We start from the raw sequence: 115,343 nt of genomic DNA on the forward strand, positions 1-115,343 counted from the left end.
CTGCCCGCGAGGCCAGGGCGTCGCGTTTGAACAGCTTGAACAGCGGAACAGAGATAGCGCCCAGCTTCCAGATGGCCAAATGCGCAGCGGCACACCATGGCGATTGGCTCAGCAAGACGCCCACCCGGTCGCCAGCTTTGATACGGGTCATCAGATAGCGCGCCAGCCCATCGACCATCACCGCCAGCTCGCCATGGGTGATGTCACGCCGCACCGGACCCATCAGATCAATAATCGCCAACCTGTCTGCAGCATGTGCCATGGCCTGTTGCGCCATGTTGATCCGCGCAGGCAGGCGCCATTCGCCACGGGATGTCAGGCCGGGGACTTGAACTATTTCAGCCATTGAAACTATTCCCAAATTGCATAGCCGCTATGATGCTTTTCTCTGATTTTCCAAGCGGTAAGCTCACGCTCTTTTGATCCAGATCAGTGAGTGTTGGTGTTTTTGGGCGCAGATAGAGCGGGCAAATACAAGAAAAGGGATTCCCCCCATGAAACGCTCCGCTTCTCTCCTGGCCCTGGCAACAGCTTGTTCTGTTCTGGCCGTTCCCGCCTTTGCGCAATCGCAGGGCGACTGGACCTTTGGTGCTGGTATTATCAACGTCAACCCCAAGTCCGATAACGGCACTTTGGCGGGCGGCGCGACCACTCTGACCGACGACACGCAGATTTCTTTGACTGTTGAATACTTCATCCGTGACAACATCGGTATCGAACTGCTGGCTGCCACCCCGTTCGAGCATGATATCAACATTGCCGGTGTTGGTGGTGCAACCGCCAAGCAGCTGCCGCCCACCCTGTCGATCAACTACCACTTCCCCACCAAGGGCAAAATCAAACCCTTCGTTGGTGCCGGTATCAACTACACCACCTTCTTTGAGGAAGCGACTGCGCTGGGTAATCTGGAATTGAAAGACAGCTGGGGTTTTGCGCTGCAGGCCGGTGCTGATTGGCAGGTTTCCGACAATGGCGCCCTGCGTTTCAACGTCCGCTACATGGACATCGATTCCAAAGCCTACCTTGATGGCGGCTACATCGGCACTGCCGAAATCGATCCGGTCACCATTGGTGTCAGCTACGTCCACAGGTTCTGATCCTTTGATCTGACATCTACAGGTGGGCCCAATGGGGCCTACCAACCCGCCTTACAAACCCCCACCTGGCCTCCCTCGGACAGGTGGGGGTTTCTCGTTGGTTTACATGGTGCCCATCAGCTCGCGGCCGATCAGCATGCGGCGGATTTCCGAAGTGCCGGCGCCAATTTCCATCAGCTTGGCATCGCGGAAGATCCGGCCCACCGGGTTGTCGGACAGATAGCCCGCGCCGCCCAGCGCCTGAACCGCCTGATGCGCCTGCACCATGGCCTGCTCGGAAGCATAAAGACAGCAGGCTGCCGCATCCTGACGGGTAACGGTTCCCTTGTCGCAGGCCTTGGCCACCTCGTAGATATAGGCCCGGGCCGAGTTCATCGCGGTATACATATCGGCAATCTTGCCCTGCATCAGTTGGAAATTGCCAATGGGCTGACCAAACTGCTTACGCTCTGCCAGATAGGGCATCATCTCATCCATACAGGCGGCCATGATCCCGGTGCCGATCCCGGCCAGAACAACGCGCTCATAATCAAGACCAGACATCAGAACCTTGACGCCCCGGCCCTCTTCGCCCAGCACGTTTTCAAAAGGGACTTCACAATCTTCAAAGATCAGCTCAGCAGTGTTGGAGCCGCGCATGCCCAGCTTGTCGAAATGCGGCGATGTGGAGAAGCCTTTGAAGTCCTTCTCAATGATAAAGGCGGTAATACCCTTGGAGCCCGCATCCGGATCGGTTTTGGCGTAGACCACCAGAGTGTCGGCATCAGGACCATTGGTGATCCAGTATTTATTGCCGTTCAGACGATAGTGGTCATTGCGCTTTTCCGCCCGCAGCGACATCGACACAACATCGGAACCGGCGCCTGCTTCGGACATTGCCAGCGCGCCAACATTCTGGCCGGACACCAGTCCGGGCAGATATTTCTTTTTCTGCTCGTCGCTGGCGTTCAGCTTGATCTGATTGACGCAGAGATTGGAATGGGCGCCATAAGACAGCGACACGGAGGCAGAGGCCCGCGCCACTTCTTCAACGGCAACCGTATGGGCCAGATAGGACATGCCGGCACCGCCAAACTCTTCCGGAACTGTGATGCCCAGCAGGCCGAGCTCACCCATTTCCGACCACAGTTCTGGTGGGAATTCGTTTTTCTGGTCGATCTCCTGCGCCATCGGTTTGACGCGATCCTGCGCCCAGCGATGCACCATGTCACGCAGTGCATTTACCTCATCCCCAAGATCGAATTGCATGCTTGCATTGAACATTGCCCGCTCCCTTTATCAAGCTATCCGTCACGTTATCTGAACACTTGTTCATTTATTAGCCGAAGATCTCGATTCGGGTCAATCCCCTGCACTGCCCCCGGTGAACCACAATCAAACGGATCAAAATATTATCATTCCAAAACAATGCAGTGCCCTGACATTAGTTTGAGAATTCCATCAAAATAAAAAGGGCCTCCAGTTTGGAAGCCCCGGTCACCCTGTGATTTGGCAAGAAATACTTCAGCCCGCCTGATAGACCGCGCCCACCTCGGAGCGAATGATCCGCGCGATCTGGGCGCAGTCCTCCAGGCTGAAGGTCAGGGGCACCCGCATATCGACAATTGCCGCCAAGATACGATCGCTTTGGGGCAAGTTTTGCGGCTCTGCGTAGCGCCAGCTGTCATAGCGGGAGGTAAAGCCCGCAGGTTCTGCACCGCCAAACCATTTGAGCTCGACTCCGCGTTTCGCGCAGCGCGCGATCACCTCGGCGACAGACTCAGGGCTCCACTCAAGCAGCAAAAACTGGATCGACGATCCGACATAGGTCTCCGCCTCTGGGCGCTGCACAACCGTCAGGCCCGGCGTATCGCGTAGCCCGGCTTCGATTTTCTGGTAGCGCTCATTCCAGCGCCCGACCTGCCGGCCCAGATCGCGCAGCTGCGGACGCAGGATGGCGGCGCGCAGGTTGTCCATACGGCCGGAAATATTGGGCGTCTCAAACTTCACCCTCTCAAAGACCTCAGGGGCCGGCGCGGCCAGATGCCTCTCATAGAGCATATAAGACCCCGAGAGCATGATGGCACGAGCGGCAATCTCTGCGTCATCGGTGATCAGCAGACCACCCTCGCCTGAGTTCACATGTTTATAGGTCTGGCAGGAATAACAGCCCGCAGCCCCCATCCGCCCCGAGGCGATACCGTTCCAGGCCGCCCCCATGGTATGGGCGCAGTCTTCGATCACGGTAATGCCCGCGCCGTCGCAGATCTGCATCAAGCGGTCCATGTCACACAGATGCCCCCGCATATGGCTGAGCATCAGCACCGAGGCCTGATCTGCTTTGGAGGCCAGATCCTCCAGATCGATGGTCAATTCTTCGGTGACATCAACAAAGACCGGTGAGGCCCCAACCGCGGCAATAGATCCTGGCACCGGCGCCAGGGTGAAGGCATTGGTCAGCACCTTGTCGCCGTGCTTGACCCCCACCGCACGCAGCGCCGTGGCCATGGCATAGCCCCCCGAGGCCACCGCAAGGCAGTATTTTGCCCCGATCTGTGCGGCAAACTCCTGCTCCAAAAGCGCCGCCTCGCCCAGCTCGCCATCAATGACGTTGTAGCGGTGTAGGCGCCCGTGGCGCATGACATTCATAGCGGCCTCGATGGCCGCCTCGGAAAGTGCTTCTTGCTGGGTGAAGCTGCCTGTGAATTTCTCGCTCATAGGACGTTTGTGAGCCGCCACCGGGCAGCGGTCAAGGGGGAAGAGCTCAGGCAACCGCCCCCCAAACTACTCCAGCCCATCCACCAGCTGGCGGGTCAACCAATCAGACGGGTGACGAGGGCTGGCAGATCCTCATAACGATCCAACAGCGCCTCGGGTTTGAGCGCCGCCATATTACCCCCGGCAGGACCAAAGGTGACCAGCACCGAGGGCACCCCAGCATTGGCAGAGGTATTGCGATCCGTGTCACTGTCGCCAATCAAAATCGTCTTTTCAGGATCTCCTCCGGCCCGGCGCGCCGCTTCAAACAGCGGTTCGGGGTCGGGTTTTCGCACCGGCAGGGTATCCGCCCCCACCAGAGAGGCAAAGGCATCCCGCACCCCCAAGGATCGCATCAATTGCTCGGCCAAGGCCTCGGGCTTGTTGGTGCAGATGCCAACACTGTAACCCGCCACTTTCAGCGCCTCGACCGCATCCATGGCGCCGGGATAGAGAAAGGTGTGATGATCAATGGCATCGCGGTAGGCCTCCAGCAGCACCGGGTAATAGTCCTCAACCTTCTGCGCCTCAAAGACGCCGGCCCGCTTCAGTCCCGCAGTCAGCATCATCTTGCCACCACGCAGTGCCGTGGCCGCATCGCCAGGCTGGGTTAGGATATCGCCCAGCCCCATTTGGCGAAAACAGGCATTGGCCGCAGCCAAAAGATCGCCTGATGTATCCGCCAGTGTTCCATCCAGATCAAAGATAACTGTTCGCATATTGCCCCCTTCGGCGTCTTTTCGCCGCCCTTTATTGCAAGCCGCAACCAGTTTTGATGGCGGATTGGCTTGCACCACTGCCAATTGCGGATAAAACGAAGGCGAAAAAAGTCAAAGAGAAAAAATTCATTATGAGTATAGCCCTTGTCGTCCTTGCCGCTGGCAAAGGCACCCGTATGAACTCTGACATCCCCAAGGTTCTGCACCCGATTGCTCAGGGCTCTATGCTGGAGCACGCCTTGATTGCGGGCCGTGCTTTGGATCCCGAACGGGTCGTCGTGGTCGCCGGCCATGAGGCTGAAGCCGTGCGCGCCGCAGTCGCCAAGATCGATGAGAGTGCCGAGGTGGTCCTGCAGGAAGAACAGCTGGGCACGGCGCATGCGGTTGATCAAGCCCGCGAGGCGTTGCAGGGTTTTAGCGGCGATGTTGTGGTGCTTTACGGTGATACGCCCTTTGTCAGTGCAGAGACGCTGGAACGCATGGTGGCCGCACGTAGCTCTGCCGATCTGGTGGTGTTGGGCTTTCATACCGCTGACCCCGCACGCTATGGCCGCCTGGTGATGCAGGGCGACAGCCTGGAGCGCATTGTCGAGTTCAAAGACGCTTCCGAGGAAGAACGCGCCTTGGATTTCTGCAATTCCGGCCTGATGGCCTGTGATGCGGGTCTGATGTTTGATCTGCTCTCCAAGATCGGCAATGACAACGCCTCTGGCGAATATTACCTCACCGATCTGGTGGAACTGGCCCGGGCAGCAGGAAACACCGTCACGGCCGTCGCCTGCGATGAAAGCGAAACCCTGGGCGTGAACTCGCGCGCGGATCTCGCTGCCGCAGACGCGGTATTCCAACGCAAAGCCCGCGCTGATCTTCTGGAGCTGGGCGTTACCCTGATGGCACCAGAGACGGTTTACCTGGCCTTTGACACTGTGATTGGTCGCGACACGGTTGTTGAACCCAATGTGGTCTTTGGCCCCGGTGTCACCGTGGAAAGCGGTGCTTTGATCCGGGCCTTTTCGCACCTTGAGGGCTGTCATGTCAGCCGCGGTGCCAAGGTCGGCCCCTATGCCCGCCTGCGTCCCGGTGCAGAGCTGGCAGAAGACACCCATGTCGGCAATTTCGTCGAGATCAAAAACGCCGAGATCGCCGAAGGCGCCAAGGTCAACCATCTGAGCTATATCGGCGATGCCTCGGTGGGCAAAGCCACTAATATTGGCGCTGGCACCATCACCTGCAACTACGATGGGGTGATGAAACACCGCACCAAGATTGGGGCCCGCAGTTTTATTGGGTCCAATACCCTGCTGGTGGCGCCTGTGACTCTGGGCCATGAAACCATGACCGCATCGGGCACTGTGGTGACCAAAGATGTCAATCATGGTGATCTGGCCATTTCCCGCACCCGGCAGGAAAATAAAGATGGATACGCCGAAAAACTCATGGACATGCTGCGCGCCAAAAAGGCCCGGCTGACAAAAGGATCTGAGTAATGTGTGGTATTGTTGGCGTTCTGGGCAAGCATGAAGTAGCGCCCACTCTGGTCGAAGCTCTGAAACGGCTGGAATATCGTGGCTATGACAGTGCCGGTATTGCCACCGTGAACAACGGTACCTTGGCGCGGCGGCGCGCTTTGGGCAAGCTGGTCAATCTCAGCGATCTTTTGGTACATGATCCGCTGCCGGGTAAATCCGGCATCGGCCATACCCGCTGGGCCACGCATGGGGTGCCTTCGGTCAGCAATGCCCACCCCCACCAGGCGGGCGCGGTTGCTGTCGTGCACAACGGCATCATCGAAAACTACCGCGATCTGCGCGCCGAACTGGCCGAATATGGCATCGATTTTCAAACCGAGACCGATACCGAAACCATTGCTCTGCTGACCCAACGCTACCTGAGCGAGGGGCTGTCCCCGGTGGAAGCCGCCGACAAGACACTCGACCGGCTGGAAGGCGCCTTTGCGTTGGCCTTTCTGTTTGACGGCGAAGAAGATCTGCTGATCGCCGCCCGCAAGGGCTCGCCACTGGCAGTGGGCCACGGTGACGGTGAGATGTTTGTCGGCAGCGATGCCATTGCTCTGGCACCGCTAACCGATCGTGTCACCTATCTGGAAGAGGGCGACCGGGTCTATCTGACACGCAGCACCATGGAGATCCGTGACATCCAGGGCGCACTGGCCAATCGGGCGATGAAGACCATCCAGATTGACGTCTCGCAGGTCGATAAGGCGGGCCACAAACACTATATGGCCAAAGAAATCGCCGAGCAGCCCACGGTGATTGCCGAAGCCATCCGTCATTATCTTCCAGTGGGTGAGGATGCGGTGCATCTGCCCGGCGAAAGCATCGATTTCTCCCAGATTGAGCGTCTGACCATGGTGGCCTGCGGCACCGCCTTTTACGCCTGCCTCACCGCCAAATACTGGTTTGAACAGATCGCCCGCATCCCGGTTGAGGTCGATATCGCCTCCGAGTTCCGCTACCGCGAACCGCCCATTCCGGGCAAAACCGCAGCGCTGTTTGTGTCCCAGTCCGGCGAAACCGCCGATACCCTGGCGGCGCTGCGCTACTGTGAGGGCAAGGCCGACAAGATCCTCTCGGTGGTCAATGTGCCCGAAAGCTCTATCGCGCGGGAAAGCGATCTGGCCTTGCCAATTCACGCTGGTGTTGAGATCGGTGTGGCCTCGACCAAGGCCTTTACCTGCCAGCTCAGCGTGCTGTTGATGCTGGCGCTCAAGGCGGCAACGGACCGGGGTGAAATCTCGCAGGAAGACCTGCAAGCGCATATCTCCGCCCTGCGCGGTCTGCCCAATGTGCTGGCCGCAGGGTTGGAGCAGAACGACAAGATCCGCCAGGCGGCACAAAAGCTGAGCGAAGCCCGCGACGTTTTGTTCCTGGGCCGTGGCTTGATGTTCCCACTGGCACTGGAAGGCGCGCTCAAACTGAAGGAAATCAGCTATATTCATGCCGAAGCCTATGCCTCGGGTGAGCTGAAGCACGGCCCCATCGCGCTGATCGACAAGCAGATGCCGGTGGTGGTCATGGCGCCAAAGGACGGGCTTTTTGACAAATCGGTCTCTAATATGCAGGAGGTCATGGCGCGCAAGGGCAAGGTGCTGTTGATCTCGGATGAGGCAGGTCTTATGGAGGGCGGCGACGGCACCTGGGAAACCATCCAGATGCCACAGGTACACGATAGCCTGACGCCCATCCTTTATGCGCTGCCAGCCCAGATGCTGGCCTATCACACGGCGGTGGCCAAAGGCACCGATGTGGATCAGCCGCGCAATCTAGCCAAATCCGTTACGGTGGAGTAACCTGATGACCCTTGAAGATGCCCTGAACGAGTTGAACGCTGCCTTTGAGCCCGGCCGGGCCGAACAGATGGTGAGCTACCACAAGCAAAAACGCATCGTTCTGGGCATCCCAAATACTGCAATCAACGACATCACCAAGGGCTGGCGCCAGGCGCTGACAATTGAGGAGCGCGTCACTCTGGCGGATGAGCTGTGGAAATCGGATGTCTTTGAAGCCCGCATCGCCGCCGCCAAGCTACTGACCCAGGCGCGCATCAAGGACGACGCGGCGGTCTGGAATTTGCTGCAAAGCTGGCTGCCGGATTTTGACAGCTGGGCGATTGCCGATCACGCCTGCATGGCGATGCAGAAACGACTGGTGGCAGATCCCTCGCGCTTAGATGAGGTTGAGGCCTGGACCTCAGTGGAGCACATGTGGACCCGGCGCGCGGCGCTTGTGGCCTGCCTGCCCTGGGCCAAGCTGAACAATCTCAAACCCGAAGATCAGGCGCGGCGCGACCGGATTTTGGCCTGGGCTGCCTCTTATGTGCCGGATCGCAACTGGTTCCTGCAAAAAGCCATCGCCTGGTGGGTCCGTGATCTCAGCAAGCATGACGCCACAGCCAGCCGCGATTTTCTGGTAGAGCATGGCGCTGGGATGAAGCCCTTTGCCCGCAAAGAAGCGGCGAAATATCTGAAAGAGCCAATCGAATACCCAGACCTGGTGACGGCTGCGCAAGACACCGCCGAAGAACCAGAGGTGGAAACATCCGGCGGCGAAGAGGACGCGACACAGAGCAGCTGAACTTAGCCTGCTGGCAGTACCTCGACCTCAACCAGTTCGGTCAGCGGCGCGCCCAGGGCGCGCATGGCGCTGATCGACAACCGCCCACCGGAACCACCCCCGGTTGCGGGCTTCAGCGTCACGGTGACTTCCTTGCCATTTGCACTGCGCAACCGAGCGATCTGCTCTGTGGTGACCAATGAGGTCTCCATCCACAGTCCCGGGATCACTGGGTCGCCCAAAGAGGCCACCGTCTGCGCACGTCCCTGAAACCGCGCCGTGGTGGAGCTTCCGGCTGTGCTGGGCGCCAGTGCACTTGAGCTGACAGCAGCCGGATCCTGCACAATGGCTCCCTCTTGCAGCGACTCATCGCTTGGAATGGCCGAGAGCGGCGCGCCGGGATCACTTTGTGGTGCCTGCACAGCCCCACCAGACGCCCCGCCTAGAATATCGGAATTCCATTGCAACGTATTGCAACCACTCAAAAACACTACGGGTGCCAAGGCAAAAATCATCTGTTTCATAGGGCAAGCCTAGCCATGACGCACAGCTATTGCCAGCCTCAAAACGCAGTCTATCCTTGCCCTGAGCGGAGCTGCGCCTTAGCTATGAACCTATGAATGCTCCATTGATTGATCCCTTCGCTCGCGCCATCACCTATCTGCGCGTTTCGGTCACCGACAGGTGCGATTTCCGCTGCGTTTACTGCATGTCGGAAAACATGACCTTTCTGCCCAAGAAAGAGCTGCTGACCCTGGAGGAACTGGATGTCCTGTGTTCCAGCTTTATCAAGCTGGGGGTACAGAAGCTGCGCATAACCGGTGGTGAACCTCTGGTGCGCCGCGGTATCATGACCTTCTTTGAGAGCATGACCCGGCATCTGGACAGCGGCGCCCTGAAGGAGCTGACCCTGACCACCAATGGCTCGCAGCTGGAGAAATACGCCGAGGCGCTCTTTGCTGCGGGTGTGCGCCGGGTGAATATCTCCCTCGATACGCTGGACGAACAGAAATTTGCCGATGTCACCCGTTGGGGCCGCCTGCCCCAGGTTCTACGCGGCATTGATGCGGCGCAAAAAGCCGGGCTGCGGGTCAAAATCAACGCCGTGGCGCTGAAAGGTTTCAACGAGGCCGAGCTGCCCGCCATCACCCGCTGGTGCGCCGAACGGGATCTGGATCTCACCTGGATCGAAGTGATGCCCATGGGCGAAGACATGGGTGATGAAAACCGCATCGGTCAGTTCTGGTCGCTCAACGATGTGCGTGCTGAGTATGAAAACCACTATACCGTCACCGACTTGGCGGAACGGTCAGGCGGACCAGCCCGCTATGTGCGGCTGGAAGAGACCGGCCAGAAGATCGGCTTCATTACGCCACTCAGCCATAATTTCTGTGAAAGCTGCAACCGGGTGCGTGTCACCTGCACCGGCGAAATCTATACCTGCCTGGGCCAGGAAGGCTCTGCCGATCTGCGCGCGCCCCTGCGCGCCAGCCAAGAGGGTACCGAGGTGCTGGAACAGGCCATTCGCGCCGCCATCGGTGACAAGCCCAAAGGCCATGATTTTGATTACTCCCGACAAGAGGTCGGCGGCACCATGTCACGCCATATGAGCCACACCGGCGGTTAAGCGAAACGTGATGACCAAGCCTGACCAAACAGCATCGCCAACGCTGCTGTTTTACTGCTATCGCGCGGTAACGGCGCTGCTGGCCCCCCTGGCCTATCGCAAAGTTGCGGCAAAACTGGCGGCTCATGGCGTCAGCGAAACGCGCCAGCGTGAAAGGCTGGGCCATGCCAGCCTGCCCCGCCCAGATCTGCCCGCAGAAACGCCGCTGATCTGGTTTCACGGTGCCTCCGTTGGCGAAAGCCTGGCGGCGATCACCCTGATCAATCAGTTACACAGCCTTCTGCCTGATGCGCGGTTTCTGCTGACCTCGGGCACCGCCACCTCGGCTGAAATGGCAGCAAAGCGTCTGCCAGACTGCGCTCAGCATCAGTTTGCGCCACTTGATTCTGGTGGCGCGGTGAACCGGTTCATGGCCCATTGGCGCCCGGATGCCGGGATTTTTGTTGAGAGCGAGCTTTGGCCCGTGACCCTATCCACAGCTAAGGCACGCGGCACCCGGCTGGCGCTGGTCAATGCGCGTCTCTCTGCCAAATCAGTTGCAGGCTGGCGCAATAAGCTGCCAACAGCCCGCTTTATCATGGGGTTGTTTGATTTACTTCTGACCCAAAACAAAGCCGTGGCGGAGGATCTTCTGTCCCTGGGGGCCAATCCCACACGGGTGTTTCCCAGTGGCAATCTCAAGGCCGGGGCAGCTGCCCTGCCGCAGAAACACGATCTCATCGCGGAGATGCGCAGCGCCCTTGCCGGGCGCCCTCTGTGGATTGCCAGCTCCACCCATGAAGGCGAAGAAGAGAGCATACTGGAAGCTCACAAGGCCCTGCTGCGCGATCACCCCGACCTTTGCCTGTTTTTGGTGCCACGCCATCCGGAACGCGCCGAGGAGATCGGCGGTAAGATCACCCAAGCGGGCCTGAAGTACAGCCAACGCAGCATTGGCACGGCGTTGTCGCCAGAGTCTCAGGTCTACCTGGCTGACACTCTCGGCGAGCTGGGCAGCTGGTACGCCCTGTCGCCGATTGTGTTTCTAGGTGGTTCGCTCTTGCCTATTGGTGGCCATAACCCCTTTGAGGTCGCCCAATCCGGGGCCGCAGTGCTGACCGGTCCCGGCTATAGCAATTTCACCGAGACCTTCCCGCCCATGATCGCATCAGGCGCTGCGACCGAGGTGCGCGATGCCCACGATCTAGCCCAGGCGGTAGATCACTGGCTAACCCAGCCTGAGCAATTGCAAATCGCCCGCGACGCCGCACGCGCCTATGTAGAGGAGCAATCCGGCCAGCTGGATCTGGTGGTAGAGCGTTTGATCAACAGCCTTTGCCTGAAAGAGCACCATGACTGAGCTTTTTGTCACCAATTTCAACAAGAACTTCACCGGTGTCTCGGCCACGGCAGGCAATGTGCTGCGCCAACAGGTTGCACTGCACGATGTGGAGCTGGTTGGGCGCGCCTTGCCTGGTTGCCCTGATCCGATCTCGATCAAACGCGCCCGGCAGCTGTCGGCCACGGGTCCCGGTAAGTACCCTTTTGCCATCTGGCATGTGCGCCGCAATACCGAAATGCGCGCTGCCCTCTGGACGCGAGATGTACTGCGTCTGCCCATCCGCATTGTCTTCACCTCCGCCGCGGTGCGCCGTCACTCTGCCCTGCCCCGGTGGTTGATTTCGCGCATGGATGCCATTGTGGCCACCTCTGATGAGGCCGCGAGCTTTGTGCCCCATGTCCGCGCTGTGGTGCCCCATGGCGTCGATACCAATGCCTTCACCCCAGCGCAGGACCGCCGCGCCGCCTGGCAGGCGCTTGGGCATGGCGGCAAGATGGGGATTGCCACTATTGGTCGCATCCGCCCCGAAAAAGGCACCGATCTGTTTGTTGAGGCGATGCTGCGCCTGCTGCCGCAACTGCCCGGTGCCAAGGCCCTGGTGCTGGGCCGCGCTGCACGAGAGCATCAAGGTTTCCTCAAAGGGTTACAGGATCGCATCAAAGAAGCAGGCCTGACAGATCGCATCCTGTTTCTCGGGGAGATCCCGGCAGCAGAACTGCCGCAGACCATGCGGGCGCTCTCATTGGTGATGCAATTGCCCCGCTATGAGGGCTACGGCATGGTGCCACTCGAAGGCATGGCTAGCGCAGTTCCTTTTGTTGGATCTGAGGCTGGCTACTACCAGGCCTTTTCTGCCCAGGGCACAACAGGGCGAGTTGTACCACAAGAGGGCCCAGCGGAGGCGGCAGAGGCCGCACTGACCCTGTTCAACGATCCGGATCGGTATCAGGCCATGTGCAACAGGGCCCGCGAGGTCGCTGTCGATAGCTTTAGTGCTTCCCACGAAGCCCAGGGCATCGAAGCGGTCTATCAGGAACTTTGGGCCAAAGGTTAACCCCCCAGGGCTAACCCCTCAGGCGCGGTGATATTTCAAGCGCGCAGCGAGGCGCTCACCCAATAAAAAAGCCCGGCAATACCGGGCTTTTCCATTATCTGTGCTGCTAGTTGCCATTTCAGGCAGCAGGCATCCGCTGCTCAACAATTCCAGCCCACCAGCTGCAGCCCGCAGGGATGGCCTCATCGTTGAAGTTATATTCTGGGTGATGCACCGAGGCGCTATCGCCATTGCCCACCAGAATATAAGCACCGGGGCGCTCTTCCAGCATGAAGGCAAAATCTTCACCGCCCATGACCAGCGGCGCCTCTTCGCAGGAGCCGGAAATATCTGTCGCTACCTTGGCGGCAAATTCGGTCTGTTCCTCGTGATTGGCCATCACGGGATAGCCACGATGATAGGTCACATCCCCCGTGCCCCCAAAGGTCGCAGCCACGCCGGCACAGATTTCCTTGATCCGCTTTTCAGCCAGATCACGGGTCTCACTCGACATGGTACGCACGGTGCCTTTGATTTGCACCCGCTGCGGGATCACGTTAAAGGCCTTGGAAGAGGTCTCAAACGAGGTCACCGAGACCACGATCTGCTGGACCGGGTCAGAATTGCGCGAGGCAATGGTCTGCAGCGCCAGCACAGCCTGCGCGGACATGACTGTGGTATCAATGGTTTCCTGCGGTTTGGCCGCATGGCCACCACGCCCTTCAAAGGTGATGTCAAACTGATCGGTGGCAGCAAAAAACGCCCCCGAACGGATCGAGAAGGCCCCAATGGGTTTGCCTGGCCAGTTGTGCATGCCGTAGACTTCCTGGATGCCCCAGCGGTCCATCATGCCGTCGTCGCACATCTCTTTGCCACCGCCGCCGCCTTCTTCGGCAGGTTGGAAGATCAGCACCACGGTACCATCAAAATTGCGCGTCTCAGAAAGGTACTTGGCAGCGCCCAGCAGCATGGCCGTGTGGCCATCATGGCCGCAGGCATGCATGGCGTTGGGGGTTTTTGAGGCATAGTCCAACCCGGTGGCCTCGTGGATGGGCAGCGCATCCATATCGGCACGCAAACCAATGACCTTACCCGCGCTGTCGCTCTTGCCCTTGATCACACCAACAACACCGGTGCGGCCAATGCCGGTGACGATCTCATCGCAGCCGAACTCTTTCAGTTTCTCCGCCACCAGCGCCGAAGTGCGGTGGGTTTCAAACAGGATCTCTGGATTTTCGTGAATATCACGACGCCATTCGGTAATTTCATTTTGCAATTCGGCAAAGCGGTTCTTGACCGGCATGGAAACTCTCCTTGGTTTTTGTCCCGGTGATGTCCCCGGGTTATCTTGAATATTGGATTTCAGGGTGCAGGCCGGCTCAGGCCACCGGCATCCGTTGTTCGATCATTTCGACAAACCAGCTGATCCCTGTCGGGATGGCCTCGTCGTTGAAGTCATACGCCGGGTGGTGCAGACCAGCGGAGGGGCCGTTGCCCAGCTGAATCATCGCCCCTGGACGCTCTTGCAGCATGAAGGAGAAGTCCTCTCCGCCCATCGACACAGAGGCCTCTTCGCAAGACCCTGCCCCAGAGACCGTTTCTGCCGCCAAACGGGCAAAATCTGCTGCAGCATCGTCGTTGATTGTCACCGGAACTCCCAGATGGAAGGACAGATCTGCGGTGCCACCAAAAGTCTGCGCAATCCCGTCGGCAATGGCCTGGATCCGCTCGGGGATCAGCTGGCGCGCCTCCGGGGAATGGGTGCGCACGGTGCCGCGAACTTCGGCGCGATCGGGTATCACGTTAAAGGCCTTGGAAGAGGTCTCCGCCGAAGTGACCGAGAGAACCGCCTTTTGCACAGGGTCAACATTGCGGGACAGCACCGTTTGCAGTGCGCAGATGATTTGCGACATCATCACCGTGGTATCAACGGTTTCCTGCGGCTTGGCCGCATGCCCACCGCGCCCCTGCAGCTTCAGGGTGAATTCATCCACCGAGGCCAGGATGGGACCCGCGCGGACGGAGAATTTCCCCAGTTCAAGCCCCGGATAATTGTGTATCGCATAGACCTCATCAATGCCAAAACGCTCCATCAGACCGTCTTTGCACATGGCCTCGGCGCCATTGCCGCCTTCTTCGGCGGGCTGGAAAATCACCACGGCCGTGCCGTCGAAATTCCGCGTCTCGGACAGGTATTTTGCGGTGCCCAGCAGCATCGCCGTATGGCCGTCGTGACCGCAGGCATGCATGGCCCCGTCGGTTTTGGAGGCATGTGGCAGCCCGGTCTGTTCCTGCATTGGCAGCGCATCCATATCAGCGCGCAACCCAATAGCGCGCCCAACCGTGTCGCTGCGTCCCCGGATCACCGCAACAACTCCGGTGCGGCCAATGCCGGTCACCACATCATCGCAGCCAAAGCTCTTTAGCTTGTCGGCCACCAGAGCAGAGGTGCGGTGGGTCTCATACAGGATTTCCGGGTTTTCGTGGATGTCGCGGCGCCAACCGGCCACTTCTTCGTGCAGATCAGCAATTCGGTTTTTGACTGGCATCGCGCGTGTCCTTTTGTCAGATTTATTTTGCGGGCATTCGTCGTTCAACGAGTTCGGCAAACCAGCTGCAACCCAGTGGAATCGCTTCGTCGTCAAAGACATAGGCCGGGTGATGGCACATAGGCGTGTCGCCATTGCCAAGGAAAATATAGGCGCCGGGACGCTCTTCCAGCATGTAAGAGAAATCCTCCGATGGCATGATCGGCGGGATATCCTCATCCACATGGGCCCCTACCGCGCGGGCCGCTTCAACGGCATGGGCGGTCTCGGCATCGGTGTTGATCGTCACCGGGTAGCCTGGTGTCCAGATCACCTCGGCCGTGGCACCAAAAGCCTCGGCGGTGCTGATGACGACGCGGCGTACCCAGTCTTCGGCCTGGGCGCGGTATTCCGTGTCCAGTGTCCGCACGGTGCCTTCCAGTTTTGCCGTATGGGCAATCACATTGGAGGCGGTGCTGTCGGTCTCGAATGTGCCCACAGTCAGCACCACCCGTTTGATCGGGTCAATGTTACGCGACACGATAGAATTGAGCGAGACCACGATCTGCGAAGCCACCAGGGTGGTGTCGATCGACTCATGCGGGGCCGCAGCATGGCCGCCCTTGCCTGTCACCCGGATCTCGAACTCATCAGAAGAGGCCATCAAGGCGCCGGGACGAATGCCAAACTCACCAACCGGCATGCCTGGCGTATTGTGCAGCCCATAGACTTCCTGAATCCCCCAGCGCTCCATCATGCCATCATCACACATGGCCTTGCCGCCGCCGCCCCCCTCTTCGGCGGGTTGGAAGATCAGCACGGCCTTGCCATCAAAATTGCGGGTCTCGGCCAGGTATTTTGCCGCTCCCAGTAGGATCGCCGTGTGGCCGTCGTGCCCGCAAGCATGCATCACACCGGGTGTTTTTGAGGCATAGTCAACGCCGGAGGCCTCGTGAATGGGCAGGGCGTCCATATCGGCGCGCAGGCCAATGACCCGCCCAGAGGTATTGGTCTTGCCCTCAATCACCGCAACAACGCCGGTTTTGCCGACACCGGGCGTCACATCCGTGACGCCAAAGCCCTTCAGCTGCTCTTCAACAAAAGCCGCAGTTTGATGCACCTCATACATGAGTTCCGGGTTTTCATGCAGATGGCGGCGCCATGCGGTGATCTCTTGCTGCAGTTCGGCAAAGCGATTTTTGATGGGCAAAAGCACAACTCCTCTCAATTGAGATTATTGTTACGAGAATAAAAAAGCCTTGTCTACGTCTCTTGCAGATCAGGGCCATGCGCGGTCAAAAAGGTGACGAGATTTTCTTGCAATTCTGAAATATCAGCGAAACCCAGACCGCCAGTGATCTCTGAGCGCCGCTCATCCAGGCGTGCTTTGATCTCGAGAATAAAGGTCAATCCGGGCTCGGTCAGCGTCAGGCGTACGGTGCGCCGGTCGTCGTCGCAACGTTCCCGCAGGACCAAGCCGCGATCTTCCAGTTTGTCCACATACCGCCCCAGAGTGGCGTCATTAATAGCCAGAATGGCGCCATAGACACTTTGCACCAATCCCGGTCTGCGGTGGATCATGCCCAACACGCTGAGATGTCCCGCCGAAAGACCTGAATCCTTGCCTATAGCTTCTAAATGATGGGCGATCATCCGGCCTGCAATCTGCACCAGAACAGCAAAATCAATGTCTTCGTAGATCCCTTTTGGAAGGTCGGTCTCTAGTTTTGGCATAATTACCTTTCACGGGAACAACTGGGCGAAATAGATACTGTTACGGAGAACTCTGCAAACGTGTGACGAGCTGTTTCATAAAGTCATGGCCTGAATTGAACTGTGCCACGGAGATAAATTCATTGGGCTGATGCGCCTGGGCAATATCACCCGGGCCGCAGATCACTGCTGAATAGCCCGCTGCCTGAAACTGCCCGGCCTCGGTGCCATAACTGACCACATGGGTGCCGTTATCCCCCGTAAGACTGCGCACCAAGGCCTCGGCCGCGCCGTCCTCTTCCGGCACCAGGGCAGGCACATCAAATCCCTTGCTGATGTCGATACGGGCCTCAGGGTGGATGGCCTGCATTTCGGCCTCAACCTTTTCGACTTCGGCCCGATAGGCGGCCTCCCAATCCGAGGCCAGCTCGCCGGGCACGACCCGAAAATCCATCATAAATTCGCAGTCTTTGGCGGTGATGTTATGGGCCGTCCCACCAGAGATCATACCCACATGGCAGGTGGTAAAGGGCGGGTTGAACAGGGATTGCATCTCGCCCGGCGTGCGGTCCATGTTTTCGGCATTGCGCTGATTGGCCCAGTCGATCAGCCGGGCGCCCTGCATAATGGCGCTAACCCCGGTATGCATCAGCGAGCTATGCACCTCAAAGCCAACCATATGGGTCCGGAATCCGGTGCCGCCCTTATGGCCCGTCACCGCCTGCATCATCGAAGGCTCGCCGACGATAACGGCAGATCCCTTGGGCAGCAGCGGCTGCATCGCATCGATCATCGGCGGCGCCCCGGTACAACCGATCTCTTCGTCAAAGCTGAGCGCCAATTGCAAGGGACGTTCAACGCCGCGATGATGCGCCTCGACCAAGGCCCAGATCGCCAAGGCATCAAAGCCCTTCATGTCGCAGGTGCCACGGCCAAAATATTTGCCGTCGCGTTCAACCACCGTAAACGGGTCGCTGTCCCAGGGCTGGCCATCAACCGGCACAACATCCGTGTGGCCCGACAGAACAACCGCGCCCTCAATTTCTGGGCCGACATGGGCAAATACAGCGGCCTTATGGGGTTGGTTCGGATCCACCCAACGGTGCGAGGCAATGCCTTGCTCGGTCAGGTAGTCCTGCACCCAGTCGACCAGTGGCAGATTGCTGTCACGGCTCACAGTGGGGAAAGCCACCAACTGCGTCATGATTTCCAGCGGCGTCAGCACCTTCACCATGCGATCAGTACCCGCTGTCGGTTGTCAGCACAAAATGACCTGGCTCCACCTCCAGGTACTTTGAGGGTTCAGGCTGGTAATCCAAGCCATGAATGGGCGATGGAATCGGTTTGAAGTTCAGGTCTTTTTCGCTCTTGCGGCGACGTGGATCGGCGATTGGAACCGCCTTCATCAAAGCCTGCGTATAGGCATGCTGCGGGTTCTCAAAGACGCGGGCACGCGGGCCCAGCTCGACGATTCTCCCCAGGTACATCACCCCGACCTGGTGGCTCACCCGTTCAACCACGGCCATGTCATGGCTGATGAAGAGGAAAGAAAGTCCAAGATCTGCCTGTAATTCCATCATCAGGTTCAAAACTTGGGCCTGCACCGAAACATCCAGTGCTGAAACGGCCTCGTCTGCGACGATCAATTTCGGGTTCAGCGCCAGGGCGCGGGCAATTGCGATCCGCTGGCGTTGGCCGCCGGACATTTCATGGGGGTAACGGCGCATAAAGCTGCGCGGCAGTTGTACCCGGTCAAAGAGATTCGCCACCCGGTCCTGCAGCTCAGAGCCCGAAGCCAACCCATAGTTGCGCAGAGGCTCGGCCACCTGATCCAGAAGTTGCATTTGCGGATTCAAAGAGGCAAAGGGGTCCTGGAAAATCATCTGCATATCCAGGCGCGCCTTGTGCAAATCGCTCTGGTTCAGGCCAATGACGTCACGTCCCTCAAACTCAACCTTACCCGAGAGCGGCTCGACCAAACGCAGGATTGAACGGCCTGCAGTTGATTTTCCGCAACCCGATTCGCCCACCAGCGACAATGTCTGCCCCTTATAGACCTTAAAGGACACATCTTCGACCGCGTGCACATTGGCCACGGTGCGGCGCAGCAAGCCGCCTTTGACCGGGAAACGTGTGGTCAAATTCTCAACGTTGAGCAGCACGTCCTCGGTGCCGACAATAGGTTCGATTCTCTGGTCCTCGACCCCCATCAGCTTCATCGGTTCGGGGTAGGCCTTGCCCTGCATTTCACCCAGTTTTGGCACCGCTGCCAGCAGGGCCTTGGTGTAGTCATGCTGCGGGTTTTCAAAGATTTCCTCAACAGTGCCCTCTTCGACCTTATTGCCGCGGAACATCACCACAACCCGGTCCGCCATCTGGGCCACAACCGCCATGTCATGGGTGATGAACATCACCGCGGTGCCGGTCTCCCGCTTTAGCCGGTCCATCAGGGCCAGGATCTCGGCCTGAATGGTCACATCCAGCGCTGTTGTGGGCTCATCCGCGATCAACAGGCGTGGCTCGCAGGCCATGGCCATGGCGATCACCACCCGCTGCCGCATACCACCGGAAAGCTCATGCGGGTACTGCGCCATACGGCGTTCTGGTTCGGGAATACGCACCTCGCGCAGCAGTTCCACCGCCCTTTCCTCGGCCTGGGCCTTGTTCATGTCCTTATGGACCCGCAGACCTTCGGTCAGCTGGCGACCAACGGTGAAGACCGGGTTCAGAGCCGTCATTGGCTCCTGAAAGATCATGCCGATTTCATTGCCGCGAATGTCTTTCATCACCTCGCCGGGGGCCTTGGCGAGATCCATCTCACCGCCCTCGCGCCGATCGAACATCAGCCCGCCTGCAGCGATTTCACCGCCGCCAAATTCCACCAATCGCATGAGAGACAGGGAAGAAACCGATTTGCCGGAGCCGGATTCACCAACGACACAGACGGTTTCGCCCGGATGGACATCAAAAGAAACATTTTCGACGCCGACGACCGGCCCATCCTTGGTTTGAAACTCTACACGCAAGTTACTGATGGATGCGATTGCATTGTCCAGCATGGCGGCTCCCCTTAGTTCTTTTTTTGGCTTCGCACAGCATGCAAGCCCCGCGTTTGCAGCGGATAGCACAATTCGCCTCAACAATACTCATGCAAATATTGCATAGGCAAATCCAAAATTCGGATTTGCATTTTTTTGAAATCTGGTTTTCGATACCGCCAGTATCTGCACATGGGGGCTGGTCGTATAGCGACCAAAGATCTTGAAAAATTTCGATCTTTCAATTTGTTCCACGTCAACTTAGGCAGAACGACATCGTATCCGCAGTTTTGCGGCAAAAAGCCGGAGCCGTGATCTTCGGCGTAAAAAGACACGTAATGTGTTCGACAAGGAGAGTGTAATGAAACTCAAAACCCTCTTGATGGGTGCCATCGCCACGGCCGCCATCGCTCCGGCAGCTTTTGCCGAGCGTGGCTCTGATGGCCAGGTCAATATCATCTATTGGCAAGCCCCTTCGATCCTGAACCCCTTTCTGTCCGGCGGCACCAAAGACGTCGAATCCGCATCGCTGGTGATCGAGCCCCTGGCCCGTTACAATGAAGTGGGCGAAATGGTGCCTTTCCTGGCATCCGAAATCCCCACGGTTGAAAACGGTGGCGTCAGCGAAGACCTGACCTCCATCACCTGGAAGATCGCGCCCGGCATCAAATGGTCCGACGGCACCGATTTCACGTCGGCTGACGTGAAGTTCACCGCGGACTACTGCATGGACCCCGAAGGCGGTTGCGCGCAGGTGACCAAATTTGAAGGCGTCTCCTCGATTGAAGCGCTGGACGATCTGACCGTCAAAGTCACCTTCGACAAACCAACCCCCTTCCCCTATGGCCCCTTTGTTGGCGGTGAAAGCCCCATCATCCAGGCCGCTCAGTTTGCCAACTGCATGGGTGCCAAGGCACCTGAGTGCACCGAGGCCAACTTTGGTCCCATCGGCACCGGTCCTTTTGTTGTGGACGAGTTCAAGCCCAACGACGTGATCACCATGTCGGCGAACCAGCACTACCGTGACCCGGCCAAGCCTGCCTTTGCCAAGGTCCTGTTCAAAGGGGGCGGTGACGCAACCGCAGCTGGCCGTGCCGTTATGGAAACCGGCGAGTTCGACTACGCCTGGAACCTGCAGCTGGCGCCCGAAGTTATCGCGCAGATGGAAGCTGCTGGCAAAGGCACGCCCGTCGCTGGCTTTGGCCCGCTGGTTGAGCGCATCATGCTGAACAACACCAACCCTGATCCGGCGCTTGGCCCTGATGAGCGTTCGGTGATCCGTCCACACCCATTCCTGGGCGATCCCGCTGTTTACAAAGCGATGTCGCTGGCCATCGACCGTCCTCTGCTGGTCGAAATCGGCTATGGCAAAGCGGGTAAAGTCACCTGTAACTGGATCCCGGCGCCTGCCGCTGTGAACTCAGACACCTTCACCTGCGACAAGCAAGACATCGCAGCCGCAAACGCGATGCTGGACGAAGCGGGCTACAAAGACACCAATGGTGACGGCGTACGCGAAACCCCTGCTGGCGTTCCGATGAAGATCCTGTACCAGACCTCGACCAACGCCGTGCGTCAGGATTTCCAGGCTCTGATCAAACAGTGGTGGAGCGAAATCGGTATCGAATCCGAGCTGCGTAACCTCAGCGGTTCCGTGTTCTTTGGTGGCGATCCCGGCTCGCCCGACACCTTCCAGAAGTTCTACGCTGACGTTGAAATGTATGCCAATACCTTCAACGGCACCGACCCTCAGTCCTACCTGGCCAACGGTCTGTGCGACAAGGCACCTTCGCCTGCGTCCCAGTGGCAGGGTGAGAACATCTCGCGCTTCTGCAACGAAGAGTTCGACAAGCTGCATGCTGAGCTGACAACCACAGCTGGTGCTGCGGCCCGTGCGGAAATCTCCAAGCGTCTGAACGACATCATTGTTGAAAACGGTGGCATGATCCCACTGGTTCACCGTGGTCGTCTGTCGGCCCATGCCAACTCTCTGGGTGGCGTCGTGCTGAACGTTTGGGACAGCGAGCTGTGGAATGCAGCTGACTGGCACCGTATCAAGTAAGCGGCACTAGCCAAAATGAGGCCCCGGTGTCCTTCACCGGGGCCTCTTGCCATTCGCGCCGCGTTCCGGTCTATCGCCGGACACATTGGCCAAAGGCCACTGCCTCTCTAGGCTCTGACCTCTTGTCCAGATCAACAATAACACATTGCAAAAGGCGCACGCTCCATGCTGACCTTTACAATCAGGCGACTGGTCCTGTCGGTTCCGACACTGCTGTTTATCAGTCTCGTGATTTTCCTGCTGCTCGAACTCGCCCCTGGCGACCCGATGGCACAGGTTCCCCTCACAGTTCCCCCTGAAGTCAAAGAAAAAATGCGCGAGGCCCTGGGCCTTGGCCAACCCGCCCCCATTCGGTTTTGGAAATGGCTGGTGCAGTTCTTCTGGATTGAACCCCAGGTTCTGATCGACCACTATTTTGGTACCACCTTCTCGCAGGGTGACCTGCGGGTGATCTCCTGGCAGACCCGTTCGCCAGTGATGGATATCGTCATCCAGCGGATGCCGCAGACCCTGTGGGTTGTTGGCACCGCCTATGTGGTTGCGATCCTGATCGCCCTGCCTATCGGCATCTACTCCGCCTATCGTCAGTACAGCTGGTTCGACCAGCTAGGCACCTTTGTGTCGATGGTTGGCTTTTCCGTACCCCCCTTCTTCTCGGGCGTGCTGGTCATCGTGATCTTCTCGGTACAGCTGGGCTGGTTCCCCTCGATCTATGACACCACCCATGTGGTCGATAGCTGGGATAGTTTTGTTTACCAGATGAAGCAGATGATCATGCCGGTCATGGTTCTGGCCTTGCAGATCACCGCACAGCTCAGCCGCTTCATGCGGGCCTCGATGCTGGATAACCTCAATCAGGACTATGTGCGAACCGCACGGGCCAAGGGCCTCAGCGAGTATGTTGTGGTCATGGTGCATGTGCTGCGCAACTCGATGATCCCTGTGGTCACCGTGATTGCCCTGGGCATCCCGTCGATCTTTGGCGGCGCAATCATCACAGAACAGGTGTTCAAGGTGAATGGCATCGGCCAGTTGCTGATTGGCGCCATCCAGGCCAATGACCTGCCTATGGTGCAGACGCTGACCTTTATCTTTGCCATCCTCATCGTGCTGTTCAATCTGATCGCCGATGTTCTCTACGGCATCCTAGACCCGAGGATCCGCTATGACTGAGCTTAGCAATCCCATCCCCAGCAAGCCGCCGCGCAGCCAGTGGCTGGATGTCTGGGACCAGTTCAAATCGCACCGTGGTGCTCTTATGGGCGGGATTCTCTTCCTGCTGATTGTGGCCTCCGTTTACCTCGGTCCTTTCGTCTGGGATATAGAAGCGACCCATATCGACATCCGTTCGCGCAATCAGGGGCCCAGCTGGGCGCATCCCTTTGGCACCGATCAGCTGGGGCGCGATATGATGGCCCGGATGATGGCCGGCGGCTCGACCTCGGTTTCCGTTGGTCTTACTGCGATGGCGCTGGCGCTGTTCCTGGGCTCCTTCATCGGCGTGGTCGCCGGGTTCTTCAAACGGCTGGACGGGCCCTTGATGCGCCTGACCGACCTGTTCCTGGCGCTGCCCCTGCTGCCGCTGCTTCTGGTGATGATGCTATTGTTCCGCGAGCCGCTGAACGCGGCCTTTGGACCGGAACAGGGCATCTTTATCCTGATCGTTTGCGCCATTGGGGTGACCTCCTGGATGCCCACCGCACGGATCGTGCGCGGCGATGTTCTGGCGATCAAGGAACGTGAGTTTGTTCTGGCGGCCCGCTCCATTGGCACCTCGAACAAGGGGCTGATCACCCGGCATATCCTGCCCAACGTGCTGTCACCCATCATGGTCTCGGCCACACTGGGTATTGCCACAGCGATTATCACCGAAAGCTCGCTGTCCTTCCTTGGCCTCGGATTCCCGCCGGATTTCCCAACCTGGGGCCGCTTGCTGTTTGATGCCACCGACTATCTGCAGCAGCACCCGGAGCGGGTCTTCTGGCCCGGCATGGCGATCTCCTTGACCGTGCTGAGCGTAAATTACCTTGGTGATGGTCTGCGGGATGCCCTGGATCCACGGATTCGCGGCCGCTAAGGTAACGCGCCGTCTCAGCCCCGTTCGATGAGACATATTCAAATAAGAACATAACATTCGGCCGTCCCCTGGGGCGGCCGTTTTTGTTTCACAGCTCCTGTGAAAATTGCGAACAGGATCCCACCAGGACCGTATCAAGCGGGAAGCCGTTCCGCCCCAAACCAATCCAACCGCATCACCGCCCCTTGCCTGACAATGGATTTGCTCTCATTTCGGGAAATAATTCCACTTCACAGTGAAACGGGTACAGGCAATGTTTGAGACACTCGGCTTTGAAGAGACCAGCCCACGACTGGCCTCGCTCTATTTTTCCCTCGCACTGGGCCTGGGCTTTGGCGTGCTGGCTCAGCTCACCCGGTTTTGTTTCCGCCGCGCTGTGATCGGTGAAGACCGGCGCCAAGCCGCGGGCATTTGGGCGCTGGCGCTTGTGGTGTCGGTTCTGGGCACTCAGGCTGCCGTGATCCAGGGCTGGATCAGCTTTGATGCCCACCGCCTGCTGGTCTCGGATCTGCCGCTGCTGGCCATTGCGCTAGGTGGCGTGATGTTCGGCATTGGTATGGTGCTGACCCGGGGCTGCATTTCGCGCCTCACCGTGCTCAGCGGCACCGGCAATCTGCGCGCCCTGCTCTGCCTGGTGGTTTTTGCCATCACCGCCCATGCCACGCTCAAAGGCGTGTTGGCACCGCTGCGCAGCGCATTGGGCAGCTACACTGTCCAACTGGGGGACTATGCAACACTGGCCGCCCTGCCCGGCGGTGCGCCCCTGTGGAGCGCCCTCATCGCCCTGCCCGCGCTTTGGTTGGCGCTGCGCTCACAGAACTCTGCATTGGCCCTGCTTGGCGGCGCCATGATCGGAGCGCTGGTGCCGCTGGCCTGGGTGACCACCGGATTTGTGCTCTTTGATGAATTCGACCCCATCGCCATGGAGAGTCTGTCCTTTACTGCGCCAATGTCCGAAGGGCTGTTCTATGCGATCGCCTCCAGCGCGGTGCCTGCGGGCTTTGGTCCTGGGCTGATCGGTGGCGTCTTGGTCGGCGCGCTGCTCATCGCCTTACTGCGGGGACAATTCCACTGGCAGAGTTTTGAAAACCCGCGCCAGACCGGACGCTACATTCTGGGCGCCAGCCTGATGGGTTTTGGTGGGGTTCTCGCGGGCGGCTGCACGCTCGGCGCCGGTCTAGCCGGGGTCTCCACTCTGGGACTGGCGGCACCTCTGGCGCTGGGTGCGATTGCTCTGGGTGGAATCCTGGCGCACCGGGTGCTGAGAGAGGCGCCTAATGCAGCTTCTTTTTCACCCGCTGGATCGCCAGCCACACCAGCCCAACAACCGGCAGAGTGATCAGGGCCGTCATCATCCCCTTGCTTTGGCCCAGAGCCTGCGCGAGGGGATAGAGCAGGTAAGAGGCCAGCGAGACGGCGTAGTAGCTGATCGCCACCACCGAGAGCCCCTCAACGGTGTGCTGCAGCCGCAGCGCCTGATCCGCCCGCCGGTCCATACTGGCCAAAAGCGCCTGATTCTGCGCGCTGCGCTCCACATCAACCCGGGTTCTGAGCAGCTCGCCGCCGCGCCGCGCCCGATCCGCCAGGGTGCCAATACGGGCCTCGGTGGATTTCACCGTACGCATCGCCGGTTCATAGCGGCGCAGCATGAATTCTGAAAAGGTCTGATAGCCACCATGACGCGCTTCGCGCAGCAATGCGATGCGTTGGTTGACGAGGGCTTCATATGCTCCTGTCGCGCCAAAACGAAAGGCAGACTGCGCGGCCATGGCCTCAAGCTGGGCAGAGACCTGCAACAGCTGGGTCAATGTTTGTTCGGCCGGCACCGTATCCGAGGTCATCTCGGCCATCATCTCGCTGAGATAGGTGTCGAGTACGCCGATGTTCGGGGTGAGCCCCCTGGCCCGGGAAAACCCCAGCATCGACATGGCCCGATAGGTCTCGATCTCGCAGAGCCGCTGCACGATGCGTCCAATCCGCTGGCTGCCAGTGGCAGCATTGGCAAAAAGCGCAAAACGCATATGCCCGGCAGGATCGATGCGGAAATCCCCCGCCACCACAGCACTGTCGTCCAGGACTTCGGCCACTGCCAGGCTTTCGGGGACAAACCAGTCCTTTAGTGATGCCTTGATCCGCTTTCCTTCGGGGCGTGGCAGGATCCGGATCATCAAGGACGTCACCCGCTGACCCGGTGCGGCCTCCAGCCAGTCTGCAGGGAAGACATCAAAATCCGCCGGGTCAAAGGCACGTTTGGCGATGCCATCGCCGTAGAGCGTGTAGCTGACAAATTCTGTATGTTGCTCCCACTTCAGCGTATAACGCCCCAGTTGCGCCGAATGATGGGTGGCACCGGGTTGCGGATGCGCTGCACCGTGGCGGTCCAACAGCGCCGTAAGATGCTGCAGATCCAGTGCCCGATCCCGGTGCACCGCCTCCTTGGGTTGTTTCACCGCCAGATAGATCACCGTGCTGGGACTTTGCATCGCAGGGAAAGGTCGGGCGTGCAGCTCATTGGCCAGGGAATACCGTAGGGGGTGGTCCGGGATTGGGGGCATGGCGCGAGATCTCCAAATGGGTTGCGGAACCATAGTGGGCAGGCCTCAATCTGTACAGAACTCTTTTATTTCAATGTGTTACCAGGATACAATGGTATACCATGGCTCAAAAACCTCTGAGAATCCGGGGCTTGGAGGGGGCGCTGCCCCCGGCCTATGGCCTCCCCCGGGATATTTGGGACCAAATGAAATCCGCAAAAGAAAAGGCGCGCCGGATGTCTCTGGCGCGCCTGTCGTCTTAGGGTTTTGCGATCGGTTACTGGATCATGGTCAGCAATTGATCGAGGCTGGCCTTGGCATCACCGTAGAACATCCGGGTGTTCTCTTTGAAGAACAGCGGGTTCTCGATGCCGGAATAGCCGGTGCCCTGACCACGTTTGGAGACAAAGACCTGTTTGGCCTTCCAACATTCCAGAACCGGCATGCCGGCGATCGGACTGTTTGGATCTTCCTGAGCCGCCGGGTTGACGATGTCATTGGAGCCAATAACGATGGCCACATCGGTTTCCGGGAAGTCCTCATTGATCTCATCCATCTCCATGACGATGTCATAGGGAACCTTGGCTTCGGCCAGGAGAACATTCATGTGACCTGGCAGACGCCCGGCGACCGGGTGGATCGCAAAGCGAACTGTCTTGCCCTTGGCGCGCAGACGACGGGTGAGCTCAGCAACGTTCTGCTGCGCCTGGGCCACCGCCATGCCGTAGCCGGGGATGATGATGACGCTGTCGGCCTCATCCAGCGCGGTTGCCACGCCATCAGCGTCGATCGCCACCTGTTCGCCCTCGACCTCCATCGCAGGACCGGTGGTGCCGCCAAAGCCACCCAAGATAACGCTGACAAAGCTGCGGTTCATCGCCTTACACATAATGTAGCTGAGGATGGCCCCGGAGGAGCCCACCAGCGCGCCCACAACGATCAACAGATCATTGCCAAGGCTGAAGCCAATCGCCGCAGCAGCCCAGCCGGAATAGCTGTTCAGCATCGAGACAACCACCGGCATGTCGGCGCCGCCGATTCCCATGATCAGATGATAGCCGATGAACAAAGCTGCCAGGGTCATGATAAACAGCGGGAAGAACCCGCCAGTGTTGAAGTACCAGATCAGGGCAATCAGCGACAGGCCAGCGGCCCCCGCATTGAGCATATGACCGCCCGGCAGTTTGACCGCAGAGGAGGTCAACTTACCCGCCAGTTTACCATAGGCAACGACAGAGCCGGTGAAGGTCACCGCACCAATGAAGATGCCGAGGAAGAGTTCAACCCGCAGGATTGAAACTTCGACGCCGTCTTTCTTGGCCAGGAGTTTGGCAAACCCGTCCAGCGCCTGTTTCTGTTCGGCGTCCATGGCCATGACACGGCCCAGTTCGATATGGGCGATGAGGCCCACAAAGACCGCCGCCAGACCAACCAGCGAGTGCATTGCAGCCACCAGTTCGGGCATCTGGGTCATCTGCACCCGTGTTGCCAGCTGATAGCCGATGGCACCACCACCGGCGATCAGCACGATCGACAGCAACCACAGGCCCGAACCGGGGCCAACGAGGGTGGCAAAAACCGCCAGTGCCATGCCGGTGATACCATACCAGACCGCACGTTTGGCGCTTTCCTGGCCGGACAGCCCACCCAGCGACAGGATGAAGAGAACAGCGGCAACAACATAGGCCGCAGTGGTGAATCCATATTCCATCTCAGTGTCCCCCTTAAGATTTCTGGAACATGGCAAGCATGCGCCGGGTGACGAGGAAGCCACCAAAGATGTTGATACCGGCCATAAAGACCGACAGGGCTGCCAGCAGGATCACCAGGAAACTGCCTGATCCGATCTGCATCAAGGCCCCAAGGATAATGATCGAAGAGATCGCATTGGTCACCGCCATCAATGGCGTGTGCAGGCTGTGAGCCACGCCCCAGATCACCTGGAAGCCAATGAAGACCGAAAGCACAAAGACGATAAAGTGCTGCATGAAGCTGGCAGGCGCCACCAGACCAACCGCCAGCAGCAATGCGCCGCCCACAGCCAGCAGAGTGACCTGATTTTTGGTCTGTGCCTTAAACGCCGCCACTTCTTCGGCGCGTTTCTCTTCCGGCGTCAGCTCTGGCACCACCTCTTTGGGTTTGGCGGCAATCGCGGCCACTTTGGGTGGCGGTGGCGGGAAGGTGATTTCGCCGCCATGGGTGACGGTGGCGCCACGAATGACGTCGTCTTCCATGTCATGGTTGACCTGACCATCTTTTTCAGGTGTCAGATCCGCCATCATATGGCGAATATTGGTCGCATAGAGCATCGAAGACTGCGCTGCCATCCGGCTGGGGAAATCGGTATAGCCGATGATGGTCACGCCATTCTCGGTCACGATCTTCTCATCCATCACGGTGAGTTTGCAGTTGCCGCCCTTCTCCGCCGCCAGATCAACAATGACCGAGCCCGGCTTCATCGCCGCGACCATTTCTTCGGTCCAGAGCTCAGGCGCTTCGCGGTTGGGGATCAGCGCGGTGGTGATGACGATGTCCACCTCTGGTGCCAGTTCCAGGAACTTAGCCAGCTGGGCGTCGCGGAACTCCGGGCTGGAGACCGAGGCATAGCCACCGGAAGCAGCGCCATCGGCCTGCTCTTCTTCAAAATCGAGATAGACAAATTCGGCGCCCATGCTCTCGACCTGTTCGGCCACTTCGGGCCGCACATCAAAGGCCAGGGTGATCGCACCGAGGCTGGCTGAGGTCCCAATTGCGGCAAGACCGGCAACGCCTGCGCCAACCACCAGAACCTTGGCCGGGGGCACCTTGCCCGCCGCCGTGATCTGTCCGGTAAAGAAGCGACCAAAGTTGTTGCCTGCTTCGATCACCGCGCGGTAGCCCGCGATATTGGCCATGGACGACAGTGCATCCATTTTTTGGGCGCGCGAAATACGAGGCACCATCTCCATGGCGACAACGCTGGCGCCTTTGGATTTGGCCAGCTCAAGCCCCTCTTCATTCCCACCGGGATTGAAGAAAGAGATCAGTGTTTTTTTCGAATTCAACCGCTTCAGTTCAGCCTCATTTGGCTGACGCACCTTGGCGATGATATCCGAGGCCTTCCACAGGGCGGCAGCGGTCTTGATGATTTCAACACCGGCCTCCTCATAGGTGGCATCGCTAAAGCCGGCCGCCAGGCCTGCACCGCTCTCAATCGCGCATTCATAGCCCAGTTTCTGCAGCTGACGCGCAGAATCCGGCGTCATAGCGACACGCGCCTCGCCGTTGATCACCTCTTTGGGTGTTCCAATTTTCACCTTGTCGGTCCCCCTCGTACTGCCCGCCCCGGCATCGCCCGGGTACGGATCGCAAACATTATGACTATCCTGCGCAATATATTTGCGCAATGGTTTCGCTGCGTCGCCGCATTTCACTGCCGCGTTGCCGCAATTCTGCACCACTCAACAAAACTGGTGCGGATTCTGCAACCGGCCCCTGAAATGGCACTACAATTGAAATGTTAGAGCCCTGCTCGTTTTTACCGCTCCGGACGCTTGGCCCTGTCCTCTCTTTTTCCTCTAGGCCCAGCGCCGGACCTTCTGTTCATAGCGCACCCAATCAGCTCGAAAGACCCGCCGCATTCGGTTTTCCTCGCCAATAATGAAGCGCTTTTCCAGGATCCAGGTCAGCACCGGGATCAAGGGCAGCGCCAGAACCGCGTCAAAGTAGAGGATCAGCCCCGCCAGCACCATGACATCGCCCAGATAGATCGGGTTGCGACTGCGGGTGAAAATGCCGGACTGCACCAGCTTGCTGGGCGTTTCATGCGGCATCACCGTGGTTTTCTGGCGCCGCATTTCGGTCACTGCAAGAGCCATCAGAACCAGCCCGCCGCCCACCAGCAGCCCCCCCAGAAGATCTGCCCAGACCGGGCCAAAGCCCAATCCCATCGGCAGATACTGCGCCTGACACCAGGCTAAGACGACAAAGCCAGCCAGCCAAACCGGAGGAAGGTCGATCCATTTCATTCCATGTCTCTTTCCTCAAAGCCGCAAAGCAGAGCTGCAGGGCTAATTTGCGGCACCTTTCCCAGATCCCCAGGAAAGGTCCAGAGTTTTAGCAATTTCCGCCCCGATAAAAGAACAGTATGCCTGTTTTTAAAGCCCTGTCACAACTTCGTTCCCTGACCGGCGCTGAACCTGACCCCCAGCGGTACAAATCCCTAGGCTCAGCGGGTCATATTGACCTATTCCCATTCCATCTCTTCAAAAACGCGACCGGCGTTCTTGGTTGCCAGCTCATCAAAAGTGTCCAGCCCGCGCCAGTCTTGCTGATCGACGTAATAGGCGCTCGCCAGATCGCCGCCCTCTTCGATATGCGCGCCAATCTTGCCACGCAGATCGTTGAGATAGTCCAGCGTATAGCGACGTACCTGATCAAAATTGGTGGGATGACCATGGCCCGGAATCACATAGGTCGGCGCAATCGGCTCCAGTTTTTCCACCCAGGTCTCTACCCAGCAGCTGGTGCAGGTATGGGGAAAGATTGGCAGCATGCGCTCATGAAAGGCGATATCGCCGGCAATCATGATCTTCCACGCCGGGATCCAGACCTGCACATCACCCGGATCATGGGCCGGCCCCAGATGCAGCACCTGGATCTCCACCCCGCCGAGGCTCAGATCATAGCGATCATCAAAGCTGATATTGGCATGTTCCATCCGGCTGTCACCGGCGCGATCCTTATTGTAGGCCTGCATGCGCTGCAAAATGAAGTCGCCGTTTTTCTGTGTTTCGGCAATGGCATCGACATGGCCCAGAATATCGACACCCTGATCGCGCCAATAGCCATTCCCCAGTACCGCATGGCCCTGGCCATTCTCGTTGATGACCAAAACAACCGGCTGATCCGTCACCGCCTTGATCTCACCGTGCAGGGCCGCGGCCAGCGCATCCGAGGCGCCCGAGTTGATCACCACAACGCCTTCATCCGTCACAATGAAAGAGAGGTTGTTGTTGTGGCCGGCGTTTTCATAGGTCGGTGGCGCGGTGGCCCCGATGGCGGAAAACACATGCGGGATCACCTCTACCGGCTTGGAATAGAGCTCGGACTGGGGGTACTGATCGGCAATATCCTCGCTGGCAAGGCCTGCCACTGGCAGCCCCATAACAAGTGCTGTGAGCCCAGCGGCACAGAGTGGCGCCACGCGCCCGGTCAACGCGGTTTCCGTCATGTCATCCTCCCATTTGGTTCGCCCAAATCATTCACACTTGCGAATATGATTGTAAATAGATTTTCCGCCCCGCCCCTGCCTCTGTGACGGAACGGCGCGCTTGCGCGGGGCGGCAGCGCCGATACCCTGCAACAAACAGGAGGAGACAAAGATGGATTTGAACGGGAAACACGCATTGGTCACCGGTGGCGGCACCGGCATCGGGCTTGCCATTGCCAAGGCCCTGGCGGAACAGGGGGCACAAGTCACGATCACGGGGCGTCGCCAGGAGGTGCTAGAAGAAGTCGCAACTCAGGGCCTGCACCCCATGGCGATGGATGTGCGCAATGAAGACGACATCGTTGCCAAGGTCGCCGCCGCTGTTGAGGCCCGCGGCCCGATCCAGATCTGTGTTGCCAATGCCGGCGTCGCCGAGGGCAAGGCCCTGCACAAGACCTCGATGGAGTTTTGGCGTAACATGATGTCGACCAATCTGGACGGCGCCTTTCTGACCATTCGCGAATGCCTGAAATCCATGCATCAGGCGGACTGGGGCCGGATCATCACGGTGGCCTCAATTGCAGGCTTGCGCGGATTGAAGGGCGGCGCCTGCTATAGCGCCAGCAAACATGGCATGATTGGCCTCACCCGGGCGCTGAGCGAAGACTACATGGGCAGCCAGATCACCGCCAATGCCATTTGTCCCGGCTATGTCGACACCCCAATTGTCGACCGCAACATCAGCTCCATCGCCACCCGGGCGGGCATCAGCGAAGAGGAAGCGCTCAAGGTCATGGTCAATGCCAACCGCCACCAGCGCCTGATCGAACCCGAAGAGGTATCGGCAGCGGCTATGTGGCTTTGTGGTCCCGGCTCACAGTCGATCAACGGTCAAACGATCGAGATTGCAGGCGGTCAGACCTGATGAAGCTGACACGATGAACCGCACGGAATTCAACCAATTCTGCGCCACCTTTCCGGCTGCGGAACATGTGGTGCAATGGGGCAATTCCGACGTCTGGAAAGCAGGCGGCAAGCTCTTTGCCGTCTGCGGCTGGGCCGATGGGGACGACGCCTTTACCTTCAAGGCGGGCGAGATCGCCTTTGAGGTGCTGCAAACACGCCCCGGTGTGCGCCCAGCGCCCTATCTGGCCTCGCGCGGGATGAAATGGCTGCAGCAATTTGCCGAGGATGGCCTGACGGATGAGGAGCTGCGCAACAGTATCACGCTCTCCTATCAGATGGTCACGGCAGGCCTCTCCAAAAAGAAACGCGCCGCACTGGGTATCCCTGAGCCCGGATCCATTGGCTAGGGAGCATCAACTGACACTGGACAGGTCAGATTGGATCGGATACGAAATACGAAAAAGCTTTAAGCTTGAAGCAACCCAGGATCCTGCGAGGCTCTCATGACTGATTTTGCCGCCACCAAAGCGATGTTCGACCTGCCCGAGGGGATGATCTACCTCGATGGAAACTCTTTGGGTCCGCTGCCCAAAGCCACCAAGGATCGCGTCTCCTCGATGATTGAGGACGAGTGGGGCAAGATGCTGATCACCGGCTGGAACAAGGCCGGCTGGATGCAGCAACCCACCGAAATGGGGGATCGTATCGGTCGGCTGATCGGCGCGGAAAAAGGCCATGTGATGATGGGGGATACCCTGTCGATCAAGGTCTATCAGGCCGTTGCCTCAGCGCTGGAGATGAACCCGGAGCGCCGCGTGGTGCTGTCTGACAATGGCAACTTCCCGTCTGATCTTTATATCGTGCAGGGGTTGCTGAAATCGCTGGGCAGTGTTTATGAGCTGCGGGTGGTGAACCCCGAGGATGTCGCTGACAACATCACGGATGAGATTGCCGTCTTGATGCTCACGGAAGTAGACTATCGAAGTGGGCGCATGCACGACATGAAGGCCCTGACAGAGCTGGCCCATGCAAAAGGCGTGGTGACAGTTTGGGATCTGGCGCATTCCGCTGGCGCCCTGCCGGTGGATCTGGCCGAATGCAGGGCTGATTTTGCCGTGGGTTGCTCGTATAAATACCTCAACTCCGGCCCCGGCGGCCCAGCCTTCATCTATGTCGCGCCACGCCACATCGATACCGCGCGCCCTGCCCTGTCCGGCTGGCTGGGACATGAAGCCCCCTTTGCCTTTGATCTGGACTATCGCCCGGGCACCGGCATTGAACGGATGCGCGTTGGCACCCCGCCGATGATCCAGCTGGCGGCGCTTAGTGCCTCTATGGATATCTGGGATCAGGTCGATATGCAGGCCCTGCGCGCTCAGTCCATTGCGCTGTGTGATCGCTTCATTGCCGGCATTGAAGCCAGCTGCCCTGAGTTGACCCTGGCCTCCCCCCGCGATGGCGCGGCCCGCGGCAGTCAGGTCTCCTTTGCCTTTGAAGAGGGCTATGCAGCGATGCAAGCGGTGATTGATCGTGGCGTCATCGGGGATTTCCGCGCTCCGGATATCATGCGCTTTGGCTTTACCCCGCTCTATATTGACGAAGGTGATGTCGACGGCGCCGTGGCAATCATTGCCGATGTGATGAACAACCGCCTCTGGGACAAGCCTGAGTACAAAATCCGCGCGGCTGTGACCTGATGGCCCCCCTTGGCACAAAGGCATTGCCCCTGTGCCGGCCCTTTGGCTGGGTGGCGCTCTGGCGTCGCCTCGCCCAATGTGGCGCGCTGAACAAAAGGATCCCTACCTTTCCCTAAAAACGATAACTTTAAGGAAAAGGAGGGATCCGATGAGTGATTCCAAGACCCAGGGCCAGAGCTGCCCCTTTAACCCGGCGGATGACGGCGCCCAGATGGATTTTGATGGGCGCATGTCTTATGGCGACTACCTGTCGCTGGACCTGCTGCTGAATGCACAAAAAACCTGGAGCGATACCCATGATGAGATGCTCTTCATCATCCAGCACCAGACATCAGAACTGTGGATGCGCCTGGCCATTCACGAGCTGCAGGCAGCACGTGCTCGGCTGATCAAGGGCGAGGCCCGCCAGGCCTTCAAGATGCTGGCGCGGGTGGCGCGGATCTTTGAGCAGCTGAACTCTGCCTGGGATGTGTTGCGCACCATGACCCCATCCGATTACACTGCCTTTCGCGATGCTCTGGGGCAAAGCTCGGGCTTTCAGTCGCACCAGTACCGGCTGATTGAATTCATGCTGGGCAACCGCAACAAGGCAATGCTGAAACCCCATGCCCACCGCCCCGACCTGGTGGCGCTGTTGGAGGCCGAACTGGCCCAGCCCTCCCTGTATGATGTGGCGCTGCGGGCGCTGCACCAGCGTTTCGCCCTGCCTGAGGAGGTGATCAATCGCGACCTTTCTGCGGGTTATCAGGCCAGCGAAGCGGTTGAAGCCGCCTGGTCAGAAGTCTATCGCGCCCCCGATGCCCATTGGGAGCTCTATGAGCTGGCAGAGAAACTGGTGGATTTTGAGGACTACTTCCGTCGCTGGCGCTTCAACCATGTCACCACTGTGGAACGGGTCATTGGCTTTAAACGCGGCACCGGTGGCACCGGCGGGGTGAACTATCTCAAACGCATGTTGGAGGTGGAGCTTTTCCCCGAGCTGTGGCACCTGCGCACCACGCTCTGAAGCCGGAAAATGGAGACGGGGGGCTCCCGCCCGTCTCGCAGCATCAAAGATGCCTCATCCCGTTGGGCCCGGCGCCGCGCTGACGCGCGGCGCGGCAGCCTACGGCGGCCAGTGCTCCGCTTTGACACAAGCCTAAGAATGGTTGACAGGTCTTGTGCCTGCAGGTGTCAGAGCTTCGGCGCAAAGTGCCGCGTAGCTCGCCACTCCGGCCTGATAGGCTGCATAGGACTGGGAGGTGTGTTTCACCCCCTTCAGGCAGGCACAAAACAGACGCCCTATCGTTTCAGCATCACTGGTCAACACCACCTGGCCCCGCGCGAATTCCGAGGTCAACCAGGCCGCATAGAGGGCCTGCAGGCGCGCCTCCCCCTCTTCAATCATATCCCCAGCCACATTCATGGTCGCTTCCAACAGCTCCATCCCATGCGCCGAAGACATCATCGCCTCCATGCTTTCGCCGCCATGGGCCGCAAAGGCCCGCGCCAGGCGTTGGTGAAGCGTGACCTCCTCGGCCAGGGCCAGTGTGATCTTCATCGAGGCCTCTGTGTAATAGCTTTCGACCAGCGCTCGGAAAATCGCTTCTTTGTTTTTGAAATGCAGATAGAGCGCCGGGCGTGACATGCCCGCGCCCCGCGCGATGTCATCCATTGAGGTTTTACGAAACCCATAGGCCGAGAACCCCGCCCAGGCGGCGGCAAGAATGCTTTGAGTCTTGGTGTCAGGTGCAGAAAAAGTCATGCCCACGCTTCTGACAGTTTAGCAAGTTTTTGTCAATTGACACAGTGACACTTTGCGTGCATTTTGTCAGAAACCCCGGACCCAGCAAAGAGGCCAGTCCCATGTCAAAAACGCTCCGTATCAATGGCAAGACCCATGAGGTGGATCTGCCCGATGATGTGCCCCTGCTCTGGGTGTTGCGCGATGAGATCGGCCTGACCGGTACCAAATTTGGCTGTGGTGTGGCCGCCTGCGGGGCCTGCACCGTCCAGGTGGATGGTGAGGCCATACGGTCCTGCCAGCTGAGCCTCGGCGATGTCGAGGGAGAGGTGACCACAATCGAGGGTCTGGGCACACCAGACAATATGGCCAAGATCCAGGAGGCCTGGGTCGCACATCAGGTGGCGCAATGTGGCTACTGTCAGTCCGGCCAGATCATGCAGGCGGCCAGCCTGCTGGCGGAAAACCCCGCCCCCAGTGACGCAGAGATTGACGAGGCTATGCAGGGCAACCTGTGCCGCTGTGGCACCTACCCGCGTATCCGCGCGGCCATCCACTCCGCCGCCAAAATGATGCAGGAGGCCTGACCCCATGGCCAGCTTGAAAAAAATCGCCCGTCGCAGCTTCCTTGTCGGCTCTGCTGCCATTCTGGGCGGCGTTGCCTTTGGCACCTATAAATATCACCAGCCCGCCCCCAACCCGCTGGAACCGGGCAAAGACAAGGCGGTACTGAATCCCTTTGTCTTTGTGGATCAGTCTGGCGTTACTCTGATTGCACCTCGGGCCGAGATGGGCCAGGGCGTGCGCAGTTCCTGGGCGGCACTGATCGCCGAAGAACTGGACGTGGATCCGGGCCAGGTCACTGTCATCCACGGCCCTGCAGCCAAGGCCTATTACAACAGCGCCATGATGGCCGAAGCCCTGCCCGGGCGTGGCTATAACGCCAGCGACTTCCAGCACTCCCTGGGTCAGGTCGTGGGGAATTTCTCTAAATTCCTTGATCTGCAGGTGACGGGCGGGTCCTCATCGATGAAAGACGGGTTCACCCGGATGCGGCTGGCCGGTGCCAGTGCCCGTGAAACCCTGAAGGAGGCTGCGGCACAACGACTTGGCGTCGCGCGTGCGCTCTTGGAGACCAAGGACGGTCAAATCCTGGCCCCCGGCGGTGTAACGCTCTCCTATAGTGAATTGGCCGCTGAGGCCGCTGACATTGAGCCACAAGAGGCTGAGCTGCGCCCTGCGGCCCAGTGGAAATACATCGGCAAGCCAGTACCGCGTATTGATATGCCGGCCAAGGTCACCGGCACCGCTGGTTTTGGTGTTGATACCCGCATTGACGGCATGAAATTCGCCGCCATCAAGCAAAACCCGCATTTTGGCGCGGGCATGCGCAGCTTTGACGCCGCTGCGGCCAAGGAGATGGCCGGAGTTGACGAGATCCTGGACCTGGGCGATGCGGTTGCCGTTGTGGGCTCCAACACCTGGCTGGCGCAACAGGCGGTGGAGGCCATCGAGGTCGACTGGGAGCCTGCGAGCTATCCTGAAACCACCGACGCCATCTTTGCCGAGATCGAAGCCGCTTTTGATGGTTCCGCCAATTCTACCCTGCGCGATGATGGCGACGTGGATGAGCTGCCCGAGGGGGCCGAGCTGATCGAGGCCGAGTACCGTGTTCCCTATCTGGCCCATGCCACCATGGAACCGATGAACGCAACTGCGCTTTATACGGGGGATACGCTGGAGATCTGGGCGCCCAACCAGGGGCCAACGATTGTGCAGAAATCTGCTGCGGCACTCACGGGATTGGAAACTGAGGCGGTGACCGTCAACACCACCTATCTGGGCGGAGGCTTTGGCCGCCGTATCGAGGTGGACTATTGCAACCGCGCCGTTCAGATCGCCCAAAAGCTCAAAGGCACCCCGGTGCAGCTCACCTGGTCGCGCGAAGAAGACATGCGCCAGGACTACTACCGCCCCGGCGCCATTGGCCGCTACCGCGCCGCCGTCATGGATGGCAAGGCGCTCATGGTGCATGGCAAGATCGCTGCCCAGTCCACCACCCAGGAAGGTGCTGGCCGGATGCTGGGCCTGCCAATGTCCGGCCCGGACAAGGGCCATGTGGATGCTGCCTTTAATCAGCCGCTGGCAATCCCCAATTTCCGCGTCGAGGGCTATATCGCCAAGCCGATGATCCCGGTGGGGTTCTGGCGCTCGGTGGCGGCCTCCTTCAACGGATTCTTCTCGGACAGCATCATTGACGAAATGGCCCATAAGGCCGGGCGCGACCCGCTGGAGTTCCGCCTGGAACTGGCCCGTGCTGAGTGGGCCCCCGCGGCCAAGGTATTGGAATCCGTCCGCGATATGTCTGGCTGGAGCGGTAAAACGCCGGAAGGCATCGGCCGTGGCGTCGCCCTGGTCTACAGCTTTGGCACCCCCGTAGCGCAGGTCATCGAGGTTGCAGATCGCGACGGGGATATCGCCATCACCAAGGCCTGGATTGCCGCCGATCTTGGCCTGGCCGTGGATCCGCAAAACACCGAAGCGCAGCTGTTTAGTGGCCTCGCCTACGGGCTGTCGGCGGCCTGCTTTGGCGAGATTACCTTTGAGGGTGGCGCGGTAGAGCAGGAGAACTTCCCCGATTATGACGCCATGCGCATGCCGAGTATGCCCGCCGTCGAGGTCGCGGTCTTGCAAAACCAGAAACACATGGGCGGCGCAGGGGAGCCCGGCACCCCGCCTGCAGCACCAGCACTGGCCAATGCCCTCTTTGACCTCACCGGGACACGCGCGCGGGAGCTGCCCCTGAGCAAGCGTTTCAACTTTGCCTGAACCAACCTTGTATGATGCATAAAACCAAAGGCCCGCACCGAAACATTTTCGGTGCGGGCCTATTGGGATCCAGAGACATTCACCAGCCGTCTTGGCCCAGGTCAACGCCAAAGGTCACGCCTAATGCCTCTTTCTAATCGCCCTGTTGTCAGCCTGCTTCCTGCAATCCACCGATCTCAGGTATCCCATTTGCCCAGGCATGGACGGCCGCGCCAAAAGCCTGGAACAGCGGTCTGGAAACCGGATCGTTGTTGGCATCCCATTCCGGATGCCATTGAACCGAAAGGGTAAAGCCAGGGGCGTCGCGCACATAGATTGCCTCGGGGGTACCATCTGGCGCTTGGCCATCAATCACAATGCGCGCACCTGGCGTTTTGATACCCTGGCCGTGTAGGCTGTTGGTCATGACCTCGTCGGAGCCAAAGACGCCGCTAAACACGCCACCAGCCGTCATTTTCACCGGATGGCGCAGGGCAAACTTCTCTTCCAGGGTGCCGTCAGGGGGCATCCGGTGGTTCATCCGTCCGGGCAGATCGCGGATCTCCGGGTAGAGCGTCCCGCCCATGGCCACATTGACCTCCTGAAAACCCCGGCAAATCCCCAGAAACGGCTGGCCCCGTTCGACACAGGCCCGCACCAGCGGCAGAACAATCGCATCACGGGCGCGGTCAAAGGCGCCATGCGCTGCGGTCTCCGCCTCACCATATTCATTGGGATGCACATTCGGGCGCCCACCTGTGAGCAAAAAACCGTCAAAGCTCTCCAGCAGCTCATCGACTGACAGGAAGCGCGGGTCGGAGGGGATCAGCAGCGGCATACAACCAGCGACCTCGGCCACGGCCTCTGAATTCATGGTGCCACCGGCATGGGCCGGGTATTGATCGTTGAGCAGGTAGGAATTGCCGATAATGCCGACTTTGGGACGCGCCATGGGGACTCCGAATTAGATACACAACAAAGCTAAGGCCTTGCCCGGGATCCCGCAAGCACCCAAGCCATGGGATCGCGCGCAAGCGGGTGTTCAATTCTGCACGCCCTGACGTCATTAGGAACGATGTGGCGCAAAACAGGGCGGGTGAGACACAGTCTTCAAGCCTGAATTGAGAAAGGGCGCCGCAAATCGCGACGCCCCTATCACAGTGTTCAGGCCGGGGTGCGCTCAGATCTCGCCAATGAGGCCCGCCGCTTCGATCCCTGCCATGGCAGCAATCGCATCGTTGTCAGAGGTATCGCCAGTGACGCCAACTGCGCCAATGACTGCACCCGCATCATCACGCAGCAGCACGCCGCCGGGGACAGGGATGACCTGACCGCCGTAGACACCGTTTACCGCTGCCATAAAATAGGGTTGCGCTTCGGCCCGCGCCATCTGTGCAGTGCCGGCCATACCCAGCATCACTGCACCGTAAGCCTTGCCATGGGCGATGGCAAAACGACCGGGCGCAGCACCGTCTTCGCGGGCAAAGGCCTGCACATGGCCGCCGCCATCCAGCACCACTGCGGACAGGGGTTTCAGCCCCATTTCACGGCCCTTGGCCAGGGCTGTGTTGATGATCGTCTGGGCGGATTGCAGGGAGACTGTCATGGTCGTGTCCTTTTGGTCAGGATCTGAAATAGGAAAAGGGGCAGGAATATCCCTGCCCCGGTCGTAAACTGTATCTTAGCTTGCGGCCTTGAGTTCAAGGCGACGGGCATGCAGCACCGGTTCGGTATAGCCCGAGGGCTGGATACGGCCCTTGAACACCAGATCACAGGCCGCCTGGAAGGCGATACCGTCAAAGCCTGGCGCCATTGGCGAATAGCTTGCATCGCCTGCGTTTTGCTGATCCACCACGGCGGCCATCTTTTGCATCGCTGCCATCACCTGGGCCTCCGAGACCACCTCGTGGTGCAGCCAGTTGGCCAGCGCCTGGCTGGAGATCCGGCAGGTGGCGCGGTCTTCCATCAGGCCTACATCGTTGAGATCAGGCACTTTTGAACAGCCAACCCCCTGATCAACCCAGCGCACCACATAGCCCAGGATCCCCTGGGCATTGTTCTCGATCTCGCGAGTAATCTGTTCCTCGGACAGGTTCTGCCCCTGCATCACCGGCACCGTGAGCAGATCTCCCAGAGTGCCACGTGGACCAGCTGCGCGCAGCGCATCCTGATGGGCGAGCACATCAAACTGATGGTAGTGGGTGGCATGCAGCGTGGCGGCGGTTGGCGAAGGCACCCAGGCGCAGGTGGCTCCGGATTTGGGATGGCCAATCTTGGCGGCCAGCATCTCGCCCATCAGATCAGGCATGGCCCACATGCCTTTGCCGATCTGCGCACGCCCCTTCAGGCCACAGGCCAGACCGATGTCGACATTGCGATCCTCATAAGAGGCAATCCAGGGGGTGCTCTTCATCTCGCCCTTGGGCAGCATCGCCCCTGCCTCCATCGAGGTGTGGATCTCATCCCCGGTACGGTCTAGGAAACCGGTGTTGATAAAGGCCACGCGCGATTTGGCCGCCCGGATACAGGCCTTGAGGTTCACGCTGGTGCGGCGTTCCTCGTCCATGATACCGATCTTGACGGTATTGGCGGGCAGGCCCAGCGCCGCTTCGACATGATCAAAGATGCGGCAGGCAAAAGCGACCTCTTCGAGGCCGTGCATCTTGGGCTTCACCACATAGACCGACCCCTTGAGCGAATTGCCGCCCTCGGCCTGCAGGTCATGCATGGCAATCATCACGGTGATCATCGCGTCCAAGAAGCCTTCGCCGGCCTCCCGCCCCTCGCTGTCCAGAACCGCAGGGTTGGTCATCAGATGGCCAACATTGCGTACCAGAAGCAGCGAACGCCCCTTCAGGCTGGCGGCCTCTCCCGCTGCGGAGGTATACGCCAGATCTCCATTCAACACGCGGGTAAATGTCTTGCCGCCCTTGCTGACCTCTTCGGCCAGATCCCGTTTCATCAGGCCCAGCCAGTTTGAATAGGCAACCACCTTGTCCTCGGCATCGACACAGGCGACCGAGTCTTCGCAGTCCATGATGGTGGAGAGCGCCGATTCCAAAGTGATATCGTTGATACCAGCGGCATCAGTGGCGCCGATGTTGCCTGCGCCGTCCACCTCGATCACCGCATGCAGGCCGTTGTTTTTCAGCAGCACCCGCGTTGGGGCCTCTGCGGCACCCACATGGCCGGCAAACTGCGTGGCATCCTTTAGCGTCGGCAGCAAAGCGCCATTGGCAACAGACAGGCCGGTGATGTCACTCCAGGAGCCGCTTTGCAGCGGGAAGGTCTCATCCAGGAAGCTGCGCCCCCAGGCAATCACCCGGGCACCGCGCGCTGCGTCATAGCCACCGCCGGCCGGCAGGTCACCCATGGCATCGGTGCCATAAAGCGCATCATAGAGCGAGCCCCAGCGGGCATTGGCGGCGTTCAGCGCAAAGCGGGCATTGGTGATGGGCACCACCAGTTGCGGGCCGGGGGTGAAGGCAATCTCAGCATCGACATTCTCGGTTTCGATCTCAAAGTCTTCCCCTTCGGGCAACAAATACCCGATCTGGCGCAAAAACGCCTGGTAAGCAGCTGCATCCTGCGGCGCGCCACGGTTGGCCACATGCCAGGCATCAATCTGCCCCTGCAGATCGGCGCGCTTGGCCAACAAGGCACGGTTTTCATCGCCCATACCATTGACCAGCCCAGCCAACCCAGCCCAAAAGGCCGAGGCCGAAACACCGGTGCCGGGCAGTGCCTTGCTTTCAATGAACTCCGCCAAATGGGCTGCAACCTGCATGCCTTCGATGGTGCGCATATCGCTCATTGATTTTCTCCTTACCCTCTGTCGATCCTGTTTCCCCGATACAGGAAAAGTTTCCTATCAGCAACAGATGCGGTAAAAACATTTTACCAATTACAGCGAGGCTGTTTCAAAATTTTGAAGCAAATCATACCAGACTTCAAAAAGGAGAGGAAAATGCCATCCAGTTTTGCTCGTATTTTCCATGTCACACGCTTGCCCGGCTCTGCGCCATTGCCTACCACTAGGGCAACAAAAGACACAAACCCCCGACCTGCCTCATGGTCGCGGTGAGCGAGGACAGCAAGATGACCACTGACGCAGCCCAGGCCGAAGCAGAAACCTTTTACCTCAAGGACTATTTGCCCTTTGGCTTTGAGGTAGAGAGCGTCGCGCTGACCTTTCGGCTAGCCCCGCATACAACCCGCGTGCTGAGCCAGATCCGCTTCACTCCCAAACCAGGTGCCGCCGATCCACGGTTTTTCCTGCACGGCGAAAAGCTGAAACTGATCTCGGCCAAAATCGACGGCGCTGAGATTTCTCCGGAGCTGAGCGATGCAGGCCTGACCTGTGACGTGCCCGCGACCTCTTTTCTCTGGGAGGCGGAGGTCGAAATCGACCCCGCAGGCAATACCGCGCTGGAAGGGCTCTATATGTCCAATGGCATGTATTGCACCCAATGCGAGGCCGAGGGTTTTCGCAAGATCACCTATTACCCCGACCGCCCCGATGTGATGTCCACCTTCACCGTGCGTATTGAGGGCGACGAAGAGGTGCTCCTGTCCAACGGCAACCCGGTGTCGCAATCCCAGGGCCTGGCGGAATGGCACGATCCCTGGCCCAAACCTGCCTATCTCTTTGCTCTGGTGGCGGGCGATCTGGTCAACCACCCCGACAGCTTCACCACCCGGTCTGGCAAAGAGGTGGAGCTGAACATCTGGGTGCGCCCGGGGGATGAGGACAAATGTGCCTTTGGTATGGAAGCCCTCAAGAAATCCATGACCTGGGATGAAGAAGCCTATGGTCGCGAATATGATCTCAATATCTTCAACATCGTCGCGGTGGATGATTTCAACATGGGCGCGATGGAAAACAAGGGGCTGAATATCTTCAACTCCTCCTGCGTGCTGGCCAGCCCTGAGACCTCGACGGATGCCAATTTTGAGCGCATCGAGGCAATTATTGCCCATGAGTATTTCCACAACTGGACCGGCAACCGCATCACCTGCCGGGATTGGTTCCAACTCTGCCTCAAAGAGGGGCTGACGGTGTTCCGAGATGCCCAGTTCACTGCCGATATGCGCTCGGCCTCAGTGAAACGGATCTCTGATGTGATCGATCTGCGCGCCCGCCAGTTCCCCGAGGACCAAGGTCCGCTATCGCATCCCGTTCGTCCCGAAGAGTTTCAGGAAATCAACAATTTCTACACCGCCACCATCTACGAGAAAGGCGCCGAAATCATCGGCATGCTAAAGCGCCTGGTTGGGGATGAGGCCTACCGCGCCGCAGTGGATCTCTATTTTGACCGTCACGATGGACAGGCCTGCACCATCGAGGACTGGCTACAAGTGTTCGAAGACAGCACGGGCCGTGATCTGACCCAGTTCAAACGCTGGTACGCCCAGGCTGGCACACCACGGCTCACGGTGGCAGAGAGCTATGAAGGTGGCACCTATACGCTCACCTTTGAACAAAACACTGCCGCAACTCCCGGCCAACCCGACAAAGATCCCCGCGTCATTCCAATTGCCCTCGGCCTGTTGAATGACAATGGCGATGAAGTACTGCCAACCACTGTATTGGAGATGACGCAGGCCAAACAGAGCTTCACCTTTGATGGGCTGGCCAGCAAACCCGTCCCTTCTATCCTGCGCGAATTCTCAGCCCCCGTCATCCTGGACCGCGAGACCAGCAATGCAGAGCGCGCCTTTTTGCTGGCCCATGACAGCGATCTGTTCAACCGCTGGGAGGCCGGCAATGCCCTGGCCCGCGAGGCCCGCATTGCCATGGTTCTGGACGGCGCCGCCCCGGATGCCTCCTATCTGGATGCGCTGCAAAAGCTGGTGCGCGACGATGACCTCGACCCAGCCTTCCGGGCCCTGGTGCTGCAACCGCCCAGCCAATCTGATATCGCCCAGGCCCTGTTTGAACGCGGCCACACACCTGATCCACAGCAGATCTACGACGCAGCTGAGACCTTTGCCCAGACCCTGGCGCAGCAACTGGCAGACAGCCTGCCACGTCTTTATGCAGATACAACCGTGGAAGGTGCCTATCAGCCCGATGCCGTGAGCGCAGGCAAAAGGGCGTTAAACGGGCGCATTCTCTCCCTGCTGACCCGCCTTGATGGCGGTGATCAGGCCAGCCGACAGTATCAGGCGGCAGACAATATGACCCAGCAATATACCGCCCTTGCCGCCCTCCTGACCGCCGAGAAAGGCAGCGCGCAGTCAAAAGCCTTCTTCCAGCAATGGCAAGACGATCGTCTGGTCATGGATAAGTGGTTCGCCCTGCAGGTCGCCGCCGCCGCACCAGAGGCAACGGCAAAAACGGCCTCTGATCTGACGGAGCACCCGCTGTTCACCCTGAAAAACCCCAACCGCTTTCGGGCGGTGATGGGGGCCCTGGCTGGCAGCCATGCAGGGTTCCACCACCCAACCGGCACCGGGTATCAATTGCTCGCGGATAAGCTGATTGCGCTGGACAGTCTCAACCCGCAGACCACCGCCCGGATGTGCACCGCTTTCCAGACCTGGAAACGCTACGACAGCGCCCGTCAGGCCCTGATCCGCTGCCAGCTTGAGCGTATCAAGTCCACGCCCAAGCTGAGCCGCGACACCAATGAAATGGTCAGCCGTATTCTGGATGCCTGAACAACCAAAACCCCCAAAGGCCGCGACCTCCCCGGTCCCGGCCCTTCCCCCGCCGGTCTTTCATTTTGAACAACAGGGACGATCGTGGAAACTGGTGGCCGCCCTCGCTCTCTGGGGGGCGGCGCTTGTCTTTGGCGCCACTGTGTTGCAGGTCACAACCTGGGTCCTGATCCTCTTTGCCCTGCCTCTTCTGCCTGGCCTATGGGATCTGTGGCGCAACCCCAGCTCCGGGCTGTCACTCACCAAAGATCAGATCAGCTGGTTTTCTGGCCCCCAAGTCACCACACTGCCCCTGTCAGAGATCGCACTGCTACGGCTAGATCGACGCTGGGATTTTTCCTTTCGCGCCACCTTGATCCTGAACAACGGATCCAGGTGGCGCCTGCCCCAGCCCACACTCCCCCCGGTTCAGATGCTCGAAAACAACCTGAGCGCGAAAGACATTCCCAGCGAACGGCATCACTTTACCGTTATCTAGGCACCTCACTCTGCCACGTCATTTCCCAATTCCTAACGGCAATAACCCCATCGCCGCCACGATTGTGCCGCATTGAGCAATCATTTTGAGCCTTATCGGACTAGCTGCCAACCTGCAGGATTTTGAATGCTCAAACCTCACACCCAAATGTGGACGCACCTCTCCAGGCTGCACAAGGAATTCCCAGCCTGGGTCGCGACCAGCTTCTCGGGCGCCTCCGGCCTCCGCGCTGAGAAGGCGCAGCTGCAGAATGCTAGCCCCTCAGATCAGCTCTCCGGCCAGGCAGAGGATGTGATCGCGCCAGTATCAGAGCAGCAGTCACCGACAGCTGCTGAACAACCCGAGAGTGAGACAGACGCGAACAGCTTTGCACAAAAGCTGCAAATTCCGATTCTCAACGACTGCCCCAACAGCCAAAACCGCCAATGCCTACAGGACAAAGGTCAGTTCCTGGCCCGCCAGGAGCGCTGGCCTGAACTCTCCAATCTGATCCGCGCCGCCGACAAAAACCAGAGCCGCACAGGTGGCGGCCTGCCCGAAGCTGACCTTCTCGCCTATGGCGCCCGTTCGGATGTGGTGAACGCGGTGGAACACGCGCTTCAGGATCACAACACCAAGGCAGGCCTGTCAAACATGGGCAGGACCAAGGGTAAAACTGCACGACAAAGATCTGGCGAAAATCCCGTCCTCATTGACGGTGTCATGGCTCTGGAAACCCTGCGGCGCGACCACCCCAAAGACATCTACCTGACGGCAATTGTCGCCCAGGCCCATATTGATATCGCCTGGACCTGGCGCGCAGCCGCTGCAGAGGCCTTGCCGAGTCAAACCCAACAAGAAGCTCAGCTTCGCCGCTCAAATGCCCATTTTGAACGCGCTGCAGCCCTGCTCACACCGCTCAAGGATCAAAGCCGCGACAGCGCTTTTCTGTCGGCAGCTCAATGTGCCCTGTTTGCCGGGCAAAGCGCAGACACTATGGATGTTGCAGATGCCTATGGCGCCCTGATTGATCAGGCCCCTGATAATCCGCGACCAATGCGCGCTCTGGGCGCCCAGATGCTGCCACGCGCCAATGGCTCCTATGCAGCCCTAGAGCTGGAGGCCCGTCGCACGGCCGCCCGGACCCAAGATCAATGGGGCGCTGGCGGATACGCCTGGGTCTACTTTGATGCCATGGCCATCGACGAACAGGCCTGCGCCAGGGTTGATCACAAATTCTTTTTGGATGGGCTGCAGGATATTCTCTGCACCGATCCGAGCCAGGAGATGATCAATCTGCTCGCAGCCTATTGCGCTGTCACCCTGCCCAATGCTCTGGGAAGCAGCGCAGCGGCCAATCTAAACAGGATCGAGATCTCCAAGGCCGCCCGCTGGCTGGTGCGCAGTCATCTGCGTGAGTTGCATCCCTTGATCTGGGCCCATGCCTGCGAAGGATTTGACAATAACGCCCGCATCACCTCGCTGCGCCGCTTTGCGGCCCATGGTCAGGCCAAGGCCTTGCAATGCCTAACCCATATTTTTCGCGATGAGATCGAAAGCGGACATAAGATCTCTTTCACCCCCGAGGGGTTTGACCTGCTGCCCGCCTAACGAGCTGAAAAGGCGCGCTTCCACCTCCATCTGGCCACCCTGTTTCATCTTTCCTAAAATATTCCGGGGGTGAGCGCCAAGGGCGCGAGGGGGCAGAGCCCCCTGCTCTTCTTTGCAGGCAAAACCCCGTTTTCAAGTAAAGGTGCGGAGACCTTCCCAGCCTTCCGCCCCTCCCCCCGCTTCTCCAGACAGCAACCTCAGGTCTTCTTGAAGGCATCCAAAAGAGCCGCCCCCAAGGCCCCGGTCTGGGGTTTGTCAGATTTGGGAGAAGCGGTCATGGCACCGCGTTTTGCACCGCCTCCTTTGCCGCTCCCGCGCGAAGGGGCTCCACGCCCCTTGGTGTTGGAACGTGCCTCACCGCGCGCGTTGCGATCCTCGCGCGCAGAGGCACCGCCATCTTTGCGCATGGTCAGAGCAATCCGTTTGCGGCTGACATCCACCTCGGTCACGGTCACCTTGACCACCTGGCCAGTCTTCACCACCTCATGGGGGTCTTTGACAAATTTATCCGCCAACTGGCTGACATGCACCAATCCATCCTGATGTACGCCAATATCCACGAAGGCGCCAAAGGCGGCAACATTGGTGACGGTACCTTCCAAAACCATGCCTGGTTTCAGATCCTGCATGGTCTCGACACCCTCGGCAAAACTTGCAGTCACAAAAGAGGGACGCGGATCGCGCCCTGGCTTTTCCAACTCGGCAAAAATATCGCGTACAGTTGGCAGGCCAAAACTCTCATCCACAAACTGCTCTGCTCGCAGCCCCTTCAGGGCAGTGTCATCGCCCATGATCTGACGGATATCGCGCCCACAGGCCGCCACCACCCGGCGGGCAACGCTATAGGCCTCTGGGTGCACAGAGGAGGCATCAAGCGGCTCTTTGCCGTCGCGAATGCGCAGGAAACCCGCACATTGCTCAAAGGCCTTGGGCCCCAGCCGCGCCACTTTCAACAGCTCCCGGCGGGAGGCAAAGGCTCCATTCAAATCCCGGTGAGCCACGATGGCCTCTGCCAGCCCTGGCCCCAGCCCAGACACATGGGCCAGCAGAGGCGCAGAGGCCATGTTGAGATCAACCCCAACACCGTTCACAACGTCTTCAATAACGGCCTCCAGTGATTTGGACAGACGGTGCTGGTCAACGTCATGCTGGTATTGGCCCACACCAATGCTCTTAGGCTCGATCTTGACCAATTCCGCCAGCGGATCCTGCAGCCGCCGGGCAATTGATACCGCCCCCCGCAGGGATACATCCAGATCGGGAAACTCCCGCGCCGCCAGCTCGGATGCGGAATAGACCGAGGCCCCGGCTTCAGAGACCACCACCTTGGTGGGTTTCTTCACCTTGGCAGGCAGATGTTTGATCACCTCTGCCACCATCCGTTCGGTCTCACGGCTGGCGGTGCCATTGCCGATGGCAATCAGCTCGACACCATGTTCTGCGATCAGTTTCAGGATGCTGACCTGGGCGCCGCGCAGATCATTCTTTGGCTGAAAGGGATAGACCGTCTCTGTGGCCACCAGTTTCCCGGTTGCATCAACCACCGCCGCCTTGACGCCGGTGCGAATGCCCGGGTCCAGCCCAAGTGTCGGTCGCGCACCGGCTGGCGCTGCAAAAAGCAGATCCTTGAGGTTGCGGGCAAAAACCTGAATGGCATCCTCTTGTGCTCGCGCCCGCAAATCCGCCATCAGCTCCAGCATCATCGACAGGCTCAGCTTCACCCGCCAGGTCCAGCCAGCCACCTTGCGCAGCCACTTATCCCCCGGCCCCGTGCCGCCGGCCTGCAGTTCAGCCGCAACCATGCTCTCGGCGCGCCCCACCCCCTCTTCTGGCTCAGGACCAATATCCAGCGTCAACACCCCTTCATTGGAGCCGCGCAGCATCGCCAAAGCCCGGTGCGACGGCACATCCGCCCAGCGTTCAGTATGGTCAAAATAGTCAGAGAACTTGGCACCCTCTTGCTCCTTGCCCTCAACAACCCGCGCGGTCAGCCGCGCCTCTCCCTGCATAAACTGCCGCAGGCGCCCCAGCAGCCCAGCGTTTTCAGTCATCCGCTCGATCAGGATATCGCGCGCACCGTTCAAGGCTTCCTTGGTGCCCGGCACCGCCTCGGTAAGATAGCCCACGGCCAGAGCTTCCGGGTCTGCACTGTGGTCGCTCAGAATGGCTTCCACCAAAGGCTCCAGCCCATTTTCACGCGCAATCATCGCCTTGGTGCGGCGCTTGGGCTTATAGGGCAGATAGATATCTTCCAATTGCGCCTTGGTTTCTGCCTTGGCAATGGACGCCGCCAGGTCATCCGTCAGCTTGTCCTGCGATTTGATCGAGTCAAAAATTGCCAGCCGCCGCGCTTCCAACTCCCGCAGGTAGGACAGCCGTTCCGCCAGGGTCCGCAACTGCGTGTCATCCAGCCCGCCCGTCGCCTCTTTGCGGTAACGCGCCACAAAGGGCACAGTTGCCCCCTCATCCAACAGGGTCACGGCACTGTTCACCTGATTTGGAGCGGCACCAATTTCACGGGCGATGGTCTGGGCAATACGGGCTGCGGTTTCCAAGAATGCGTCCTCTTTTTTCTGCTCGGGCGATCTTCTTAGCGGTGCTGCAGAGCCGCGCCAAGGGTTAGCTTGCACCTTTGCAATCACCTGCTCTGCTGCCTGCCAAGTTCAGGGCTTATTTGGTGGCAAATCCTGGGTATGCATCTCGCCCCAGTGTCGCAGTGCAGACAGCACGGGTGCCAGCGCCTTGCCTGCCTCCGTCAAATGATACTCAGACCGAGGCGGGTTTTGAGAATAGAGCCGACGCTCCAGAACATCCCCCTGTTCCAGTTTGCGCAACCGGACCGAAAGCGTGTTGGGCGACAGCTTCAAAACATCCTGTAGATCCTGGAACCGCCGCGGACCTTCCAAGAAAAACTCACGCAGGATCAGCAGGGACCACTGGTCGCCCATCACATTGGTCGCCCGCTGCACAGGGCAATTGTCGCGTGTCAGATTAGTCATCTCATAAATCTAGCCTCGTGACTTGCAAATGTGAAGTCACTGCATAAATGAAAGTGACTACACTTTATGAAGTCACAATAATCACCCCGCAACTTGGAGCCCAAGATGTTCGAACCCATAGCAGTCTTTTACACACAGGCCTTTGCAGTGATCCTACCTGCAACCGCCACTGGCCTTGTGGTGCTCGGCGCCAAACGCGCAGGCCTTTCACAACGACGCACAGCCCTAGCCGCAGGTCTTGTCGTTACAATTCTAGGGCTCTGGTATGCCATCGTTGTGCCCCTGGCCAAAACCGGCATATTAATGCCTCCGGTAGAGCTCAGCGATCCGCCCTATGCATTGATGCCTCTTCTGGGCGGCGCCACTCTGCTTTGGTTGCTTGGCCGCGGTACGCAAACCGGACGCCAAGTGCTCTCCGGTCTGGACCATAGTCACCTTATTGCTTTCCAGAGCTTTCGGCTTATGGGCGGAATTTTCCTGCTAGGTTGGGCCATGGGAGCCATCCCTTGGCAATTCGCGCTGCCTGCGGGTCTTGGCGATATCATGGCAGGTCTTGCAGCGATCAAGGCACATCGGGCCTTGGCTCGCGGCGACGTCAAAGCCGAGGCCCTGGTACGACAGGCCAGCCTTATTGGTCTGGCGGACTTTGTTATTGCAGTAAGCCTTGGTATCGTGACTTCCGCAGGGGCTTTGCAACTCATGGCCTTTGACAATCCCAATGTAATCAATGCCTATCCCTTGGCGCTGTTTCCAGAGTTCTTTGTGCCGATCTTCATCGCCTTCCAGCTGTTTTCCCTGCGCGCACTCCGGCATGACCGGCGCCATTTTATCCCCGTCTAGCAGCGACACAAACCTATGTTGCAACCTTTCAATGTGATCACGCAGCAATCAGGGGAGGCGCCCTGCCCCTCTCCTGACCTTTGTCCCGGTCCTTATCCTCTTGCCCCGCTTGGCCCGCTGGCCTAGAACGCTTTGCAAACGTGATTAAAGGAGCCGGTGCGAGATGCTCGACCTGACATATGAACTCCCCAAGCCCAAGGTGATTTCGGGCGCCAAACATGACTGGGAACTGGTCATCGGCTTGGAAGTCCATGCCCAGGTCAGCTCCAATGCCAAACTTTTCTCTGGCGCTTCGACCAAATTTGGTGCCGAGCCGAACTCCAATGTCTCCTTTGTTGATGCGGCCATGCCCGGCATGCTGCCCGTCATCAACGAATACTGCGTTGAACAGGCGGTGCGTACCGGTTTGGGTCTGAAGGCCGAAATCAACCTCTGGTCCGCCTTTGACCGCAAGAACTACTTCTACCCCGACCTGCCGCAGGGCTATCAGATCTCGCAGCTCTATCACCCCATCGTGGGCGAAGGCGAAGTGCTGGTGGAACTGGGCGACGGCACTGCCCGCAATGTGCGGGTGGAACGCATCCACATGGAACAGGACGCAGGCAAATCGATCCATGACATGGATCCCAACATGTCCTTTGTCGACCTCAACCGCACCGGCGTCTGCCTGATGGAGATCGTCTCCCGCCCCGACATCCGCGGTCCCGAAGAGGCCGCCGCCTATATCGCCAAGCTGCGCCAGATCATGCGTTACCTGGGTACCTGTGATGGCAACATGCAAAACGGCAACCTGCGTGCCGATGTCAACGTCTCGGTCTGCCGGGTCGGCCAATACGAGAAGTATCAGGAAACCCAGGATTTCTCCCATCTCGGCACCCGCTGCGAGATCAAGAACATGAACTCCATGCGCTTTATCCAGCAGGCCATCGAGGTAGAGGCCCGTCGCCAGATCGCCATCATCGAGGCCGGTGGTGAGGTCGACCAGGAAACCCGTCTGTATGACCCGGACAAGGGCGAAACCCGCACCATGCGCTCAAAAGAAGAAGCGCATGATTACCGCTATTTCCCCGATCCCGACCTGCTGCCGCTGGAGATCGAGCAGGCCTGGGTGGATGATATCGCCGCCAATCTGCCGGAATTGCCCGACGCCAAGAAGTCCCGGTTTGTCACCGATTTTGGCCTCAGTGACTATGACGCCTCGGTGCTGACCGCCGATGTGGAATCTGCCGCCTATTTTGAGGCCGTGGCTGAGGGGCGCAACGGCAAGCTGGCTGCAAACTGGGTCATCAACGAGCTGTTCGGCCGCCTGAAAGCGGATGAAAAAGACATCGCCAACTGCCCGGTCACCCCAGCGCAACTGGGCGGCGTTGTGGAACTGATTTCGGCTGAAACCATTTCTGGCAAGATCGCCAAGGACCTGTTTGAGATCGTCTACACCGAGGGCGGTGACCCGGCTCAGATCGTTGAAGAGCGCGGCATGAAGCAGGTGACAGATACCGGCGCCATCGAGGCGGCACTGGATCAGATCATCGCCGACAATCCCGCACAGGTGGAAAAAGCCAAACAAAACCCCAAACTGGCAGGCTGGTTTGTCGGTCAGGTGATGAAAGCCACCGGCGGCAAGGCCAATCCCAAGGCGGTAAACGAGCTGGTTGCCAAAAAACTGGGCTAAGGCCAAGCCATTCACACCCAAAGGCGCTCCAACCGGGGCGCCTTTTTTGTTTTGTCTCGCCCAGTCGCCAGACCGGGCAGCCCCTTAGAGATCCACCGACGGTTTCTCCCAGCCCTGTTGTGGCTTGGGTGCCGCGCTTGGTTTTGGCGCGATGTCTTTCGATCCGCGTATCAACTGCGGCATTCCTTGATCGAAAAACCAATCCATACCGCGCACACCGGCTTGGCCTGCCGCACCAGTTGCCGCTGCCCCGATCAAAGTGACAAAGGCTAGGGCAACAGGATATTTCTTGATCTTCTCCCAAATAGCCCAAAGGCGTCCGGTGGCTTCTTCCAAGACCTCGACGTCAGGGATGGGCGGTTCTAGGGCAGCGTCCACCTCATCTAAGGCAGTCTCTAACTCTTGCAGCCGGGCGCGATATTCCACAATGCGCGAGGGTGGCATGTCATCGGGCATGTTATCGCGATGTCGACCCAACGACATGGCGTTGAATGTCTCATTCTCCAGCGCCTGCTTCGCCCGCGCCACTTCCTGCCGCAATGCGTGTTTCTGGGTGATGAGGTCGATGATCCCCGCCACGCGGATGGCGTCTTGTTCTTTGCCCTCGCCCCAATCCTCGGGGTCGATCAGCGCGATGTCCTGCATCAGCTGCCAGTGGCTGTCCCAATCTCCGGTCAGTGGTTTCCCTTTCAAAGCAGCTTCCAGCCACCGAACCCAGAACCCGAAACCGGCGCGTTTCGACAATCCAGCACTTACTTCAGCCCAAAGCACGCCATAGACCTCAGTCAATTCGTGAAACAATGGTGCCGTCAACAGATCTTCTTTGTTGTCAACTAATCCTCGGTCTTCTTGAAATTCCAACCAAACCATGGCCTTTGCAACCTTAGCTCCGTCCCAACTGTCGCCTGCCTTGGAGGTTGCCGCGTGCACCATGAAGGCAAGCCCCAATGGCGAAATACCGCCGTCGCCCGTTGGTTTTGCCAATTCTACGGCATCCATAGTGGCTCTGATGCCTGCTGAGACAGGCGTGCTCAACACCTGCTTCCGATCAATACCAGTTAGCCATGCTCGGTTCGCTTGGACTTCCTCAACAAGATCGCCACGCCCCCTACTCTCTGAGAACAGCAGATGCCGAAATAGTCTCAAAGCGACGATGGCACCGTCTTTCTCTGCGAGTAATTTAGTGAGAAAACCAAGCATCGCCCTTTTGGCCGCCCGGTTTCCCAAGGCAACGGCGGTGGAAACCTGTAGATCAACCGGCATCTGCTCAAACCAGCGATTATAGGTTTTCATATCAATATTTTGCAAAACTTTCATCATGGCTCCGAAATCGCCCGCAATGCGCGTACCTATATCACATTCCTCAACCACAACACCCGTCTTGACCTTGCCTGTCCTACAGGCTTTGCTCGTGCCAAATCCTAGGAGATCTCATGCAAGATAATTTCAATCAAGAGCTTCAGGACCGTCTGGTCCGCTATGCCGCCATTGACAGCCAAAGCGATGAAAACTCGCCCTCCTCTCCCAGCACTGCGATCCAGTTCGACATGTCGAACCTGCTGGTAGAGGAGCTGAAGGGAATCGAGGCGCAGGATGTTACCCTGACGGATTACGGCACGGTTCTGGCGACCGTTCCGGGCACTGTTGAAGGCCCCACGGTTGGCTTTCTCGCCCATGTAGATACCGCGCCGCAATTCAATGCCGCTGGCGTAAAACCCCGTGTCATCAAGGGCTACAACGGCGGCGACATCGGTTTTCCTGACAATCCCGATCTGGTGCTGTCGCCTCAGGATCACCCCTATCTGGCGGGTAAGGAAGGCCACGATCTGGTCACCGCCTCCGGCCTGACGCTACTGGGGGCGGATGACAAATCCGGGGTCTCGATCGTGATGACCCTGGCGCGCCACCTGATTGAAAACCCCGACATCCCCCATGGACCGATCCGCATTGCTTTTACCCCGGACGAGGAAATCGGCCGTGGCGTGGATGCCAAGCTACCCCAGGATCTGGGGGTTGATTTTGCCTATACGCTGGATGGCAGCGATCTGGGCGAAGTGATCTACGAGAGCTTCTCGGCGGATCGTGCGGTTGTCAGTATCAAGGGCGTTTCGATCCACCCTGGTTGGGCCAAGGAAAAGATGGTCAATGCTGCGCATCTGGCTTCAAAAATCGTGCAGACACTACCGCAGGCGACGATGACGCCGGAAACCACCGATGGGCGCGAGGGCTTCCTGCATGTCACCGATATGGCCGGAGGCTCGTCGGAGATGGAAATCAAACTGATCCTGCGTGATTTTGAACGCGAGGGTCTGAAAGCCAAGGGGGATTTGCTGCGTAGGGTATGCGAAGCGGTGCAGGCCTCCGAGCCACGCGCTGAAATCACCTGCGAAATCTATCCGCAATACCGCAATATGCGCTATTGGTTGGAAGAGGACATGACCCCGGTCGATCTGGCGCTGGAAGCCTGTCGTGCCAATGGAATTGAGCCGATCTCGGTCCCCATCCGGGGCGGCACCGATGGCTCGCGCCTGACAGAAATGGGCGTTCCAACACCTAACATCTTCTGCGGCATGCAATGTGTTCACGGGCCCCTGGAATGGGTCTCGGTGCAGGACATGGCCGCCTCGCTGCAGGTCTGCCTAACACTGGCCCAGCTGGCGGCAAAATAGTAACCCCCGTTTAGCACTTACTGAAGCCGCAGCTCCTAGGCTTGCGGCTGAAGTGCCCCATAGTCAGCGAAGCCAGACTTGACCCCCTGCGCGCATAGGTTAAACCTGCGCCGGAAGTCAGGAGGCCATGATGCAGGCGTTTGAGTATAAAGTTGTTCCCGCCCCCCATAAGGGCACCAAGGCCAAGGGTGTCAAATCCGCTGAGGGCCGGTTTGCCAATTCGGTTGAGATAACCCTCAATGAAATGGCCGCTGAAGGCTGGGAATATCAACGCGCCGAGCTCTTGCCCTCGGATGAGCGCTCCGGTCTGACCGGATCCACCACCAATTGGCGCAATGTGCTGGTGTTCCGCCGTGCGCTGCAAGAGACCTCCGACGCCACTGCGCAGCCCCTTGCTGCAACTGTCCCGCCCGAAGGCAATGCCCCAGCGGTGGAAACACAGGCCGCCACTGCCCCTGCAGCTGCGGTTTTGACCGCAACCGCGGGTGATCCAGAGGCCCCATCCGGGGCTACCCAGGTTCCGGGCCTGGGGGCTGCCAGCATGCAGGCTGATGATGGCGTCGAAGAGTTGAGCCCGGTCTCTGGCATGACTGCCGCACTCAAAGCCCGCGCCAAGCTACAGAACTCAAACGACGAATAGACTCTGCGCCTGCAAGTGTCTGGGCTCAACCAAGCCCAGACAACTCTGCCAACCCAGCCTGATCTGTCAGATCACTCGCTGCCGATATCCAGTGCCAGCGCGTGAATGCGCGGCACGATATCGCCCAGTGCCCTATGCACGGCACGGTGCTGCTGCACCCGATTTTGCCCGGCAAAGCTAGCCGCGCGGATCCTCACATTAAAGTGACTTTCTCCGCTGCCATCATGCCCTGCATGGCCAATATGGCTGTTGCTGTCGTCAACAACCTCCAGCTCAGTGGGCTCAAACGCCGCCTGCAGCCGCTGTTCCATTTCAACACGAATGCTCATATTCCGCTCATCCTCATTTTTATTTCTCTCCCCCCCTTCAATCTGCCGCCCCTTAGACTAAACTGCTGCCTCCGAGTCGAGTAGTTGCGTCGAGAAGGTGCACCCCATGAGTAAATCAGATCCTTTCGGTTTCGATATGTCCGTCAGTTCTGCAAAAAAGAAAAACCCAAGAGGACGCCGGGCTGCAACCGGTGCCTCCGAGACCTCTGTGCGGGTCTGTGACAAAGAAGGCTGCAACGAACCCGGAAAGTTCCGCGCGCCCAAGGCCCCAGATGTACTCGATGACTTTTTCTGGTTCTGCCAGGAACATGTCCGCGAGTACAACAACCACTGGAACTTCTTCCAGGGCACCACAGAGGCCGAGCTGAACGCCCAGCAGTCCAAGGACAAGGTCTGGGAGCGCCAGACCAAACCCATGGGCGACCCCGAGGCCCGCGCCTGGGCCCGTCTGGGCATTGAAGACCCTCATCAGGTGCTTGGCGGCAATGCGACCCAGAATCCGGGGCGTTCCGGCGCGACGGGGCGTCGCCTGCCGGCAACCGAGCGCAAGGCACTGGAACTGTTGGAAGCCAAGGATGATTGGACCAAGGCCGATATCCGCAAGGCCTATAAAAAGCTGATCAAGGTGCTGCACCCGGACATGAACGGCGGCGACCGCAGCCAGGAAGAGCAGTTGCAGGAGGTCCGCTGGGCCTGGGATCAGATCAAGGACAGCCGCAGCTTCAAATAGCGCTTTGCGATCCAGACAGGTAAAAACAGAAGGGGCAGCAAGAGCTGCCCTTTTTTGTGCCGTTTTGTCGCTTTTGCGCGTCAATGGTTCAAATGTCAGACCGTTGATAAGGCCAGTTCCACCTGCAACATCACGTTATTTGGCCGCCCCCTACTCTGCCTCTTGCCCTTCACCGCAAGATCAGGCACCAATCCCACGGATTGACCCCGCAATCGGCGGGAGAGGAACAAGGATCGACTGTGATGACCGACGGCATGCTGGATATGAATGCAAAACCCACCGACCCCATTTCGGTGCGCGATGTCTTTGGCATCGATACCGACATGACCATCAAAGGTTTTGCCGAAGGCTCTGACCGCGTCCCCGCGATCGATCCCACCTATAAGTTCGACCCCGACACCACCATGGCCATCCTGGCGGGCTTTAGCCACAATCGTCGCGTGATGATCCAGGGCTACCATGGCACAGGCAAATCGACCCATATCGAACAGGTCGCCGCACGTCTGAACTGGCCCTCTGTTCGGGTCAACCTCGACAGCCACATCTCCCGGATCGACCTGATCGGTAAGGATGCGATCAAGCTGCGCGACGGCAAGCAGGTGACGGAATTCCACGAGGGCATCCTGCCCTGGGCTCTGCGCAACCCGGTTGCGATTGTCTTTGATGAATATGACGCCGGCCGCGCCGATGTGATGTTCGTGATCCAGCGTGTTCTGGAGCATGACGGCAAGCTCACACTGCTGGACCAGAACGAGATCATCACCCCGAACCCGTTCTTCCGTCTGTTTGCAACTGCCAACACTGTTGGTCTGGGCGACACAACCGGCCTCTATCACGGCACCCAGCAGATCAACCAGGCCCAGATGGACCGCTGGTCGCTGGTGGCAACGCTGAACTACCTCAGCCATGACGCCGAGACCGCCATCGTTCTGTCCAAGACGCCGCATTACAACACCGCCGAAGGCCGCAAGAGCATCAGCCAGATGGTCACTGTCGCGGATCTGACCCGAACTGCCTTCATGAATGGCGATCTGTCGACCGTGATGAGCCCCCGTACCGTGATCAACTGGGCACAGAACGCCGAGATCTTCCGCGATGTAGGCTATGCCTTCCGCCTCAGCTTCCTGAACAAATGTGACGAGCTGGAACGCCAGACTGTTGCCGAATTCTACCAGCGTTGCTTTGACGAAGAGCTGCCCGAAAGCGCCGCCAGCGTTTCGCTGGGATAAGACGCAGTCCCGCCCGGCGGCAACGCCGGGCAGTGCCCGACCGCCCCCATAGGCGGGCACTTCGTTTCCGCCCGCGGCCGGACACCGCCCTTCGCTCTGACATAGAAGGCTGGACATAAGCTGCACTTGGCGGGATGCTTCTACCGAGCACAGGGTGCGATTATGAAAAAGCCAAACGACAACCCAGCGGATCCGTTCAAAAAGGCCCTCGCCGAGGCCACCAAGGTCATGGCCAATGATCCCGAACTGAGCGTTTCCTACACCGTCGACCCTTCGGGTGTCTCTGGCGACAATATGCGCCTGCCGCAGGTCTCCCGCCGCATGACCCGCGAAGAGGTTCTGTTGGCGCGCGGCACCGCCGATGCGCTGGCGCTGCGCCGCAAGTTCCACGACGACGCCACCCACGCCAAATACACCCCGCAGGGGGAAATGGCGCGTGATCTGTATGAGGCAATGGAAACCGCCCGCTGCGAAGCCATGGGTGCGCGGCATATGCCCGGCACCGCCTCCAACATCGACGTCAAGATCCGCAACGAGGCCATCCGGCGCGGCTATGACCAGATGAAAAGCTCCTCTGAGGCGCCGCTGGCGGCCTCGGCCGGCTATCTGGTGCGCCACCTGGCCACGGGTCGCCCGCTGCCTCAGGGCGCGGACAATGTGATGGAGCTGTGGCGCGGGTTCATTGAATCCCAGGCTGGTGAGACGCTGGAGAACCTCGACGACAAGATCGCCGATCAGTCGGAATTTGCCAAATTCGCCCGCAAGGTCATTGCCGATCTCGGCTATGGTGATCAGCTGGGCGACGACCCGGATGAGCTGGACGACAATCAGGACGACGAGGCCGAAGACAACGCCGAAGAGCAGCCTGATCCCGACAGCAATGGTGAGGATGACTCTGACGACGAGCAGGCCGAGGCGGATGCCGAGCAGGCTCAGGAACAGCAGCAGGACGAAAGCCAGGCCCAGGTCTCGATGGATGAGATGGCCGACGAGGAGCTGGCGGAAGAAACCGAGATGCCCGATGGAGAGGCACCGCTGGATCCGCCGCCTCCCCCCCCGGTTTCTGAGGCTGACCCAGAGTATAAGGTGTTCTTGGACGTCAATGACGAAGAGATCGCCGCTGAAGAACTGGCCGAACCGGCTGAGCTGGAGCGTCTGCGCGCCTATCTTGATCAGCAGCTGGAGCCGCTTAAGGGCGCCGTCAGCCGTCTGGCCAATAAGTTGCAGCGCCGCCTGCAGGCGCAACAGAACCGCTCCTGGGAGTTTGATCTCGAGGAGGGCATTCTGGATGCCGGCCGTCTGGCCCGGGTGATTGCCAACCCGACAACGCCGCTGTCGTTCAAGCGCGAAAAAGACACCGAGTTCCGCGATACCGTGGTGACGCTTTTGCTGGATAACTCCGGCTCGATGCGCGGGCGGCCCATTTCCATCGCCGCCATCTGCGCCGATGTTCTGGCCCGGACCCTGGAGCGCTGCAACGTCAAGGTCGAAATCCTCGGCTTCACCACGCGCGCCTGGAAGGGCGGGCTGGCGCGCGAGGCCTGGCTGAATGACGGGCGCCCACAGATGCCCGGTCGTCTGAATGATCTGCGCCACATTATCTATAAATCCGCCGATACCCCCTGGCGGCGGGTGCGGCCCAATCTCGGTCTGATGATGAAAGAAGGGCTGCTGAAGGAAAACATCGACGGCGAGGCGCTGGAATGGGCGCACCGGCGTATGACCGCGCGCCAGGAAGCGCGCAAGATCCTGATGGTAATCTCTGACGGGGCGCCGGTGGACGATTCCACCCTCTCCGTGAACCCGGCAAACTATCTGGAAAAGCACCTGCGGGATGTGATCGCCATGGTAGAGCGGCGCAAACAGGTCGAGCTTTTGGCCATTGGGATTGGCCATGATGTGACCCGTTACTATGATCGCGCCGTGACTATCACCGATGTGGAGCAGCTCGCAGGCGCCATGACGGAACAACTGGCTGCGCTGTTTGACAGCGATCCGCGCGCCCGTGCCCGTGTCATGGGGATCCGCAAGGTCAGCTAACCCTCCCCAATTACCGGCGACACTGTTTCCCAGCCTGCCCCCACCATATCAAAGGGGGGGCTCCCGCCCCTTTAAGACGCATCACAGATGCGCCCCAAAGCCTTGGGCCTGGCAGCGCGCTCACGCGCGCTGCGGCTGTGACAGATCGCTGGGTTCACCCGGTTTCTCGGCTGCTGGTTCCAGGCAGGCCAGAGGCGGTACCGCGCCGCGCGACAGCGCGGCGCCAGGCCCAACGGCAGGAACAGCATCTTTGGTGCTTTGACTGCGGGCGGGAGCGCTCGCGTCGCCTGACCAGCACAGCGGTCAGCCCCCTTGCAAGATTTCTTGTTGTTTGAAACAAGTAGTGCGGCTCGATGGATCGACCTTGTGATCCTTCAGGTAAAAGCCTCACCTATTCCGTTCCATAGCTGCTGTTTCTGCCACCCCTATCTTGCCTCTACTCTCGTGAAGGAGACTGTCCATGTTTCAGAGTTTCGAAGTCACCGCACGCCCAGAACAGGGACCACCTCGGCTTGCAGCGCTGCGCGCTGAGCTGAGCCGAGAAGGTTTGGACGGCTTTCTCGTCCCACGTGCCGATGCGCATCAGGGCGAATATGTGGCTCCGCGAGACGAGAGGCTCAGCTGGCTCACCGGTTTCACCGGCTCTGCCGGTTTCTGTGCGGTGCTCAAGAATTCCGCCGGGGTCTTCATCGACGGCCGCTATCGCACCCAGGTCAAGCGTCAGGTTGCAGATCTCTTTACCGCGGTACCCTGGCCCGAGGTACAGCTAGGCAGCTGGCTCAAGGAACAACTGCCCCAGGGTGGCAAGATCGGCTTTGATCCCTGGCTACATGCTGCATCGCAGATCAAAACCCTGACACAAGAGCTGGCAGGTACGGCCATTGAACTTGTGCAATGTGACAACCTCATCGACCGGATCTGGGAAGACCAGCCCGCACCGCCCATGAACCCGGTTCTGCCCCATGCCTTGGACTATGCCGGCGAGCCCGGAGCGCAGAAATGTGACCGCCTCGCCCGAGGATTGTGTGAGGCGGGCCAGACGGCAGCGCTGATCACCTTGCCGGACAGCATCATGTGGCTGTTGAACATCCGTGGCGCCGATATTGCGCGCAACCCGGTGGCGCATGGCTTTGCCATCCTGCACGATGACGCCCGGGTAGATCTCTTCATGGCAACGGAGAAACTGCACCAGATTGGCGACCATCTGCCAGCAAGTGTCACCTGCCATGAGCCGAATGAATTCTTACCAGCCGTAGCCGCGCTGAAGGGCAATGTTGCTGTAGACACCAACAGCCTGCCGCAGAGTGTTGCCGATACTCTGGGTGACAATCTTGTTGCCGTGGGCGACCCCTGTGCCCTGCCCAAGGCGCGCAAAAACGCTGCCGAGATCGCAGGCTCTGCTGCAGCCCACCTGCGGGATGGCGCCGCAGTTGTGGAGCTGCTGTGCTGGCTGGACGCCCAAGCCCCCGGAAGCATCACCGAGATGGAAGTGGCTACACGGCTTGAGAACCTGCGTCGCCGTGACCCTGCCTTACGTGACATTAGTTTTGAGACCATCTCAGGCACCGGCGAAAACGGTGCGGTAATGCACTACCGCGTCACCGAGGAGAGCGATAGCCGCCTGGAAGCGGGGCACCTGCTGGTTCTGGACAGCGGCGGCCAGTATCTGGACGGTACCACCGACATTACCCGCACCATAGCCATCGGCACACCTGGGCAGGACGAATGTGCCGCCTTTACCAGAGTTCTGCAGGGCATGATCGCAATGTCACGCCTGCGCTGGCCCAAGGGTCTGGCCGGTCGCGACATCGAGGCGGTGGGCAGAATGCCCCTATGGCTGGCAGGGCAAGACTTCAACCACGGTCTTGGCCACGGGGTTGGTGCCTATCTCAGCGTCCATGAAGGGCCGCAACGTTTGAGCCGGGTCTCAACGGTGCCACTGGAGCCGGGCATGATCCTGTCAAATGAACCGGGATACTACCGCGAAGGCGCCTTTGGCATTCGGATTGAAAACCTTCTGGTGGTGGAGCCTGCCCCGGCACTGGACACCAGCGATCCTGAACGCGACATGCTGTGCTGGCGCGGCCTGACCTATGCTCCGATTGACCGCCGCCTGATCGTGAAAGAGATGCTCACGGACGCCGAACGGGACTGGCTTAATGCCTATCATGCCGAGACCGCTGCAAAACTAGGCCCCGACGTCAGTTCTGCCGCGCAATCATGGCTGGATGACGTTACCAAAGCAATCTGATAACAGATTGTTACATATATCGGGCATAGAGATGTGCCACGTGACAAAACAGGGGGAAGACATGAACAATATCCGCATCCGCAAGGCCACCGGCACCTGGGTCGTCCGTTCGGGCGGCGCCGTTCTGGGTGAATCCACACGGGCTCTGGAATTGGACGAGGACGGCCACAATCCGGTGATCTACTTCCCGCGCGAAGACATTGCCACTGCCCTCCTGGATCCCAGCGACAAAACCACCCACTGCCCCTATAAGGGGGATGCCACTTATTACTCTATCGTCAACAAATCTTCCGTGACCGAAAACATGGTCTGGAGCTATGAGAACCCTAAAGACGAAGTCTCTGAGATCAAAGGCTATCTCGCCTTTCACATAAGCGACTCGGTTAAGGTAGAGCAGATCTGAGATAAGGATCTCTCCGTCGTTTCCCCCCGAAATTCGCATCACAGGCCAGAGCTGCGGCAGGTATCTGTCGCGGCTTTTTGTTACGAGAATGGATTTAGGGAAAGGAACACTGCCTAGACGCCATTGGCAGACTGACCTAGCTCGGGAACACGAGCCCAGAGCATGCCAAAGCCGATAGCGCTTACCTAGGTCTGGCAAAGTTGACTTGCAAAACGCCAGAGCAGGAAAACCTGCTGGTAAAACAGCATCGGATGCGACCGAACTGGTCGCAGGATATCGTAGATACCCTTACCCGGATCGGTAGGGTGTTTTAAAGAACTGCCCGGCACAAATTGCGCCGCACATCGTCTAGTCTCTCATCTGCACTAAAGACATTGGTCTCCATGGCGCATTGAATTGCATAGTCAATCAATGCTTCCAAGGAAGCTTTTTCTTTGTCCTGCTCGCCTACAGCCAATCTTTGCGCAGCCTCTTCTGGACCACTTTGAAAAGCACGCATGTTGTTCCTTCCGTACTTTGGTAACGAATATTACCGTAAAAACAGAATCCGACAATCCAAGCGCCTAATCAATAGAAAGAAAAAATTAACCTATATGTGATGTAGAAACCTCGCATTTTGTAACTTTCTCGTGAAAAACAGCCCCTTGCATAGGTGTTTGGTGAGATTTTGCGCTCCGTTTCACCGCCAAGGCTTATCAAATCCTACCGCCAAGGTAGGAGATGAGCAATTTAGCTGTGTTCCTCTGCCGCAATCGCGACCAATGCACGGTTATAGGCTTTCAGGGCGTCGAGGTGATAGATGGCCCCCAACAGCTCCTCTCCACCGTCGTCCTGCACTGCGACCACAGGCAGAAACGCCACATCTGCACGGTCAAACACCGGCAAAGCGGCCTCCAGCGAAGAGCCACTGTCCAGACTGAGCCCCTGTTCCAACAAAGCCTCGCAGTCTTCGCGCGCGGCGCAGCTTGGATCCCCAAGCGGCCGCATCACCGCATCGGATTTCAGCAATGCCAGAAGATAGGCCTGCGGACCCGCCGCACAGCGGATGTTGCGTTTCTCCAGTTGGGTGAGGAAGAAGGAACGGTCCACCATACGTGAGGCCAAAGCGGTTGAAATGGAAACCGCCACCATGACCGCGAGGCCAATCTGCCAGTCTCCGGTTAGTTCAAAAACAATCAGGGTTGTCGAAATCGGCGCGCCCAGCACCGCGGCGGCCACAGCCCCCATCCCTGCATAAGCATAGAGCGTATGGGTGCCGGAGACATCCGGAAGAAAGGCAGTGGCAATCAACCCAAAGGCCAGGCCGGTCACCGCACCGATCATCAAAGAAGGCGAGAAAACGCCGCCGCCCATGCGGCCGCCCATCGTGATCGCCACTGCGGCGGTTTTGACGACTACAAAAATCAGCGCCTGCGACAACACCAAGCCACCAGTCAGCGCCAGCTCAATTGTTTCATAGCCAACCCCGATGATATGCGGGTACCAGATCGCAATGCCCCCCAGCAGCAGCCCGGAGATCGCAGGCCGCAGCCAGCGTGGGATTCGCAAGCGCCGTTGCAGAACGTCCCCAACGGAATCGGCAAAAAAGATCGACCGCATCAGAACCACGGCAACCAGGCCACAGATCACTCCCAGCATCAGAAATGCAGGCAGCTCGACATAGAATTGCAGCGCACCCGGAGTTTGCAGCGAGAATTCGGTCACATCGCCATAGGCCAGCCGGTTGATTACCGTACCCGCCACCGAGGCAATCACGATGGGGGCAAAGGCGTGGACGGCAAAATGGCGCAAGACCACTTCCAGCGCAAAAAGCGCCCCGGCAATCGGGGCATTGAAACTGGCGGAAACCGCTGCCGCAACCGCGCAGCCCAGCAGGTCCCGCCCGGTGATGCCATCGGCGCGGATCTTGTCGCTGACCCAGCTCGAAATCACCCCGGCAAGGTGCACAACAGGCCCCTCACGTCCAGAAGAGCCGCCCGTGGAGAGCGTCAAAAAGGAGGCCAGCGCAGAGGCCAGCCCGGCCTTTGTTTCCAGCCGCCCCTCATTCAGGGCGGCACCTTCGATCACATCTGCCACCGAGCGCACCCGCCCGTCCGGCGTAAAGCGGTCAAGGATAAGGCCAACAATCAGCCCCCCTAGGGTGGCAATCAGCACCAGCCAGTACCAGGGGAGATCAGCCGCAAAACTATGCAAGTAGTTGGCATCTTCGGCGCCATAGACCCAGGCCTGTAGCGCTGAAATCCCCTTGCGAAACAGCAGCGCCGCAAAGCCCGCGCTGATACCAATCAGCAGCGCAATGATCCAGAACTGAAACTGGCTTGGCCCTCGATGCAACAAGATCCGCCAAAGATCCCGCATGCCAGACATCAATTTGGAAAACTGGGCAGACAGAGAGAAGTCTTGCGTCTCGGGCATAGGGATCCTGTAAAATGGCTTTGAGCGTCGCGACCCAAAATAGAAACAGACCGTAAAGAATTGGTTGGGATCAGTCTATTACCAACCAAATTCTCACAAAAGCATAGCCCTAACCTGGCAACAAAGCGCGGGCGGCGGCGCGGGCCTCTGGTGTGATGGTATCACCAGAAACCATCCGGGCAATTTCATCAACCCGTTCTTCACGATCCAGAGGCACAACCTCGGACAGGGTAATGCCCTCTGCGACCCGTTTTTGCACCCGCCAGTGGAACCCGCCCTGGGCGGCAACCTGCGGAGAATGGGTCACCACCAAGACCTGGCCGGATGACGCAAGAGACTTTAGTCGGCGTCCCACCGCATCTGCTGTGGCGCCGCCAACCCCGCGGTCGATCTCGTCAAAAATCAAGGTCTTGCTTTGATCATTGCCACGCAGGCAGACTTTCAACGCCAGTAAAAAGCGGCTCAGCTCACCGCCGGAGGCAATCTTGTTGAGCGGCCCAGAGGGGGCGCCAGGGTTGGTTGCAACCGTAAAGGCCACCGCGTCATAGCCCTCAGGGCCAGCCTCGGCCTGCTCGATCAGTGTTTTGAACACCGCCCGCTCCATCTTCAGCGGGGCCAGTTCCGTCATAACGGCCTGATCCAGCGCTGCGGCATTGTCCCGGCGTGCGGCACTCAGCTGATCAGCCAGAGCCTGATAGTCGGCCTCAGCCTGAGCCAGTGCCGCCTCCTGATCGGAGAGGTCACGGTCACCGGCATCCAGTGCAGCCAGTTTCCCCCGCAGCTGATCCGCATGGGTGGCAAGCTCATCAGGTTGCACTGCATATTTTCGGGCCAAGGCTCTGATTTCAAACAGCCTCGCTTCGCAGTCTTCCAGATCACCAGGATTGAACTCCAGCCCCTCCAGCACCCGTAACACACCATCCTGCGCGTCGCCCAGCTCGACCATGGCGCGGCTCAGGGCGCTCAGTGGCGCCGTCAAACCAGTGTCCTCGGCGCCCTCAACCCCTTCGAGCCAGCGCTGCGCTTCGCCCAAAGAAGGCTCTGCACCTTCGCTCAGCAAGGCATGGGCGCGGGCGATATCTCCGCGGATACGCTCAGCCTGCTGCATCTGACGGCGCTTTGCATCCAAAGCCTCATCTTCGCCAACCTGAGGGTCCAGTTTATCAAGCTCCGCCACCGCATGACGCAGGAACTCTTCTTCGGCCCGAACGGCCTCCAGTGCCGCCCGGGTTGCCTCGGCAGCCTTGCGGGCCTTGGCTGCCGCGCTCCAGGCGGTACGGGTCTGCGACAACAGATCAGAGACGGAAGCAAAGCTATCCAACAGGGAGCGATGTCCGCGCGGGTTCAGCAGCCCACGGTCATCATGCTGCCCGTGCAGCTCGACCAGGGTCTCGGAAAGGCGTCGCAACACCTCGCCAGAACAGCGCCGGTCATTGACCCAGGCCGTTTTGCGACCATCGGCTGTATTGACCCGCCGCAGAACCAGTTCCTCGCCGCCCGGCAGGCCTGCTTCTTCCAGAATGGCATGGGCTGGATGTTCGGAACCAAGATCAAATTCGGCAATGACCTCCCCCTGTGCAGCGCCCTGGCGCACCAGTTCAGCACGCCCACGCCAGCCCAGAACAAAGCCAAGCGAATCCAACAGGATCGACTTGCCCGCACCAGTCTCGCCGGTCAACACGTTCAGACCCGGCTGAAAGGCCAGCTCCAGGTGGTCAATGATCAGAAGATCCCGAATATCGAGTGCACGCAGCATGGCCGGATATATCGCCTTGTTCTCTCGGCAGGCAGGTTAGAGCCAGCGCCCTTTGACCGATTGACGGTAAATCTGGCTCAGCCAGTTGCTGCCACGATCCTTAAGCTTGAGCCCCTGTGATGTCAGCAGTTTATAGCTGTCCTCATACCAATCAGTGGATTGGTAGTTATGCCCCAGAATAGCCCCAGCGGTCTGCGCCTCTTCGGTTAGGCCCAATGACAGATAGGCCTCGACCAAACGATGCAGAGCTTCGGCGGTGTGGCTGGTGGTTTGGAAATCCTCAACCACAACCCGGAACCGATTGATCGCCGAAGTATAGTGGCCACGCCGCAGGTAGTAGCGGCCAATTTCCATTTCCTTGCCAGCCAGATGATCAAAGGCAAGATCGAATTTCAGAATTGCCGAGGTCGCATATTCGCTATCAGGATAGACCTCGATCACCGTGCGCAGCGACTGCAGGGCTTGAAAGGTCAGCCCCTGGTCGCGCCCCACTTCATCGATCTGATCATAATAGCTCAGAGCCAAAAGATACTGCGCATAGGCGGCATCTTCATCCGTGGGGTAGAAATCAATAAAGCGCTGCGCGGCGCCCCGGCTGCCCTCATAGTCCTTGGACTGATGATTGGCAAAGGCCTGCATGATCAGCGCCTGTTTGGCATATTCGGAATAGGGGTAAAGACGTTCGATCTCAGAGAAGTAGAAAGCAGCATCTTTGGTACGGCTGCGCGCCAGTTCAAATTCGCCACGTTCAAAAATCTGTTGAGGTGTGTAGCTCTCTAGCGGCACCGTCTGGTCAGCGGCACCACCGTCTCCGCCACATCCAGAGAGTGCTGCCATCAACAGAGCCACACTGATGAATTTGGCTCCTGCTTTGATGCCGATCATATCGCCTTAACCTCACCGTCTTTGACTTTCGGGTGTCATGCCCCGGGTTCCGCCCCGTTTAGCACATTCATCCGGCGTACAAAACGCCTTTCACCCACTTCGCCCCCACTTGGCAGAGAATGTTTGGAATGGTCAAGCCTATCGAAGCAACAAGCCTGCTATGGCGGCAAAGCTCCGCCTCTCCCGAACAGCAAAAAGCCCTGCATAGCAGGGCCGAAGCTACAGCAAAGTCAGTGAAACAAACCCGCTCATACCATAACACCAAAAGCCTTGATGCGCTTAGGCGACGCGGCGGTTGATACGGGGAATTTCGGAGCGCACAAGTCCCTGTCCCGGTAAACGTGCCGTCATCGCCAGATCACAATCAACCTGACGCATGGCACCTGGGGTCGCAAAAAGCTCCCGAAGCAGGGTATTGGTCAGCGAGTGACCCGCCCGGTCGCCAACATAGCGACCCAGAATTGGAGCCCCGGCCAGTGCCAGATCCCCCAGTGCATCCAGCATTTTGTGGCGAACGGGCTCATCCGAGTGACGCAGCCCTGCGCCACTCTCGACACGGCTGCCATCAAAGACAATTGCGTTTTCACCGGGCACACCGCCCAGAGCCAGACCATTGGCCTGCATCGCCTCGACATCCGCGCGACAGCAGAAGGTGCGGCTATCACAAAGTTCACGCACAAAGGCACCATTGCGCAGGTCCAGAACCCGGCTCTGGCGGCCGATGGCCTGCTCGTCGAAATCAATATGGAACTCAATCATCAAGCGATCGCAGGGCAACAGTGTTGCCGTTGCCCCGTCCTTCTCAACCGTCACGGGCTTCAGGATCTGGATGGCCGATACCGGGCTACTTTGACGATGGATACCTTGGCGCATGATACCGCGCACAAACACAGCAGAGGAGCCATCAAGGATCGGAACCTCGGGACCGTCGATTTCGATCAGTGCGTTGTGGACGCCGCAACCCGCCAGAGCCGCCATCACATGTTCAACAGTCGAGACCTGAACACCGGCTGAATTTACCAGCCGAGTGCACAGCGCGGTGCGCTCCACATGATCCCAAAGAGCCGGAACAATGGTGTTGCCCAAAGCGATGTCAGTCCGTTTGAAGACGATGCCGTGCCCAGCCGCAGCCGGGTTGATGACCAGTCCTGCCGTTTGACCTGAATGCAGGCCAACCCCTTCAAATGTCACTGATGCTTTAAGCGTATTTTGCACCTTGTGCTCCTGATCACTATGTCCGGCGACAAGCGCCGTGTTGGTAAGACAGGTAAGGATTTCACAAAAAAGCCACAACTCAATCTTTGTAACGGATTGAAACATCGCTGTAACAGATAGGCAAAACACTGCTCAGACATACATATATCACTGTTTTAAAAAGAAAAAAGGCCGCCCGAAGGCGGCCCCTTAATCTCTATTAGTGAAAGATTAATTTGCTTGACGGCGCAGGAAAGCAGGGATTTCGATACGATCCTGCTCTGCATCAGCCTCTTGTTGCTGAACTGGCTGTGGTTGCGGCGCTGCCGCCTGCTGTTGAACCGGCGGCTGCTGGCGCATGGGCTGCGGCTTTGCGGCCTGTGCCTCAGCGGCGCTTCCTGTCATCCGGTGGATCAGGGAGTTGAGACCAAACCGGCGTTGCTCTGCCTGTGGCTCAGCCTCATGCGCGGCAGATGCCGCAGCAGGGCGCTGCTGTGGTTGCTGGGCCGGAGGGGCCTGAACCGGGGCCTGTGTCGACACAGGCTGTACCGGTGCGGATTGCGCCATGGGCTGCTGCCCCTGAGCACGGGCCGCGGCGGCTTGCAACCGCACGATGGCATCCGCCGAAGGCGTGCCAGGAGCCGGTGCCTTGGGTGCTACAAACGAAGCGCCGGGCTGCTCATCAACCGCTTCTGCCTGCGGCTGGAAAGCTGGAACCTGAGGCTGATAGGCAGGCTGCGGCAGCCCATCCTGACCGGTCGGCTCGATCTCTTCAAAAATGTCTTCCGCCTGCTCCTGGGCGGCAACCTGCTGCACGTCCAGGCTTTCGAACAGGGAGGGTTCCTGGGCCGCCGGAGCGGGCTCAGCAGCAACCTGAGGTTGCTCAACCGGGGTGTTCAGCTCCAGTGGCGCTGGACGCGACTGCTCAACGCTGACCGATTTTTTCAACGGCGCCGACATGGGGCGACGCGGGACCGGCATTTCGGTCATCACATCTGTTGCATCGATCCCTGTCGCCACAACAGAAACCCGCATCTGGCCTTCCATGGCGGTATCCAGGGTGGACCCAACAATGATATTGGCCTCCGGATCCACTTCCTCGCGAATGCGGTTGGCCGCCTCATCGAGCTCAAACAGGGTGAGATCATGTGCGCCGGTGATGTTGATGAGAACACCCTTGGCACCGCGCAGACTGATTTCGTCGAGCAGCGGGTTGGCAATGGCTTTTTCAGCCGCCTGAACCGCGCGATCTTCGCCCTCGGCCTCGCCGGTGCCCATCATCGCCTTGCCCATCTCGTCCATCACGGCACGCACATCGGCAAAGTCGAGGTTGATCAACCCGGGACGGACCATCAGATCTGTCACACCTTTGACGCCCTGATACAGAACATCATCGGCCATCGAGAAGGCCTCGGTGAAGGTGGTCTTTTCATTGGCCAGACGGAACAGGTTCTGGTTGGGGATGATGATCAGCGTATCCACGACCTTTTGCAGGGCTTCGACACCCTCTTCGGCCTGTTTCATCCGCTTGTTGCCTTCAAACTGGAAAGGCTTGGTGACAACACCAACGGTCAGCACACCCAGTTCCCGCGCGGCCTGTGCAATGATCGGAGCCGCACCGGTCCCGGTGCCGCCGCCCATTCCGGCGGTGATGAAGCACATATGTGCCCCCGCCAGGTGGTCAACGATCTGCTCAATGCTTTCCTCGGCTGAGGCAGAGCCAACGGAGGGGCGCGCACCAGCGCCAAGCCCCTCGGTCACTTTTACTCCCAGCTGGATCCGGCTTTTTGCCGCGTTTTGTTGCAGGGCCTGAGCATCGGTATTGGCGACGACAAAATCGACACCTTCCAGCTCTTTTGCGATCATATTGTTGACCGCGTTGCCACCAGCGCCACCGACACCGAACACGGTGATCTTAGGGGCCAGTTCTTCCTGCCCGGGCATCGAAAGGTTCAATGTCATGCTCTTTCCGCCTGTTTCATGAGCCCTCCCGCAAGGGCTATTCCTGTTTTTCCGCTTCAATCCTACCGTGAAGCCGGAGTCTCGTCATCCCAAAAAACGAAATCTGCCACAAAATATGGCTCGAATTAGGGGTTAAACCCGCAAATCTCCGCTCATGCAGGCAGATTTGGTAGAATGCCATCCATCCCGCCACAATAGAAATCAGGCCCAGCGCCGACAGCGCCAGGGTTCAGAGGTTCAAATTGTACGGTTGCCTTCTGCTCGGCAATTTGGCGTCACTTTTTGCGACTGTTAAATCTTTGTTATCCGCTTTTCCCAGCCCTGTCACCCGGCTCATCCCAAGTTTTCCACAGGCTGGGGATATTTTTTTACGGCTGTTACCAATTATCCCGAAACCAGCGCACTGCGCGGCTGAGTGAACGGGAGGAATGACGGTCAACTGGCGTTTCAAAATCCCACCACTCGTCCTGCGGATGGGCCGCAAAGAGGCTCAGCCCGACAGCCGCAGCAAAGCCGGGTCCGGTGGCAGATTGTGGCAGACCGTGGACGCGCAGGGGCCGACCCAGACGCACTTGCTGGCCCAGAATACGGCTGGCCAATCCATCCAGCCCCAAGATCTGGCTGGAGCCGCCGGTGAGAACGATCTGTTGGCTTGGAAGGTATTCGAATCCGGCGGCATCAAGCCGCGTGCGCACCTCCTCGAGGATTTCCTCGACACGGGGACGCATGATGCCAATCAGTTCTGCACGGCTGACAGTGCGGCGGTCATGTTCCCAATCTCCCGTATCGCCACCGATGTCGATCATGTCCCGGTCATCCACCCCGGTCGCATGAACGCCACCACAAAAGGTCTTGATCCGCTCGGCATTGGCCATGGGGACGCCCAGCCCCATGGAGATGTCACTGGTGATGTGATCACCACCCATGCGCACCGCATCGGCATAGATCATGTGTTTTTTCATAAAGACCGAAATCGAGGTGGAGCCACCGCCCATATCAATACAGGCCGCGCCCAGCTCTTGCTCGTCCTCAACAAGCGCCGCATAGCCGGAGGCATAGGCAGAGGAGGCAATCCCGGCCAGTTCCAGATCACAGCGCTGAATGCAGCGCACCAGGTTCTGCACCGTGCCGGTATCCACCGTCAGCATATGCATGTCCACCGCCAGGGTCTGCCCCAGCTGCCCGCGCGGATCCGCAAGGCCTGAGCGATTATCCAGGGCAAAGTTCACCGGCTGCGCATGCAGCACTTCACGCCCCACGCCATATTCCGGCACCTCACAGGCGGCCAGCACCTGCGCGATTTCCGCTTCAGAGACCTCTTGGCCGTCCAGTTCCAACTGTGCATCCAACCCGTAAGAACGCGGATTGGCGCCAGAGAAGCTGGCAATCACATGATCCACCCGGACGCCGGCCATCTTTTGCGCCGCCTGTACGGCGGTACGGATAGCCCGCTCGGTCTCTTGCATGGCGGTGATTTCGCCAAACTGCACCCCGCGTGACCGCGTGGTGGCCGCGCCAATTACCCGAAACCCGGATTGCCCTGCCAAAGAGCCAATGGAGTTATCCTCGCTGAGGCGGTTGGAGCCATCAAAGCGCAGCACCAGACAGGCAATTTTTGAACTGCCAATATCCAGAATGGCCACCACACCGCGTTGCATCGCCTGACGGCGCATCTGCCGCATCGCGCGCTGGGACTGATAAAGATCCGTCATCTTACAATCCACCTTCGTTCAATTCTCTGATGCGCCACCAGTTTTCCACTGCATTCTCCGTCATTCGAACCGTCGGCCTCGCCGCAATCCGCATATCCACCACAGCGACATCGCGCTCCAGCAGATCCTGTACTTCGCTTACCACAATCACCCGCTCCAGCGCCTGAACCGGCCTGTCCTGCGGCAACATAATGCGTTGCCTGCGGTCCAGAACCACATCCCAGCGGCGCTCACCTATGCGGACCAAGCCGCGCAAACGCCCGCCAAGAGGTCGCGCGGTTGCAATCAGGTCCAGCGCCTCAGCCGCCATAAGATCCGCCGACTCCCCGGCAATCAGCGGCAAGTCCGGATGCATGGCCCGCCGACCCAACTCGGCCACATGGGCGCCGGTCTCGTCCAACAGAGCCAGACCTTCGTGGTTGCGCCAGATCATCGCCGGGCTGCGTTCCTCGACGTCGATCTGTAAAATCCCGCCAGGGCGAATACGCACATTTGCGGCCTTTACCGGTGCAAGGCTCTCCACCTGAGTGCGGATCTGCGCCAGATCGAGATCAAAGGAGCTCATCGGGAAATCAAGCGGCACCACCTCGCGTACATCCTGCGCCACCGAGGCACCCGCCCCATCAATCGCCATGACATTGACCATGAACTCGGGCCGTTCTTCGATTGCCGCCCGCAGAGACAAGAGAGTGTCGTGCACCATATGGCGCCGCGTCTCATCCGCCAGGAAAGCACCGCCCGCAGCGACCATAAGACAAAGCGGCACGCCAAATTTCAGCCCAAAGCGAATGCCGGGGGTCAACATCCAGCGTTGCAACCGGTACTTCAGGCGCGATGGCGCCGGGTCCGCCTGGTTTTTCTTGCCGGTGATCCGATCCTTCAGCGCCCGCATGATGCATCCTCCACCAACAAGGCACAGAGCGCGCCAAAGGGCACGCCGCAATGGGCCGCCTGTTCCGGGGCCAGCGATGTAGGTGTCATGCCGGGCTGGTTGTTTGTTTCCAACAGGATCAAACCCTCAGCGCCTTTGCTCTCGTCCCAGCGAATGTCAGTGCGGCTCAATCCGCGGCAGCCAAGAGCGCGATGCGCGCGCAGCGCATAGTCGCGGCACAGATCGCGGATATCGCTGGGAATATCAGCCGGGATCACGTGACGCGACCCACCAGCCTTGTATTTGGCGTCATAGTCGTACCAGCCATCGGTCAGGATATCGGTCACCTCAAGCGCCGCGTCACCAAGCACCGAGATGCTGAGCTCACGTCCCGGCGCAAAGGCCTCAACCAAGACCTCATCGGGCATATCGGCGGATAGGGCTGGAGGGCCATTGGCGGCCTCATGCACCAGATAGATGCCAACGCTGGAACCCTCGTTGTTGGGCTTTACCACATAGGGGGGGGGCATGACATGATCAGCCATCACCGCCTCTTTGGCATAAAGACCGCTTTCCATGATCGGCAGACCCGCCTCATGGAACACCATTTTGCTCCGCTGTTTATCCATCGCCAGGGCTGAGGCCAAGACACCGGAATGCGTATAGGGCAGACCCATCCATTCCAGCAGTCCCTGCACGCAGCCGTCTTCACCCCAGCGGCCATGCAGGGCGTTAAAAACCACATCTGGTTTGGCAGTCAAAAGCTGTGCGTAAAGATCCGGACCCGCGTCCAGCTCTACCACGTCATATCCTTCGCCCCGTAGTGCGGCTGCGCATTCACGCCCACTGGACAGAGAGACCTCTCGTTCGGCTGAGGGCCCGCCCAATAGTACCGCCACTTTCGGGAGTGCTCTGCTCGACTCACCCACGATAGCGCCTCAAAATTATCGGGCTTTTCGCCCTTGGTTATTGGAGCCCCACAAAACGGGCCCACTTTATTATCGGGTCGTTGCCCGCCGTCTGTTGGAGCTGAATAGCTCCTGAAATCTCATCCCTGCCAACGACTGCCTAGGTCGTAGAAAGGGTCAAACCCCGCGCAACGCGGGGACCTTGGTGCCATCATAACGCCGCAAGTCTTACCGGGTTATTAACAGTACCTTTACCATGTTTAAGATCGCTTTTGATCCCTGCCACGCCACAACGGCGAAAAATCCCCCCAGACCAAACCGGTAATGGTTTGAAAAGGTGGTATGTTTTCGAATGTTACGACGTCAATCTTGCTGCTCTAACAGGGGTTCTCCGACCCTCATGATTTCCCATTCTAGCTCTATGCCGGAATTGGCGTAAACCTTTTTTCTGACATCTTCACCCAAAGTTTCCAGATCTGCGGCAGTTGCGCCACCCGTGTTGATCATAAAGTTGGAGTGTTTCTCGCTCATCTGGGCGCCCCCGACCTTGGCGCCGCGCATTCCGGCGTCGTCAATCACTTTCCAGGCCTTCAGATCCTGCACATCATCCACCCGGCCCGTCGAGGAAAACCCGGCAGGATTGCGAAAGGTCGACCCGGCAGAGCGCTCTTTGGTGGGCTGAGTCTCATCACGTTTTATCAGCTGCGCTTCCATGCGGGCATGCAGCGCCTCTGGCGCGCCATTGCTGGCACGCAGGGTGGCCGAAACCAGCACCGCGCCCTCAGGTAGGGCGGTCTGGCGATATTGGAATTGCAAGTCATCTGCGCTGATCTCGTGCAGGGTGCCATCACGGGCAACAACCTGGGCCGAGACAAAGTGATCCGCGATATAACTGCCATAGCAGCCGGCATTCATTCGCACCGCGCCGCCAATAGAGCCGGGAATGGTGCGCAGGAATGTCAGGTCCAGGCCCGCGTCAGCAGCCTTGCGCGCCACATGGGCATCCAGCACCGCTGCACCCACTGTGACCAGATCACCCTCGATCGAGATCGTGTTAAAGCCTCGCCCCAATCGAATGACAACCGCACGCAAGCCCCCATCGCGTACGATGAGATTAGAGCCAACCCCCATGGGAAAGACCGTCAGATCCGCCGGAACCTCGGCCAGGAAATGTTGCAGATCCTCGACATCGGCAGGCTGAAACAGGTAGTCAGCCGCACCGCCAACCCGCAGCCAGGTCAGATCAGACAGGGCGCGATTGGGGGTCAGTTTGCCGCGTACAGATGGCATATTTTCAGTTTTGGGTTCAGACATGTTCATAGCCAGTCCATAAAGCGCAAGAAAGTATTGACCAGCAGGCCAAAGCAGAAGGCGATCAAAGTTGCAAGCCAAGCGACAGAAAGGAAAGTAGTTGCAAAAGCGAATCCTATTCTGGTCCCATCATCACTCCCTCCCATTTCCATGTTTGGTAAAACCGTGACGTAGTAATCGTAAAGCCCAAACCCACCAAAAAGGAGCGTTACCCCGGCGAAAAGAGCGAAGAACCACCGGGCCTTTCCCGCCAGTCCGAGCAATGCGCCGATGACCAAAGACAAGCCAAGCCAAAACATGACTAGTCCCCTTTATCTCCAAAAGTCGAAGCGCCCAAACCGCGCAGCCAGCGCCCCAGATAGACCAGCGGCCAACGCAGCACGCTCATCCCGGCACAGAGCACGCCCAACCCCCACCAGGGGCCGTTTTCATAGACCACATAGCCCAGCAATGGGATGCCAATTGCGATCAAGATATAGGCACGGCGCCAGTGATTATCCTTGCTGGGGAGCATGGCCAGAAGATTGGCCAGCAGCGCCCAAACCGCAGCCATGGTCAGTGACAAAGTCATTGCGACCCCTCCTTTGGTTGGCGCCACTTAGCCCAGTAATATTTGACCGGCCGGCGGTACATCGATGCAATGGCAAACAGGCCAAAGGCCACGGCCATCCAGCCCAGTTCAATTCCCATCCAGATCAGCAGCACCGGTGCCAGAAACAGCAGGATGCGACCGGGCACAAAGTGCCGTTCAACCGGCAGCATGGCCACGGCCGTGGTGGCCAGAACCCAAAAAATGCCGGCGATCAGGCTCACATCCAGCCCCCAATAGCGGTGCCAAGCGCCAGTAGTGACAGCAGCAACCCCACCACAGGAACCGCCATTGGTACCTGAAACGGTGCCTCGGGCTGGCGGCGTTTTTGCAGAATGAGGGCCAGGTTCACCAAAACAAAGACAGAGAGCAGCGTTGTTGAGGTCGCCTCGGCCAGCTGGGCAACCGGCAACCAATAGGCCACAACGAGAACGGCGAGACCAATGAGCACAGTGGCACGCACTGGGGTGCCAAATCGCGGATGAGCATGACGAAAGGCGGCCAAGCCGGTGGTCCGGCCTCCCAATCCGTAGAGCACACGCGACGCCATGACGATCTGCGCCAACACCCCATTTAGGGCCGCAAAGACCGCAATAGCGGACAAAAAGCGCGCATTGCCCCCCTGGGACTGCTGCCAGACCAGCGCCAGCGGGCTTTGCGATCCGGCCAATGCCTCGAGTGGCACCGTCCTTACCGCGGCCCAGCAGACCAGCGCATAGATCACCGAGGTCACAGCCAGAGAAATGACAATTGCTTTGGGCAAAACGCGGATTGGGTCGCGCACTTCCTCAGCCATATTGACGATATCTTCAAAACCGATGAAGGCAAAAAAAGCCAGTACCGCACCAAAGGCAATCCCCGTGGCCACACCCGGCGTCACGAGGGACTGGGTCAGATCCGGGGCGGCAAGCCAATCCGGACTGGCGGAGGTAGAAAACCCCGCCCAGACCACCAGGGCCAGGCCCAGAACCTCGATCAGGGTAAAGACAGCCACCAGGGCAAAACTTTCGAGCACACCGACGATGGCAACCAAGATCAACGCGACGCCCATGCCAACAATGGCAATCTCCGAGCCCAGGCCTGTGGCGGCGGCAAAATAGCCAGCACCACCGCGCAGCACCGCCCCGGCAGAGACCGTCCCTGCCAGCACCACGGCGAGCCCGACAAAAACGGCAAATTTCTTTGAGTTGAAGCCCTGCCCCACATAGGCAGCCTCCCCGGCGGCTTCGGGCAGGCGAGAGGAAAATTCAGCATAGGACAGCGCCGTCGGTGCTGCGATCACCCCGGCCAGTAAGAAAGCCAGCGGTGCCAGCACTCCCGCTTCCCCTGCTACAGCCCCCACCAGAACATAAATTCCGGCCCCCACCATGACGCCAATCCCATAGGCGGTCAAAAGACCTAATCCGATGCGACGCTTCAGATGTTCGCTGCTGGACTGGCTCATGGGAGAGATTTCCTTTGCTCTAGTAAAGGGTCACTTTTTCTGCAATCGATCTGGCAGACCATTGGCCCAGGCGCTGATGGTCCCGGCCCCAAGGCAGACAACCATATCACCAGGGCGCGCCTGCTCGCGCACCAGGCGTTCCAGATCATCCTCATCCAGCAGCGCACGTGCGTGACGGTGGCCATGGCGGATCATTCCCGCGACCAGATCATCGCGGCTGGCGCCGGGAATAGGATCCTCACCCGCAGCAAAGACTTCGGCGATGGCGACCACATCTGCCTCGTTGAAACAGGCGCAGAAATCTTCAAACAGATCTGACAGGCGCGAATAGCGATGCGGCTGATGCACTGCAATAACCCGCGCTCCCGGGGTGTCAGCAATGGCTTGGCGCGCAGCTTTCAGCACCGCGGCAATCTCCACTGGGTGATGGCCATAGTCGTCGATTATGGTGACGCCATCAACCTCGCCCACCTTGGTAAAGCGGCGATTGACGCCGCCAAAATTGGCCAGGGCCTCGCGGATTTCACTGGTGTTCATGCCCAGGTGCCGGGCCACGGCCACAGCGGACAGGGCGTTGGACACATTGTGATCGCCGGGCATTGGCAGGCTGCACCCTTCGATCACCATGTCTTCCGACTGAAGGTGGATATCAAAATGCGCCACACCTGCCTTATAGGTCAGATTGGTCGCACGCACGTCAGCCTGAGCATTAAAGCCATAGGTCACAACCCGACGATCGGAGATCCGACCGACCAGAGCCTGAACCTCGGCGTGATCGGTGCAACAGACCGCCACGCCGTAAAAGGGGATATTGGAGACAAACTCGTGGAACCCATCCCGTAGTCTGTCAAAATCACCCCAGTGCTCCATGTGCTCGGGGTCGATATTGGTGACCACCGCAATGGTGGCGGGCAGGCGGTTGAAGGTGCCGTCGCTCTCGTCGGCCTCGACCACCATCCATTCCCCCTGCCCCATGCGGGCATTGGAACCATAGGCATGGATAATGCCGCCATTGACCACGGTCGGGTCGAACTTGCCGTGTACCATCAGCTCGGCCATCATGGTGGTGGTGGTGGTTTTGCCATGGGTGCCGCCAATGGCGATATTGGATTTCAACCGCATCAGCTCTGCCAGCATCTCTGCCCGGCGCACCACCGGCAGGCCACGACGGCGGGCCTCGTCCAGCTCGGGGTTGCCGGGTTTGATGGCTGAAGAGATCACAACCACCTCAGCCTCAGCCAGGTTTTTCGCCTTTTGCCCGACAAAGACCAGCGCGCCCAGTTCTTCCAGCCGCTGGGTGATTTTAGAGGATTTCAGGTCGGAACCCTGCACCACATAGCCCAGGTTCAGCAGCACTTCGGCGATGCCGGACATGCCAATGCCGCCAATGCCAACAAAATGGATGGGGCCTACGTCACCGGGCAGTTTGGTTGCAGGGTTCATACTTATCCTTCCTCAGCCAGTTGCTCGACCAGAGCCACCAATCTCTCGGTGGCATCGGGAACACCGGCGCTTAATGCGGCAAGCGACATCTGCATGGCCGCCTGCGGGTTACTCAAAACTGCCTCGATTTGCGCGCTTAACGCGGCGGCGTCAAGGGCGCTTTCGGGGATCAGAATGGCACCGCCGACATCGACCAGCCCACGGGCATTGGCGGTCTGGTGATCGCCAGTCGCTGCCGCATAGGGCACCAGAATGGAGGGGCGGCCAATGACGCTGATATCCGCCACCGATGAGGCACCGGCCCGGGAAATCACCAGTTGGGCTTCGGACATGCGCGCGGGCACATCGTTGAAGAAGGGCTGCACATCCGCCGAAATGCCCTGTTCGGCATAAAAGGCGCTGACACGCTCCATGTCCTCATCGCGGGCCTGATGCGAGACCCGCAGATATTGGCGGATCTTTTGTGGCAGCGCTGCAATGGCCGCAGGCACAACATCCGACAGGATCCGCGCGCCCTGGCTGCCGCCCATCACCAGGATCGACATCGGGTAGGCGCCCGGCTCGATATACCCTGCACCTGCGCGTTCCATCACCGCGGCGCGCACTGGATTGCCCACATGTTCATGTGGCACGGTGTCCGGCAGATCGGTCGGCCATGTGCCACAGGCAACCCCGGCGACGCGGGTAGAAAACAATTGGTTCACCCGCCCCAGCACACCGTTTTGTTCATGGATCATCCGCGGCAGCTTCAGCAGGGTCGCCGCGCCCAGAGCGGGGATCGACGGATAGCCGCCAAAGCCAATCACTGCGTCAGGACGATCACGGCGCATCTGCCAGGCCATCGACAGCACACCGCCAGCAATCTTGGGCGCCACCATGGCCTTGGCCAGCAACCCGCCACGGGCAAAGGTGGCAGAGGACACTTCAGTGATCTCGGTGGTATGGGGAAAGCCGCCAGTATAGCGGGCGCCGCGCGCATCCGTTGACAGCTTCACCCGCCAGCCCTTGCGTAGCATCGCCTCGGCCAGGGCCTGGGCGGGAAACATATGTCCACCGGTGCCACCGGCCGCCATCAAGAGCAGTTTCTGTGTCATATCAATCGCGCTTCTTTGCTTGGGTCTGGCCCCCGTGATCACTCCGGGGCCAGTAGTTTTAGGTCTTAGGGGCTCAGCCGCGCCCGCGGCCACGCAGGAAATCGGCGATCTCACCCTGCGGCCTTGCGCGGGTAAAAGACAAGAGCATCCCCAGGGCAATCCCCCCGGCAATCAGCGAAGACCCGCCGTAGCTGACAAAGGGCAGCGTCATGCCTTTGGCGGGAAGCAAGCGCACGGCCACGCCCATGTTGATCATGGCCTGCACACCAAACATACAGACCAGGCCCGTGCCCGCCAGACGAATGAAGGTATCGCGTTCACGCATCAGCCGAAACAGCGAGCGCACCACCACCATGGCATAGAGCCCGATCAGGACCAGTACCAGGATCAGCCCGTATTCCTCGGCGGCGACAGCGACGATGAAATCCGTGTGGGCATCCGGCAGGGACCACTTCACCTGACCCTCACCAACACCAACTCCAAACAGCCCGCCTTCGCGGATCGCATTGGTGGCATAGCCCATCTGAGTGGTGGGATCGATTTCAGGGTTGAGAAAGCCATCAATACGGCGGGCAAAATGTTCGGAATTGGAATAGGCAACAACACCGCCCAGAACCACCACACAGGCCATACCAACAAGCAGCAGCATCGGCGCGCCCGCCACAAAATACATCACGCCCCAGCCAAACAGGATCAGACAGGCCTGGCCAAAATCGGGCTGCAGCACCAGCATCATCACCACGGCCATACAAATCCCAAAGGAAATCAAGGTACCGGGAGGACCATTGATTTGCTGGCTCGAGGAAATCATCCAGGCCGCAACCACAACAAAACCGGGCTTCAGGAATTCTGAGGGCTGCAAGGACGCAAAGCCAAGCGAGTACCAGCGCACCGCGCCTTTGCCAAAATCAGTGCCCAGAATGGGCAGCAAGGCCAAGGCCAAAAAAGCACAGGCAAAACCAACAACCGCCAGACGGCGCACCAATTGCGGCGACATCATCGAGGTCAGGATCATCGCCATCAGGGCAGTACAGCCAAAAATCGCTTGCCGCTGCACATAGTGGAAATTATCAAACCCGTTGCGCTCGGCCAGGGGCACCGAAGCCGCCAGCCCCAATAGCAGGCCCAACACAAAAAGCGTCAGAATGCAGGACATGGACCACTTGTCCAAAGTCCGCCACCATTTGGGAAGGATCGGTTCACCTGTGGGTACAGGAACCGCTCCATAGACCATCTCAGTCATTGGATTACCGCCAGTCTTGCCTCAAAATCAGCCCCGTTTTCGGGGTCATTGCAGGCAGAGTAACCGCAAACCGCCGCCCAAGCCAGCCTTTGAATGGTTAACGGGCAGGAAATCGCAAGAAGGCGCTGCAATGCCTGCCCTCTTGCGCCGCAGAGGCATCCATGGTCGATGCACCCCATGTTTATGAACACCGTGATTCTAGGCGCTGGCGCCGCTGGCATGATGTGCGCAGCCCATGCGGGCGGCGACTGCCTGGTGATTGACCACGCCAAATCCCCGGGTGAGAAAATTCGTATCTCTGGCGGCGGGCGCAGCAACTTCACCAATCTGGATGTGACCCCAGAGAATTACCTGTCGCAGAACCCGCATTTCTGCAAATCCGCTCTCGCCCGCTATACTCAATGGGACTTCATCTCACTGGTCGATCGATATGGCATCACCTGGCATGAAAAGACCCTTGGCCAGCTGTTTTGTGACGGATCAGCCAAGCAGATCGTCGCCATGCTGGTGGATGAGCTGACCAAGGCAGGCGCTCAGCTCTGGCTGCAAACCTCGGTAGAGGCGGTACGATTTGAGGGCGACCAGTACCATTTGACCCTGCTTCGCGATGGCAAGCCGCAGAAGATCCGTTGCAAAAACCTGGTCCTGGCCACCGGCGGCAAAAGCATCCCCAAAATGGGTGCAACCGGTCTGGCCTATGACATTGCCCGCCAATTTGACCTGCCCCTGATTGACACCCGCCCCGGCTTGGTGCCCTTCACGTTCCCCGAAGGGCGTTTCACCGCCCTGGCCGGCACTGCCCTGCCCGCACGCGTCTCCAATGCGCGGACCAGTTTTGATGAGGCGCTTTTGTTCACCCACCGTGGCCTTTCCGGCCCATCGGTGCTGCAGCTCTCTTCCTATTGGCATGAGGGCGAGGAGATCAGCGTCAACCTGATCCCGCAGACCGATCTGTTTACCCTGCTCCGCGATCAACGCCAGACCCAGGGACGCCGCGCCCTGACAAACGAGATCGCCCGCCACCTGCCCGGTCGACTGGTGGAGTTTCTGGCCAAGGAGTTCAACATCACCGGCCGTTTGGCCGATCAATCTGACAGCGCCCTGCAGGACCTGTGTAGCGCGTTGCAAAACTGGCACCTCACCCCCGGTGGCTCCGAGGGCTATCGCACCGCCGAGGTCACCCTGGGCGGCATCGACACAGATGCGCTGTCGTCCAAGACCATGCAGGCGAAATCGCAGCCCGGTCTTTTTGCCATCGGCGAGGCGGTCGATGTGACTGGCTGGCTCGGTGGCTATAACTTCCAATGGGCCTGGGCCTCGGGCCATGCCGCCGGTTCAGCGATTGCCTCAAAGCTCTAGGCGCACCGGGTGATAGGTCGAGTGCGCGGCAAAGCCAGCACCAGACCTGAGCCCCTTCAGCTATCAATAAAGACCTTGTTGTTGGGCGTGACCCCACGGTCATAGGTGCAGAAGGTATCGGTGGCCGCGGCTGTCGTTGTATGGATTTTGATATTGGTGATGACTTCCAGGGCGCCGGCATCCAGACAGGCCTGTTCCGCCGCCTTCACCACACCCAATAGATGATCCAGCTCCCCCTTCATGGTGGTCTCCATGGCGCCCACCTGAAACGGAACACCTGCAGCCTTCACCACCTCAATGGCCTTATCAACCACCTCAAAATTATTGCCGCTGCGCAACCGTGGGATCACCTGAAAGGCCAGCATGACGGTGCGGGGGCTGGTTTCTGTTTCTGACATGCCAAATTCCGATCTGATCTCAAAAATTGAATGGGCGGGCCGTTAGATCGCCCAGGCTTCGGTACAGACCCGCAGCCCAGGTCATCAGACACAAAAGAGAGACTATCCCCTCAAGCTCTCCTCTAGCGCTGTTCAGCCGCGCCTAGAGCCCCAGCCCCTGCTCTACTCTGGCGATGAAATCATCACCGCGTTGCTCAAAGTTGTCATATTGATCAAAGCTCGCCGCCGCCGGGGCCAAGAGGACCACATCTCCCGCTTCGGCCTCCGCCATGGCCCGGGCCACTGCCACCTCCATAGTGGTGCAGACCTCGGCCTCCACGTCCAACTGCATGGCAAAGCCCGCGGCCTCGCGGCCAATCACATAGGCCTTGCGGACCTCACCTGTCTGACCGCTGAGCGCGCTCAGACCCCCTTCTTTTTCCAACCCGCCGCAGATCCAGCGGATATTCTTGAAAGCGCTCAATGCTTTGACAGCGCTGTCCAGGTTGGTGGCCTTGCTATCATTGACATAGCGAACCCCCGCCACCTCTGCAACGGTCTGGCTGCGATGCGGCAAGCCGGGATAGGTTGCCAGCGCTGCCTCGATCACCCGAGGCGCCAATCCCAGAACCCGCGCCGCCGCATAGGCCGCGCAGGCATTTTGGTGGTTATGGGCCCCCGGCAACCCGGTCATCTGACGCAGATCGATCGAGGCCACCTGCCGCCCCTTGCGCATCTCGCTCAGGAAGCCTTTGCGGGCAAAGACCTGCCAGCCTGGCCCTGAGAGCTTGCGCCCCGAGGCCACGCGGATCACCCGGTCATCGCTTGCCGCCTGAGACATCTGCCCGGCCAGAAACAGACCTTCGTCCTCGTCAACGCCGATGATCGCCCGATCTGGCCCACCCTCGGCAAAGAGCCGACGTTTGGCGGCAAAATAGCCCCCCAGCCCCGCATGGCGGTCCAGATGGTCCGGCGACAGATTGGTCAGGATCGCCACATCCGGGGTCAAGGCACGGGCCAGCTCGGTCTGGTAACTGGACAGCTCCAGCACCACAACGCCCGCATTACCGGGGGGATCGATATCCAATACTCCACGGCCGATATTGCCCGCCATCTGGCTGTCGCGGCCAACGCTTTCCAGCACATGATGCAGCAAAGCCACCGTGGTGGATTTGCCATTGGAACCGGTGATGGCCACCACTTTGGGTGGCTGGTCCAGCATGTCCCATCCCTGCGCTGGCAGGGAAGCAAAGAACAAGCCAATGTCATTATCCACCGGCACGCCTGCCTCCAGCGCGGCCCGGATCACCGGGTTGGGCTGTGGGTAAAGATGCGGGATCCCAGGCGAGGTCACCAGCACCGCAACATCATCAAAAGCCCCCTGTTTGTGCAGATCACGCAGCTCAAACCCCTCGGCCTCGGCGCGCGCGCGCGCCTGTGGCTGATCATCCCAACAGATGGGATTGGCGCCGCCAACCAGCAGCGCCCGCGCCGTGGCCAGCCCTGACCGGCCCAGCCCCAAAACGGCGACGGTTGCGCCTTCAAACCCTTGAACCGGGATCATTGCCCACCTCACAACTTGATCAAATTTGCGCCGCACAGTGCACCGCTGCAGCTCCATGTGCAAGAGCTCTAGAGGCAGCTGCTCAGGCGCCACCGCAGAGGCCGCAAGGCCTCTGCCATGCCCAACAATTGGCAGAGAGGCCCCGCCTCTCGAAATTGGCGGGAGCGCTCCCTTTCCTGCCCGCAGTTAAGGGCAACACTCTGGCAGTAAAAAAAGGCGGCCCTTGCCGCCTTTTCCCATCAGATTAGTGCTTCACGCAGAGTGCTTTTGTCGAACTAACGCACTTTCAGGGTGGCCAGACCAATCATCGCCAGGATCAACGCGATGATCCAGAAGCGGATCACGATTGTGGGCTCAGCCCAGCCCTTTTTCTCATAGTGGTGATGGATCGGCGCCATCAGGAACACCCGCCGCCCGGTGCGTTTGAAGTAGAGCACCTGAATGATCACCGACAGAGCCTCCAGCACAAATAGCCCGCCCACAATGGCCCAGACCAGCTCGTGCTTGGTGACCACCGCAATGGCCCCCAATGCGCCACCCAGGGCCAGCGAGCCCGTGTCGCCCATAAAGACCGCAGCAGGGGGCGCATTGTACCAAAGGAAACCCAGGCCTCCGCCAAAGAGCGCAGCAGCAAAGATCAGAATTTCGCCAGTACCCGGCACATAATGCACATCCAGATATTCGGTAAAATCGACTCGCCCCACCGCATAGGCAATCACCCCCAACGTGCCGGCTGCAATCATCACCGGCATGATCGCCAGACCGTCCAGCCCATCTGTCAGGTTCACTGCATTGGCAGAGCCGACGATAACACAGATCACAAAGGGCACATAGAAATAGCCCAGATTGATCAATGTGTCCTTGAACACTGGCAGCGCCAGCTGATCTTGCAGTGCCTCCGGGTGATAGGCGCGTGCGCAGAGCGCCGCGATCACGGCAATAATGATCCCCAGCAGCAGCCGGACCTTGCCGGAAACTCCGGCGGTGTTCTGCTTGGAGACTTTTGCGTAGTCATCCGCAAAGCCGATCAGGGCAAAGGACAGCGTGACAAACAACACCAGCCAGACAAAGGGATTGTCCAGCCGCGCCCAGATCAAGGTGGCTGTCAGCAGCGCCCCAACAATGAGCAACCCGCCCATGGTCGGCGTGCCTGCTTTGGTGAAATGCCCCTCTGGCCCGTCATCGCGGATCGGCTGGCCCTTGCCCTGTTTGCGGCGCAGCACATTGATCAGCGGCTTGCCGAACAGAAAGCCAAACAGAAGCGCCGTCATAAACGCGCCCCCTGCCCGGAAGGTGATATAGCGGAACAGGTTGAAAAAATCGCCGCCATCCGACAGGGCCGTCAGCCAATAGAGCATCTCAGATTGATCCTCGCCTTTAGTTTATGTTTCCAGATTGGCGCTTGCCATGACCCAATTCCCGGATGCCGTCAACGATCTTGGACAGCCCGGCACTCAAAGATCCCTTGGCCAGCACAATATCGCCACAGCCTAAGTGTGAAGGGAGGTCGGGCAACACATCCGCTGCGGCTGCATAGTGCCTGCCACGCTTGCTCGCAGGTAGAGCGCCATGCAGATGTGCCATCAGCGGGCCAATGCAGTGGACGGTCTCGATAGCCTCCAGCGCTGGCAAATCAGCGAGACCTGCATGCAATGCGGCCTCCTGTGGGCCCAGCTCGCCCATGTCACCAAGATAGGCAATTTTGCGTCCCTTACCGCCCGCATTGGATCCCAGATCTGGCGTCGCCGCCAGCACCGTTAGGGCCGCTGCCATCGAGGTGGGGTTGGCGTTGTAGCTGTCGTCCAGTACGAGCAGACTGCCGCCTTCCAGAGCAACCTCAACCCGTGCGCCGCGCCCCTTGACCGGCGACCAGAGCGCCAGCACCTGCGCCGCACGCGGCACATCCGCGCCAACACCGGCAACACAGGCCAACGCGCCCAGCGCGTTCATGGCAAAATGTGCGCCCAGCGACTGAATGGTGAGCTGCATCTGATCAGCGCCACAGTGCACCTCAGCCAGAGTGGCCTCACCACTGATTTTGGTACTCAGCAATTTGTACTCTGTTGCGCTCTCTCCGAACCACAGATGTGCCGCGCCCAACCTCTGAGCCTCAGTCGCCAGAACCTGTGCCTCGTCGATGTCTGCGTTCAGCACCGCGACACCGCCAGGTTCCAGGCCTTCCATAATGGCAGCCTTTTCGCGGGCAATCCCTGCCACATCCTCAAAGGCTTCCAGGTGCACCGCAGCCACCGTGGTGACCATGGCCACTTGCGGGCGTGCTTGACGGGCCAGCGGGGCGATCTCGCCGGGGTGGTTCATGCCGATCTCGATCACCGCAAACGCACTGTCACGTGGCATCCGCGCCAGGGTCAACGGCACCCCCCAATGATTGTTATAGCTGGCCACAGCCGCATGAGTGCGCCCCTGATCGGCCAACATGCAGGCCAGCATTTCCTTGGTCGAGGTCTTGCCGACCGAACCTGTGACCGCGATCACCTTGGCCTGGGTACGGGCGCGCGCCGCCTGCCCCAGAGCTTCCAGAGCCGCCTGCACATCCTCGACAATCAGCAAAGGCGCATCCTCAGCCACGCCATCAGGGCGATGAGTGACCAGGGCAGCGCCTGCGCCCTTCTCCAGCGCCTGTGCGACAAAATCATGACCGTCGCGCGCCGCTTTCAGCGCCACAAAGAGATCTCCCGGCTGCAGGGTGCGGGTGTCAATCGAAATGCCCGAGACCTGCCAGTCGCCTGTAGCCTCACCTCCGGTTGCCGATGCGGCCTCTGCCGCCGTCCAAAGCGCACTCATATTGCTTTACCATCCAGAACAGAAACCGCCATGCTGGCCTGCTCCACATCATCAAAGGGCAGGACATCGGTGCCAACCACCTGACCGCTCTCGTGGCCCTTGCCGCAGATCAACAGCACATCGCCTGCACCCAGCATATCGACCCCACGCAGAATCGCCTCGGCCCGGTCGCCGACCTCAATGGCATCTGGCGCGCCGCTCTTAACGGCAGCTCGGATCAAGGCGGGATCTTCGGTGCGAGGATTGTCATCGGTGACGATGACAACATCTGCATTGTCCTGTGCCGCTTGGCCCATCAGAGGGCGCTTTGTGGCATCGCGGTCGCCGCCAGCGCCAACAATCGCAATCAGCCGCCCCAAAACATGTGGGCGCAGCGCCTTGATCGCGGTGGTCACCGCATCCGGGGTATGAGCGTAATCAACAAAGACCGCAGCGCCATTGTCGCGGGTGGCGGCATGTTCCATGCGCCCGCGCACCGTGGTCAGCTGTGGCAGGGTGTCAAAGACCTCGGCTGGGTCTTCGCCGCCGGCAATCACCAGCCCGCAGGCCAAGAGCACGTTCTCTGCCTGAAAGCCGCCGATGAGGTTCAGCCGTTTCTGATAGGGCTGATCGTGCCAGTTGAAACGCAGATCCTGCCCGGTGTCATCATAGCGCAGCCCGGTGAGGCTGATATCGCCAAGGCCCCGGCCAATGCTGATCACCTCTTGGCCGCGAGCTGCCGCCACCGCGCGCATCTCGGCCCCGCGTGCGTCATCCATATTGATCACTGCCACGCCGTCCACGGGCAGAACCCGGCGGAACAGCCCGGCCTTGGCGGCAAAATAGGCCTCAAATGTCTCGTGATAGTCCAGATGATCCTGGGTGAAATTGGTGAACCCCGCTGCCGCCAATTGCACCCCATCCAGGCGGCATTGGTCCAGCCCATGGGAAGAGGCCTCCATCGCCGCATGGGTCACCCCCGCCTCAGCGGCCTTAGCCAGGGCCGCGTGCAGCGTGATCGGCTCAGGCGTGGTATGGGCCAGCGGATGGCTCCAGGCGCCTTCAATGCCGGTGGTGCCAAGGTTCACGGCCTCATGCCCCAAGGCGCACCAGATCTGGCGCACAAAGGTCGCCACCGAGGTTTTGCCATTGGTGCCCGTCACCGCCACCATAGTCTGCGGCTGGGCGCCAAACCAAAGCGCCGCCGCATAGGCCAGCGCCTGACGCGGATCTTCGACAATCACCACAGCTGCATGGCTTTCTTCCAGCGGTTTTGCCGCTATCTTGGCGCCAGCAGCATCGGTCAAGATCGCCACTGCGCCCTGCTCCAATGCCGCCGGGATGAACTTGGCCCCATGCACCTGACTGCCCGACAGAGCAGCAAAAAGCGTGCCCTCTGTCACCCGGCGGCTGTCCACCGCGAGGCCGGAAATCAGCGGATCAGCACCGCCACGGGCGGTGAGGCCCAGCTCGCTCAGGGGGCGGGGATCGGAAGTATCGTCGGGGTTGCTGCGCATCTGCGGCCCTCACCAGGTATTAGGCCCGGGATCATTCGCCGGGATCAGTTTGAGGTGAGGGTTATACCAGTCACCTCGGTGGGTTCAACTTGTGGTCTGAGCCCCAAGAGCGGCGCCAATCGCCCGATCATTTCCGCTGCCACCGGAACAGCCGTCCAGCCCGCCGTGCGGCGCTCTTCGCCATGAGCAATGACAGAGGGTTCATCCAGCGTCACCACCAGCACATATTTGGGATCATGGGCGGGAAAGATTGAGGCAAAGGTGGCAATCACCTTGTCCTCGTAATAGCCACCACGCGGTCTGGGCTTGTCGGCGGTGCCGGTCTTGCCCCCGACCTGATAGCCCGGAACACGGGCAAAGCTGGCGGTGCCTTCGGTGACCACCTTGCGCAGCATGATGCGCGCGGCCTCTGCCGATTGCTCGGACATGATGCGACGGCCCAGTTGCGGACCATCCTGTTTCAGGATCGTTGGGCTGACGTAGCGGCCCCCATTGGCCACGGCCGCATAGCCTGCGGCCAGATGCAGGGGCGTGGTAGAGATACCGTGACCATAAGAAATGGTCATCGCCGAGAGCTCGGACCAGTTTTTGGGCAGCAAGGGCTTGCCGCCCTGCGCCTCAACAATCTCAAACGGGGTTGCCTCCAGCATGCCCAGATCCCGCAGGAAATCCTGCTGACGCTCTGCGCCAATTTGCTGCGCCAATCGGGCGGTGCCGATATTGGAGGATTTCACGATGATCTTGGTCACCGACAACTCGTTGCCGTAGTTGCGGTAATCCTTGATCGAGAATTTCCCCCAACGCAGCGGGCCGCGGGTGTCGATAACAGTATCCGGGTTCACAAGCCCCAGATCCACAGCCTGGGCTGCGGTAAAGATCTTGAAGGTCGAGCCAAGCTCATAAACCCCCTGAACCGCGCGATTGAACAGCGGACTAACCGATGGGTCAAAGCCCGAGGTCGGCGGCGCGGGACGTTCATTGGGATCAAAATCCGGCAGCGAAACCACCGAGATCACCTCGCCGGTGTGTACATCCATCAGGATCGAGGTGGCGCCTTTGGCATTCATCAGCTTCATGCCGCCATCCAGCACCCGCTCAGCCGCGGCCTGCACGGTGAGGTCCAGCGATAGCGCCAGAGGCTTGCTGCCATTGCCGGGGTTGCGCAGATAGTCATCGAACTGCTTTTCAACGCCAGCAACGCCGATCACCTCGGCGGCGCGCACGCCTTCTCTCCCAAAGCTCGCGCCGCCCAGAACATGGGCCGCAACTGAGCCATTGGGATAGAGCCGCATCTCGCGGGGGCCAAACAACAGACCGGGATCACCAATATCATGCACCGCTTGCTTTTGCTCGGGGCTGATTTTCTTTTTGATCCAAAGGAATTTGCGCGCGCCGGTGAATTTTTCCAGCAGGTCCGCGTGATCCAGATCCGGGAAGATCTCAACCAGACGGTCCACCGCATTTTGCGGATCAATCAGCTGCTGTGGCTGCACATAAAGCGAATGGGTTTCAAAGTTGGTCGCCAGAATGCGCCCCTGGCGGTCGACGATATCGGCGCGCTGCATGGCAATGGCGCTGCCCGCCACGCTGGCCACCGGCTCACGCGGCTCAGAGGTCGCCATGACCCCCATACGCGCCGCAACAGCCGCATAGGCACAGAGAAAAAACACCCCCAAGACCAGCAGGCGCCCCTCGGCACGCTGGCGCGATTTCACCTGCATGTCATCGTGACGCTGGCGAATATTCTCTTTTTCAATAACGTCGGGGTTTTCGCCTTTGGCGCGGGCGTCCAGAATCCGCGCAAGCGGGCGAAGCGGCTTGCGGATCATTGGCCTGGCTCCTCGGGGCTAGTGGCATTCAAGCCCGACACATCAACGCCTTCGGTGATCATCAGCGCGGGCTGCACCGGATAGGTGACCTCATCCACGCGACCAAACTGATCTGGTCGCAGGGGCAACAGACCGAGGCGTTCAAAGTTCAGCTCTGCCAGTTCAATCAGGCGATCAGGGCGGTTCAGATAGGCCCATTCCGCCCGCAGCACGCTAAGACGCTCCTGTGCGGCACCAATTTCGCGCTGCAGCCCGCGGGTCTCTTTCAACACCTGCTGGGTGGCGTAGTTTTCGCGGTAGGCCCAGAAAGCGAGACCAAAAACGGCCAATGCCGTAACCACATAGAGCAGAGACTTCATTTACGCCCCTCTTTCAGTTGCGGCATGCTCAGGTCTTTGGCGCTGATCGGGACGGGTGCAGCCTCGGTGCGCCGCCCCACCCGCAGCCGGGCCGAGCGTGAACGGGGGTTTTCCGCCAGCTCATCATCATCCGGGCCAACGGCCTTGCGGGTGACCAGCTCAAACTGTGCGGGGATTTCTTCGATTTCCGGTGCGTAGCGATTGGCCCGCCCGGTTTTATTGGCCCGATGCTGAAAGAACCGCTTTACCATGCGATCCTCAACGGAATGAAAGGTCACAACCGCCAACAGCCCGCCGGGTTTCAGCGCGCGTTCAGCCGCCAACAACCCGTTGAACAGCTCCTCATATTCGGCGTTCACCGCAATGCGCAGGGCCTGAAAGCTGCGGGTGGCCGGGTGCGATTTGCCGGGTTTTGCCCGCGGCAGACAGCCCTCAATCAATTTCGCCAGTTGCAGCGTTGTGGTGATTGGCTCCAGCTCGCGGGCCTTGATGATGGATTTAGCAATGCGGCGACTGGCGCGTTCTTCGCCAAAATGAAACAGGATATCCGCAATCTGCACCTCAGAAAGCCCTGCCACCAGATCCGCCGCTGAGGGGCCGGACTGCGACATGCGCATGTCCAGAGGGCCGTCACGCATAAAGGAAAAACCGCGTTCCGCCAGATCCAGCTGCATCGAGGAAACCCCAAGGTCCAGCACCACGCCGTCCAGATCCTGAGCGTATTCATCCATGCGTGAAAACACCCCCTCTTGCAGCACCAGCCGGTCGCCAAGCTCTGCAGCCCAGGGCTGGGCAAGTTCAAAGGCAAGCGGGTCGCGGTCAACACCAATCACCTGATCAGCTCCGGCCTCCAGCAAGCCGCGGGTATAGCCACCAGCGCCAAAGGTGCCATCCAACCAACGGCCGGAAACTGGCGCCACCGCTTTCAGCAGGGGGCGCAGCAGAACCGGAACATGGGGACCAGAAGGCGTGGGGTGGTCCGTCGTCATTGTCTATGCGCCTCCGGCGCCATCAAGGAACTCCAGCGGGTCAAACCCCTCTGGCAGCTCATCCATCCATTTATCCGCAAGCGCCTGCTCCTCTTCCTCATAGGTCTCGGGCTTCCAGATCTGGAAGGTATCCCCCGCCGCCATAAAGAAGGCTTCTTTTTCGAGGTCGATTTTATTGCGCAATTTTGCGGGCAGAACCAGACGACCTGTCTCATCTATCGTGGTGGGGAAAGACTGCCCATGGAACAGGCGTTGCAACATCTTACGCTGCATCGAGCCACGCGGCAGCGCGTCGATCTTGTCATCGACCTCTTCAATCGCTTCTATGGTGTAGCATTCAAGATAGTTGCGGCGGTGGTCACCGTAGACAATCACCAATTCGGGATTTTCGCCGGACTTCCAGTTTGGGTCACTTGCCTCGATCACACGACGAAAGGAGGCTGGAATTGATACCCGCCCCTTTGTGTCCACCTTATGGTGGCTTTCGCCTCTGAACCTGCGGCCCAAAATCTCGCCCTCTACCTGCGCCTTTTGGCGCGTTATCTTCCCCAGAAACTAAGGAAGGCGAGTTGATCTGCTGCCACTGATCAACTCGCCTCCTAATTCCCGCTTAGCGGGGTGTCCGACTGCGCGCGCCACCTGGGGGGATGTCTGCTCGCCCGCGCGCCGGATCTCTCATTGTTCGGATGAAGTGAAGGCCTGTATGAACCTGCTTATTATTATGAGCTGGGGTCTTTAGCGCCCCGATATGCTCTCCGCCGCATCCGATGAATAAGGGATACTATGGGAAATCATGGCCTGACAACCCACTATTCAGAAAACTCGTCCAAAAGGCGTTTCCAGCAACACATTGCCGCAACATTTTGTTAACCACATTCGGGAAAATATGGCATATTTCGCCAAACATGATGATCGAGACACAAAATATAGTACTGAAAAAAGTTGGCCAAATTCCGGACAACTTTGCCCATAAAATCCCACATCGAGACCAAACTCTTAACAACAAATTAAGAGTTCGCGCAATGTTCCACGCCCATTCTGTGCATAACTTTGTGGATAACGGGAATCGGAGCGCGACTCGCCCCATGATTCGGGAACAGAAGGGCGAAGACCTCAACCAGTCTCCCCTCCCCCTCCCAATTTTGGACCATAAATTCCCATGCGTCCCATGGTTTCCCATATCTGCAATCGAACATGCAAATCGCCTCAGGATTGTGCAAAGGGAACCTGAGCGGGCCGATTAACGCGACTTGTTTAGAACAAGAATAAATCGAAGCGCGCCCCACATCGAGTGAGGCGCGCCTAAAGAAGAACCCTAAATAGATAAAATCGCAGTAAAAAACCGGCTCTCAGGCCATGCCACCTGCAATAAGACCGCTGGCGATCTGGGCATAGGCCTCAGAAACCGCCCCCGCTCCGGCAGCGACAGGCGTGCCCGCATCACCGGCCAGGCGGGTCTCGAGATCAATTGGCAAGGCCCCCAAGAGCGGCAGGCCAAGGGCCTTTGCCTCAGCTGCAACCCCCCCATGGCCAAAGATATGATGTTCGCCGCCGCAATCCGGGCAGGTAAAGAAGGACATGTTCTCGATCAGCCCCAGGACCGGCGTCTTGAGTGTCTTGAACATATCAAGCGCCTTGCGGGCATCAATGAGCGCCACATCCTGCGGCGTGCTGACAACAATGGCGCCGCTCAGCTCGCTCTTGGTACAGAGTGTCAGCTGCACATCACCCGTTCCGGGCGGCAGATCCACAATCAGCACGTCCAACTCCCCCCAGTTCACCTGCCCCAGCATCTGCTGCAAGGCCCCCATCAACATGGGGCCACGCCAGACCACCGCCTTATCCTCTGGCACCATAAGACCAATCGACATCATGGTGACGCCATGTGCCCGCAGGGGTTCGATCACGGTGCCATCCGGGCTGCCAGGCCGATCAGAGACCCCCATCATACGCGGCTGGCTTGGGCCATATATATCTGCATCCAACAGCCCCACACGCCGCCCCTGGCGGGATAGGGCCACTGCCAGATTGGCACTGACGGTGGATTTCCCCACGCCCCCCTTGCCTGAGGCCACAGCCAGAATACGAGAAACCCCTTTGGGCTTGATTGGTCCGGCCTGCGCCTTGGGATGGCCCCCGATTTTCAGGCTAGGGGCCGCAGCTGGCTTGGGTTCATCGGCCGGGCCATGGGCCGTCAGCGCCACCGAGACAGAGGCCACGCCTTCCAGCGCCAGCACAGCGCCTTCAGCGGCGCGCCGCAGAGGCTCCATATGCTGGGCAATGGCCGGGCTGGGGGCCTCGATGACAAAACTGACCTTTACCTGGTCCTCGGCGCCTGGCGCGTCCTGAAGTGTCAGCGCGCGTATCATATCCCGCGAAAGCAAAGTGCCACCGTCTGGCAAAGCCAGGCGTTCCAATGCCTCTTCTACGCTCTTTTGTGTCACTGACATTTCCGACCCTCCTGCACCCGATTCTTGAAATCACCCCTAGCCCAGGGCTCTCGTTTGGGGAAGGTGCAGCTTGTGCTGCACAGGTGACTTCCGCAAGGGCAAGTAACCAGCCGCGCCGATCAAAATGCCCTAACGGAAAGCAAATTTGGACAATTCTGCTCAAAAAACAGCCTGTTTACAAAAGGGTAACAATGGACCCATGCAAATGCTGCATAGCAGAAATGCTCTCTTAGGGGATTGTGCACTTGCAGCATTTAACTATTTTGATTTCAAGAAACGCCGATACCGGCACAACACATTTGACCAGTTCTGAGGATCGACCCGATGGCCGCTGTAAACCAAATCGCAACACCTAAGTCTGTACTCTCGGCCCTACCAACAGCCTGGATTGACGAGTTGAGCACCAAGTTCACCCGTTACCGCCTGTACCGCCAGACCTACAATGAGCTCTCCGAGCTGACAGGTCGCGAGCTGGCAGATCTGGGCCTGAACCGCTCAATGATCAAACGGGTCGCCTATCAGGCAGCCTACGAGAACAACTAATAGAGATCAGGCTCTTTCTCCTCCTCCCTAAAGGGCCTGTCCTAAGCGGTGACATCCTCCTCCTCCCTGATGTCACCGCACCCTATACCGGCTGAGCCGGAACAGAATACATCTGGATCTCCTCCTCCCTTGGTCCCGATGTTGTCATGAACGGCGGTACCCCTCCTCCTCCCTGGGTGCCGCCGTTTCTTGTTTTTGCCCCAAAATCTACTGCCAGGCTCAACCTTGGCTTAAGCGACCTGGAAGGCCCTGCTTTCGCCGCCCCACATACTCCCGCCATGTCGCTACATCATGTTCAGGCCCTTAGTGCTGAGAAACGGCGGTCAACATGTCCCCTTGAGCAACTCGCGGAGGGCAAATGGCAAAAGCGAACACTGCACCGATAAATCAGCACCTGTTTCGATCTCCGCTCGATCAACTGCCGTAACTGAGTGCGAACCAGATCGAAGACCTGCTGTCGAACACCCTGGAAATCCGTCGGGCAGGTGCATCGTTGTCCAAATAGGAAGGCAAGCAGAGAAAGTGACGGCACATGCCCACAACGCAGAGACTGCCGACAGCAAAAAGGGAGCCATGCTCGAACCGGGGTCCAGCCCTCTTGGTCCGGTGGGTGCCTTAAAACCTATACTGGTTTCACAGGAATTCCGATTTTCGACATCAACCGCCATGATCCGCTTGTCAGAGCCGTCCGAGATATGCTCGTCGACAAGCCACGACCCTGCCGAATGCTGGCATTTTCGCCGGGCAGTACAACGGCACATTCTGGCGATGGTGAATGTTGATACTAGAAGGTGCAGGCCATTGCCCTGACGGCAAGCTCGACGGCATCATTGAGGTCGACAAACCCCACTAGCATGAAAGCCGCAGAGGGTCACGGAAGTGGATTTTGCATCGCCGAAACCCTACGGCTTACCCGCGCTCGCCATACCATCAATGGTAGATCAACAAGAGCGGGCGCCTGGAGATGAAACGAAGGCTGTCGCCTTTGCAGCTGACGATTCTCACGATGCCGGACCGTTCTGGACGACGGTATCTGGAGTGTATCACGAACAGGATCTATCTGCTATCGACGCCGCTCTCGGTCCCTTCGTTGCAACGAATGCATCCCTTTGAACTGATGGCGCGCCAGTATATGCACGCTTCTTGAAAAGATCAGAATGATGCCTCACGTCCTGAGCAGCAAGCCAGGCCAGAGGCGCGCCCCAAAGGCCTTCCACTTTCAGAATGTTAACCCGCTTCATTCTGGCTACGGTGAATTCATCCGCCTGCTCAAGGCCAAGCGTCGAGAAATGCAAGCAGCCTCTTTGCTGGTTCCTGCTGCCCGCCAGTCTATTCCCAGAGGGGCCTTCAGATCAGTGCTTTCGTGCAATCAGGTTCGGATCAATTCTCCTTGCGACCTATGTTGTTAGAGAGCCTTCTGACATCATGATAGGTCGAAACAATACCAGACATCGAAGATGGGTCATATCACTGGCTGTAGGTATAATTCATGGCTTGCTGGCATGACTGGAAGCCTGGCTGCGTCAGCCTGCAAAGGTGAGCCAGTGGATGCGGAGGAAAAGCTTCGGTATTGCTCCATAAGACTATCTTTATGAATTTCCCCAGGAGATCGAAGCGAAAGATCAGGTATTTCCCTTGAACGGGCCGTGGCTCTAATGAAACTCGACCGCATGAATGAGGCCAAGCAAGACCTGCGCCGTGCCATGCAGGATGCCAAGGATGGTTCAAAGGAACGCACCTTTACAAGGTTACAGTTGGGCAGTGTCCAGCGTTTGAGTTTTGAGCGATGGATCAAAGTCGATTGACAAACTGATTGTGTGATCTGTTGCTGACCAACACGAAATAGCGTCACGTCAAAAAGCATCCCGATGAGGCATGAACAGATTGGTCAGAGGCCTCGCTGCGAAAAATCTCACCTTTCCTAGAATCATGCGCCCCTTCTCAGGAGATGCTCAGACAGATGGGAGCAAGCTTGGGCAGGTCATGATAAGGTTGAAAAGAAACGCTCTGACAACAGCGATTGTCCCGGACAAGGGCTCGGCAGGGTCGATATCTCATGGGGGTTCCGCTGCCTCGCGCGACAGCTAGCGTAAAGGCCAATGGTATTAATCTTCTCGACAGCTGGCTCAAGGCAAAACACTGACAAGACGTGCAATAGATAACCGCCAGGACAAAAAGCTCGCCCTTACAGCTTTCAGCAAGGCATCCGGAGAGCCTACCCTTTGAAGCAACGTTTCTTGGTTAACCAAGCGTTTCAGTTTCCAGTTCACAGAAGACAATAGCAACAAAAGCTGGCGCTGCTGTTGTGTACAACAATGGCAAAGGGGTGGCGGGCGCGCCGAGACAGTTTCACTGTCTCGGCGCGCCCGCCCGGATCGGATCGCTTTGCGAGCCGCCCCCTGATCTTTCAGATCAACAGCGTCTTCAAAACGGAACATCATCCTGAGCGGTGACGTTACCTGGGCCACTTGCTGAAACAAAACGGGCAATCACTTTCTTACTTCCGGCTTTTTCAAAGTTCACTTCCAACTTATCCCCCTCAATGCCGGAAATATCACCATAGCCAAACTTCTGGTGAAACACTCGCTCACCGAGGGTGAAACTGGATGTCGCTGTCAGATCAATCACTTGACCCTGCGCAGATTTTGCTTGGGAAGCACTCCGCTGCGCCGAGCGCGCCTGCATACGCTTCCACCCAGGTGAGTTATAGCCATCCGCCTGCGCGACCTTTGCATCAATTGTCGAGCGCACCGTTTCTGCACCGCTGGCCGCAGCGCCATAGCCGCCACCATAAAGCCCAGGTGGTGTCAGCACCTCCACGTGCTCCTCAGGCAATTCATCGACAAACCGTGAGGGCAGTTGTGACTGCCATTGGCCAAAAACACGCCGGTTGCCAGCAAAGGAAATGGTACAAACCTCCTCGGCCCGGGTGATACCCACATAGGCGAGACGGCGCTCTTCCTCCAAGCCCTTGAGGCCGCTTTCATCCATGGAACGCTGCGAAGGGAACAAACCGTCCTCCCATCCCGGCAGAAACACTGCCGGGAACTCCAGCCCCTTGGCCGCGTGCAGGGTCATGATCGAAACCTTCTGATCCGAATCCTGCTTGTCATTGTCCATGACCAGGCTGACGTGCTCCAGAAACCCCTGGAGGTTTTCAAAATTCTCCAGCGCCTTGACCAATTCCTTCAGGTTCTCCAGCCGGCCTGGGCTGTCCGGGTTTTTATCCGCCTGCCACATGCCGGTATAGCCGCTCTCATCCAGCACGATCTCTGCCAGCTCCATGTGAGAGACATCCGCATCCCCCACCATGCGCCCCCAACGCGCCAGATCATCCACCAACCGGCGCAAAGCAGCGCCACCTTTGCCCTTGATGGCACCCGCCTCAACCGCAAGCCGGGCCCCTTCCACCAGAGAGACCCCGTTTTCCCGAGCAAAGCCCTGGATGGTTTGCTGCGCCTTATCGCCAAGGCCGCGTTTGGGGGTATTCACAATCCGCTCAAAGGCCAGATCATCATCTGCCGAGGTCACCATGCGAAAATAGCCCATGGCATCGCGGATCTCGAGCCGCTCGTAAAAGCGCGGACCGCCAATGACGCGATAAGGCAGACCGATGGTCAGGAAGCGATCTTCAAAGGCGCGCATCTGATGCGAGGCCCGCACCAGGATTGCCATATCATTCAACCCGATGGGGCGCTGACCGCGGGTGCCGCGCTGGGTCGCCTCGATCTCTTCGCCAATCCAGCGCGCCTCTTCTTCGCCGTCCCAATGACCAATAAGCCGGACCTTTTCGCCGCCCTTGGCCGCCGTCCACAGCTCCTTGCCCAAGCGACCGGAATTGCCACTGATCACCCCGGAGGCGGCCGCCAGGATATGTTCGGTTGAGCGGTAATTCTGCTCCAACCGCACCACTTTGGCTCCGGGAAAATCCTTCTCGAACCGCAGGATATTTCCCACTTCAGCACCACGCCAGCCATAGATCGACTGATCATCATCACCAACGCAGCAAATGTTTTTGTGACCGCCCGCCAAAAGCCGCAGCCACAGGTACTGGGCAATATTGGTATCTTGATACTCATCCACCATGATGTAGCGGAACCAGCGCTGGTACTGTGCCAAGATATCGCTATGGGTCTGAAAGATTGTCACCACATGCAGCAGCAGATCGCCAAAATCGACGGCATTGAGCTCCAGCAGGCGGCGCTGGTACTGAGCATACAGCTCTGGCCCACGATGATTGTAAGCGCCCGCCTCTGAGGTCGGCAGCTTTTCCGGCGTCAATGCGCGGTTTTTCCAGTCATCAATGATCCCCGCCAGCATCCGCGGCGGCCAGCGTTTTTCATCGATCCCTGCAGCGCGGATCAGCTGTTTGAGCAGCCGGATCTGATCATCTGTGTCGAGGATGGTGAAATTGGATTTTAGATGCAGGGTGCTGCGCCGACGTGGTGCCGCCGATGCTCCCAAATCCCCATAGGGGTTCGGGTTTTCCGATTCCTCAACCTCTTCGACAACCGCATCCGAATTTGGCACCGCCTCGCCGCAAATCAGCTCCGCATGGCGCCGTAATAGTTTCACACAGACCGAGTGAAAGGTACCCAGCCAGGGCATGCCCTCGGCTGGCTGGCCCAGCATCCCCCCGACTCGCTCCTTCATTTCGCGCGCCGCCTTATTGGTAAAGGTCACCGCCAGGATCTCATTGGTGCGGGCTGAGCCGGTGTTGAGCAGATGCACAATCCGCGCCGTCAGCGCCTTGGTCTTGCCAGTGCCGGCACCTGCCAGCATCAGGACAGGCCCATTCAGACATTCCACCGCCTCTCGCTGGGCAGGATTCAATCCATCAAGATAGGGGGTAGGACGGGCCGCCATGGCCCGCGACGACAGGGAGGCGCCGTCAAAGGCGTCCATTTCATCAAAACTGCTCATGCCCGTAACTCTAGCGTGATTCAGCACCCGAGAAAAGAGGGTGTTCGCATTCTGTTCACAAAACAGACTTACCCTAATCTGCTTCGAATTCTAAGAAAAGGTGGCGAACTCACAGCCCGAAATACAACCGCTCTCCCCCTTTCGTAACCGGATCTTTAACACTCTCGGCGCATTCTGACCAAGAATAGCTAAGTCAGGTGCATTATGAATAACGAGTTGAAGCATACGATTCAGGGGAAGTTGCGGGGCCTTTTCCTGCTGCTCCTGCTTCTGGGCATGGCCGCCGGATCGGTCTGGGCCATTATTGCCGTCCCTGCCCCCGTTGTTGACCGTATGTTGGAGGCAGATATTCGTCAGGAATCGCAGCTCTGGCAACGCCGGGTGGTCCTGCATATGGAAGATCCTGAAACTGCTTTTGAAGAAAGCTTTATCTCCCAGGAAGATGCAAAATATCTGAACCTCATGCCCGAAGCCTCGGATGTCTATCGCTTCCGCATGCTGAACAGCGACGGCATGATCTTCTGGTCCACGCGACCCGAAGAGATCGGCGAATATGAGACTCGTGTCCATTTCGACACCATTGTTGCCCAGGGTGAGACCTATTACCTGCATGAGCCCCAACCCGCCTCCGAGATTGATGGCATTCTGATGCATGTGGCCAACAGCCATGCAGCAGGAGTACGCGAAGTGGTCGAGATCTATGTTCCCTTGATGCACAACGGCCATTTTGATGGCGCCATCGAGTTCTTCACCGACATCACCGATCGGCGCAATACCTTCATCAACCGCGCTCGCGCCTCTCTTATTGTGCTCACTACAATTGCGCTGGTGGCGCTCTCCGTGGCTGTCTACATGACCTTCAGCGCCAACCGCATGCGTCTGAAACAGTTAAATGACCGCAATGAGAGTGAACGCGCCATTCTGGACGAGCAACTGCGTCTGGCGCGTGAAGTCCAGCTGCTTGGTGAGCTGAATGAATGGCTGCAATCCAGCCGCTCGCTGGATGAGCTGTTTGACATGGTGGGCAGCTTCATGACCCACATCCTGCCGGATGCTGAGGGCAGCGTTTACGTCTATTCCAACTCTCGCGATGTGCTGGATGGCTGCGCTAGCTGGAACGGCGGCACCCATAAAGAGCATATCCACCCTGATGAATGCTGGGGGCTACGACGCGGGCGCACATATGAATATGGGACCTCCGAGGTCGACTTTGTCTGCGAACATGTGGATGACCATGATGGACGCCCCTACTATTGCTTCCCAATCCTTGCACATGGTGAAACTGTTGGCCTGATGCACCTGCGGGCAGCCCAAAAAGACGGCGAAGGCTTCAAGGCAAGCAAGAAACTTGCGCAGATGTGTGCCGAGCAAATCTCCATGGCCATTGCCAATGTGCAGATGCGCGATCAATTGCATGATCAGTCTGTGCGTGACCCGCTTACCGGTCTGTTCAACCGCCGCCATATGAATGACACCCTGCGCAAACTCATCAATGCGAGCCAGAGTTCGGGCAAAAAGCTCAGCCTCATTGCCGTTGACGTCGATCACTTTAAGAAGTTCAACGACAACCATGGTCACGACGCAGGCGATATGGTCCTGCGTGCGGTCGGGTCGGTACTGGAACAGGCCTGTGATGCCGATGACGTTGCCTGCCGCCCAGGCGGTGAGGAATTCACCATGATCGTCTCCGGCAACAGCCAAGAAGATGTCATGACCAAGGCTGAGCTGCTGCGTCAGGCGGTTGAAGCCATTGTTGTGCGCTATGGCGAAAAATCCCTGCCACGGATCACCATATCGCTGGGCGTGGCCCATTACCCAGCGCATGGGACCATGCCGCAGGACCTGCTGCGGGCCTCGGACGATGCCCTCTACGATGCCAAGGCAAAGGGCCGCAACCAGGTCTGCATTGCCGCAGGCGCAGAGATAGAGCCGCGTGCCTCTTTTGAGCAGGCCCCGCACCTGGGACCAGAGCAGCCCGACGACAGCGCCGTGGCCTGACGCCCTCCGCTGACGATCTAACCCTCCCTCTTGCCAATTTTCCATCTCCGCTTATCAATGCGGGGATGGATTTACATCAAAACTACCCAGGTCTTTGGGACCTGCGCGCGCGCGCCAAAGCCCGCCTCCCCCGGTTTGTCTGGGAGTACCTCGACAGTGCCACCGGTGCCGAGGCCACTAAGCACCGCAATCGCGCCGCGCTCGACCAGATTGGTTTCCTGCCCTCGATCCTGCATGGTCCGCAGGAAGTGGATCTTACGACCTCCTTCCTTGGGCGCGATCTGCCGCTGCCCTTTGGGATTGCACCACTGGGCATGTCCGGGCTGATCTGGCCTGACGCCGAGGGGCATCTGGCCCGTTTTGGCGCCCGTTCAGGCATTCCCTATGCGCTCTCGACCGTTGCCAGCCAGTCGCCCGAAGACCTGGCCCCGCATCTGGGCTCAGAGGCCTGGTTTCAACTATATCCACCGAAGGACGAAGATATTCGCCGCGACATGCTGGAGCGCGCCCGCAAGGCCGGGTTCAACACGCTGGTGTTAACCGTGGATGTCCCCGTGGCCTCGCGGCGGGAACGCCAGGTGCGCTCGGGTCTGACACAGCCGCCCCGCCTCACTCCGCGCCTACTGGCGCAGGTTGCCCAATGCCCCACCTGGGCTATCGGCATGGCCCTGCAACATCGCGGGCAAGGTGGGATGCCGCATATGCGGACCCTGGACAAATACATCACCGAAAACAGCAAAGGTCTCTCCTCGACTGCGCATATCGGCTACCTGCTGCGCACCTCACCGGATTGGGACTATGTGAAATGGCTGCGGGACAATTGGCAGGGGGCCTTTGTCATCAAAGGGGTGATGCGGGCTGAGGATGCAGCCCCTCTGGAACAGATCGGCGTTGATGCACTGTGGGTGTCAAACCATGCAGGGCGCCAGTTCGATGCCGCGCCCGCCTCGATCGAGGTGCTGCCGGAACTGCGCGCCGCGACCTTCCTGCCGCTAATTTTTGACAGCGGCATTGAAGGCGGATTGGACATCCTGCGCGCGCTGGCGCTGGGGGCGGATTTTGTCATGCTGGGACGCGCCTTTCACTTTGCACTTGCAGCATTGGGCACGGCGGGGCCAGCCCATCTTTGCGACATTCTACGCAAGGATCTGGAGGCCAATATGGGGCAGTTGGGGCTGCGCTCCCTCTCAGAGTTGAAGACTTTGCAAATTCGCAATCTTGCGTTACAATCAAACCCTGCAGACCTAAATGCCTGAAACATGTAGCAAAGCCTGCGAGCCATTTGCCCCTCTCACCCAACAGTTAGAGGGGGTGAATTTGCGCTGCGGCACATATGTCAGGAGTGGTGACCGAAGATTCGCAACACCAGCAACCGCCTAAAATTAAGGCAGTTTACAAACGGGTTTCTGCTGCAATTCAGGCAACAATGCTGCGTCTGCACAAAAAACTGACGAATTTTGGCCGTATGCGAGCGCAATCATGCCGCAGATACCCAATACTACGGCTATACCCGTCGCTAAGATGTAACTAACACTTCGCCAACCCTAGACTACTCCGAGGAACGACAATGCCTGATTTCAAGAAAATCCTGATTGCCAACCGAGGCGAAATCGCCATCCGCGTCATGCGTGCCGCAAATGAAATGGGCAAGCGAACCGTTGCCGTCTATGCCGAAGAAGACAAGCTGGGCCTGCACCGCTTCAAAGCTGATGAAGCCTACCGCATTGGCGAGGGCATGGGTCCGGTTGCCGCCTATCTGAGCATTGATGAGATCATTCGCGTCGCCAAAGAGTGCGGCGCTGATGCGATCCACCCCGGCTACGGCCTGTTGTCGGAGAACCCGGATTTTGTCGATGCCTGCGCCCGCAACGGCATCACCTTTATCGGCCCCAAGGCCGAAACCATGCGCGCCCTGGGCGACAAGGCCTCGGCCCGCCGCGTGGCCATCGAGGCTGGCGTGCCAGTTATCCCGGCGACCGAAGTGCTGGGCAATGACATGAAGGCCATCGCAGATGAGGCCGCAGAGGTGGGTTATCCGCTGATGCTCAAGGCCTCCTGGGGCGGTGGTGGGCGCGGCATGCGCCCCATTCACGGCCCGGATGAGCTGGAAGAGAAAGTTCTGGAAGGCCGCCGCGAGGCCGAAGCTGCCTTTGGCAATGGCGAGGGCTATCTGGAAAAGATGATCACCCGTGCCCGTCACGTCGAGGTGCAAATCCTCGGCGATAAACACGGCGAGATCTATCACCTGTTTGAGCGCGACTGCTCGGTTCAGCGCCGCAACCAGAAAGTCGTGGAACGCGCGCCAGCCCCCTACCTCTCTGAGGAACAGCGTGCCGAGATCTGCGAGTTGGGCCGCAAGATCTGTGCCCATGTGAATTATGAATGCGCCGGCACCGTTGAATTCCTGATGGATATGGAGAGCGGCAAATTCTACTTCATCGAGGTGAACCCCCGCGTGCAGGTGGAACATACCGTCACCGAAGAGGTCACCGGCATCGACATCGTTCAGGCGCAGATCCTGATCGCCGAGGGCAAGCCCATTGCCGAGGCCACCGGCAAGGCCGCGCAGAGCGAGATCCGCCTTAACGGTCATGCGCTGCAGACCCGCGTCACCACCGAGGATCCGCTCAACAACTTCATTCCCGACTATGGCCGCATCACTGCCTATCGCTCGGCCACGGGCATGGGTATCCGTCTGGATGGCGGCACCGCCTATGCGGGCGGGGTGATCACCCGCTATTATGACAGCCTGCTGACCAAGGTCACCGCCTGGGCGCAGACCCCGGAAAAAGCCATCGCCCGTATGGACCGCGCCCTGCGTGAGTTCCGGGTCCGCGGTGTCTCCACCAATATTGCCTTTGTTGAGAACCTGCTGAAGCACCCGACCTTCCTCGACAACAGCTATACCACCACATTCATCGACAACACGCCGGACCTGTTCCAGTTTGCCAAACGTCAGGACCGCGGCACCAAGGTGCTGACCTATCTGGCGGATATCTCCGTGAACGGTCACCCCGAGACCGAAGGCCGTGCCGCCCCTGCGGCAGATCTGAAAGAGCCTCGCGCCCCGCATGTGGCCCCAGCGCCACTGCCCTATGGCACCCGCAACCTGCTGGAGCAGAAAGGCGCCCAGGCCGTAGCCGACTGGATGAAGGCTCAGCGCCAACTGTTGCTGACTGATACCACCATGCGCGATGGCCACCAGTCGTTGCTGGCCACCCGGATGCGCAGCCATGACATGATCAAGGTCGCCCCTGCCTATGCACAGAACCTCAGCCAGCTGTTCTCGGTTGAATGCTGGGGTGGTGCGACCTTTGATGTGGCATATCGCTTCTTGCAGGAATGCCCCTGGCAGCGTCTGCGCGATCTGCGCGAAGCCATGCCCAATGTGATGACCCAGATGCTGCTGCGCGCCTCCAATGGCGTTGGCTACACCAACTACCCCGATAATGTGGTGCAGGAGTTTGTCCGTCAGGCCGCCGAGACCGGCGTCGATGTGTTCCGGGTGTTTGACAGCCTCAACTGGGTGGAAAACATGCGCGTCGCCATGGATGCGGTGGTCGAGAGCGGCAAGCTCTGCGAGGGCACCATCTGCTACACCGGCGATATCCTGGACCCCAACCGCGCCAAATATGACCTGAAATACTATGTCGGCATGGCCAAAGAGCTGGAGGCCGCTGGTGCCCATGTTCTGGGTCTGAAAGACATGGCTGGCCTGCTGAAACCCGCTGCCGCCCGTCAGCTGGTCAAGGCGCTGAAAGAAGAGGTCGGCCTGCCGGTCCACTTCCACACCCATGATACCTCCGGCATTGCAGGCGCCACCATTCTGGCCGCTGCGGATGCTGGCGTCGATGCGGTAGATGTGGCCATGGATGCCTTCTCAGGCGGCACCTCGCAGCCCTGCTTTGGCTCCATCGTTGAAGGCCTGCGCAACACCGACCGCGACACAGGGCTGGATATCGCAAAGATCCGCGAAATCTCCGACTACTGGGAGCAGGTCCGGGCGCAATATGTGGCCTTTGAATCCGGCCTCGCCGCCCCGGCTTCCGAGGTCTATCTGCATGAGATGCCCGGTGGCCAGTTCACCAATCTCAAAGCCCAGGCACGCTCGCTGGGGCTGGAAGAGCGCTGGCACGAGGTCGCCCAGACCTATGCCGATGTGAACCAGATGTTTGGCGATATCGTCAAGGTGACCCCCTCCTCCAAAGTGGTTGGTGACATGGCGCTGATGATGGTCTCCCAAAACCTCAGCCGCGATGAGGTGGAGAACCCCAGCACCGAGGTCTCCTTCCCCGATAGCGTTGTGGATATGATGCGCGGCAACCTTGGCCAGCCTCCCGGCGGCTTCCCCGACGGGATTGTTGCCAAGGTGCTGAAAGGGGACGCTCCAAACCTGACCCGCCCCGGCGCCCATCTGGAGCCGGTGGATCTGGACGAGACCCGCGCCGAGCTGAGCCAATTGCTGGAAGGCAAGGCTGTGGATGACGAAGACCTCAATGGCTACCTGATGTATCCCAAGGTCTTCCTCGATTACATGGGCCGTCACCGCCAATACGGTCCGGTCCGTACCCTGCCCACCCGCGCCTTCTTCTATGGCATGGAGCCCGGCGAAGAGATCACCGCCGAGATCGACCCCGGCAAAACCCTGGAAATCCGCCTGCAGGCTCTGGGCGAAACCGATGAAAAGGGTGAGGTCAAAGTCTTCTTTGAACTCAATGGCCAGCCCCGCGTCATCCGGGTGCCAAACCGTCTGGTCAAAGCCTCAACTGAAAGCCGCCCCAAAGCCGAAGCAGGCAATGCCGATCACATCGGCGCACCGATGCCCGGCGTTGTGGCCAGCGTTGCGGTACAGGTCGGCCAAGAGGTGCATGAGGGCGATATGCTCTTGACCATCGAGGCGATGAAAATGGAAACCGGCTTGCACGCCGAGCGTTCTGCCCGCGTCAAGGCACTGCATGTCAGTGCTGGCACCCAGATCGATGCCAAGGATCTGCTCATCGAACTGGAATGATCCGCATCAAAACGACGTAAAACGGGCGCCCTCCGCAGGAGTGGCGCCCTTTTTGCGCACCTTCGTCCCCACATGACGTCACGGGAAGCCCGCCCGATAGCGGCTTTCAGATCGGGAAAGCCTGCTATTCGTTAAGTTCTAAAAGCGAACTCTACAGGTTGCTTTGGTGTCACGACAAAACGGAGGAAAGGTCGATGTTAGCAATCACGTCTCTTTATGCTGGCGCAGCGGCGCTGATGTTTGTCTACCTGACGCTGGCTGTCAGCAGGTTGCGGATCAAGCACCGGGTCTCGGTCGGGGATGGTGACAATCGCGCCATTCTGGTGGCGATCCGTGCACAGGGCAATTTTGTCGAATACACGCCAATCGGCCTGATCCTGATGGCCGCCGCCGAAACCCAGGGGGCGCCCACTCTGGCCCTGCATGCGCTTGGCGCGATGCTGATCGGTGGGCGGCTGCTGCATGCCATTGGATTCACCAGGCACCCGCAAATCCTGATCCTGCGCCAAGCCGGCATTGTGTTGAACCTGGTTATGGTGCTGGCAGCGGGGCTCGGCATTCTGGCGCACGCGCTGCTTTGAACGCGACCGCCCCCCAGTGTCAGACATCCTGTCCCATGGACAGTTCTTCGGGCACGACCCTCTCCAGAGCGCGAATGGTCTTGACGTAAACTGGCGCGGGCTGGATCACCACTGGTCCGGCCCGGTTTTCTCTGCCCTGATCCCCCTGGCCGGGCATCAGCACCTTGGCCAGGACGATGGCAGCGATCAAAGCGCCGATGCGGATGTCGTCGAATGGGTTCCTGCGGGCAATCATCGAATTAAGCTCCCCTGTCTTGCATTGTTTAAAAGGTTGCACGCAGAGCCAGGCCCATTCCGTCGCCAAAAAGCGGGAAATTTTCCACCGCCCTGCAATTTTCCACTTGCAGCCCCCCCTTTGAATGAATATCTCACCGCTCACCGGATGGCAGCGCGGGCGTAGCTCAGGGGTAGAGCATAACCTTGCCAAGGTTAGGGTCGGGCGTTCGAATCGCCTCGCCCGCTCCATCAGGACACGAAAAGGCCACTCCTTCGGGGGTGGCCTTTCGCGTTCCAATAGGTGACCCTAGCAGAGCCTTGCGTGGAATCGACTTTGCGCTTAGGAACAGATCCAGAACACGAAAACAAGAACAGGCAGACCGCAGCACATGCTCACATCCGTAGAACTATGCGCAGGGGCTGGTGGTCAGGCTCTGGGGCTGGAACGCGCAGGCTTTGATCACACAGCCCTGGTCGAGATCGACAAACATTGCTGTGCCACCCTGCGCCACAACCGCCCGGACTGGAACGTGCTCGAAGAAGACCTGCGCCTCTTTAAGGATGACGCCAGCGCCTATAAGGGCATTGATCTCTTGGCCGGAGGCCTGCCCTGCCCGCCCTTTTCCGTTGCCGGCAAACAGCTGGGTGAAAAGGATGAGCGCAACCTCTTTGACGATGCCATCCATATTGTGGATTCCACCCGGCCGCGTGCGGTGATGATCGAAAACGTCCGTGGCTTTCTCGATGCCGCCTTCCATGATTATCGCGAAAAGCTGAAGAAACAGCTCTCCAAGCTCGGCTACGAGACCGACTGGCGCCTGCTCAACGCCTCCGATTACGGCGTGCCACAGCTGCGCCCACGGGTGGCAATTGTTGCCCTGCGCAAGGAGTATTCCGACCGGTTCAACTGGCCAGAGCCACTGCCCCACAACCCGCCCACCGTGGGCGAGACCCTGCTGGACCTGATGAAGGCCCGCGGCTGGCGTGGCGCCGAAGACTGGGCCGCCCAGGCCGATGAGATCGCCCCGACCATCGTGGGGGGCTCGAAAAAGCACGGCGGGCCGGACCTAGGCCCAACCCGGGCACGGCGCGCCTGGGCCTCATTGGGGGTTGAAGGGCGCACCATCGCCTATGAGGCGCCGGATCCCTTCCACAACGATATGCCCCGCCTGACGGTGCGCATGGTTGCCCGCATCCAGGGCTTCCCGGACGCCTGGCATTTCACCGGCGCCAAGACAAATGCCTACCGTCAGGTGGGCAATGCATTTCCGCCCCCCGTGGCCGAGGCCGTCGCGCGCCAGCTGCGCGAAGCCATCGCCCGCCCAGCCCTGCGGGTCGTTTCAAAATAGGCTGCCTGCAAAGGGTCGCAGTATGAGGTCTGGCCTACGCGCAGAGGTGACCTGCCACTATCACCTTTCTATAAATATTCAAATTCCCAGCTTTCGGCCCAGACCGAGGTAGATATGAAACGCAGCCTTCCGCCCAGCCTGATTGCCCAGGGACATCCGGATTATGACACCCTAAGCGCCCTGGCCACAGAGATCACCGCCCGTGCCGACGGCGCGCTGGAGCTGGAGCAGAGCTTTCCGGCGATGCTGCGGCGCTGCATCGATGATGTGATCATGACGCCCAAAACCGGGCGGCGCGCCTATGAAGAGCTGGAAAAGACCGAAAAGACCTATATCGGCACCCGTGTCGAAATAGAGCTGAGGGCGCTTCTGCGCCTGCCTCGCGGACGGCTGGACACTGAAATCCTGGGCCGTGACGTTGATATCAAAAACACCATGGGCAGCAACTGGATGATCCCCACCGAGGCGCTGGATCAACCCTGCCTGCTGGTGGCCGCCGACGAGGCCCGCGCCCGCTGCTATTTGGGGCTGATCGTGGCCCGCCCCGCCTATCTGACCCGAGGCAAGAACAAGGATGGCAAGGGCTCCATCTCTGCTGAGGGGTTTTCTCATATCCTCTGGCTGATCTGCGATCACCCCTACCCGGCCAATTTCTGGCGCACACAGAACCCCGAAGTGGTGGCTGAGATTTTTTCACAGGGCACCGGCAATGCCCGTATGGTCAGCCTGTTTCGCCTGATCCAGAATCAACCCATCGCCCGCGATGTGGTCGAGGCCGTGGCGCAGCAAAAGGATTTCATGCGCCGCATCCGCTCCGACAAAGGACGCGGCACCCGGGACCTGCTGGAACAAGAGGGCATTCTGCTGCTCTCTGGTCAGTATGACAACCAGCTGATCAAGGCGCTGGAACTGCCTCATTGCAGCGGCGCGGAGTTCATCTCCTGCACTCCACAGGGAGAGCAACAGCAGCGGCTGGCCGAACAGGTTGGTTTCAGCCGCAATCAAAGCCCACACGCGCCACAAACATCACCCCAGATTGGTGAGATCAAATAATTCTCGCCCCTCTGGTCACTTTCCCTCTTGCGGCCTCGCTGGGGATTGCCTAAACACCGCTTCACCAAATGTAGCGCGGGCGTAGCTCAGGGGTAGAGCATAACCTTGCCAAGGTTAGGGTCGGGCGTTCGAATCGCCTCGCCCGCTCCATTTGGACCAAACAGGCCGCCAGATGCATATCGCATCGGCGGCCTTTTTGTTTGCCTCGCACCCCCTTCTGCGCTGCAATCAGCTTGCGTCACCGCGGTGCAAAAAACTCTCCCTCCCCGTCACTTTCCCTCTTGCGGCCCCTCCCGGCTTTGCCTAAACACCGCTTCACCAAATGTAGCGCGGGCGTAGCTCAGGGGTAGAGCATAACCTTGCCAAGGTTAGGGTCGGGCGTTCGAATCGCCTCGCCCGCTCCATTTGGACCAAACAGGCCGCCAGATGCATATCGCATCGGCGGCCTTTTTGTTTGCCCACTGTCCTGGTGTTTTTTGACTAAAACAATCCCGTGCTCCCGCCTCGGGGAAATTTTGATCAAATTCCTTTGACCTCTCCAGTAAAACAAGACAAAGCTAGCCGCAACAGCGTGGCACCCCAGCGCCTCGCCTCTTCACATTACCTTCGCCCATGTCCCGAAAACATGCGCCCAACCAGAGGAATTCCACAATGGCTCCAGTCGTTTACCCTACCACAAACCTCACCGCGACCGAACAGATGTGCCTGGAACGTGGCGAGGGAATCTATGTCTTTGATAGCGAAGGCAACAAATACATCGAAGGCTTGGCCGGCCTGTGGTGCACCTCGCTGGGCTACAACAACACAGAGGTGGTCGAGGCCATCACCGAGCAGTTGAACAAACTGCCCTTCAGCCACACCTTTGGCGGCAAGACCCATCAGCCGATCATCGACCTGGCGGAAAAGCTAAAGGCCATGGTGCCGGTAGAAGACGCCTATATCTTCTTTGGCAATTCCGGCTCGGATGCCAATGACAGCCACTACAAGATGCTGCGCTACTATTTCAACGCCATCGGCAAACCGGAAAAGCGCAAGATCATCACCCGTGAGCGCGGCTATCACGGTGTCACCGTCGCCGCCGGCTCGCTGACCTCGCTGCCCGCCAACCTGGCGCATTTTGATGCCCCTGTTGAGGCCCTGAGCATCCTGCGCACCGATGCCCCGCATTACTACACCGGCCGCAAGGGCAACGAGACCGAAGCGCAGTTTGTCGACCGCATCCTGAAAAACCTCGAAGATCAGATCCTGGCGGAAGACCCCGACACCATCGCCGCCATGGTGATGGAGCCGATCACTGGCGCCTCGGGTGTGATCGTGCCGCCAGAAGGCTACTACGAGAAGCTCCAGGCCCTGCTGCGCAAACATGGTATTCTGGTCTGGGCGGACGAGGTGATCACCGGATTTGGCCGCACCGGCGCCGATTTTGGCTGCACCACCATGGGCATCAAGCCCGATCTGATGACCTTTGCCAAACAGCTATCGTCGGCCTACTTTCCGATCTCGGCCAGCATCATTCCCGGCTGGATGTACAAGGAAATGATCGCTCCCTCAAATGAGGTTGGCGTTTTTGGCCATGGCTACACATATTCCGGCCACCCCGCCGCCTGTGCCGCCGCGCTAAAAACGCTCGAGATCTACGAGCGCGACAATCTGTTTGAGCACGCAGCCGAAGTGGGTGACTACATGCAGGCCCAGCTGCGCGAGATCTTTGCTGATCACCCGCTGGTGGGCGAGGTACGCGGCAAGGGCCTGATCGCAGCGCTGGAACTGGTATCGAACAAAACCACAGGTGCGACCATTACTGGCGGCAAGGGCGGCGCCACCGCGGTCAAGGCCTGCCAAGACAATGGCGTGATCCTGCGCGCAGTGGCGGGCAATGCCCTGGCCTTCTGCCCACCGCTGATCATCACCAAGGCTGAGATCAATGACATGCTGGCCCGCGTCAAAACTGCGCTGGACAGCAGCTATGACAGCCTCAAGGCCGACGGACTGCTCAACGGCTGATCCTCCACAGGTTCAAACAAAAACGCCCCGGATAACTTCCGGGGCGTTTTTTTGTTGCATGCTGATGTTAGCAATTTTGGCTCAGAAGACCTTGAAGGTCATGGTGGTCAGCGAGCGCTCAATATTGGGGATCACCAGCAGGTGCTCGTTGATGTACTTGCCCACATCCGCATCCGAGGGGATATAGAGCTTCATCAGGAGATCATATTCACCGCTGGTGGAATAGAGCTCTGAGTGAATTTCGCGCAGGGCAATTTCCTCGGCCACGGAATAGGTGGTGCCGGGTTTGCAGCGGATTTGGATGAATACGCAGGTCGACATGGGGCGTCCCTCTGGTCTTTTGGGTCAAGTGATTTGCCGCCCAAGCTGGCATGCAGAGCCGCCGGGCGCAATGGTCGCAGCTCCTCCGGGCAACAGAGAATGGCGATTGCCCCGCTAGGGCCTTGAGCCAGCCCCCCTCCCCACCCTATAAGTGGCGCGCAGATAGCAAGGAATGCCCATATGCGTAGCGCTAAGATCACCCGCCAGACCGCCGAAACCGAAATCAGCGTTGAGATCAATCTCGACGGGACCGGCTCTTATGACAATCAGACCGGGGTAGGTTTTTTTGACCATATGCTGGATCAGCTGGCGCGCCACTCGCTCATCGACATGACCATCCGCGCCAAAGGGGACTATCATATCGACGACCACCACACGGTCGAAGACACCGGCATTGCTCTGGGCCAGGCGCTGGCGCAGGCGCTTGGCGACAAAAAAGGTATCCGTCGCTACGGCGAATGCCACCTGCCGATGGATGATGCCCAGGTACGCTGCGCCCTGGATCTGTCCGCCCGCCCCTTCCTGGTGTGGAATGTCGAAATCCCGACGCAGAAGATCGGCAGCTTTGATACCGAGCTGGTGCGCGAATTCTTTACCGCCTTTGCCACACATGGCGGTATCACCCTGCATATCGACCAGCTGCATGGCTTCAACAGCCACCACATCGTCGAGGCCGCTTTCAAGGCCGTGGCGCGCGCCCTGCGTCTGGCAGTGGAAACCGATCCGCGCAAATCCGACGCCATCCCCTCGACCAAAGGCGCGCTCTAGCCGCGCCACTGGCGTGCACAGAAACCCAGACCTCAGGCCGGTTGCTCAACCGGCCTTTTTCTATCGCGCCCAAGCAACCACTCCGCCACCAACAGATTTGGCACCCAGCAGGCCCAGGCCACCAGCATATAGCCCAGCTCCTCGCCTAGGGTTGCAAATAGAAACGGCAGATAAAGCCGCAGGGTCACCGCCGCAAAGGTCAGCGCCCCGGATCGGATCATCCAGACCCGATGCTCTGCAATCCGCCCCTGCATAGCCAGCCAGATGCCCCGCGCTGTTGTGCCCAGCCACAAGAGCGCCAACAGGCCAAACCCCAGCCCGGCAACCAGCCCTGAGCTGGTGCCAATTGCCATGATCAGCCCGCCCAGGCCCGACACCAGAATGGCCAAACCATAGCCTCGCCCGATCCAGCGATGCAGGTGTGGACGCCGTTGACGCAGCCCCCGCCAAAACTGAAAGGGCAAAAGCGCCAATGCCACTGGCGCCAGGCCAATATGCGCATAAAAGGCCAGGGGGCGCTCCAGGGCGTGATAGGCGACAAAGGGCATGGAAAGCTCCACCCCAAGCAGAAGAAATCGCCAGGACGCCAGGGCGATCAACAAACACAAAATCCAAAAGGCACCGTTCCGCAGCTTTGCCAGGGTCGTAGAAAGGGACATGTTTCCTCCAACTTTACAATGTAAACTTTACACTGTAAAAATCACGCCACCTTGACGCTGTCAAGTTTGCTGTTATTCTACGCCTCAAATGACTGATATGACCGGAAAAAAACCACATCACCACGGCGATCTGCGCTCTGCTCTGATACAAAGCGGTATCGAGATCCTGACCGAATCCGGGCTCGAGGCTTTGACCCTGCGCCGCTGTGCTGCCCGCGCGGGTGTCTCTCATGCAGCGCCTGCGCATCATTTTGACGGGCTTGCCGGCCTGCGTGGCGCCATTGCCAAAGAAGGCTTTGGCCGCTTTCGCCAACAGATGCTGCGCGCCCGCGCTGCCGGGGGGCAAGACCCCAAGGGGCGCATTCTGTCGCTCTGCCGGGGCTACCTGGAGTTTGCCGTCGAAAACCCTGCCCTTTTTGCCTTGATCTTCAGCTGCGGTCCGATGT

Annotated in this window: 96 protein-coding genes and 3 tRNA genes (2 of these 99 running past the window's edge); 44 read left to right on the top strand and 55 right to left on the bottom strand. The window is 59.1% G+C overall.

Annotated elements, in window-relative coordinates; translation table 11 throughout:
* Positions 1-346 carry the start of an AMP-binding protein gene (locus tag ED661_RS16800; RefSeq protein WP_122075234.1) on the bottom strand. It extends 1,184 nt beyond the left edge of the window, so only the first 346 of its 1,530 coding nucleotides appear in the window; the start codon lies at positions 344-346; its stop codon lies beyond the left edge, outside the window.
* A 148-nt stretch (positions 347-494) separates the two neighbouring features.
* On the opposite strand from ED661_RS16800, the gene ED661_RS16805 reads away from it, so the two are divergent.
* Positions 495-1,097, top strand: coding sequence for an OmpW family protein (locus ED661_RS16805; protein WP_122075236.1), 603 nt, complete (start codon positions 495-497; stop codon positions 1,095-1,097).
* Positions 1,098-1,199: 102 nt separating this feature from the next.
* Here ED661_RS16805 and ED661_RS16810 read toward each other — a convergent pair whose 3' ends face one another.
* The 3 genes from ED661_RS16810 to ED661_RS16820 all read right to left on the bottom strand — a co-directional run bounded on the left by ED661_RS16810 (position 1,200) and on the right by ED661_RS16820 (position 4,552).
* Complete coding sequence (locus tag ED661_RS16810) at positions 1,200-2,360, bottom strand: isovaleryl-CoA dehydrogenase (protein ID WP_122075238.1); 1,161 nt, start codon at positions 2,358-2,360, stop codon at positions 1,200-1,202.
* A 240-nt stretch (positions 2,361-2,600) separates the two neighbouring features.
* On the bottom strand, positions 2,601-3,794 hold the full coding sequence (locus ED661_RS16815) for a DegT/DnrJ/EryC1/StrS aminotransferase family protein (RefSeq protein ID WP_122075240.1): 1,194 nt from the start codon (positions 3,792-3,794) through the stop codon (positions 2,601-2,603).
* Between the two features lie 95 nt (positions 3,795-3,889).
* The gene (locus ED661_RS16820) at positions 3,890-4,552 is read right to left on the bottom strand and encodes an HAD-IA family hydrolase (protein WP_122075242.1); all 663 of its coding nucleotides are present in this window, start codon (positions 4,550-4,552) and stop codon (positions 3,890-3,892) included.
* A gap of 131 nt (positions 4,553-4,683) precedes the next feature.
* Between ED661_RS16820 and glmU the strand changes: the two genes are divergently transcribed.
* The 3 genes from glmU to ED661_RS16835 are packed head-to-tail and all read left to right on the top strand — an operon-like array spanning position 4,684 to position 8,646.
* Positions 4,684-6,039: a bifunctional UDP-N-acetylglucosamine diphosphorylase/glucosamine-1-phosphate N-acetyltransferase GlmU gene (gene glmU / locus ED661_RS16825; RefSeq protein ID WP_122075496.1), complete on the top strand. Its 1,356-nt coding sequence runs from the start codon at positions 4,684-4,686 to the stop codon at positions 6,037-6,039.
* Entirely contained in the window at positions 6,039-7,862 is a 1,824-nt protein-coding gene (glmS, locus tag ED661_RS16830) for a glutamine--fructose-6-phosphate transaminase (isomerizing) (RefSeq protein ID WP_122075244.1), read from the top strand. Before glmU ends, glmS begins: the two co-directional genes overlap by 1 nt.
* 4 nt (positions 7,863-7,866) lie before the next feature.
* Positions 7,867-8,646, top strand: coding sequence for a DNA alkylation repair protein (locus ED661_RS16835; RefSeq protein WP_122075246.1), 780 nt, complete (start codon positions 7,867-7,869; stop codon positions 8,644-8,646).
* Positions 8,647-8,648: 2 nt separating this feature from the next.
* Here the strand turns inward: ED661_RS16835 and ED661_RS16840 are convergent, their stop codons facing one another.
* Positions 8,649-9,149 carry a hypothetical protein gene (locus ED661_RS16840; RefSeq protein WP_122075248.1) on the bottom strand — a complete coding sequence of 167 codons (501 nt, stop codon included), beginning with the start codon at positions 9,147-9,149 and terminating at the stop codon, positions 8,649-8,651.
* A gap of 92 nt (positions 9,150-9,241) precedes the next feature.
* Here ED661_RS16840 and moaA point away from each other — a divergent pair, with 92 nt between their 5' ends.
* From moaA to ED661_RS16855, 3 genes are read left to right on the top strand one after another with little or no spacing between them, the layout of a single operon-like run.
* A complete protein-coding gene (gene moaA, locus ED661_RS16845; RefSeq protein WP_122075250.1) occupies positions 9,242-10,252 on the top strand; it encodes a GTP 3',8-cyclase MoaA in 1,011 nt (336 codons plus the stop codon).
* 10 nt (positions 10,253-10,262) lie between these two features.
* The gene (locus tag ED661_RS16850; RefSeq protein WP_122075252.1) at positions 10,263-11,591 is read left to right on the top strand and encodes a 3-deoxy-D-manno-octulosonic acid transferase; all 1,329 of its coding nucleotides are present in this window, start codon (positions 10,263-10,265) and stop codon (positions 11,589-11,591) included.
* The gene (locus ED661_RS16855) at positions 11,584-12,627 is read left to right on the top strand and encodes a glycosyltransferase family 4 protein (RefSeq protein ID WP_122075254.1); all 1,044 of its coding nucleotides are present in this window, start codon (positions 11,584-11,586) and stop codon (positions 12,625-12,627) included. The genes ED661_RS16850 and ED661_RS16855 overlap by 8 nt, the downstream gene beginning before the upstream one ends.
* A gap of 118 nt (positions 12,628-12,745) precedes the next feature.
* On the opposite strand, the gene ED661_RS16860 is transcribed toward ED661_RS16855, so the two are convergent.
* The 6 genes from ED661_RS16860 to ED661_RS16885 all read right to left on the bottom strand — a co-directional run bounded on the left by ED661_RS16860 (position 12,746) and on the right by ED661_RS16885 (position 19,906).
* Entirely contained in the window at positions 12,746-13,909 is a 1,164-nt protein-coding gene (locus ED661_RS16860) for a M20 aminoacylase family protein (protein ID WP_122075256.1), read from the bottom strand.
* Positions 13,910-13,985: 76 nt separating this feature from the next.
* Positions 13,986-15,155: a M20 aminoacylase family protein gene (locus ED661_RS16865; RefSeq protein WP_122075258.1), complete on the bottom strand. Its 1,170-nt coding sequence runs from the start codon at positions 15,153-15,155 to the stop codon at positions 13,986-13,988.
* A 22-nt stretch (positions 15,156-15,177) separates the two neighbouring features.
* On the bottom strand, positions 15,178-16,344 hold the full coding sequence (locus ED661_RS16870; protein WP_122075498.1) for a M20 aminoacylase family protein: 1,167 nt from the start codon (positions 16,342-16,344) through the stop codon (positions 15,178-15,180).
* A 53-nt stretch (positions 16,345-16,397) separates the two neighbouring features.
* Positions 16,398-16,868 carry a MarR family winged helix-turn-helix transcriptional regulator gene (locus tag ED661_RS16875; RefSeq protein ID WP_122075260.1) on the bottom strand — a complete coding sequence of 157 codons (471 nt, stop codon included), beginning with the start codon at positions 16,866-16,868 and terminating at the stop codon, positions 16,398-16,400.
* Positions 16,869-16,908: 40 nt separating this feature from the next.
* Positions 16,909-18,081, bottom strand: a complete 1,173-nt coding sequence (gene argE, locus ED661_RS16880) for an acetylornithine deacetylase (RefSeq protein ID WP_122075262.1) — start codon at positions 18,079-18,081, stop codon at positions 16,909-16,911.
* Between the two features lie 4 nt (positions 18,082-18,085).
* On the bottom strand, positions 18,086-19,906 hold the full coding sequence (locus tag ED661_RS16885; RefSeq protein WP_122075264.1) for an ABC transporter ATP-binding protein: 1,821 nt from the start codon (positions 19,904-19,906) through the stop codon (positions 18,086-18,088).
* 340 nt (positions 19,907-20,246) lie between these two features.
* Here ED661_RS16885 and ED661_RS16890 point away from each other — a divergent pair, with 340 nt between their 5' ends.
* From ED661_RS16890 to ED661_RS16905, 4 genes are all read left to right on the top strand, one after another.
* Complete coding sequence (locus tag ED661_RS16890) at positions 20,247-21,947, top strand: peptide ABC transporter substrate-binding protein (protein WP_122075266.1); 1,701 nt, start codon at positions 20,247-20,249, stop codon at positions 21,945-21,947.
* Positions 21,948-22,112: 165 nt separating this feature from the next.
* Positions 22,113-23,120 carry an ABC transporter permease gene (locus tag ED661_RS16895; RefSeq protein ID WP_122075267.1) on the top strand — a complete coding sequence of 336 codons (1,008 nt, stop codon included), beginning with the start codon at positions 22,113-22,115 and terminating at the stop codon, positions 23,118-23,120.
* Positions 23,113-24,024, top strand: coding sequence for an ABC transporter permease (locus ED661_RS16900; protein WP_122075269.1), 912 nt, complete (start codon positions 23,113-23,115; stop codon positions 24,022-24,024). Before ED661_RS16895 ends, ED661_RS16900 begins: the two co-directional genes overlap by 8 nt.
* A gap of 253 nt (positions 24,025-24,277) precedes the next feature.
* Positions 24,278-25,363, top strand: coding sequence for a YeeE/YedE family protein (locus ED661_RS16905; protein ID WP_122075271.1), 1,086 nt, complete (start codon positions 24,278-24,280; stop codon positions 25,361-25,363).
* Here the strand turns inward: ED661_RS16905 and ED661_RS16910 are convergent.
* From ED661_RS16910 to ED661_RS16930, 5 genes are all read right to left on the bottom strand, one after another.
* The gene (locus tag ED661_RS16910; protein ID WP_122075273.1) at positions 25,299-26,579 is read right to left on the bottom strand and encodes a DUF3422 family protein; all 1,281 of its coding nucleotides are present in this window, start codon (positions 26,577-26,579) and stop codon (positions 25,299-25,301) included. The genes ED661_RS16905 and ED661_RS16910 overlap by 65 nt on opposite strands.
* A 256-nt stretch (positions 26,580-26,835) precedes the next feature.
* The gene (locus ED661_RS16915; RefSeq protein ID WP_122075275.1) at positions 26,836-28,269 is read right to left on the bottom strand and encodes an NAD(P)(+) transhydrogenase (Re/Si-specific) subunit beta; all 1,434 of its coding nucleotides are present in this window, start codon (positions 28,267-28,269) and stop codon (positions 26,836-26,838) included.
* Positions 28,270-28,282: 13 nt separating this feature from the next.
* Positions 28,283-29,854, bottom strand: a complete 1,572-nt coding sequence (locus ED661_RS16920; RefSeq protein ID WP_122075500.1) for a Re/Si-specific NAD(P)(+) transhydrogenase subunit alpha — start codon at positions 29,852-29,854, stop codon at positions 28,283-28,285.
* A gap of 261 nt (positions 29,855-30,115) precedes the next feature.
* Positions 30,116-30,565, bottom strand: a complete 450-nt coding sequence (locus ED661_RS16925; protein WP_122075277.1) for an isoprenylcysteine carboxylmethyltransferase family protein — start codon at positions 30,563-30,565, stop codon at positions 30,116-30,118.
* Between the two features lie 218 nt (positions 30,566-30,783).
* Entirely contained in the window at positions 30,784-31,704 is a 921-nt protein-coding gene (locus ED661_RS16930) for an MBL fold metallo-hydrolase (RefSeq protein WP_122075501.1), read from the bottom strand.
* Between the two features lie 217 nt (positions 31,705-31,921).
* Here ED661_RS16930 and ED661_RS16935 point away from each other — a divergent pair, with 217 nt between their 5' ends.
* From ED661_RS16935 to kynA, 4 genes are all read left to right on the top strand, one after another.
* The gene (locus ED661_RS16935) at positions 31,922-32,674 is read left to right on the top strand and encodes an SDR family NAD(P)-dependent oxidoreductase (protein WP_122075279.1); all 753 of its coding nucleotides are present in this window, start codon (positions 31,922-31,924) and stop codon (positions 32,672-32,674) included.
* Positions 32,675-32,687: 13 nt separating this feature from the next.
* On the top strand, positions 32,688-33,062 hold the full coding sequence (locus ED661_RS16940) for an MmcQ/YjbR family DNA-binding protein (protein ID WP_122075281.1): 375 nt from the start codon (positions 32,688-32,690) through the stop codon (positions 33,060-33,062).
* A gap of 96 nt (positions 33,063-33,158) precedes the next feature.
* Entirely contained in the window at positions 33,159-34,352 is a 1,194-nt protein-coding gene (gene kynU, locus ED661_RS16945) for a kynureninase (protein ID WP_122075283.1), read from the top strand.
* Between the two features lie 148 nt (positions 34,353-34,500).
* Entirely contained in the window at positions 34,501-35,358 is an 858-nt protein-coding gene (gene kynA / locus ED661_RS16950; RefSeq protein ID WP_122075285.1) for a tryptophan 2,3-dioxygenase, read from the top strand.
* Positions 35,359-35,490: 132 nt separating this feature from the next.
* Here kynA and ED661_RS16955 read toward each other — a convergent pair whose 3' ends face one another.
* The gene (locus tag ED661_RS16955) at positions 35,491-36,096 is read right to left on the bottom strand and encodes a TetR/AcrR family transcriptional regulator (RefSeq protein ID WP_122075287.1); all 606 of its coding nucleotides are present in this window, start codon (positions 36,094-36,096) and stop codon (positions 35,491-35,493) included.
* A 101-nt stretch (positions 36,097-36,197) separates the two neighbouring features.
* On the opposite strand from ED661_RS16955, the gene ED661_RS16960 reads away from it, so the two are divergent.
* Positions 36,198-36,662, top strand: a complete 465-nt coding sequence (locus tag ED661_RS16960) for a (2Fe-2S)-binding protein (protein WP_122075289.1) — start codon at positions 36,198-36,200, stop codon at positions 36,660-36,662.
* 4 nt (positions 36,663-36,666) lie between these two features.
* The gene (locus ED661_RS16965; protein WP_122075291.1) at positions 36,667-38,904 is read left to right on the top strand and encodes a xanthine dehydrogenase family protein molybdopterin-binding subunit; all 2,238 of its coding nucleotides are present in this window, start codon (positions 36,667-36,669) and stop codon (positions 38,902-38,904) included.
* A gap of 148 nt (positions 38,905-39,052) precedes the next feature.
* Here the strand turns inward: ED661_RS16965 and ED661_RS16970 are convergent, their stop codons facing one another.
* The 3 genes from ED661_RS16970 to ED661_RS16980 form a co-directional block, all read right to left on the bottom strand.
* Positions 39,053-39,835 carry a gamma-glutamyl-gamma-aminobutyrate hydrolase family protein gene (locus ED661_RS16970; protein WP_122075293.1) on the bottom strand — a complete coding sequence of 261 codons (783 nt, stop codon included), beginning with the start codon at positions 39,833-39,835 and terminating at the stop codon, positions 39,053-39,055.
* A gap of 228 nt (positions 39,836-40,063) precedes the next feature.
* Positions 40,064-40,489 carry a heme-binding protein gene (locus tag ED661_RS16975; protein WP_122075295.1) on the bottom strand — a complete coding sequence of 142 codons (426 nt, stop codon included), beginning with the start codon at positions 40,487-40,489 and terminating at the stop codon, positions 40,064-40,066.
* A gap of 75 nt (positions 40,490-40,564) precedes the next feature.
* On the bottom strand, positions 40,565-42,697 hold the full coding sequence (locus tag ED661_RS16980) for a malate synthase G (protein WP_371412454.1): 2,133 nt from the start codon (positions 42,695-42,697) through the stop codon (positions 40,565-40,567).
* Positions 42,698-42,981: 284 nt separating this feature from the next.
* Between ED661_RS16980 and pepN the strand changes: the two genes are divergently transcribed.
* The 3 genes from pepN (at position 42,982) to ED661_RS16995 (ending at position 47,614) form a co-directional block, all read left to right on the top strand.
* Complete coding sequence (gene pepN / locus ED661_RS16985; RefSeq protein ID WP_122075504.1) at positions 42,982-45,546, top strand: aminopeptidase N; 2,565 nt, start codon at positions 42,982-42,984, stop codon at positions 45,544-45,546.
* Between the two features lie 94 nt (positions 45,547-45,640).
* Positions 45,641-46,024: a hypothetical protein gene (locus ED661_RS16990; RefSeq protein ID WP_162930157.1), complete on the top strand. Its 384-nt coding sequence runs from the start codon at positions 45,641-45,643 to the stop codon at positions 46,022-46,024.
* A gap of 126 nt (positions 46,025-46,150) precedes the next feature.
* On the top strand, positions 46,151-47,614 hold the full coding sequence (locus tag ED661_RS16995; protein ID WP_254054870.1) for a hypothetical protein: 1,464 nt from the start codon (positions 46,151-46,153) through the stop codon (positions 47,612-47,614).
* Between the two features lie 197 nt (positions 47,615-47,811).
* On the opposite strand, the gene ED661_RS17000 is transcribed toward ED661_RS16995, so the two are convergent.
* A complete protein-coding gene (locus tag ED661_RS17000; RefSeq protein ID WP_122075301.1) occupies positions 47,812-50,169 on the bottom strand; it encodes a Tex family protein in 2,358 nt (785 codons plus the stop codon).
* A gap of 108 nt (positions 50,170-50,277) precedes the next feature.
* Positions 50,278-50,613, bottom strand: a complete 336-nt coding sequence (locus ED661_RS17005; protein ID WP_122075302.1) for a helix-turn-helix domain-containing protein — start codon at positions 50,611-50,613, stop codon at positions 50,278-50,280.
* A 105-nt stretch (positions 50,614-50,718) separates the two neighbouring features.
* Between ED661_RS17005 and ED661_RS17010 the strand changes: the two genes are divergently transcribed.
* Both ED661_RS17010 and gatB read left to right on the top strand, forming a co-directional pair.
* Complete coding sequence (locus ED661_RS17010) at positions 50,719-51,453, top strand: hypothetical protein (protein ID WP_122075303.1); 735 nt, start codon at positions 50,719-50,721, stop codon at positions 51,451-51,453.
* 163 nt (positions 51,454-51,616) lie between these two features.
* Positions 51,617-53,125 carry an Asp-tRNA(Asn)/Glu-tRNA(Gln) amidotransferase subunit GatB gene (gene gatB / locus ED661_RS17015; protein ID WP_122075305.1) on the top strand — a complete coding sequence of 503 codons (1,509 nt, stop codon included), beginning with the start codon at positions 51,617-51,619 and terminating at the stop codon, positions 53,123-53,125.
* 84 nt (positions 53,126-53,209) lie between these two features.
* Here gatB and ED661_RS17020 read toward each other — a convergent pair whose 3' ends face one another.
* A complete protein-coding gene (locus ED661_RS17020) occupies positions 53,210-54,445 on the bottom strand; it encodes a hypothetical protein (protein WP_162930158.1) in 1,236 nt (411 codons plus the stop codon).
* Positions 54,446-54,558: 113 nt separating this feature from the next.
* On the opposite strand from ED661_RS17020, the gene pepT reads away from it, so the two are divergent.
* Positions 54,559-55,794, top strand: a complete 1,236-nt coding sequence (gene pepT / locus ED661_RS17025) for a peptidase T (protein WP_122075309.1) — start codon at positions 54,559-54,561, stop codon at positions 55,792-55,794.
* A 130-nt stretch (positions 55,795-55,924) separates the two neighbouring features.
* Positions 55,925-56,434 (top strand): DUF4177 domain-containing protein, encoded by a 510-nt coding sequence (locus ED661_RS17030; protein ID WP_122075506.1) that lies wholly within the window; start codon positions 55,925-55,927, stop codon positions 56,432-56,434.
* A gap of 71 nt (positions 56,435-56,505) precedes the next feature.
* Here ED661_RS17030 and ED661_RS17035 read toward each other — a convergent pair whose 3' ends face one another.
* A complete protein-coding gene (locus ED661_RS17035) occupies positions 56,506-56,763 on the bottom strand; it encodes a BolA family transcriptional regulator (protein WP_122075311.1) in 258 nt (85 codons plus the stop codon).
* Between the two features lie 106 nt (positions 56,764-56,869).
* Here ED661_RS17035 and ED661_RS17040 point away from each other — a divergent pair, with 106 nt between their 5' ends.
* The 5 genes from ED661_RS17040 to ED661_RS17060 all read left to right on the top strand — a co-directional run bounded on the left by ED661_RS17040 (position 56,870) and on the right by ED661_RS17060 (position 63,416).
* Positions 56,870-57,493, top strand: a complete 624-nt coding sequence (locus ED661_RS17040) for a DnaJ domain-containing protein (RefSeq protein ID WP_122075313.1) — start codon at positions 56,870-56,872, stop codon at positions 57,491-57,493.
* 242 nt (positions 57,494-57,735) lie between these two features.
* Positions 57,736-58,722, top strand: coding sequence for a cobaltochelatase subunit CobS (gene cobS / locus ED661_RS17045; protein ID WP_122075315.1), 987 nt, complete (start codon positions 57,736-57,738; stop codon positions 58,720-58,722).
* Positions 58,723-58,884: 162 nt separating this feature from the next.
* Positions 58,885-60,762, top strand: coding sequence for a cobaltochelatase subunit CobT (gene cobT, locus ED661_RS17050; RefSeq protein WP_122075317.1), 1,878 nt, complete (start codon positions 58,885-58,887; stop codon positions 60,760-60,762).
* 460 nt (positions 60,763-61,222) lie between these two features.
* Positions 61,223-63,013: an aminopeptidase P family protein gene (locus tag ED661_RS17055; protein WP_122075319.1), complete on the top strand. Its 1,791-nt coding sequence runs from the start codon at positions 61,223-61,225 to the stop codon at positions 63,011-63,013.
* A 61-nt stretch (positions 63,014-63,074) separates the two neighbouring features.
* Positions 63,075-63,416, top strand: coding sequence for a DUF427 domain-containing protein (locus ED661_RS17060; RefSeq protein WP_122075321.1), 342 nt, complete (start codon positions 63,075-63,077; stop codon positions 63,414-63,416).
* A 310-nt stretch (positions 63,417-63,726) separates the two neighbouring features.
* Here the strand turns inward: ED661_RS17060 and ED661_RS17065 are convergent, their stop codons facing one another.
* The 17 genes from ED661_RS17065 to ftsW all read right to left on the bottom strand — a co-directional run bounded on the left by ED661_RS17065 (position 63,727) and on the right by ftsW (position 82,243).
* On the bottom strand, positions 63,727-63,915 hold the full coding sequence (locus ED661_RS17065) for a hypothetical protein (protein ID WP_122075323.1): 189 nt from the start codon (positions 63,913-63,915) through the stop codon (positions 63,727-63,729).
* 230 nt (positions 63,916-64,145) lie between these two features.
* Positions 64,146-65,831 (bottom strand): chloride channel protein, encoded by a 1,686-nt coding sequence (locus ED661_RS17070; RefSeq protein ID WP_122075325.1) that lies wholly within the window; start codon positions 65,829-65,831, stop codon positions 64,146-64,148.
* Positions 65,832-65,940: 109 nt separating this feature from the next.
* Complete coding sequence (gene recN, locus ED661_RS17075) at positions 65,941-67,587, bottom strand: DNA repair protein RecN (protein WP_122075327.1); 1,647 nt, start codon at positions 67,585-67,587, stop codon at positions 65,941-65,943.
* Between the two features lie 36 nt (positions 67,588-67,623).
* Positions 67,624-68,472 carry an outer membrane protein assembly factor BamD gene (locus ED661_RS17080; protein WP_122075328.1) on the bottom strand — a complete coding sequence of 283 codons (849 nt, stop codon included), beginning with the start codon at positions 68,470-68,472 and terminating at the stop codon, positions 67,624-67,626.
* Positions 68,473-68,751: 279 nt separating this feature from the next.
* Positions 68,752-69,687: a UDP-3-O-acyl-N-acetylglucosamine deacetylase gene (lpxC, locus tag ED661_RS17085; protein ID WP_122075508.1), complete on the bottom strand. Its 936-nt coding sequence runs from the start codon at positions 69,685-69,687 to the stop codon at positions 68,752-68,754.
* A 210-nt stretch (positions 69,688-69,897) separates the two neighbouring features.
* On the bottom strand, positions 69,898-71,628 hold the full coding sequence (gene ftsZ, locus ED661_RS17090) for a cell division protein FtsZ (RefSeq protein ID WP_122075330.1): 1,731 nt from the start codon (positions 71,626-71,628) through the stop codon (positions 69,898-69,900).
* A 377-nt stretch (positions 71,629-72,005) separates the two neighbouring features.
* Complete coding sequence (gene ftsA, locus ED661_RS17095; RefSeq protein WP_122075332.1) at positions 72,006-73,340, bottom strand: cell division protein FtsA; 1,335 nt, start codon at positions 73,338-73,340, stop codon at positions 72,006-72,008.
* Position 73,341: 1 nt separating this feature from the next.
* The gene (locus ED661_RS17100; RefSeq protein ID WP_122075334.1) at positions 73,342-74,232 is read right to left on the bottom strand and encodes a cell division protein FtsQ/DivIB; all 891 of its coding nucleotides are present in this window, start codon (positions 74,230-74,232) and stop codon (positions 73,342-73,344) included.
* Entirely contained in the window at positions 74,220-75,140 is a 921-nt protein-coding gene (locus ED661_RS17105; protein WP_122075336.1) for a D-alanine--D-alanine ligase, read from the bottom strand. The genes ED661_RS17100 and ED661_RS17105 overlap by 13 nt, the downstream gene beginning before the upstream one ends.
* A gap of 342 nt (positions 75,141-75,482) precedes the next feature.
* The gene (gene murB, locus ED661_RS17110; RefSeq protein WP_122075510.1) at positions 75,483-76,433 is read right to left on the bottom strand and encodes a UDP-N-acetylmuramate dehydrogenase; all 951 of its coding nucleotides are present in this window, start codon (positions 76,431-76,433) and stop codon (positions 75,483-75,485) included.
* Between the two features lie 2 nt (positions 76,434-76,435).
* Positions 76,436-76,729: a hypothetical protein gene (locus ED661_RS17115; protein WP_122075338.1), complete on the bottom strand. Its 294-nt coding sequence runs from the start codon at positions 76,727-76,729 to the stop codon at positions 76,436-76,438.
* 2 nt (positions 76,730-76,731) lie between these two features.
* Positions 76,732-77,001 carry a DUF2484 family protein gene (locus ED661_RS17120; RefSeq protein WP_122075339.1) on the bottom strand — a complete coding sequence of 90 codons (270 nt, stop codon included), beginning with the start codon at positions 76,999-77,001 and terminating at the stop codon, positions 76,732-76,734.
* The gene (locus ED661_RS17125) at positions 76,998-77,243 is read right to left on the bottom strand and encodes a DUF2484 family protein (RefSeq protein ID WP_122075341.1); all 246 of its coding nucleotides are present in this window, start codon (positions 77,241-77,243) and stop codon (positions 76,998-77,000) included. Before ED661_RS17125 ends, ED661_RS17120 begins: the two co-directional genes overlap by 4 nt.
* Complete coding sequence (locus tag ED661_RS17130; RefSeq protein ID WP_122075343.1) at positions 77,240-78,463, bottom strand: APC family permease; 1,224 nt, start codon at positions 78,461-78,463, stop codon at positions 77,240-77,242. The genes ED661_RS17125 and ED661_RS17130 overlap by 4 nt, the downstream gene beginning before the upstream one ends.
* Positions 78,464-78,493: 30 nt before the next feature.
* Entirely contained in the window at positions 78,494-79,906 is a 1,413-nt protein-coding gene (gene murC, locus ED661_RS17135) for a UDP-N-acetylmuramate--L-alanine ligase (protein ID WP_122075345.1), read from the bottom strand.
* 2 nt (positions 79,907-79,908) lie between these two features.
* On the bottom strand, positions 79,909-81,000 hold the full coding sequence (locus ED661_RS17140) for a UDP-N-acetylglucosamine--N-acetylmuramyl-(pentapeptide) pyrophosphoryl-undecaprenol N-acetylglucosamine transferase (protein WP_122075347.1): 1,092 nt from the start codon (positions 80,998-81,000) through the stop codon (positions 79,909-79,911).
* Between the two features lie 73 nt (positions 81,001-81,073).
* A complete protein-coding gene (gene ftsW, locus ED661_RS17145) occupies positions 81,074-82,243 on the bottom strand; it encodes a putative lipid II flippase FtsW (RefSeq protein WP_122075349.1) in 1,170 nt (389 codons plus the stop codon).
* Positions 82,244-82,420: 177 nt separating this feature from the next.
* Between ftsW and ED661_RS17150 the strand changes: the two genes are divergently transcribed.
* Positions 82,421-83,602, top strand: coding sequence for an NAD(P)/FAD-dependent oxidoreductase (locus tag ED661_RS17150; RefSeq protein WP_122075351.1), 1,182 nt, complete (start codon positions 82,421-82,423; stop codon positions 83,600-83,602).
* 56 nt (positions 83,603-83,658) lie between these two features.
* On the opposite strand, the gene ED661_RS17155 is transcribed toward ED661_RS17150, so the two are convergent.
* From ED661_RS17155 to ED661_RS17205, 10 genes are all read right to left on the bottom strand, one after another.
* The gene (locus ED661_RS17155) at positions 83,659-84,000 is read right to left on the bottom strand and encodes a thiamine-binding protein (protein WP_122075353.1); all 342 of its coding nucleotides are present in this window, start codon (positions 83,998-84,000) and stop codon (positions 83,659-83,661) included.
* Between the two features lie 142 nt (positions 84,001-84,142).
* Entirely contained in the window at positions 84,143-85,543 is a 1,401-nt protein-coding gene (gene murD / locus ED661_RS17160) for a UDP-N-acetylmuramoyl-L-alanine--D-glutamate ligase (RefSeq protein ID WP_122075513.1), read from the bottom strand.
* A 275-nt stretch (positions 85,544-85,818) separates the two neighbouring features.
* Positions 85,819-86,901 carry a phospho-N-acetylmuramoyl-pentapeptide-transferase gene (gene mraY / locus ED661_RS17165; protein ID WP_122075355.1) on the bottom strand — a complete coding sequence of 361 codons (1,083 nt, stop codon included), beginning with the start codon at positions 86,899-86,901 and terminating at the stop codon, positions 85,819-85,821.
* A 19-nt stretch (positions 86,902-86,920) separates the two neighbouring features.
* Positions 86,921-88,348, bottom strand: a complete 1,428-nt coding sequence (gene murF / locus ED661_RS17170; RefSeq protein ID WP_122075357.1) for a UDP-N-acetylmuramoyl-tripeptide--D-alanyl-D-alanine ligase — start codon at positions 88,346-88,348, stop codon at positions 86,921-86,923.
* Positions 88,345-89,844 carry a UDP-N-acetylmuramoyl-L-alanyl-D-glutamate--2,6-diaminopimelate ligase gene (locus ED661_RS17175; protein ID WP_122075359.1) on the bottom strand — a complete coding sequence of 500 codons (1,500 nt, stop codon included), beginning with the start codon at positions 89,842-89,844 and terminating at the stop codon, positions 88,345-88,347. Before ED661_RS17175 ends, murF begins: the two co-directional genes overlap by 4 nt.
* Before the next feature lie 44 nt (positions 89,845-89,888).
* Complete coding sequence (locus ED661_RS17180) at positions 89,889-91,673, bottom strand: penicillin-binding protein 2 (protein WP_122075361.1); 1,785 nt, start codon at positions 91,671-91,673, stop codon at positions 89,889-89,891.
* Positions 91,670-92,032 carry a cell division protein FtsL gene (locus tag ED661_RS17185; RefSeq protein WP_122075363.1) on the bottom strand — a complete coding sequence of 121 codons (363 nt, stop codon included), beginning with the start codon at positions 92,030-92,032 and terminating at the stop codon, positions 91,670-91,672. Before ED661_RS17185 ends, ED661_RS17180 begins: the two co-directional genes overlap by 4 nt.
* On the bottom strand, positions 92,029-93,021 hold the full coding sequence (gene rsmH, locus ED661_RS17190) for a 16S rRNA (cytosine(1402)-N(4))-methyltransferase RsmH (protein WP_122075365.1): 993 nt from the start codon (positions 93,019-93,021) through the stop codon (positions 92,029-92,031). Before rsmH ends, ED661_RS17185 begins: the two co-directional genes overlap by 4 nt.
* 3 nt (positions 93,022-93,024) lie before the next feature.
* Positions 93,025-93,492: a division/cell wall cluster transcriptional repressor MraZ gene (mraZ, locus tag ED661_RS17195; protein WP_254054871.1), complete on the bottom strand. Its 468-nt coding sequence runs from the start codon at positions 93,490-93,492 to the stop codon at positions 93,025-93,027.
* 878 nt (positions 93,493-94,370) lie between these two features.
* Positions 94,371-95,471 (bottom strand): Mrp/NBP35 family ATP-binding protein, encoded by a 1,101-nt coding sequence (locus ED661_RS17205; RefSeq protein ID WP_122075371.1) that lies wholly within the window; start codon positions 95,469-95,471, stop codon positions 94,371-94,373.
* Between the two features lie 324 nt (positions 95,472-95,795).
* Between ED661_RS17205 and ED661_RS17210 the strand changes: the two genes are divergently transcribed.
* Both ED661_RS17210 and ED661_RS21985 read left to right on the top strand, forming a co-directional pair.
* Positions 95,796-96,014 carry a DUF1127 domain-containing protein gene (locus ED661_RS17210; protein WP_122075373.1) on the top strand — a complete coding sequence of 73 codons (219 nt, stop codon included), beginning with the start codon at positions 95,796-95,798 and terminating at the stop codon, positions 96,012-96,014.
* A gap of 1,655 nt (positions 96,015-97,669) precedes the next feature.
* Entirely contained in the window at positions 97,670-97,819 is a 150-nt protein-coding gene (locus ED661_RS21985) for a hypothetical protein (protein ID WP_162930159.1), read from the top strand.
* A gap of 619 nt (positions 97,820-98,438) precedes the next feature.
* Here ED661_RS21985 and ED661_RS17220 read toward each other — a convergent pair.
* On the bottom strand, positions 98,439-100,937 hold the full coding sequence (locus ED661_RS17220) for an ATP-dependent helicase (RefSeq protein ID WP_122075376.1): 2,499 nt from the start codon (positions 100,935-100,937) through the stop codon (positions 98,439-98,441).
* Positions 100,938-101,141: 204 nt separating this feature from the next.
* Between ED661_RS17220 and ED661_RS17225 the strand changes: the two genes are divergently transcribed.
* From ED661_RS17225 to ED661_RS17240, 4 genes are all read left to right on the top strand, one after another.
* Entirely contained in the window at positions 101,142-102,935 is a 1,794-nt protein-coding gene (locus ED661_RS17225) for a sensor domain-containing diguanylate cyclase (RefSeq protein ID WP_122075378.1), read from the top strand.
* Between the two features lie 65 nt (positions 102,936-103,000).
* On the top strand, positions 103,001-104,191 hold the full coding sequence (locus ED661_RS17230) for an alpha-hydroxy acid oxidase (protein WP_122075380.1): 1,191 nt from the start codon (positions 103,001-103,003) through the stop codon (positions 104,189-104,191).
* A gap of 311 nt (positions 104,192-104,502) precedes the next feature.
* Complete coding sequence (locus ED661_RS17235) at positions 104,503-107,946, top strand: pyruvate carboxylase (protein WP_122075381.1); 3,444 nt, start codon at positions 104,503-104,505, stop codon at positions 107,944-107,946.
* A gap of 194 nt (positions 107,947-108,140) precedes the next feature.
* Complete coding sequence (locus ED661_RS17240) at positions 108,141-108,527, top strand: MAPEG family protein (protein WP_122075383.1); 387 nt, start codon at positions 108,141-108,143, stop codon at positions 108,525-108,527.
* Between the two features lie 19 nt (positions 108,528-108,546).
* Here the strand turns inward: ED661_RS17240 and ED661_RS17245 are convergent, their stop codons facing one another.
* Positions 108,547-108,762 carry a hypothetical protein gene (locus ED661_RS17245; RefSeq protein WP_162930160.1) on the bottom strand — a complete coding sequence of 72 codons (216 nt, stop codon included), beginning with the start codon at positions 108,760-108,762 and terminating at the stop codon, positions 108,547-108,549.
* Between the two features lie 155 nt (positions 108,763-108,917).
* Here ED661_RS17245 and ED661_RS17250 point away from each other — a divergent pair.
* From ED661_RS17250 to ED661_RS17275, 6 genes are all read left to right on the top strand, one after another.
* Positions 108,918-108,992, top strand: a tRNA-Gly gene (locus ED661_RS17250).
* Between the two features lie 140 nt (positions 108,993-109,132).
* Entirely contained in the window at positions 109,133-110,092 is a 960-nt protein-coding gene (locus ED661_RS17255; RefSeq protein ID WP_122075387.1) for a DNA cytosine methyltransferase, read from the top strand.
* 114 nt (positions 110,093-110,206) lie between these two features.
* A complete protein-coding gene (locus tag ED661_RS17260; RefSeq protein ID WP_122075389.1) occupies positions 110,207-111,145 on the top strand; it encodes a NaeI family type II restriction endonuclease in 939 nt (312 codons plus the stop codon).
* 75 nt (positions 111,146-111,220) lie between these two features.
* Positions 111,221-111,295, top strand: a tRNA-Gly gene (locus ED661_RS17265).
* A gap of 179 nt (positions 111,296-111,474) precedes the next feature.
* Positions 111,475-111,549, top strand: a tRNA-Gly gene (locus ED661_RS17270).
* A 247-nt stretch (positions 111,550-111,796) separates the two neighbouring features.
* Positions 111,797-113,149: an aminotransferase gene (locus ED661_RS17275; protein ID WP_122075391.1), complete on the top strand. Its 1,353-nt coding sequence runs from the start codon at positions 111,797-111,799 to the stop codon at positions 113,147-113,149.
* 81 nt (positions 113,150-113,230) lie between these two features.
* Here ED661_RS17275 and ED661_RS17280 read toward each other — a convergent pair whose 3' ends face one another.
* Positions 113,231-113,470 carry an Lrp/AsnC ligand binding domain-containing protein gene (locus ED661_RS17280; RefSeq protein WP_009809036.1) on the bottom strand — a complete coding sequence of 80 codons (240 nt, stop codon included), beginning with the start codon at positions 113,468-113,470 and terminating at the stop codon, positions 113,231-113,233.
* Between the two features lie 180 nt (positions 113,471-113,650).
* On the opposite strand from ED661_RS17280, the gene hisB reads away from it, so the two are divergent.
* Positions 113,651-114,238, top strand: coding sequence for an imidazoleglycerol-phosphate dehydratase HisB (gene hisB, locus ED661_RS17285; RefSeq protein WP_122075393.1), 588 nt, complete (start codon positions 113,651-113,653; stop codon positions 114,236-114,238).
* Positions 114,239-114,270: 32 nt separating this feature from the next.
* Here hisB and ED661_RS17290 read toward each other — a convergent pair whose 3' ends face one another.
* The gene (locus ED661_RS17290) at positions 114,271-114,897 is read right to left on the bottom strand and encodes a DUF2306 domain-containing protein (protein ID WP_122075395.1); all 627 of its coding nucleotides are present in this window, start codon (positions 114,895-114,897) and stop codon (positions 114,271-114,273) included.
* 97 nt (positions 114,898-114,994) lie between these two features.
* Between ED661_RS17290 and ED661_RS17295 the strand changes: the two genes are divergently transcribed.
* Positions 114,995-115,343 carry the 5' portion of a TetR/AcrR family transcriptional regulator gene (locus ED661_RS17295; protein WP_254054872.1) on the top strand. The gene runs 257 nt beyond the window's last position, so 349 of the gene's 606 nt are visible here — the first part of the coding sequence; its start codon is at positions 114,995-114,997; its stop codon lies off the right edge, out of view.

The organism is Pseudophaeobacter sp. EL27 (assembly GCF_900313025.1).
In the GTDB taxonomy this organism is placed as follows: Bacteria; Pseudomonadota; Alphaproteobacteria; order Rhodobacterales; family Rhodobacteraceae; genus Pseudophaeobacter.

Coding starts and splice junctions, on each gene's coding strand:
- ED661_RS16975 (WP_122075295.1), bottom strand. CDS start 40,489: ATGACAGTCTCCCTGCAATCCGCCCAGACGATCATCAACACAGCCCTG.
- ftsW (WP_122075349.1), bottom strand. CDS start 82,243: ATGACTGAGATGGTCTATGGAGCGGTTCCTGTACCCACAGGTGAACCG.
- gatB (WP_122075305.1), top strand. CDS start 51,617: ATGCTCGACCTGACATATGAACTCCCCAAGCCCAAGGTGATTTCGGGC.
- ED661_RS17030 (WP_122075506.1), top strand. CDS start 55,925: ATGCAGGCGTTTGAGTATAAAGTTGTTCCCGCCCCCCATAAGGGCACC.
- ED661_RS16995 (WP_254054870.1), top strand. CDS start 46,151: ATGCTCAAACCTCACACCCAAATGTGGACGCACCTCTCCAGGCTGCAC.
- ED661_RS16810 (WP_122075238.1), bottom strand. CDS start 2,360: ATGTTCAATGCAAGCATGCAATTCGATCTTGGGGATGAGGTAAATGCA.
- ED661_RS16850 (WP_122075252.1), top strand. CDS start 10,263: ATGACCAAGCCTGACCAAACAGCATCGCCAACGCTGCTGTTTTACTGC.
- ED661_RS16840 (WP_122075248.1), bottom strand. CDS start 9,149: ATGAAACAGATGATTTTTGCCTTGGCACCCGTAGTGTTTTTGAGTGGT.
- ED661_RS17185 (WP_122075363.1), bottom strand. CDS start 92,032: ATGAAGTCTCTGCTCTATGTGGTTACGGCATTGGCCGTTTTTGGTCTC.
- ED661_RS17080 (WP_122075328.1), bottom strand. CDS start 68,472: ATGATCGGCATCAAAGCAGGAGCCAAATTCATCAGTGTGGCTCTGTTG.
- ED661_RS16820 (WP_122075242.1), bottom strand. CDS start 4,552: ATGCGAACAGTTATCTTTGATCTGGATGGAACACTGGCGGATACATCA.
- glmS (WP_122075244.1), top strand. CDS start 6,039: ATGTGTGGTATTGTTGGCGTTCTGGGCAAGCATGAAGTAGCGCCCACT.
- ED661_RS17155 (WP_122075353.1), bottom strand. CDS start 84,000: ATGTCAGAAACAGAAACCAGCCCCCGCACCGTCATGCTGGCCTTTCAG.
- ED661_RS16885 (WP_122075264.1), bottom strand. CDS start 19,906: ATGCTGGACAATGCAATCGCATCCATCAGTAACTTGCGTGTAGAGTTT.
- ED661_RS17130 (WP_122075343.1), bottom strand. CDS start 78,463: ATGAGCCAGTCCAGCAGCGAACATCTGAAGCGTCGCATCGGATTAGGT.
- ED661_RS16980 (WP_371412454.1), bottom strand. CDS start 42,697: ATGAGCGATATGCGCACCATCGAAGGCATGCAGGTTGCAGCCCATTTG.
- ED661_RS16910 (WP_122075273.1), bottom strand. CDS start 26,579: ATGCCCCCAATCCCGGACCACCCCCTACGGTATTCCCTGGCCAATGAG.
- ED661_RS17280 (WP_009809036.1), bottom strand. CDS start 113,470: ATGTCGACCTGCGTATTCATCCAAATCCGCTGCAAACCCGGCACCACC.
- ED661_RS17245 (WP_162930160.1), bottom strand. CDS start 108,762: ATGATTGCCCGCAGGAACCCATTCGACGACATCCGCATCGGCGCTTTG.
- ED661_RS17180 (WP_122075361.1), bottom strand. CDS start 91,673: ATGATCCGCAAGCCGCTTCGCCCGCTTGCGCGGATTCTGGACGCCCGC.
- ED661_RS17210 (WP_122075373.1), top strand. CDS start 95,796: ATGGCCGCTGTAAACCAAATCGCAACACCTAAGTCTGTACTCTCGGCC.
- ED661_RS16925 (WP_122075277.1), bottom strand. CDS start 30,565: ATGAAATGGATCGACCTTCCTCCGGTTTGGCTGGCTGGCTTTGTCGTC.
- ED661_RS17225 (WP_122075378.1), top strand. CDS start 101,142: ATGAATAACGAGTTGAAGCATACGATTCAGGGGAAGTTGCGGGGCCTT.
- ED661_RS17175 (WP_122075359.1), bottom strand. CDS start 89,844: ATGCGCAGCAACCCCGACGATACTTCCGATCCCCGCCCCCTGAGCGAG.
- ED661_RS17275 (WP_122075391.1), top strand. CDS start 111,797: ATGGCTCCAGTCGTTTACCCTACCACAAACCTCACCGCGACCGAACAG.
- ED661_RS16805 (WP_122075236.1), top strand. CDS start 495: ATGAAACGCTCCGCTTCTCTCCTGGCCCTGGCAACAGCTTGTTCTGTT.
- ED661_RS16865 (WP_122075258.1), bottom strand. CDS start 15,155: ATGCCAGTCAAAAACCGAATTGCTGATCTGCACGAAGAAGTGGCCGGT.
- murB (WP_122075510.1), bottom strand. CDS start 76,433: ATGTCTGAACCCAAAACTGAAAATATGCCATCTGTACGCGGCAAACTG.
- ED661_RS17220 (WP_122075376.1), bottom strand. CDS start 100,937: ATGAGCAGTTTTGATGAAATGGACGCCTTTGACGGCGCCTCCCTGTCG.
- hisB (WP_122075393.1), top strand. CDS start 113,651: ATGCGTAGCGCTAAGATCACCCGCCAGACCGCCGAAACCGAAATCAGC.
- ED661_RS16905 (WP_122075271.1), top strand. CDS start 24,278: ATGTTTGAGACACTCGGCTTTGAAGAGACCAGCCCACGACTGGCCTCG.
- ED661_RS17255 (WP_122075387.1), top strand. CDS start 109,133: ATGCTCACATCCGTAGAACTATGCGCAGGGGCTGGTGGTCAGGCTCTG.
- ED661_RS17260 (WP_122075389.1), top strand. CDS start 110,207: ATGAAACGCAGCCTTCCGCCCAGCCTGATTGCCCAGGGACATCCGGAT.
- ED661_RS17230 (WP_122075380.1), top strand. CDS start 103,001: ATGGATTTACATCAAAACTACCCAGGTCTTTGGGACCTGCGCGCGCGC.
- ED661_RS17115 (WP_122075338.1), bottom strand. CDS start 76,729: ATGTTTTGGCTTGGCTTGTCTTTGGTCATCGGCGCATTGCTCGGACTG.
- moaA (WP_122075250.1), top strand. CDS start 9,242: ATGAATGCTCCATTGATTGATCCCTTCGCTCGCGCCATCACCTATCTG.
- ED661_RS16930 (WP_122075501.1), bottom strand. CDS start 31,704: ATGGGGCTGCCAGTGGCAGGCCTTGCCAGCGAGGATATTGCCGATCAG.
- murD (WP_122075513.1), bottom strand. CDS start 85,543: ATGATCCCGGTTCAAGGGTTTGAAGGCGCAACCGTCGCCGTTTTGGGG.
- ED661_RS17140 (WP_122075347.1), bottom strand. CDS start 81,000: ATGACACAGAAACTGCTCTTGATGGCGGCCGGTGGCACCGGTGGACAT.
- pepT (WP_122075309.1), top strand. CDS start 54,559: ATGCAAGATAATTTCAATCAAGAGCTTCAGGACCGTCTGGTCCGCTAT.
- kynU (WP_122075283.1), top strand. CDS start 33,159: ATGACTGATTTTGCCGCCACCAAAGCGATGTTCGACCTGCCCGAGGGG.
- recN (WP_122075327.1), bottom strand. CDS start 67,587: ATGCTGCGTGCACTCGATATTCGGGATCTTCTGATCATTGACCACCTG.
- cobS (WP_122075315.1), top strand. CDS start 57,736: ATGACCGACGGCATGCTGGATATGAATGCAAAACCCACCGACCCCATT.
- murF (WP_122075357.1), bottom strand. CDS start 88,348: ATGAGTGCGCTTTGGACGGCGGCAGAGGCCGCATCGGCAACCGGAGGT.
- pepN (WP_122075504.1), top strand. CDS start 42,982: ATGACCACTGACGCAGCCCAGGCCGAAGCAGAAACCTTTTACCTCAAG.
- ED661_RS16815 (WP_122075240.1), bottom strand. CDS start 3,794: ATGAGCGAGAAATTCACAGGCAGCTTCACCCAGCAAGAAGCACTTTCC.
- kynA (WP_122075285.1), top strand. CDS start 34,501: ATGAGTGATTCCAAGACCCAGGGCCAGAGCTGCCCCTTTAACCCGGCG.
- ED661_RS16955 (WP_122075287.1), bottom strand. CDS start 36,096: ATGACTTTTTCTGCACCTGACACCAAGACTCAAAGCATTCTTGCCGCC.
- ED661_RS17055 (WP_122075319.1), top strand. CDS start 61,223: ATGTTTCAGAGTTTCGAAGTCACCGCACGCCCAGAACAGGGACCACCT.
- ED661_RS16940 (WP_122075281.1), top strand. CDS start 32,688: ATGAACCGCACGGAATTCAACCAATTCTGCGCCACCTTTCCGGCTGCG.
- ED661_RS17040 (WP_122075313.1), top strand. CDS start 56,870: ATGAGTAAATCAGATCCTTTCGGTTTCGATATGTCCGTCAGTTCTGCA.
- ED661_RS16890 (WP_122075266.1), top strand. CDS start 20,247: ATGAAACTCAAAACCCTCTTGATGGGTGCCATCGCCACGGCCGCCATC.
- ED661_RS16875 (WP_122075260.1), bottom strand. CDS start 16,868: ATGCCAAAACTAGAGACCGACCTTCCAAAAGGGATCTACGAAGACATT.
- mraY (WP_122075355.1), bottom strand. CDS start 86,901: ATGCTCTATTGGCTGACGGCCCTGTCGGATGGCGGCGATTTTTTCAAC.
- ED661_RS16935 (WP_122075279.1), top strand. CDS start 31,922: ATGGATTTGAACGGGAAACACGCATTGGTCACCGGTGGCGGCACCGGC.
- ED661_RS16915 (WP_122075275.1), bottom strand. CDS start 28,269: ATGGAATATGGATTCACCACTGCGGCCTATGTTGTTGCCGCTGTTCTC.
- ED661_RS16970 (WP_122075293.1), bottom strand. CDS start 39,835: ATGGCGCGTCCCAAAGTCGGCATTATCGGCAATTCCTACCTGCTCAAC.
- glmU (WP_122075496.1), top strand. CDS start 4,684: ATGAGTATAGCCCTTGTCGTCCTTGCCGCTGGCAAAGGCACCCGTATG.
- ED661_RS17100 (WP_122075334.1), bottom strand. CDS start 74,232: ATGCGGGCGCTGAAGGATCGGATCACCGGCAAGAAAAACCAGGCGGAC.
- argE (WP_122075262.1), bottom strand. CDS start 18,081: ATGGTGAAGGTGCTGACGCCGCTGGAAATCATGACGCAGTTGGTGGCT.
- ED661_RS16855 (WP_122075254.1), top strand. CDS start 11,584: ATGACTGAGCTTTTTGTCACCAATTTCAACAAGAACTTCACCGGTGTC.
- ED661_RS17070 (WP_122075325.1), bottom strand. CDS start 65,831: ATGCCCGAGACGCAAGACTTCTCTCTGTCTGCCCAGTTTTCCAAATTG.
- ED661_RS17005 (WP_122075302.1), bottom strand. CDS start 50,613: ATGACTAATCTGACACGCGACAATTGCCCTGTGCAGCGGGCGACCAAT.
- ED661_RS16900 (WP_122075269.1), top strand. CDS start 23,113: ATGACTGAGCTTAGCAATCCCATCCCCAGCAAGCCGCCGCGCAGCCAG.
- ED661_RS17235 (WP_122075381.1), top strand. CDS start 104,503: ATGCCTGATTTCAAGAAAATCCTGATTGCCAACCGAGGCGAAATCGCC.
- ED661_RS16860 (WP_122075256.1), bottom strand. CDS start 13,909: ATGCCGGTCAAGAACCGCTTTGCCGAATTGCAAAATGAAATTACCGAA.
- ftsZ (WP_122075330.1), bottom strand. CDS start 71,628: ATGACATTGAACCTTTCGATGCCCGGGCAGGAAGAACTGGCCCCTAAG.
- ED661_RS17205 (WP_122075371.1), bottom strand. CDS start 95,471: ATGTCAGTGACACAAAAGAGCGTAGAAGAGGCATTGGAACGCCTGGCT.
- ED661_RS17120 (WP_122075339.1), bottom strand. CDS start 77,001: ATGACTTTGTCACTGACCATGGCTGCGGTTTGGGCGCTGCTGGCCAAT.
- ED661_RS17010 (WP_122075303.1), top strand. CDS start 50,719: ATGTTCGAACCCATAGCAGTCTTTTACACACAGGCCTTTGCAGTGATC.
- ED661_RS16895 (WP_122075267.1), top strand. CDS start 22,113: ATGCTGACCTTTACAATCAGGCGACTGGTCCTGTCGGTTCCGACACTG.
- ED661_RS17150 (WP_122075351.1), top strand. CDS start 82,421: ATGTTTATGAACACCGTGATTCTAGGCGCTGGCGCCGCTGGCATGATG.
- ED661_RS17065 (WP_122075323.1), bottom strand. CDS start 63,915: ATGCGTGCTTTTCAAAGTGGTCCAGAAGAGGCTGCGCAAAGATTGGCT.
- murC (WP_122075345.1), bottom strand. CDS start 79,906: ATGAACCCTGCAACCAAACTGCCCGGTGACGTAGGCCCCATCCATTTT.
- ED661_RS17240 (WP_122075383.1), top strand. CDS start 108,141: ATGTTAGCAATCACGTCTCTTTATGCTGGCGCAGCGGCGCTGATGTTT.
- ED661_RS17035 (WP_122075311.1), bottom strand. CDS start 56,763: ATGAGCATTCGTGTTGAAATGGAACAGCGGCTGCAGGCGGCGTTTGAG.
- ED661_RS17060 (WP_122075321.1), top strand. CDS start 63,075: ATGAACAATATCCGCATCCGCAAGGCCACCGGCACCTGGGTCGTCCGT.
- ED661_RS21985 (WP_162930159.1), top strand. CDS start 97,670: ATGAAACTCGACCGCATGAATGAGGCCAAGCAAGACCTGCGCCGTGCC.
- ED661_RS16835 (WP_122075246.1), top strand. CDS start 7,867: ATGACCCTTGAAGATGCCCTGAACGAGTTGAACGCTGCCTTTGAGCCC.
- rsmH (WP_122075365.1), bottom strand. CDS start 93,021: ATGACGACGGACCACCCCACGCCTTCTGGTCCCCATGTTCCGGTTCTG.
- ED661_RS17020 (WP_162930158.1), bottom strand. CDS start 54,445: ATGATGAAAGTTTTGCAAAATATTGATATGAAAACCTATAATCGCTGG.
- ED661_RS17290 (WP_122075395.1), bottom strand. CDS start 114,897: ATGTCCCTTTCTACGACCCTGGCAAAGCTGCGGAACGGTGCCTTTTGG.
- ED661_RS16965 (WP_122075291.1), top strand. CDS start 36,667: ATGGCCAGCTTGAAAAAAATCGCCCGTCGCAGCTTCCTTGTCGGCTCT.
- cobT (WP_122075317.1), top strand. CDS start 58,885: ATGAAAAAGCCAAACGACAACCCAGCGGATCCGTTCAAAAAGGCCCTC.
- ED661_RS16960 (WP_122075289.1), top strand. CDS start 36,198: ATGTCAAAAACGCTCCGTATCAATGGCAAGACCCATGAGGTGGATCTG.
- ftsA (WP_122075332.1), bottom strand. CDS start 73,340: ATGACGGATCTTTATCAGTCCCAGCGCGCGATGCGGCAGATGCGCCGT.